The sequence below is a fragment of the Mycolicibacter sinensis genome (assembly GCF_001673565.1).
In the GTDB taxonomy this organism is placed as follows: Bacteria; Actinomycetota; Actinomycetes; order Mycobacteriales; family Mycobacteriaceae; genus Mycobacterium; species Mycobacterium sinense_C.
Genome location: NZ_LZMF01000037.1, coordinates 1 through 112,137, shown reverse-complemented (window position 1 = coordinate 112,137; position 112,137 = coordinate 1). Strand labels below are relative to the sequence as shown.

The following is a 112,137-nucleotide window of genomic DNA, read 5'->3' as shown; positions in this document are numbered from 1 at the left end:
ATCGGTGATTTCGACACCAGCCGCTGTGGCGACCATCTCATCGGCGGTCAGCGGTGGCCGGCGCGGCGGTGCCTCGAAACTAGCCCCATTCTTTTCGAGCCACTCGCGCGCCCCAGCATCGACACCCATTTTGGTGAACATCTGCTGGGTTGCATCAATTATCGCATTGTTGGCAGCCATCCCGGCGGCGGCCGCCTCGTCGTTAGCGTTGTTGATCGCGTTGATTACCTCGGTGAGCTTCGCGGCTTCGGGCTCGTTTTTCTTAAGGATGTCTCTGATCGCTTGGTTGCCCTGCGAGGCGGTGCCGGTTAGCCGGCTGCGAAGTTCGGTCACCGCGTCGGCCACAGCGCGACTGGCGCTACTCTTAGCGCGACAGTGGTCTTGGGCGTCGAGCAAACGCTCCTTTCCGACCCGGAAGCGCTCCAGCATGTCTTCGGCGGTGCGGCCGCGGTTTCGAGATCCGAATTGTGTGCGTTGGCTTTGCACGTGCTCGGCCTCACGCCCCTTGACGTCAGCTTGGTCAGACCAGTACGTCTTGCCCGCAGTCGGTTCGCTAGGTGGCGCGGGCCACCATGCCCCCACCAACAGCAGAGACCACTCGCCGGGCGGTAGATCAGTCACCGCACAGTTCTTTCATCACGCGATCCTTCTCGTTCACCGCGTCCATCGCGGCCTGGAACTGCGCTTCTCCGGCCACGCCATTGGTGCCCATGACCGTCAGATCCTGGTATGCGAGGGCTAAAGCACGTGCATCAGTGCGAGCGGCCGTATCGAGCGCAGGATCCATGGCCGCAGTTTCAAGCATGACGGCTCCGTTGGTGAGAGAAATCCGCGCTAGTGCGGTATTGTCCGGAGTTTTAGTTTCGATCTGCACACTTCGTGCAGCAAGTTTGTATCTGTCACACATGGTTGTTTTTGCGGCGGCTTTTTGCGTCGCTGTGTATGTGGGGTCAGGCGTAGAGTTTGTCAGGGCCAAAACGGCGGCGGTTAAAGCAGCAGCCGATAGCAACGTAGTTAGCGCCATGAGCGCAAACACCAAACGACGACGCGGCTGAACTGGGGGCGGTGCTGGCCAGGGCGGTGGTGTCATGGTCACCTTGCGGATGGTAGACCCGAACACCGCTTCTTTGCTTACATCGCCGTCTCCGCTGCCCGCTACCGGCGACTTGCACGTCGCCCAAGTGGGCGGCGAGTGGCAAGTCTGAGTTAGGGCGCAGCACGACTTGAAGGGAACCGTATCCGCGTAAGCCGCGCCAACTCATTAGATCTGGATTGCTGGTAGGAGAAACGGCGGTTACCTTTGCGGAGTGCCGGAGGTGTTCGGTGCTTTGCCGATGCGGCGCGGGAGCGCGAAGCGGAGCTGGTCCAGCGACTGGCAGCAACGGCGGCGGCTGATCGAGAGTTCGACGCGGTGTTGCTGGGTGCCGTGCAGAACAACCGCTACTCGCGCCAGCGCATGTCGTTGCCCACCTCGGTCGGCGGTGCTTTCCAGATGCCCGCGGGCACGCCGCGGGTGGTTTCGGGCCGCTGACATGACCACGAGTCGGTACCGGCGCTCTGCAGCGATCACCACGGCGTTTGTCGCGGTTGCCGGCGTGATCTTGGGCATGGCCTGGGTGGTGCGACACCACCGCGCGTCACCCGCCGCTAGCGCCGACGACTGCGCTGTGGTGGCGCAATTGGCCCAGCTTTGGCGGGCGGATTCGGAAAGCTCCATGGATGCGCTAGCCCGAGGCGACAACAACCCATCCGCCAAAGCCGATGGCACCGTCGCACTCAACGAAAAGGCGCGCGCCGCAGCGCAGTCGGTTTCCGATCCAGCGGTTAGAGACGACTTGAGCAGCTGGGCAGACGGCTTTGGCCTGCTGGCCCAGATCATCCGCGGCGACGCGCAACAGTCCGTGCCCGAAGCTCCGTCCAGGGAATCCGAACGCATTCATCGAGCCGGTGATCTGATCTATCTGACCGCGGACAAACTTCGAGCAGCCTGCCCCAACGCCTTTCCGGCCCGACGCTGACCCATACCGCGCCAACGGCTTCAGATTCTTCACTGCAGACGATGAGGGGTTGCTCGCGGATCGCGACCCAGAGGGCGCGGCGCAGCCTGTCTGATTGTGCTCGCCGGGTGTGGGTCGGCCCAGTGAACAACACGATCGCAGAAGGCCGCCACAGCAGCCGGGGTGGTCCGCGCGGTGTGTTATCGCACGCAGATCTTCCAGCCGTCAGCGCGCTCCAATCGGAGTGTGGGAGCAAGATTTCCCAGAGCCTCGTTGTGCGAGTCGAGTGTCACTGTGGCAACGTCACCGTCGATATCCACCGCGCGCACCGTGGCACGGGTCAGCCCGTTGTCGGTGCGGGTCTTCTTCAACAGGTCCATCACCGGACCGTCAGTGAATTGGTCACGCATCACCGGGCACATCTGCTCTTTGTAGGAGTCCCAATTCTGCGTGTTGTAGGCGTCCTGGAACGCCTGCACGGTCTGGCGGATCTGCTCTTCATCAGAGGGGGGAGGAGGCGGTTCAGGAGGCGGCGGGGCGGCCGCGACCGGCGTCGGGGACGAGGAGTGCTCGGCAACAGGAGTCCCCGCGGTTAGCGACGAGCTGCAGGACACGACCAGCACGCTGGTGACCAGCAGCCAACTGATAGCCGCATACCAGCGCATGGTCATCATGAGTGGACCTCCTGGTGGTGATAGCAGTTCATGCTAAGACCGGCTGGGTCTATTGGCGGGGCACCCGGTCGCCGGTGGCGTTGACCAGGGCGGCTACGTCGTTGCCGCCGCGCGGAAGGCACTGCCGGATGTCGATGAGTACATTGCCCCGCACGTTGATGCCGTGCTGGCAGACCGCGGTGCCGTCGCGCAGCCTGGCTGCCGACGTAACGGTGCCGGCGAACACCTCCGACGGGCCGAACTCCCACGCCTGCGGGCCGGTGCCGGCGACGGCGACCGTGATCGACTGGCCGGCACAGCTCTGCCATTGGCGCTGCTGGCGTTGTAGCGATTGCACCGCGGCCATGTGCGTCGGGTAGGACACGACGGCCTGGACCACGCCCTCGTCGGTGGCTCTGCGGTTCATCGCGCGAAGGACCTGCACGGCAACGCCGGTCTGTCCGCGACCGCCGTCGGCACGTTCCTGAGCGGGAGCCCAGGTGCCGACGCAGTCCGGCGGAGTGACGGCGGCGGTGTCGTCGAGCAAGGTGGTGAAGTCCTCTTCAAGAACTAGCTCGTGGGCGGTGCTGTTGCTTCGGAGTTGGTCTGCGGGCAACAGGATCTCTCGCAGCGCCGCCGGTTGTACATCGTCGGACGCGGGCCCCAGCGGGGAATGTGGTTCGGGTCCGGCTAGGGGAATCGTGGAGGGAGCTGGTGCCTCGGATGCGACCGCGGCGGCCGGCTCAGGGGGATGCTCGCGGCCCGCCATCGTGACGGCGGCTACCGAACCGGACACCAGCAGGACCGCCGCGGCGCCGCCGGCCAGCGTCCAGGCGCGCCGCCGCGGGCGGAGGCGCCTGTCCTGCAGGCGTTCCGGCGCGGACCGCAATGGGGCCTGCGGGGTGGCGTAGTGCAAACCGGCGGGCAACTGGTTGGCCAGCGCCGCCTGCGCCGCCTGGGCCAGGGCACTCGCCGAGGGGAAACGGGCGGCCGGATCCTTGGCCATGGCCGTGGCGATGACGACGTCGAGTGCCGCTGGCAGGTGGGACAGGAAATCGCTGACCCGCGGCGGCGGCTGATGCAGGTGGGCCATCATCACCGCGGCCATCCCGTTGGCCGACGAGAACGGTGTGCGGCCGGTCAGTAGGGAGAACAGAGTGCAGCCCAGCGAGTAGATATCGGCGCGACCGTCGAGGTGAGCGCCGGACAGAGCTTCCGGTGCCGCGTAGGCGATGGTCGCCAGTACCGATCCGGTCGCGGTCAGCCCGACGTCGTCGAGGGCTCGGGCGATGCCGAAATCACCCAGCAGGGCTCGCTCGTCTGCCTCGGGCGTGCCCGACAGCAAGAAGTTGGCGGGCTTGACGTCGCGATGGATGACGCCGCGTGCGTGGGCGTAGTCGAGGGCTTGGGCGACATCGGTGACGATGTGCACGGCGCGCTGCGCGGTCATGGTTCCGCTTCGTTGCGCCGCGTCGGCGTCGGTGCCGTCGACGAACTGCATGGCGATCCACAACTGGCCGTCCGCGGTCTGCCCGCGGTTGTAGACCGAGACGATGTGGGGGTGGTCCAGGCGCGCGGCGACTTCGGCTTCACGAATGAAACGTGCGCGGAAGTCAGGGTTGCGCGACAGCTCCGCGGAAAGAACCTTCAGTGCCTCGCGGCGGGGGAGTGTCGGATTGGCCGCGAGGTAGACCGTTCCCATGCCGCCGGTGCCGAGAACCCGCTGGATGCGGTAGCCGGCGACTATCTGACCGGCGGTGAACACCGACACCTCCGTTGGCCATGGGAGTCGCCTGTATGCCGCCGCATAGCGGAAGAGGCTACCGAGTCGGTGACGTCGGCAAGGGGAGATCCCCACGGAGCCGGACCGGCCGGTGCGCCGGGCTGTGCTGAACCCCTACCGCCCCAGCGGCTTGTAGAACACCAGCCCATTGCCCTTGTTGTCGTACACCACGGCCCGACGCTCGTGCGCATCGTCGTAGGGGCCCTTGACGATCCCGCCGCCGCTGGCTTCGATGGCCTTCGCGGCGCCGTCGACGTCGTCGGTCTTGATGCCGACCACGACCTGGCCGTGGATGGGGTGATCGACAGCGGTCGCCAGCGCCAACGTCACCGATCCGCCGTCGAGGGCGGCAAAGTGGGCACCGTCGCGAAACTTCAACGGCATGCCCAGGGTCTCGCTGTAGAACTTGATCGATTCGTCCAGGTCGTCGGTGGACAAGACGATCATCCGAATGTCGTGGTCGCTCACGGGGGCCTCCTGCGGGTTTGCTCTCGATCCAGGCTAAGCCCGGGATACCGTCTGCGGATGGGTAAACGCCTTGCCGCTGGGATCATCACGGTCGTCCTTGTCGCTTTGCTGGTCAACGCGGTGGTCACCGATCGCATCTCGCGGGCGGCCGAAGCGTTCGCCGGTGGGCGGGTGCTCGAGTTGCCCGGGCCGGACTTGAACATCCGCGAGTACGGCACGGGTGGTGAACGCGCCATTGTTCTGCTGCACGGGTATACGGCGTCCATCCAGTGGTGGGAGGCGGTGGCGCCGGCGCTGGCGCAGGGCAACCGGGTGATCGCGGTCGATCTGGTGGGCCACGGCGGCTCCGAAGCCCCGCGCGATCCGGCGGCCTACAGCGCCGAAGCGCAGGCGACTGCGGTACGTCAGGCGCTCGACGCTCTCGGCGTGCGGCACGCGGTCGTGATCGGACATTCGATGGGCGGGTGGGTAGCCACCGCGCTGGCCGAAAGCGCACCGGGACTGGTGGAGCGGGTGATGGTCTCGGATACCCCTGCGGCGCTGGGGATGAGCGCGCTGCCGGCGCTGGGCAACGCGGTGTGCTGGCCGGTGCTCGGTGCCGCGCTGGACCGGTTCCGAAGTGTCGACGCCATAGACAAGTCTTCGCTGCAAACCGGGTTCGCCGCGGACTTCCCGGTTCCCGAGCTGGCCTACCGGTCGCTGAAACGCATGACCCACAACGCGTTGTGTGATGCCAAGACCGCCGGCCGGATCAACGAGCAGCGGGCCGTGGCCGACCGGTTGGCCGGGCTGGGCAAGCCGGTGCTGGTGGTGTGGGGGGACCGTGATGTGCTCACCCCGACCGAGGCCAACGCGGACCGCTACCGCGCGGCGGGTCTGGACCCGGTCGTCATCGCCGGATCAGGGCACAGCCCGATGGTGGAGAAGCCCGCGGAATTCCTGGATGTGGCCAGGGATTTCGACAAAGTGCATTAAGCGCCCCAGGTCTGCCGGGCCACCCGGTGGAAGTTGCCGCCGAGCACCGCGCTGATGTCGGCGTCGGCCCAGCCGCGCGCCGACAGGTGCTCGCGCAACTGCAGCCAGGTCTCCGGCGGCATCCACTGGATGGGTCCCCAGCGGGTGTAGCTGGCGTCGAACAACTGCGGGTTGGCGGCCATCTCCTCGGTGAGCTCGGTGTGATCGAACGAGTAATCGGTGCTGACCCCGACGTGCTCGACGCCCACCAGCTCGACCGCGTACTCCAGGTGACGTGTCATCGCCTCAAGGGTTGGAGTATTGGGGCCCAGGAAGATTCCGACTCCGGTGATACCGACGACACCGCCGGTGGCCGCGGATGCCCGGGCCTGATCGTCGGTGATGTTGCGCGGGTGATCCCAGATGGCCCGCATGCAGGAGTGGCTGTAGACCACCGGGCCGGTCGAGACGTCGCACAGGTCCAGGCCGGTCCGGACGCTGCAGTGCGAGCCGTCGGGAACCATGCCGACGCGGTTCATCTCGGCGACGATCGCGCGGCCCCACCCGGTGAGCCCGCCGTCGTTGGCGTCCAGGCAGCCATGCCCGGCCCGGTTGGCGTGATTGTAGGTGGGCAGCAAGGTGCGTACTCCGTGCTCGACCAGCACGGCCAGATGGTCCAGATCGTCATCGAGGGGGTTGGAGTCCTCAAGGTCGAACACCACCGCGATGCCGCCGGCACCGGTGATCGCATCGACATCAGCCAGGCCGGCGGCCACCGTCAGGCCCGGGCGGGCCGCGATTGCGCGGTGAAAATGCCGCAGCAGCGCCATGGTGTCGGCGAACCGCTGCGGTGAATAGCCCGCGTTCACCGACAGCACCGCGCCGCCGCCTCGCTGGTAGCGGGTCAGCGACGCCACGTCGGTGCCCTCGCGCAACGGCAGGCAGGTGTGCTGGTCCCACAGCAGGGTGCTCATAGGGCCCGATCTTGCTCTGTAGGACGCGCGGATGCGACGCATTAATCTGGCCGAATGGCTATTGAGGTGCGGCCCGCGCACAAACCCGATATCTCACCGCTCGCCGCGACGTTGGGGCGCGCGTTCTACGACGATCCGGTGTCGGTGTGGATGCTGCCCGACGACGACCGCCGCACCGCACAGCTGTCGAAGTTCTTCGCCACGTCCACCCGGTACCACCACCTGGGCGGCGGCGGGGTGGAGGTGGCGTGTGACGGCACGACCGTCGGGGCGGCGGCGCTGTGGGACCCGCCGGGCCAGTGGAAGCAGTCGAAGGCGTCGCAGCTGCGGATGGTGCCGGCGCTGATCTGGTCGTTCGGTCGGCATCTCGCCCGCGGGCGGGCGATCTCGGATCTGTTGGAGGCCAACCATCCTGAGGAGCCGCACTGGTATCTGGCGGTGATCGGCAGCGACCCCTTGGTGCGCGGTCGCGGGTTCGGCCAGGCCGTGATGCGATCCCGGCTGGATCGCTGCGATGCCGAGTACGCCCCGGCGTATCTGGAGTCCAGCAAGCTCGAAAACGTGCCGTACTACGAGCGTTTCGGCTTCCAGGTGACCGGGGAGATCACCTTGCCCGGTGGCGGGCCGACGCTGTGGAAGATGTGGCGCGCGCCCCAGAGGCCGTAGTGGTTAGTCGCGAACGGAGTCGCCGAGCCGTTCGGCGGCTGTGAGGTAATCCTCCACGAACTCGAACACGACGTCGCGTGCGGGCTTCACCTTGTTCATCAGCCCGACGCCTTGGCCGACGAAGTACGTGGCCAGCGCTTGTGCCCCGGGGTGCCCGGTGGCGGCGAGCTTGTCGACGCGGCGAAGTACCGGTTCGGCCAGCATGGACTGCAGCGGCAGCGGCAACGTGGCGTGCCCTTTCTCGTTGGGGCGCCACGCATCCGTCCAATCCGAGACCAGCTGGCGAGCCGGTTTTCCGGTGCGGCCGGTGGAGCGGATGGTGTCGCGCGAGGTGGCCGCAAGCATCTTCTGCACGGTGTGCGGGGCGGTTTCGGCTTCCTCGGTGGTGAGCCACACCGAACCGGTCCATGCTCCGGCGGCACCCAGGGCTACGCAGGCTGCCATCTGCCGACCGGTCACGATCCCGCCGGCAGCCAGTACAGGGACTGCGTCGTCGATGGCCTCGATGACTTCGGGAACCAGTACCAGCGTGGAGACTTCGCCGCAGTGGCCACCGGCCTCGGTGCCCTGGGCGACGATGAGGTCGACGCCTTGGGCGACCTGTTTGAGGGCGTGTTCCTTGGCGCCGACCAGGGCCGCGACCGGAATGTCGTGGGCTTTTCCGGACTGGATCATGTAGTCCGGTGGCACGCCGAGCGCATTGGCCATCAGACGAATGGGATGGGCGACGGCAACCTCGAGCAGCTGTTCTCCGGAGCTACCGGTCAGCATGGCCGATCCCAGCCGGGGAGCGTCGTCTGGCTCAATATCGTGCTGCGCCAACAGGTCTGCGATAAATCCCTGATAGTCGGCGGGGATCCGGTCGGAGAGTTGGCGCCCCGACAGATTCTCGCCCTTGCCCTCGAATTTGGCCGGCACGATGATGTCGATGCCGTACGGCTTTCCCTTCACCTGCTCGTCGATCCAGCTCAGTTCCTGATCCAGCTGCTCCGGGGTGTAGGCGGCACCGCCGAGCACGCCGAAGCCGCCCGCATTCGTCACCGCGGCCACCACATCGCGGCAATGGCTGAAGGCGAACAGCGGGAAGTCGATGCCGTATTGCTCGCAGATGGGGGTCTTCACGTCGCCGCTCCTTCTCCTGGACTCTGGTCCTGCGGAGAAGTATCAGCCCAGCAGTGCGTCGACGTCGAGTAGGGCCAGGCCGGCCTCTGCCAGACCGGAGTCTCCCAGGTCGGGGGCGGCGAAGGTGTGGCCGGCCAACAAGGCCTCCAGCGAGTCGGTGAACTCGGCACTTCCCGGCGGGGGCAGCGGGGCGTCGTTCGGCGGGATGACCCCGGCCCCGGTCAGGTAGGCGACCGCTCTGCCCAATTGCGTTGCCACGTCGGCCACCATCCCGCCGACGGTATTGAGCATCCACTGGGCGCCTTGGGCCAGTCCGCTGATCAGGAAGATGTCCTGGTCGATGATCGTCTGCAGGTAGTTGCTGATCGGCGGCAGGAGATAGCTTTCGATGAAGAAGCCGGCGCCGCCGGCCAGCGCACGCAAGCTCAGCATTATGTCGGTGCCGATATTGGGGTAGCCGAAGCTATTGATCGCATCGGTGAGGGCCTGCTTGAGATCGACCGGCATGACGAAGCTGTCCAGAATCTCAGGGTCGCTTTGCATCGGAGCACCGTCGAAGTCCGCTCGCATCGGGATGCCGAAGGCCTGCAGGATCGTGGGCGTGATGTCGACGGTCTGGTAACTCAGGTTCTGGCCGCCGGCCTGCGCCTCGTTGCCGGCCAGCGAGAACATCACGAAACTCGACGTCTCGTTGGGCGACTGGAAGCCGTGGCCGAGGCTGAAACCGGGCAGCGTCACGGTCTGTTGATGGCCGTGGTCGGTGACGGCGATGATCGTCCAGCGGTCGCCGGTGGTCGCCTCGGCCTGGGCGACCGCCTCCAGGATCTGTTTGAAGTTGGCCCCGACATTGATGACGGCTTGGGCGTACTCTTCCGACCCGCCACTGAACGAGTGTCCGGCGTGGTCGACCTGCGACTGGTAGGCGAATATGAAGGTCGAAAGGTCCGGGTTGTTCGTGGTGCTCAGGATCTTGGCGACGGTTGCTTCGGTGGCCAGCGCATCCATCTCCGCCGATGTCGAGCCACCGGAGATGGCGATGATGTTGTCAGCGGGATAGCCACCGGTGGAGGCCATCTCGGTGAACAGGCCCCGGCCGGAGATGACGGTGGTGTCGATCTCCGGTTTGTTGTACTCGATCAGGTTGAACACCGACGGCCAGGTGGTGTACGGCTCGGGGCGGTAGATGTTGCTGACCACGCCGTGCTTGTCGTCCCACACCCCGGTCAGGATCGTCGACCACGACGGAGTGGACATCGTCTGGTGGCCGATGATGCTGGTGGCGGCGGTGACGCCGCGGTCCATCAGCATCTTGAAGCCGCTGTCGTCGTTGTAGGCGTACTCCAGGATCTTGTCCAGGTTGGTGCCGTCGGTGCCGAGCAGCAGCACGTGTTCGGCGGCAAGCATCCACTCGGCGCTCAGCGTGGACAGTCCCGTCTGTGTCCCGACTGCTGCCCCCGTTCCGGCGACTAGGCCGGCAACGGTTGCGCCACAGAGAAACTGCCTGATTGTCGTCATGGCGTGTCAGCCCAGCAGTGCATCGACGTCGAGCAGCAGGGGCAGATCGGTGTCGTGGAAGTCGGGGAGGCTGAAGTCGGCGCTTCCCGGCAGCGGCAGCGGCGCGTCGGTCGGCTCGATGACGCCGGCCCCGAGCAGCTGCGAGATCGCCACGGCCATGGCGTTGGTGGAGTCCACCACCAGTCCGCCGGCGAATTGGACGACCTGCTGGGTGATTTCGGCCAGCCCGCTGAGCAGGAAGATGTCCTGGTCGATGATGGTCTGCAAGAATTTGGTGATCTCGGTGAGGCCAAGGTTGATCCCGTAGGGGATGCTGGCGATCGCTGTGCGGATAGCCAGTTCGATCTCGTTGCCGATGTTGGGATAGCCGAACATCGCGATCGCGTCGGTCAGTGCCTGCTTGAGATCCACCGGCGTGACGATGCTGTTCAGTGCGGTCGGGTCGGTCATCGAGACACCATCGAAGTCCGACCGCATCGGGATTCCGAACAGCGCCAGAATTGTCGGCGTGATGTCGGCGACGGAGTAGTTCAGGTTCTGGCTGCCGTCGGTGGCGTCGTGACCGGCTTGATCGAAGATGACGAACTGCGTCGTCTCATTGGGCGACTGGAAGCCGTGACCGAAGCCCAGCGACTGGGTGTGGCCGTGGTCGGTGGTGAGGATGATCGACCAGTCGTCCCCGGTGATCGCCTTGACCTCTTGGATCGCGGCCAGAATCTGTTGGATGTTGGCGCCGAGATTGATGACGGCCTGCATGTATTCGTCCGACCCGCCGCCGAACGAGTGTCCGGCGGTGTCGGCCTGCGACTGGTAGGAGAACAAGAAGCTCGAGATGTCGTCCTCGTTGTTCTGGGTCGCCATGATCTGGGCGATGGTGAGCGCGGTGACCAGCGCGTCGGAGTCGGCCGGGCTGTCGTCCGCCGGGACGAAAACGTTGTTGTCGGCCGAATACCCGCCCGCCGCTGCCAATTCGTTGAGGTACTGCCAGTTGCTGATGATCGTGGTGTCGATCTCCGGCTTGTGGTACTCGAGCATGTTGAACACCGTGGGCCATTTGTCGTACGGCTCGGGCCGGAACAGGTTGTTGATCACCCCGTGTTTGTCGTCCCACACTCCGGTGAGGATCGTCGACCACGACGGTCCGGAGATCGTGGTGTGGTTGACCTCGGTGGCGGCCCCGGTGATGCCCTGGTCCATCGCCGTCTTGAAGCCGCTGGCGTCGTTGTAGGCGTATTCCAGGATCTTGGAGAGGTTGACGCCGTCGACGCCGATCAGCAGCACGTGCTCGGCAGCAAGCATCCATTCGGCGGTGCGGGTGGGCAGGCCCGCCTGCGTTCCGACCGCCGCCCCCGTCCCGGCAACCAGGCCTGCGACGGCCGCGCCACACAGGACCTGCTTGAGTGTTGTCACGAGCGATTTCCCGTCGCCGAAGTTGTGCGGACTTGGCGGCGACAGTAGCAGGCACCCAGGAAAAACTCAGCTTTCTCTCGCATTCCGAGCATTTTGGCTGGATGTTACTGAGGGTTCCGTCAGCGACTGCGGTCGAGGGCAGCCCATTCGGTACTCACGTCAGGTTGCGGAGGCGCTCCAACGCACGGGCGTCGGTCAGTTCCGCCCGGTGCTCGGGGCGCGCCCAGTAGAACGGCTCAAGGCTTGCTGCGCCAGCCGCCGGCAGCCAGAGCGATCATCCGAAGTTGCTTGACGGCAACGTGTTTGATCTCGGCGAGGGTCTCCTCATCCGGGGCCTCCTCGATGGCCTCGGCGGTGACGGTCATCGCGTTGACGAACAGGCCCGCCAGGATGTTCAGGTCTTCGGTGCTCCACCCGCTCAACGCCGGGAAGCGGGCCAGGTCGGTGGCCAGCTCAGAGGTGATCAACTTGATCTCGGTGCGAATCGCATAGCGCAGCACCGTCATCCCGCTGAAGCGTTCGCGGTTGATGAACCGCCAATATTCGTGGCGGGAGGCGACGCTGTCGATCAGGACTTCGACCGAGGACTCGATGATCCGGCTGGGGTCGACCCCGCCGCCGCGGGCGTCGCGCAGCGTCTCGCGCAGCGCCCGAAACGACTCGTCGATGAGCACCAGGCCCAGCGCGTCCATCGACTCGAAGTGCCGGTAGAAGGCGGCCGGGACGATGCTGGCCGCACGCGTCACCTCGCGCAGGCTCAGAGCGCTGAAGCTGCGTTCGTCGAGCAGGGTCAGCGCCGCGCTGATGATGGCGCGACGGGTGGCTTCCTTGCGTTCCTCGCGCGAGGGCCGCTCCGGCCGTTCGGGCCGGGGCGGGCGCTCGGCACGGGGTGGGCGCGGCGGCCTCGTTCGCCCGGACCGTGAATTCGGCGTACGACTGTTCACTGAGTGTGAAGCGTAACACAACTGGCCGAAATCCCTTGACGAACCGTGAACGGTTGTTCACTGTGTACATATGTTCACTCAAACGTTGACACGGCGGGTACTGGGCTCCAGCCTGGTCGACCTGCTCACCGGCCCCCATGGGGTCGACCGCTACACCGAACTGGTGTCGCCGACCTGGACCTGCAACGATGCCCGCGCCCGGGTGGTCGCCGTCCGGCGCGCCACCCCGCGCAGCGTGACCCTGCTGCTGGAACCCAACGACGCGTTCGGTGGCTTTCAAGCCGGCCAACACATCAACCTGTCCGTCGACATCGACGGACGCCGGCGCACCCGCTGCTACTCGCCGGCCAGCGCCGAGGGGCAGCGGCTCATCGAACTGACCATCGGCCGCCACGCGTCCGGCCTGGTCTCCGAGCACCTGTACCGCAACGCCCGGCCCGGCATGGTCGTCGGCCTGGACTCCGTCGGCGGCGACTTCGTGCTGCCGGCGATCCGGCCCCGGCGCATCCTGCTGATCTCCGGCGGCAGCGGAATCACCCCGGTGATGTCGATGCTGCGCACGCTGATCGCCGAACGCTATGCCGGCCGGGTGACCTTCATCCACTACGCCCGCACCCCCGAGGAGGCGTGCTATCGCCAGGAACTGGCCGAGATGCCGCGGGTGACGGTGCTGCACGGCTACACCCGGGCACCCGAAGCCGGCGATCTGCACGGGCATTTCGACGCCGAGCACCTGGCGGCGGCCACCCCGGAACCGGACGCGGTGTTCGTGTGCGGTCCGCCGGCGCTGGTGGCGGCCGTGCGCGAACAGCGGCCCGACGCCATCTCGGAAAGCTTCGTGCCACCGGAACTTTCGGCGGACCCTTCCGGCGGGCGCGTGACATTCCTCGGCAGCACCATCTCGGTGGCCGACGACGGGCGGCCACTGCTGGAACAGGCCGAATCAGCCGGGCTGCAACCGGCCAGCGGATGCCGAATGGGCATCTGCCACAGCTGCACCTGCCGCAAAACCGGTGGCACGGTGCGAAACCTGATCACCGGGGCGCTCTCCACCGCCGAGAGCGAAGACATCCAGATCTGCGTGTCGGTGCCCGTCGGCGACGTCGACATCGACCTGTAAAACCAAAGGAGCCAACCATGACACAGTCAGTCCTCGAGCGCTCGCAGACCGAGCAGCCGCAGGTGCTCACCCGCTCAGACCTCCCGCCCAACCTCGACGCCTTCGGCGCCGAACTCGACGCCATCCGCCAGGGTGTGCTCGACGACCTCGGCGAACGCGACGCCGACTACATCCACCAGATCATCAAGGCCCAGCGCACGCTGGAGGTCGGCGGGCGCGCGTGTCTGTTCTTCAGCATCATCCCGCCGGCCTGGCTGGCCGGCACCGTCATGCTGGGACTGTCGAAGATCCTCGACAACATGGAGATCGGCCACAACGTCATGCACGGCCAGTACGACTGGATGGGCGAACCGGCGTTGTACGGCAAGCACTTCGAGTGGGACACCGCCTGCCCGGCCGATCAGTGGCGGCACTCGCACAACTACATGCACCACACTTACACCAACATCGTCGGGATGGACCGCGACGTCGGCTACGGCATCCTGCGGATGAGCGACAAGCAGCCCTGGGAGCCCTACTTCCTGGGCAACCCGCTGTATGCCTTCCTGCTGATGGTGCTGTTCCAGTACGGGGTGGCGGTGCACGAGATGGAGACCGAACGCATCCGCGCCGGAGAGATCGGGTTCGCCGACAAACGCGAGATGCTGCGGGAGACGTGGCAGAAGGTCCGGCGTCAGACCCTCAAGGACTACGTGGCCTTCCCGCTGCTGGCCGGCCCGTTCGCGCCGCTGGTGTTCGCCGGCAACCTGACCGCCAATCTGATGCGCAACGTGTGGGCCTACACCATCATCTTCTGCGGGCACTTCCCCGACGGCACCCAGGAATTCACCGTCGAAGAGGCCGAGAACGAGTCACGCGGCATGTGGTACTACCGCCAGATCCTCGGGTCGGCGAACCTGACCGGCGGCAAGTGGTTCCACATCCTGACCGGCAACCTGTCCTTCCAGGTCGAGCACCACCTGTTCCCGGACCTGCCGGCGCACCGCTACGCCGAGATCGCCCCGCGGGTGCGCGAGATCTGCGAGCGCTACGGCGTCCCGTACAACAGCGGCCCGCTGCTCAAGCAGTTCGGCAGCGTGGTGCGCAAGATCTGCAAGCTGGCGCTGCCCTGGAACTGAGGGGGGCTACTCGACGCCGACGGTGACCTCGGTCGATTTGATGAACACCGTCGCCGGCTGACCGACCTTGAGGTCGAGGTCCAGGGCGGCGTCGCGGGTGACCGACGAGGTGATCACCTGGTCGCCGCCGTCGAGCCGGATCTTGACCACGGCCATCACCGAACCGACGTCCAAATCGGCGATGGTTCCGGTGAGTTGGTTGCGTGTTGAGAGTTGCATGGCGGTCCTCCGGATTCTCCGATACGCCTGACGGCTCAACGGTAGATCAGCACCGGGGCCCAAGCAGGGCAATCGACGCATCGACGGCGGGGTCGACGATGGCACCGATGTCGGTGCCGTCCTCGACGGCCAGCGCGGTCAGCTCGCGCAGCCCACCCAGCAGGATCACCGCCAGCGCCGGGCTCAGTCGCGGCAGCTCGGCGCGGCGAAAACCCGGACTGCCGCTGAGCTCGACGAGCAGGTTCGTCATCAGCTCCAGGCCGCGCCGCTGGGCCGGTCGGGCCACCTCGCCCAGCGACGGCAACTCCCGGATCCAGCTCAGCGTGATGGCCGGCCGGGCCCGGATCTGAGCGACGTAGGCCTGCACCGCCTGGCGGATCTGGTCTTGCCAATCGGCATCCGGATCGACCGCGGCGCGAATCCGCTGGGCCAGCGCCTCGTTGTCGGCGCGCAACAGCTCCAGGAAGCACTCCTCCTTGCTGGCGAAGCGGTCGTAGAAGGTGCGCTTGGAGGTGCGCGCGGCACGCACGATGTCGGCGACGGTGCTGGCCCGGTAACCGCGTTCGGCGATCGCCTCGGCCAGCCCGTCGAGCAGCCGGCGCCGGAACAGGTCGGCGGTGCCGGCCGCCTCGCCGTTGGCCACCAGTGTCGTCATCGCCGTGCCTCCCTGCCGCGCCCGCGAACCCTTGCCAGCCGCTGGTACGTAAGGGTACCGTGTCCGGCAAGCGTTTGGTACGCCTCGGTACCACCTGTCGCCCCAGGAGGCAGCCCATGACCCAGACCATCGCCGGCAACAGCACGCACACCACCCCGGCGGTCAACCTGCCGCCGGGGCCGCGGCTGCCCAAGTGGCTCTCGATGTTGCTGTTCACCGCGGACCGGCGCCGGCTGGTGAATCACCTGACCCGGCGCTACGGCGCGTCCTTCACCGTCAACAGCCCGATCTTCGGGCCGACCGTCTTCGTCACCGAACCGGACCTGGCCCGGCAGGTGTTCCTCGCCAACCCCGAGGACCTCGGCAACATCCAGCCGAACCTGTCGCGGATCCTGGGATCGGGCTCGGTCTTCGCGCTCGACGGCGCCGAGCACCGGCGCCGCCGCAACCTGCTGAGCCCGCCGTTCCACGGCAAGAGCGTCCGCGCCTACGAGCAGATCATCGTCGAGGAGACCCTGCGCGAGATCGCGGACTGGCCCACCGGCACACCCTTCGAGACGCTGCTGCCGATGAACCGGATCACCCTCAACGTCATCCTGCGCGCGATCTTCGGGGCCGAAGGCGCCGAACTGGATCAGCTGCGGGTCGACCTGCCCAAGTGGGTGACGCTGGGTTCGCGGCTGGTGACCTTGCCGATGCCGGCCCGCACCTTCGGGCGATACACGCCGTGGGGGAAGTTGGCCGCCTGGCGCGCCCAGTACGAGACGATCCTGGACAAGCTGATCGACGACGTGCGCGCGGACCCGAACTTCGAGAACCGCACCGACGTGCTCACCCTGCTGCTGAGCAGCACCTACGACGACGGTACGGCGATGACCCGCAAAGAGATCGGCGACGAGTTGCTGACTCTGCTGGCGGCCGGCCATGAGACCACGGCCTCGACCATGGCCTGGGTCTTCGAACGGCTGAGCCGCTACCCGAACCTGCTCAACGAGCTCACCGCCGAAGCCGACGGGGACGCCAACACGTTGCGGCGCGCCAGTATTCGGGAAGTGCAACGCGTGCGCACCGTGATCGACTTCGCCGGCCGGCACGTCTACGCGTCCAGCATCCAGATCGGCGAATGGGTGATTCCGCGCGGCTACGGCGTCATCGTCGGGATCAACCAGATCCACCAGAACCCGCAAGCGTTCCCCGATCCGGAGCGCTTCGACCCGCATCGCTACCTCGACGGCAGCCCGTCGGCGTTCGAGTGGCTGCCCTACGGTGGCGGCAGTCGACGCTGCCCGGGGTCGACGTTCGCCAACCTGGAGATGGACCTCGTGCTGCGAACGGTATTGCGGCACTTCACCATCGAGCCCACCACCGAGCCGGGGGAGAAGTATCACGGCCGCGGCGTGGCCTTCACTCCGAAGAACGGCGGGCGGATCACCGTGCGGCGGCGAGACTAGGGCCGCCCCCTCGCCGAGAAGACGTGAAAGCCCCTAAAACGGGCGCCAAATGGGGGCTTTCACGTCTGCTCGCCGGCTATGTCTGGCGCTGCAGCTGCCAGTCCGGCCGGATGTAGTGGCAGGTGTAGCCGTTCGGGTACCGCTCCAAATAATCCTGGTGCTCGGGCTCGGCCTCCCAGAAGTCACCGGCCGGGCTGACCTCGGTCACCACCTTGCCCGGCCAGCGCCCGGAGGCCTCCACGTCGGCGATGGTGTCCAGCGCGATCTGGCGCTGCTCGTCGTCGAGGTAGAAGATCGCCGACCGGTAGCTGGGCCCGATGTCATTGCCCTGCCGGTTGCGGGTGGTCGGGTCGTGGATGGCGAAGAAGAACTCCAGCAGACTGCGGTAGTCGGTGGCGGCCGGGTCGTAGCTGATCTCGATGGCCTCGGCGTGGTTGCCGTGGTTGCGGTAGGTGGCGTTGGGTACCTCGCCGCCGGTGTAGCCGACTCGGGTGGACACCACGCCGGGTTGCTTGCGGATCAGATCCTGCATGCCCCAGAAGCAGCCGCCGGCCAGGATCGCTCTCGGGTAATCGGTCATGCCCCTGATTATCCCGGCTCAGCCGGCGCTCGCCAGTGGATAGGAGCGATAGCTGGTCAGCACCGCGCTCGGTTCGCGCCGCGGCGCCGCGAGCGCGGTCAACTCCGGGAAGCGGTCGAATAGGGCGAGCAGGCCCGACCGGATCTGCATGCGGGCCAGCGGGGCGCCCAGGCAGACATGCGGGCCGAACCCGAAGCCCAGGTGGCCGGTCTGCGGCCGGGCCAGATCGAGCCGGTCGGGATCGGCGAACACCGCCGGGTCCCGGTTGGCGGCCGCCAAGCCGAGCAGGATCGGGGCACCGGGGTCGATCACGGCGTCACCCACGTCGATCGGAGCTTCGGCCACCCGGGAGATCATCTGGGCCGGGCTGATCAGCCGGACCAGCTCATCGACGGCGTGCGGGGCGGCCAGCAGCTGCCGTTGCCCGGGGTTGTCGATCAGCAGCGCCACCGCCCCGGTGAGCACGGCGGTGGTGGTGTCGTGCCCGGCCGAGAGCAGGAAGATGGCGTTGTGCAGCAGTTCGTCATCCGAGAGCGGCAGGCCGCTGGTGGCCACCACCGACAGCAGGTCATGGCCGGGGTCGGTGCGGCGCAGCTCCAGTAGGTCGGCGAGCAGGGCCTTCATCCCGGCGGCGGCGTCGTCGGCGGCGGTGAACACCGAGCGGGGTGCGGCCGGTTCCAGGGCGCCGATGAGTGCCATCGACCAGGCCGCCATATTGTCCAGTTCGCTGTCGGGAACCCCCAGCAGGGTGGCGATCATCCCCAGCGGCAACGGTTTGGCGAACTCGGCCACCAGGTCGAACCCTCCCGCGTCCAGCCCGGCCGCCAATTGCCTTGCCCGGGCGGCGACTTGCGGTTCGAAGGAGGCCAGCGCCCGCGGGGTGAACGCCCGCGACAGCGGGGCCCGCAGCCGGCGGTGATCGTCGCCGGAGCGGTAGAACAGGTTGTGCTCCACATGGGTCAGATACGGCCGAGAAGGATCGAGTTTGCCGCGGTACAGGTTTCGCCGGTCGGTGCCGGCCCGTTCGTCGCGCAGCATCGCCAGCACGTCGGCGTAGCGGGTGAGCACCCACAGTCCCTGACGGTTGTGGTGCACCGGGTCGGCGTTGGCGAACCGGCGCTGGTACGCCAGCGGATCGGCATGCAGCTCCGGATCGCGGAAGTCGAAGTCGAGCATGCCCGTCAGGTGCGTTCCGCGATCCAGGACGCCACCAGGTCCGCGCAGACGCCGCGGCTGTCCGCCGGCTGCTGCAGGTAGTGGTCGCCGGCGATGAAATGCAGTTGTTTGTCGGTGCTGGCCAGCGAGTCGTGGATGTGGTGGGCGTCGCTGGGGAACACGCCGGTGTCAGAGGTGCCCTGAATAACCAAGGACGGCAACGTGATCCGGCCCAGGTGCGGGGCGCCCTGGCAGAACGAGGTCTGCAGGCTCCACATCGACAACCAGGTCCGCAGCGTGCAGTGCGCGGCGATGTTGTACGGCGCGCGGTTGGCCCGCCGCGGATCCCCCAGGTAGCACTGGTTCAGCGGGCGGTCCGAGGGGTCGAGCGCGGGGTCCAGGTAGCGCAGGTCGGCCCAGACCCGATGCACCGAGAAGGACCGGTCGTAGGTCCCGGCCGCCTTCAGCCGGGTCAACTCGGCCTGCGCCCAGGCGGTGATCCGGTCGTTGCGGTCCCGCTGGGCCTGGCGGTAGCGGGCGACGAATTCCGGGGTGTAGGGCGGCGGGTTCTGCTCGGCGTACATGTCCAGGGCCGGATCGCAGGACAGCGGATCGGATTCGTCGGTCACCGACGGGTCGATCCACGCCGTCAGCACCTCCGGGCGCCCGGCGTGCGCCTGGGTGGACACATACAGGTCGCCGGGCGGCAGCGCGTTGACCGCATCGGGCACCGGCCCGCCGCCGACTGCGGTGATGTGCGGGTCGACGGCCTGCGACTGGTAGGCCGCCATCAGCGATCCGCCGCCGGAGTTGCCCAGCAGCACCACCACCTCGACACCGGCCTGCTCGCGCAGCCAGGCCACCCCGGCGGCGATGTCCAGCAGGGCGTGTTCGAGCAGGAACAGCGACTCGCCACTGCGATACCGGGTGTTCCAGCCGAGAAACCCGTAACCGCGTTCGGCCAGCAGCGGCGCCAGGTAATGCTCGGCGAAGTCGACGTTGTAGTGGCTGGCGATGACCGCCACCTTCGGCGTGACGCCGGCCGGGGTCCAGTACAGGCCCTGCGCCGGGTGATAGCCGGCCGGGTTCACCGCTCCCGATGCCGAAGTGAGCGAAACGAATTCACGCGTTACCGCCACTGCACTACTCCTTTGGTCAGGGTCCGTCACCGCGCCAGCTCACCGAGCGGTACCAGGTGTCGGTGAGCGTCTTGATCGCCGCCTCGTCGTCGAGTTCGCGGCCGGCCACGTCGCCGCCGGCCACCAGCCAGATGTAGGTGAAGTGGTTGAGCATGGCGACGATGGCCGACCCGACCAGCTCCGGGTCCGCATCGGGCGCATAGCCTTTGCGCTGGGCCATCCGCACCGTCTGCGCCACCCAGTCGATCGCGTCGGCGCACATCTCTCGCCAGCGCCGGGCGAACTCGTCGTTGATCATCGCCAGCTGGAAGACCCCGACCATGACCCCGCGGTGTTCGCGGTAGGTCTCCCAGTGCGCCCGCACCGATTCCTCGATGATCTGCCGCAGATCCTGGCCCGGGTGCAACGCCTGCACCGCACGGCTTTTGGCCAAGGCCCGGAAGTCCTCGGCCAGCGAGGCCAACAGGTCTTCTTTGGACTCGAAGTAGTGGTAGAACGACGCCGGCGAGCGCCGTGCCGTCGAGGTGATGTCGGTGATCGTCGTCTTGAAGAAACCCTTGGCCGCGATCACCTCGCGTGCCGCCTGCTCCAGACGGGCCTGGGTGTCGCGGCCCCGGACGGTGGGACGGTTGACCGCCGACGTCCCGGGCCTCATGCCGGTTCCGTTGCATGCAGGTCGGCCACCAACTCGGCCAGCCGGCGTTCGCCATCCGGGGTCTGACCTCCGGCGTCGAGGAAGCGTTGCATCGTCGCCGATGCCGCACCGCGGCCGAGCACCCGGGCGAATTCAAAGCGCTCCACCGCCAGGCCCGCGGCGACATCCGGGGCGGCCAGGGTGGCCTTGACTGCGGCGATGTCCGCCAACGGTACCGACGCGACGCGCGCCACCAACCGGTCCAGGAACGGCGCGAGGTCGGCTGCGTCCAGGGCCCGGTTGACCAGCCCGTAGCGTTCGGCCAGCTCGGCGTCCAGATCGTCGTGGCCGAGGATGACCTCCAGTGCCCGGCCCCGCCCCAGCAGCCGATGCAGGTGTTGTGGACCTGAACCGGCCGGAATGACCCCAATCCCGGTCTCGACCTGGTTGAACACCGCCCGGCCGGTGACCGCGAACCGCACATCGAGGTTGACCAGCAGCTCCATCCCGCCGCCGGCCACCCGCCCGGCGACCACTCCGATGGTGACCTGGTCGAGCGCCCGGAACGCGCCGACCAGGTCCTGGAACGAGCCGACCGCGGCTTCGGGGTCCGTCGCCGACGCCTGCAACAGCGCCAGGTCGACGTGGGCGATGAAGAAGTCCGGGTTGGCGCTTTCCAGCACTACTACCCGGACGTGATCGCCCGCGGCCCGCAGCCATTTCACCAGCCGCCACAGGTCGCCCATCATTGCGGCGTCCATCAGGTTGATCTCGCCGTGGTCGATGAGTACCCGGGCCACCGGCCCGTCCTGGGTGACGGTGAGTGTCGTCAGCGAATCGAGGCCCATGGGTGGCCTGCTCAGCCGAGCTGGGTGGTGGTCGAGCTTGATGTGACCACCTTGGGGTCGGCCGCCCGCTCGGTGCTGGTCAACAGCGCCAACGCCTGCTTGCGGTCGGGCTCGAAACCGGGTGTGTCCCGGCACAATTCGACCATGATGCCGTTGGGGTCCAGGTAGTACAGCGAGTGGCACCAGCCGTGGTCGACGTCCATCAACGCCTTGACCCCGGCCGCGTCCATCCGGGCCCGGACTTCGTTCTGCTTCTCCTCGGTGGCTCGGAAGGCCACGTGGTTCACCCACACCGGCAGGCCGTTCGGGCGGGACAACGAGCTCGACCAGTCGGGTTTCTCCCCGACGCCGTGCAGGTCGAAGAACGCGATGCACGAGCCGTCGCCGAGGTCGTAGAACACGTGCCGGAAGTAGCCGTCCTGCAGGCGTTCAACCTCGGTGTGCACCAGCGGGAACCCCAACAGGTCCTCGTAGAAATGATGAGTCGCTTCCAGGTCGGCGCAGGCGTAGGCCGCGTGGTGCAGGCCGACGGCCGGTTTGCTGGGCGTCACGGGGGATCTCCTCCTGGCCGGGTCGGGGCGACGGCGTCACCGTAACACCGATCCGAATATAAACCCAGATTCGAATGTGGGCCCTCTCGACAACATCGCTAGAACGTGTTCTAGTTCTTGGCATGTCGAACCCGCAGTTCAGCCGCGCGGAGCTCGCGGCAGCATTCGAGATCTTCGAGCAGACCGTCGCCCGGGCCGCCGAGACCAAGGACTGGGACGCTTGGGTGAGCCACTACACCCCCGACGTCACCTACGTCGAGCACGCCATGGGCACCATGCACGGCCGCGATGAGGTGCGGCCCTGGATTCGCCAGACCATGTCGACGTTCCCGGGCAGCTACATGACCGAGTTCCCGGCGCTGTGGTCGGTGATCGACGAGGACAGCGGACGCATCATCTGCGAACTGGACAATCCGATGCGCGATCCCGGCGACGGCACCGTCATCAGCGCCACCAACATCTCGATCATCACCTACGCCGGCGACGGGCTGTGGAGCCGTCAAGAGGACATCTACAACCCGCTGCGCTTCGTCGCCGCGACGATGAAGTGGTGTCGCAAGGCCCAAGAGCTGGGCACCCTCGATGACGAGGCCGCGGCCTGGATGAAGCAGTTCGGAGGTAATGCGTGAACGCCCATCCCAAGCTCGTCATCGGCGCCAACGGCTTCCTCGGCTCGCACGTCACCCGCCAGCTCGTCGACGCCGGAGAGGACGTGCGGGTGATGGTGCGTCCGACCGCCAACACCATCGGCATCGACGATCTCGACGTCACCCGGTTCCACGGCGACGTCTTCGACTCCGCCACCCTGCGTGAAGCGATGACCGGCTGTGACGACATCTACTACTGCGTCGTCGACACCCGGGCCTGGCTGCGTGACCCGGCCCCGCTGTTCCGCACCAACGTCGAAGGCCTGCGCAACGTGCTCGATGTGGCGATCGAAGAGCCGATCGCGGCCGGCCTGCGCCGATTCGTATTCACCAGCAGCTATGTCACCGTCGGCCGTCGGCACGGGCACGTCGCCACCGAGGCCGACCAGATCGACCGCCGCCGCCTCACCCCCTACGTGCAGTCCCGGGTGCAGGCCGAAGACCTGGTGCTGCGCTATGCGGCCGACGCCGGCCTGCCGGCGGTGGCGATGTGCGTATCGAGCACCTACGGCGACGGCGACTGGGGCCGCACCCCGCACGGCGCGTTCATCGCCGGCGCCGTCTACGGCCGACTGCCGTTCGTGATGGACGGCATCCGGCTGGAGGCCGTCGGAGTCGACGACGCGGCGCAGGCGCTGATCCTGGCCGCCGCGCACGGCCGTAACGGGGAGCGGTATCTGATCTCCGAGCGCATGATCACCAACGCCGAGATCATCGCGATCGCGGCCGACGAGGCCGGGGTGCCGCCGCCGGCGCGGTCGATCTCGGTGCCGATGCTCTATGCCCTGGGCGCGCTGGGCGCGCTGAAGGCCCGGCTCGGCGGCAAGGACGCCGAGCTGTCGCTGAAATCCGTCCGGATGATGCGCGCGGAGTTCGACGTCGACAACGCCAAGGCGGTGCGCGAGCTCGGCTGGAAGCCCCGGCCGGTCGAGGAATCGATCCGGGAGGCGGCGCGTTTCTGGATGAAACTGCGCGCCGCCCGGAAGCGAGGAACCGCCGCATGACCGAACGACCCGTTCACACCCCGACCGCCGAATACCCGATCACCGTGGCCCCGACCGGCCGGCACGTCACCGTGCGCATCGGCGGCGAAGTCATCGCCGACACCGACGCCGCGCTGACCCTGCAGGAATCGACGCACCCTGCGGTGCACTACATCCCGATCGCCGACGTCAGAAGCGATCTGCTGACCCGCACCGAGACCACCAGTTACTGCCCGTTCAAGGGCGATGCCACCTATTACAGCGTGACCACCGCGACCGGACAGACCGTTGCCGATGCGATCTGGACCTATGAGCAGCCGTTCGAGGCGGTCGCCGCGATCGCCGGGCACGTCGCCTTCTACCCGGACAAGGCTGACATCAGCGTCGACGGAACTTAGATTCCCAGCACCTCGGCCGCAAAGCGCGTCTCGGTGTACTCGCGCACCGACACGATCCGGCCGTCGTGGGTGTCGACGATGAACACCAGCGGGCTGTCGTAGTGGCCCCCGTCGGCGGTGACGCAGTCACCCTGCGCTTCGATCACCACGGTCTCGTCCTCGTTGATGCACCGGAGCAGATCCAGGGTGACCTGCAGCCCGCGGCGGCGCTGCTCCACCTCCTGGCGCAAGGTGGCCTTGTCGACCGCCTGGCGGGTCAGGATGCTCCAGTAGGTGAAGTCGTCGCTGACCAGACTGAAGGTCTCGTCCAAGTCGTCGTCGTCGCCACAGATGCCCTGCAGGAACATCCATGCCAATTCCGCTTGCGGATCGTCGAACGGGGTGGCCACTCCCTCATGGTGGCGCGGCGACGCGAACCGGTCAACGTGCAAACGGCGTCCCTATGATGACGTCATCAACAGTTCGCTTCGCCGTACCGTCACCTTCTCCGGGCCGGCCAGCCCAGCACTGACCCTGTCCCCGCTGCGCCGCGGCCCCGGCGATCCCTGCCTGCAGATCGTCGACGGCGCTATCTGGCGGACCAGCCTGATGCCCAGCGGTCCGGTGACCGCGCGGATCACCCGGGCGGCGCCCGGCGCGGTGGACTGCCAGGCGTGGGGCGCCGGCGCCGCGGAGTTCCTCGACGGCTCCCCGGGGTTGTTGGGCGCCGACGACGACACGTCGGGCTTCGCACCGACCGAGCCGACGGTGGCCGCCGCGCACCGGCGCCTGCCGCACCTGCGGCTGGGCCGCACCCAGCGGGTGCTCGAAGCGCTCATCCCGGCCGTCCTGGAACAGCGGGTGCCGGGCACCGATGCGTTCCGGGCCTGGCGGGTGCTGGTCACCGAGTTCGGCGCACCGGCGCCCGGTCCCGCGCCGGTGCGGATGCGGGTGCCGCCGCCGGCCGAGGTGTGGCGGGCCATCCCGTCGTGGAAGTTCCACCGCGCCAACGTCGACGGCGGCCGGGCCCGCACCGTCGTGCGCTGCGCGCAGCGGGCGGCGTCGCTGGAGCGGCTGGTGGACCGGCCGGCAGCCGACGCCCGGGCGGCGCTGATGTCGCTGCCCGGCGTCGGCGTGTGGACTGCGGCCGAGACGGCGCAGCGTGCCTTCGGCGACGCCGACGCGCTGTCGGTCGGCGACTACCACGTCGCGAAGATGATCGGCTGGACGCTGCTCGGCCATCCGATCGACGACGACGCCATGATCGACCTGCTGGAGCCGATGCGCCCGCACCGGCACCGGGTGGTGCGGTTGCTGATCGAGAGCGGGCTGGCCGTCGAACCGCGGCGCGGACCGCGGCTGCCGGTGCAGCGGATCAGCTCGCTGTGAACGGCTGCTTCGGGGTTGCGGTGCTCGCGGCGGCGAACCGGCCCGAGTCGAGGGCCTCGAGCAACTGGCCGGATATCCACTCGATTGCGGCACTGTCGCGCGGCAGCAGCGCCTGTTCGTAACCGACCAGCAGGTACATCGCCCAGCTGGCGAACAGGTGCGCCGGACGCGTCTCGTGCAGGACTTGCAGCGCCGACTCGTACATGATGTCGAAGCGTTGCCGGTCCACCTCGGCCTGCACCGCCTGCACCGCCGGGTCCGCCGAGCTCCAGGCCCGGATCGCGGCCTCCGCGCCGTGCGGCAGTGCCAGGGCGATCTGGATCAGATTGACGATGCGTTCGCGCGGGTCGGGGAGGGCCCGCACGAACTCGACATGCGCGACGGTGCGGGCCTCCAGCCAGTGCTGAATCAGGTCGCGGGTGTAGACCGGCCAACTGGTGAAATAGTGGTAGAACGAGCCCGTCGTCACCCCGAGCCGGTTGCACACCTCGGCCAGCTTCAGGCCGCCGTAGCCCATTTCGGACAGCACATCGAGACCTGTCTCGAAATATGCCTGTCGGGAAAGGACCGCGCCCATAAGTAAACTTTAGTTCGCTAGCGCCTGTGGCGGTACTCATCGCCGGATACAGAAGTTAATGATCGTAATGCAGAATTTACCGACGAGTAACGGGTGCGGTGTCAGAATCTCTCCATGCAGGAAGCCGCGTTTCACCGGCTCGGACGCCCTCGCGGCGCCCGGTCGAATGTGACCCGTGAGCGCATCGTCATCGCCGCCAGCGGCGTCTTCGGGGAGTTCGGTTACCACGCGACGACGTTCCAGGCCGTCGCGGCTCGCGCGCACCTGACCCGGCCGGCGATCAATCACTACTTCGCGAGCAAGCAGCTGCTCTACCAGGCGGTACTGACCCGCAACGAATCGATTCTCGAGCACGCGGTCGGGCTCGCGCGCACCGAAACCGGTCTGATCGCGCGGCTGGCATCGGTGATCTACGCATTCGCCCAACTCGGCGAAGAGGACCGCACGGCCGCGTCATTCGCCGTCACCGCGGTGCTGGACGCGCAGCGTGACCCGGAACTGCGGCTGTTGGTCGGTGATTTGCAGAGCCCCACCCGCGAATTCCTCACCGAGTCGCTCACCGAGGCCATCGCCAGCGGAGAACTCGTCACCGCTGCGACGGTCGCCGACCTGACCGAGACGCTGCTGGCCGTGCTGTGGGGGATCGGGTTCTACATCGCCGCACTCGGCGACCACGACGAGTCGGCCGCGGTCATCGCCTGTATGCAAGCCCTGCTGGGCAATCGGCTCTGGCAGCTTCACCTGCCCGGCGCGCCGGCCCCCGCCGGAAGCGGTGAATAGCTCACCTAACTTTTTCGGTAGCATGGCTTGCGACAACGCCGCCGAACAAGCGAGGTAACCGGATGAGTTCACTGCGTACCCATGACGACACCTGGGACATCGCCACCAGCGTCGGCTCGACGGCGGTGATGGTGGCGGCTGCCCGCGCGGTCGAGAGTGACAGCGCCGATGCGCTGATCGCCGATCCCTACGCCAAACTTCTGGTCGCCAATGCCGGCACCGGCGTGTGGGAAACCCTGCTCAACGAGGCGCTGATCGACAAGCTGGAGTCCGTCGACCCCGAGATCGCCGCGGTGTATCACCACATGCGCAACTACCAGGCGGTCCGCACGCACTTCTTCGACGCCTACTTCGCCGAGGCGGTCGACGCCGGTATCCGCCAAGTGGTGATCCTGGCCTCCGGACTGGACTCGCGGGCCTACCGGCTGGACTGGCCGGCCGGCACCACGGTCTATGAGATCGACCAGCCGAAAGTCCTGGCCTACAAGGAGGCGACACTGGCGGCCCACGACGTGACGCCGGCTGCGCAGCGCCACGCGGTGGCTATCGACCTGCGGCAGGACTGGCCGGCCGCGTTGACCGCCGCCGGCTTCGACCCGGCGGCCCCGACGGCGTGGCTGGCCGAGGGGCTGCTGATGTATCTGCCGGCCGACGGCCAAGACCGGCTCTTCGACCAGATCACCGCGCTCAGCGCCCCCAGCAGCCGGATCGCGGCGGAGACCGCGGCCAACCACGCCGACGAGCGGCGTCAGGAGATGTCGGAGCGGTTCAAGAAGGTCGCCGAGCAGATCGGCCTGGACCAGACCGTGGACGTGCAGGATCTGATCTACCACGACGAGGACCGCGCGGCGGTGTCCGAATGGCTCAACGAGCACGGTTGGCGCGCCACCGCACAACACTCCACCGCGGAGATGCGCCGCCTGGGTCGCTGGGTGGACGTGCCAATGGGCGACGACAGCGATGCGTTCGCGGAGTTCGTCACCGCGGTGCGCAGCTGATCGCAGGACAGGACCGGCCATTCAGCGGTAGGAATGGGGTCATGACCACCATCGCTACCGGCGTCGCGGACACCGTCACCAAGCTCCGCGAAACGTTCGCCACCGGGCGGACCCGCGACATCGACTGGCGGCGCACCCAATTGCGCCGCCTGGAGCAGTTGATGACCGAGAACGAGGAGCGGATCGCCGACGCCCTGGCGACCGACCTCGACCGCAAACCGTTCGAGGCCTGGCTGGCCGACAGCGCCGGCACCGCCGCCGAGGCCCGTTATGCGGCCAAACACGTCAAGAAGTGGACGCGCCGCCGCCACCGCCTGCTCGAACTGGCCCAGCTGCCGGGCCGCGGCTGGGTCGAGTACGAGCCGTACGGCACGGTGCTGATCATCGGCGCCTGGAACTTCCCGTTCTACCTGACGTTGGGGCCCCTGGTGGGTGCTCTCGCCGCGGGAAACACCGTGGTGCTCAAGCCATCCGAGATCGCACCGGCCTCCTCGCGGCTGATGGCCGAGCTGGTGCCGCGCTACCTGGACACCGACGCGATCGCGGTGGTGGAGGGCGACGGAGCGGTGAGCCAGGAGCTGATCGCCCAGGGCTTCGACCGGGTGATGTTCACCGGTGGGACCGAGATCGGTCGCAAGATCATGGCCGGGGCGGCCGAACACCTGACGCCGGTCACTCTCGAACTGGGTGGCAAGAGTCCGTGCATCGTGGCCGCCGACGCCGACATCGACGTCGCGGCCAAGCGGATCGCCTGGACCAAGCTGCTGAACTCGGGCCAGACCTGCGTGGCCCCCGACTACGTGCTGGCCGACGCCTCGATCCGCGACGACCTCGTCGCCAAGATCGGCGAGGCCATCACCGGCTTCCGGGCGCAAGAACCGCACGGCATGAAGATCGTCAACGAGCGGCAATTCAGCCGTCTCACAAGCTATTTGACGGCAACTAAGGGAGCGGTGGCGCTCGGCGGTGGCACGGATGCCGCAACACTGCGGATCGAGCCGACCGTGATCGTCGACCCCGACCCGGCCGAGGAGTTGATGACCAACGAGATCTTCGGCCCCATCCTGCCGGTGATCACCGTCGCCTCCATCGAGGACGCCATCGCGTTCGTCAACGCCCGGCCCAAGCCGCTGGCGGCCTACCTGTTCACCAAGACCCGGGCGGTCCGGGAGAAGGTGATCAACCGGGTGCCCTCGGGCGGGATGCTGGTCAACCACCTGGTGTTCCAGGTGTCCACCGCCAAGCTGCCGTTCGGCGGGGTCGGGCCCTCCGGGATGGGGGCCTACCACGGCCGGTGGGGCTTCGAGGAGTTCAGCCACCGCAAGACGGTGCTGACCAAGCCGACCCGACCCGATGTCAGCGCGATGATCTACCCGCCGTATACAGAGAAGGCCTGGAAATTGGCGCGAAGGCTTTTCTAGGGCTGTTTTATCGTGGCGATCGAATCGAGGAAGGAAACTCATGCCCGGAGTGCAGGATCGTGTTGTCGTCGTCACCGGAGCCGGTGGAGGCTTGGGCCGTGAATACGCCCTGACCCTGGCCCGCGAGGGAGCCAGCGTGGTGGTCAACGATCTCGGCGGTGCCCGCGACGGCACCGGCGCCGGGCACAACATGGCCGACCAGGTGGTCACCGAGATCAAGGAGGCCGGCGGGCGGGCCGTCGCCAACTACGACAGCGTCGCCGACGCCGACGGTGCGGCCAACATCATCAAGACCGCGATCGACGAGTTCGGCAAGGTCGATGGGGTGGTCAGCAATGCCGGCATCCTGCGCGACGGCACCTTCCACAAGATGACCTTCGACAACTGGAACGCCGTGCTGCAGGTGCACCTCTACGGCGGGTACAACGTGGTGCGGGCCGCCTGGCCGCACTTCCGCGAGCAGAGCTTCGGCCGGGTCGTGGTCGCCACCTCCACCAGCGGACTGTTCGGCAACTTCGGGCAGGCCAACTACGGGGCCGCCAAGCTCGGCCTGGTCGGCATGATCAACACGCTGGCCATCGAGGGCGCCAAGTACAACATCAAGGCCAACGCGATCGCCCCGATCGCCGCGACCCGGATGACCGAGGACATCCTGCCGCCGGAGGTGCTCGAGAAGCTCAAGCCCGAGTACGTCGCACCGGTGGTCGCCTACCTGTGCACCGAGGAGGTCCCCGAGACCGGTTCGGTGTTCATCGCCGGCGGCGGCAAGGTGCAGCGCGCGGCGCTGTTCGAGAACGCCGGCGCCAACTTCGACACCCCGCCCTCGGTTGATGACGTCGCGGCGCAGTGGTCGACGATCGCCGACCTGTCGGAGGCCAAGTCGGCCAGCTTCTCGCTGCAGTAGGCGAGCTAGCCGGAGAAGCCGAGACCGGCGAACGCGGCGTTGATCTCCGAGATCGTGTTCGTGATGAGCTGGAGCTCGAAACCTGCCGCCAGCGTGTAGATCGCGGTGTTGGCCGCGAACGGCAGACCGAAAGCATCGAGCAGATCACCGTTTTGCAGGTTGGCGGTGAGCAGGCTCAGGTCGTAGGACGGCACGCTGGTGAGCAGGGCGTTGACGATGTCCGAGGTCCCCGACAGCGCGCCGTTGATCGCCGAGGTCGCGCTGGTGAACGCGTCGATGATGTCGGACAACGACGGCAGGGTCGTCGCCGCGGTGTTGGTGACGACGTCCGAGACCGCGGGGGAGAACGCCGCCATCAGCGACGCCGGATCGGCCAGGTCGGCCTGGAACGCCGTCCAGCCCTGCTCAACCCGGTCGACGAGATCGTTGAACACCGTCGTCGGGTCGACGTCGGGGAACAGCCCGAACGGGGTGGCCACGTTGGCCGGTGCGGTCGAGTAGCCGAAGTCGCCGTCGCCGTAGCCGAGGTTGATCAGGTACGTCAGGGCCGGACCCAGCAGGTCCTGCAGCGGTTTCGGCAGCAGCGCCACCAGTGGTGCGGTCTGGTCGATCATGTAGTAGTCGGTGAGGCTGCCCGGCGTGCCGAGCGACGCCGAGCCCGGCAGCAGGTGCGCGTCGGCGATCTGTTCGGCGGTGGGGCCGCTGCCGTCCACGCCCCCGTTCAGGTACGTGCCGTGCAGCGTCCGGATGCCCAGGAAGGCGTTCAGATCGGCCAGGAAGTTCAGCGGGTAACGCGGAAAATCGGCGAAGCCGTCGTACTCCATCGAGTAGATCGTGGTCTGGAAGGCATCCGACGGGGTCACGCTGTCGAAGCTGAAGCCCAGGCTCGGCAGGTTGAGCGGCAGATCGTGGATCTGCCCCGACGTCGTCTCGAAGCCGCTGAAGCGCTCCAAGATGCCGCCGTTGGGTGCGCTCGGGTCGCCGATCAGCAGGAATTGCACGGGCGAGCTGCCGAGGCCTTCGCCCTGGAGCTTCTCCATCTCCAGGCTGGCGATGGTCGCGCTCTGCGAGTACCCGAACACGGTGGTGGTGGCTCCGGCCGCATTGTTGGCCTTGATCCAGTCGTCCAGAATCGTCAGGCCCTGGCCCACCGAGGTGGTCTGCGAGGGAAAGCCGCTGGCATCGTTGGGGTAGTTGAAGCGCAAAACGTTGATGCCGTCGAGCGGGTAGAGCCCCTCCGGCGTGAAGACGCCGTTCGCGAGCACCCCGGGGTAGGTGGTGCCGGGATAAATGGGATGCAGCGGATTGTCGATGTAGAGCCCGTTCGCCGCATCCACATAGCCGGCTCCGGGGATGGGTACGCCGCTGCCGCCGATCACCAGCCCGATCGAGGGGACGGGGGGATCGCCGGCGGTGAGCCGCACGGCCCGCGACTGCACGTCGGGGGGTGCTATCGGACTGACCACGACGATGCCGGCGCCGATCAGGGCGCAGCCGATCATCTGATAGGGGCGGTGTGCAAGTTTCATGAGAAACCCCCTAGATAAACCTAGGTACCGACGTTAACTTTCCGGCTAGCCGGTGGCAAGGGGGAATTTCGGCGCCATTCCTAGCCGAGCAGCGCGGCGCGCAGACCCTCCCGCTCGGCATCGGTAACCCCGCAGGCATGCAGGAAGCCCTCCAGCGAGCCGAAGTTCTGCTCGATCGAGCGGTGCGCGGCGTCGAGATAGTCGGCGCGTACGCCGAGCACCTCGTCGGAGAGCCGGGCCTCGGTGAAGGTCAGTACCTCCGGGGTGATCTCGTCTTCCGCCCGCTGCCGGATCATGTCCATGATCCGGTCCCGCAGGATCGGTACCGCGGTGTTGCTGCGCAGGTAGTCGGCCACCACCGCGTCCCGGGCCACCCCGGCGGCCTGCAGCACCACCGCGACGACGAACCCGGTGCGGTCCTTGCCGGCGAAGCAGTGCGCCAGCACCGGCCGGCCCGCGGCCAGCAGCGACACCACCCGCTGCACCGCCCGGCGGGATCCGCCGAGGGTGGGGAAACGCTGGTACTCCTCGAGCATGTAGCGGGCGGCGACGTCGGCGGCCGAGTCCGCGTCGGGCTTCTCGGCCATCATCTTGCGGAAGGCGTCCTCGTGCGGCGACGAGCTGTCCGGCGACTGATCGCCGGCCAGGTCGGGGAAGGGCAGCAGGTGGATATCGACCCCGTCGGGCACCAGGCCCGGTCCGCGACGCGTCACCTCCCGCGGGGACCGCAGGTCGGCGACATCGCAGACCCCGATCCGCAGCAGCTGTTCGCGGCCGCGATCGTCGAGGCGACTCAGCTCGCTGGACCGAAACAGCCGGCCCGGGCGCAGCGCGCCGGTGGTCTGGGAAACATCGCGAAAATTCCACGCCCCGGGCAGTTCCGGCTGGGAGGTCACGTGGCCACGATAAGACACGGCGTAGATGGCCTCGTCGGGAGACGCAAATGGCCCCCGATCCGGGACGGATCGGGGGCCGGTGCGCGCGCTCGTGGGATCAGATCGGCGGGTAGTTCGCCGGCGGGTAACCACCGCCCCCGTCGACACCGCGCAAACCCCAGGTCAGATACTTGAAAAAGAACTCGGCTTCGTCGGTAATCTCGTAATCCGGATTCGGATCGTAACCGTAACCAGGACCCATGTCATCAACCCCTCAGCTTGGATTGCACCCAGTTTAGTCGGCTCGTCAACGGTCCGACACCGGACTGCATAGAATCCTTCCAACCAGTTGATTGAGACCGGATGACTCCGGCGGCCGAATAGCGAGTGCGCATGCCAAACGACAAGGGCGGGTCGGGGAACTCCGCCCAGGGGCCCTCCCGGCGCGAGGAATTGCTCGCGGTCGCCACCAAGCTATTCGCCGCCCGCGGATACCACGGCACCCGGATGGACGACGTCGCCGACGTGGTCGGCCTCAACAAGGCGACCGTCTATCACTACTACGCGAGCAAGTCGCTGATCCTCTACGACATCTATCAGCAGGCCGCCGAACGCACGCTGGCCGCCGTCCACGACGACCCGACCTGGACCGCGCGCGAAGCGCTGTACCAGTACACGGTGCGCCTGCTCGACCAGATCGCCGTCAACCCCGAGGGCGCGGCGGTCTACTTCCAGGAGCAGCCCTACATCACCGAGTGGTTCACCGACGAACAGGTCGCCGAGGTCCGGGAGAAGGAGGCGCAGGTCTACGAGCACGTGCACGGCCTGATCGACCGGGGTATCGCCAGCGGCGAGTTCTATCAGTGCGATTCGCATGTGCTGGCGCTCGGCTACATCGGGATGACGCTGGGGGCCTACCGCTGGTTGCGGCCCAGCGGCCGGCGCAGCGCCAAGGAGATCGCCGCGGAGTTCAGTACGGCGCTGCTGCGCGGGCTGATCCGCGACGAGGCGATCCGCGTCGAATCGCCGCTCGGTAACGGTGAGCCGGGGATCTCTAAGCAGCCCGCGCTTTGAGGTGCCCGTCCAGGAACTCGATCTGGTCGGCGACCACCCGCTCGAAGGCGTCGCCGACGTAGATGTCGAAGTGCCCCTCGGGGTACCGCTTGATCGTTCCGCGCGGAGCCTTGGCCGCGTAGCGCAGGGTGGGGCCCGCCGGGGCGACCGAGTCGGTGTCGCAGACGCAGAACAGGATCGGGCAGGCCACCTTGGCCGCCATGCGGCCGGGGCGGTAGGTGAGGATCTTCATTCCCAAGCGCGCGGCGACCTCGTTGCGCACCGGCTGCCCCTCCGGCATCAGCTTCAGGTAGCCCGGGTAGGCGTCCGGCGTGGTCATCAGCGCGACCTCCCCGGGGCGTCCGGCGGTGGCCACCATCACCGGCGGGTTGCCGAGCCGGGCCGCGGCCAGGTCTCGCATCGCCAGCACAGAGACCCGAGCGGTGGTCAACGGCGGAATGGTGCGCGCCGAGGCGATCCCGTCGGTGAACGGGCACTGCGCCACCACCGCCGCCACCCGTAGTCGTGCCGCGGTGGCGATGACGTGCCCGCCGCTGAACGAGGTGCCCCACAAGCCGATTCGAGCCGGGTCCACACCGGCCAGGGTGCGTGCGAAGTCGACCGCTGCGGCCCAGTCGGCCAACTGCATGCCCACGTCGAGCAGTTGGCGTGGCGCGCCGCCGCTGTCACCGAAGTTGCGGTAGTCGAAGACCAGGCAGGCGTAGCCGGCCGCGGCGAACCGCTCGGCGTAGGCGTCCAGGCGCATGGTGCGTACCGCACCCAGTCCGTGCGCCATGACCAGCAGTGGCGCCCCCTGAGGGCTCGCGGCGTCCTCGGGCCGGTACAGCCAGGCGCTGACGGGCTCTTTGCCGGATCGGAAGGAGACGTCTTCGCGGGTAGCCATAGGGAGAAAGGTAGCGCGGATGTGGTACACCGGGGCGGTGACAGCGCGTCTGCTGCAGAGCCTGGCCGAGGTGGTCGGCTCCGGCTATGTCACCGACGATCCCGACGTGCTGGCCGGGCGCAGCGTCGACTACACCGGCCGCTACCGGGGCCGGGCTACTGCGCTGGTGCGGCCGGGATCGCCAGACGAGGTCGCCGCGGTGCTGCGGGTCTGCCGGGACGCCGGCGCCTACGTGACCGTCCAGGGCGGGCGCACCTCGCTGGTGGCCGGCACCGTTCCGGAACACGATGACGTGCTGGTGTCCACCGAGCGGCTGAACACCGTCGGTGACATCGACGCGACAGAGCGCCGGGTGCGGGTGGGCTCCGGTGTCACGCTGGCGGCGGTGCAGCATGCGGCAGCGACAGCCGGCCTGCTGTTCGGTGTCGACCTGACCGCCCGCGACACCGCCACCGTCGGCGGGATGGCCTCGACCAACGCCGGCGGGCTCTACACGGTGCACTACGGCAACATGGCCGAGCAGGTCCTCGGCGTCGAGGTGGCGCTGCCGGACGGCTCGCTGCTGCGCCGGCACAGCGCGGTACGCGCCGACAACACCGGCTACAACCTGCCGGCGCTGTTCGTCGGCGCCGAAGGCACCCTGGGTGTCATCACCGGCCTGGACCTGCGGCTGCGGCCGGCACCGGCGCACCGGGTCACCGCGGTCTGCGGCTTCGCCGGCCTCGACGCCCTGGTGGAGGCCGCTCGCCTCTTCCGCGATCTGGACGGGATCGCGACGCTGGAGCTGATCGACGCCCGCGTGGCCGCGCTCACCGGGGAGCGGCTCGGCGTCGGCGCGCCGGTGGGCGGCGACTGGCTGCTGCTGGTGGAGCTGGCCGGTGACACCGACCAGACCGATCGCCTCTTCGGGCTGCTGCAGCAGGTGTCCTGCACCGGCGAGCCGGCGGTCGGCGTCGACACCGCCACCCGGCAGCGGCTCTGGCGGCTCCGCGAGGCGGTGGCCGACGTGCTGGGGGCCTTCGGCCCACCGCTGAAATTCGACGTCTCACTGCCGCTGGCCGCCGTCGCCGGATTCGCCGCAGCGGCGAGCACCGTGGTGGGCAAGCACGCACCCGAGGCGCTGCCGGTGCTGTTCGGCCATATCGGCGAGGGCAACCTGCACCTGAACGTGCTGCGCTGCTCGGCCGCGGCCGAACCCGGGCTGTATGCGGCGATGATGGAGCTCATCGCCGAGTGCGGCGGCAACGTCAGTTCCGAACACGGGGTGGGCAGCCGCAAGCGGGCCTACCTGTCGATGTCGCGCGGGCCGGCCGATATCGCCGCGATGCGCACGCTCAAGGCAGCGTTCGACCCGACCGGCTACCTCAACGCCGCGGTGCTCTTCGGCTAGCTAGCGGTGCTTGATGCCCACCGCCTGGCGCAGCTGGGCGAGGAACTGATCGGAGTCGTCACTGCGAATGATGTAGTGCGAGATGGCAATCCGGATGGCCGCCGCCGCCTTCACCGCGGCATCCGGACCGGACAGCATCCGCTGCAGCCCCTCGCGCATCGGGACGATGATCCGGGAGAAGTCGCCGAGCACATGCTTGGGTTCGATGTCGATCATCCGCACGCCGGTGGAGGAGTGTTGGTAGTCGACGATGAAACGCAGTGCGGCATCGAGTTTTTCGGTGCCCTTGAGGCCCTCGGTGGCCTTGCTCAGGCCGCTGTCGAAGATGTGTCGCTCGTAGCGGGAGAACGCCGAGACCAGTTCCTCTTTCGACGGGAACCACCGGTACAGGGTGGGGCGTGACACCCCGGCTTGGGCGGCCACCTCGGACAGGCTGAGCTTGGTCATCCCGTTGCGGCCGAGGACTTCGGCGGTGGCCGCAAGGATCCGCTGCCGGGTCGAACTGTCGGGGCCGTCCACCGTGCTGCGGGTCATAGGGAGACTTTACAAAAAATAGTGACAGTGTCAGCCGGTTCACCGGCTGATCAGCGCCGGCGCACCAGCACCGACTGCTGAATACCCGCCACGGCGCCCTGCTCGTCGAACAGGGTGCCGATGGTCGTGCCGATGCCGTCCGGCCCGTAGCTGGTCTCGGCGCGGATCCCGATCCACTCGCCGTCGGGGATCCGGTGCACGTGCACCACCAGGTCGGTGTTGAGGAACGTCCACTTCCTGATGTCGAGTTTGGTTCCGACGCCGTTGGCGTCGTCGGCCACCGCGAACAGCCGCTGCAGCGGGGTCATCGCCTCGCCGGCCACCAGGTCGACGATCGGTGAGATCCAGGCCTCGCCGGCGCCGGGCGCCAGCGGCGTGGTCAGCCACCGCCAGTCCAGGCTGTGCACGTAATTGCGATCCCAGTTCGCCTGCATGTTGTTGCTGCCGGCCTCGCTGACCGGACGCAGCGGGGCGGCCGCGGCGTGCGCGACGTCACCGGTGTCCACGGTCTGTAGCCGCCATCCGGTCGCGCGGGCAACCGGGCGGGGACGCTGGTCGGGACCGGGCGCCAGCATCTCGGCGCTGACCAGTTCGATCTGCTTGCCGGCCCGGTCGACCCGCGCGCGGACCCACAGTGCACCCTCGGCGGGCACCGGACCCAGCAGATCGACAGTGACGCGGCTCAGCCGGGTGTCGTCGCGGGCCGCCTGGCGCTCCAGAGCGCGCACCAGCAGCGCCGAAACCGGTGCGGCGTGCTGGATCTGGGCCGACCAGGTGCCGCGCACCAGGTCGGTGGCGCCGAACTTCTCCCCCCGCGGGTCGGCGGCGTCGAGCAGTTCGTAGTAGGACTCGCTCATGGGTTCGCCTTTCAGGGCAGCCCGGCGCCGGGGATCTCCACGGTCACCATGTCCAAGCGGGATTCGCGGGTCCCGATCAGCCGCTTGGGGTAGGCGTCGGTGCTGGACAGCAGAAACAGGGTGCGGCGCTGCGGCCCGCCCAGGGTGCAGGCGATCGCGGCCCGGTCGCCGACGTCGATGCGGTGGGTGACGGTGCCGCCCTGCATGATCCGCTCGAATTGGTGGGCCAGCGTCATTGACGTCCAGACCCCGCCGGCCGCGTCGAGGGCGATGCCGTCGGGCGGCCCGTCGAGCGTGTCGGCGAAGATCCGGCGGTCATGCAAGCCACCGTCGGCGCCGATTGTGAATGCGGTGAGCCGGCGGCCCATCGATTCGGCGACGATCAGCGTGCCACCGTCGGCGGTGATCACCATCCCGTTGGGAAAGTCGAGGTCTCCTGCGACGGTGTGCACACGTGCGTCCGGATCGACCCGCACGATGACGCCACCGGTGTAGGCCTGCGAACCGATGTAACTGCACCCGTTCGCATCGATCACCATGTCGCCGAGGTTGGCCGGCACCAGGTCGCTGAGGTCGGCCAGGGTGGTCACCGTGTCGCCGTCGTAGTGCAGCACCTGGCGGTCCTCGGCGGACGCGATGAGCAACGAGCCGTCCGGGCGGAACCCCAGCCCGGTCGGGGTGTGCCCGGGCAGCGGCACCGTGGTCATCGAGCCCTGCAGATCAACGGTGTGGATCGCTTCGCCAAGCATGTCGGAGAACCACAACAGGCCCTCGAACCAGCGCGGGCCCTCACCGAAGCAGAAGCCGCCGGCCAGCGGGGCCGCCGACAGCGGCGAGCTTGTCTCGGCAAGGTTCACCAGGGTTGCCCTCCGGTCCTGCGGTTGTGGACGCGACCAGGACCACTTTACAAAACGCACCCCAAATGTCACGCTCGCGGAATGGTAGAGGCCACCGACAACATCGAGAAGTCCCCCACCGCGCACTGGTCGGTCAGCGGCCTGCTGGACCTGTTCGAGGTGACGACGGACGGCCCGGACCGGTTCACCGGTGCCACCGGCCTCGCCGGCGACGACGAACGGCAGGTGGTGGAGGGCACCCAGTTGCTGGCGCAGGCCATCGTCGGGGCGGCGAAACGCTTCGGCGACAAGTCGATCCGATCCGTGCATGCGGTGTTCGCCCGGGCCGTGCTGGTGGGTGCGCCGGCGGAGTACACCATCGACGTGGTCAACGAGGGCCGCTCGACGGCCACCGCCGTCATCTCGGTGCTGCAGAACGGCAAGCGCTGCGCGACGATGACGGTGCTCGCCGACGTCCCGTCGGCCGACGTCATCACCCACCACCTGCCCCGCCCGGACGTCGCCTCACCCGCGCAGGCCAACCCCTGCGCGATGCCGATGGAGGGCCGCCAGGTGCGCCTGGTCGACGTCGTCGACGTCAACAGTCCCGACGAGGTGGGACCGCCGGAGCTCTACGCCTGGCTGCACTACGACCCCATTCCCGCTCGCGACGACCTCGCCAAGGCGCTGATCGCTTATTTCACCGGCCATTTGGGCATCTCGACCACGATGCGCGCACACGCCGGCATCGGCACCAGCCAGTCGCATCTGACCGTGTCCACCGCGCCGATGACCGTCACGGTGAGTTTCCACGAACCGGTGCGCTGGGACGGCTGGATCCTCTACGCGCACGAGAGCACCCAGGTGGGCGCGGGCATGTCGTACGTCCGCGGCACCGTGCACACCGAGGAGGGCGACCTCATCGCCTCCTTCGCCCAGGACGGCCTGATCCGCCCGCTGCGCACCAGCGACAACAAGATCGCCGAGCAAGCGCGGCTATAGCCCACCCGGGGGAAGTTGCGCGTATCCGTCGACCCGGGGCAGGTCGAAGCTGAAAAACCCTGCGATCGGCAGGCTTTCGGGCAGCGGCTCGGGGTAACACCAGGCCACGTCCTGCACGACGGTGTCGCCGACGACCGCAGACCAGTATTTCGTGTAGCCCTTGTAGTTGCAGTAGGTCGAAGTCGGCGACGGCTGCAGCAGATCGGTGCGGACGAGATCGGGGGCGACGTAGAGCCGTGGCGCCAAGGCGGTCTCGAACACGATCACGGTGCGGTCGGTGTCCACCAGGGGCACGCCCGCGACGTGCACCCGCAATGCGCGCCGGGTGGGCCGGCAGTCGACCCGGTGATAGGGATTGGGCGGGTAGTGCACCAGCTCGCGGCCCTCCTCGAACCAGGTGTCCACGGCATCCCACGGGACGTGGACGAACCCCGGCGCCTCCGGCACGGCTTGGTGTGGCAGATCGCCGACGGTCTCAGCGGCAAAGGCGTAGGACAGTGGGTGGCCTCGGCGGTGCACCAGCAGGACGCGTTCGGTGTCCAGCACGATGCGGTCAGCGCGGACCGCCTGCACCCGGCGGGGGTGCGGTTCGACGTACACCAGATCTCCGGCGATCTCGGGGGAGAACCAGCCGGCGCGCTCGGTGGTGAGCGGGCCGCGCCCGGCAACCAGACTCATTTCGCCGCACCCCCTTGTTCAGATTGTGACTTTACAAAGTAGGCCTCAACTGTAATATCTCCCAAGAGTTGCGTCACGCGGCTGGGCGGTACCCGCCGGGCCCGGTGATGCCCACCGGATTCTCATGACAAGCTGGGATGATGCGATGACGAGCACCGCTGCGGCGCTGGACCCGCCGGCCGAGGATCCGCATCTGCGCTATCGCCTCGATGTCATCGCGCTCGATGTCACCGCCCTGGTGCAGGCGGCCGGAGGGTGGCTGTATCACCGGGTGGCGACCGGGTGGGACGTCAACGTCCTGCTGCCCCCGCATCAGGACCTCCGGCCGCTGCAGATCCTCGGCGTGCAGACCGCGGACCTGGAGACTGAGCTGGCCGCAGCCACCGGCGACGCGGCCGGACACGGCTTGGCGGTTCTCACCGACGCCTTCGCCGAAGATCCCCGGATCTGCCGGCGGGTGCAGTCGGCGCTGCGGCGCAGTGTGACCGAGGTCGTGCTGTGGGGCGAAGGCTGGCCGATGGCGGTGAATCAGCGACTCAGCGCGGTGCGCCACGTGCTGACCGTGGCGGGCCGGGCCTTCAAGCGCCAAGCCCTGATGGCCGCCGACGCCCGGACCGACGGCCGGATCGACGCTCCGGAGCTGTTCCGCAGCGACCAGAAGCGTTGCCTGCCGGTCAGTTCCGATCTGATGCCGGTCGATTGATGCGCAAGCACTACGACCACACCCTGCTGTATCTGCACGAGACGATCGATCTCGGCCGCGGCCTGACCGCCGACTTCACCGGTGCGTTCACCGAGATCTACCAGCCGATGATGAGCGAGCTGGGCGCGCGACTGTTCGCGGTGTGGGAGACCACCCGCTACAACGGCCACTGGCCGCAGGCCACGGTCCTCTGGGAGATCGACGCCTTCGCCGACTACGCCCGCATCGGTCGGGCGCAGGGCCGCGGCGGTAGCCACGAACGCTCCGCCGCCGAGTGGTCGGCCTACCTCGCCGGCATCGGCGCCTCCGGCGAGGGCCGCATCATGTATCCCGGTCCGCACAACAAGACCCTCTCGCAACTCTGCGACATCGACTTCGATGCCACCCTGGTGATTCAGGAGATCATGCAGACCAAGCCCGGTCGCCAGGATGACTACATCCGGGAACTGGAGCGACTGTACGTCCCGTGGTCCGAACGCACCGGCAAACGCTGGCTCGGTTCGTTCACCACCACGTTCCGCTTCAACGAGGTGATCCATTACTGGGCGCTCGACGGCGACTGGGACTGTTTCGCGCAGCACTACCCGTCCTGGAAGGACCAGCCGCCGGCTGAGATCGTGACCTGGATGAGCGTGGCCCCGGCACTGCGGGACGGCTGGGAGGACTCCATCCTGCAGGCGCTGCCGCCCTCCCCGCTCCAGGGAGGCGCCGCGTGAAAACAGTTGTGGACGAGGACTTCTCGTATGACCCGTTCGATCCGGCGGTGATGGCCGACCCGCTGCCGTATTACCGCGTGCTGCGTGATCACCATCCGGTGTACTACGTGCCGAAATGGGATCTGTTTGCGCTATCCCGGTTCGACGACATCTGGGAGGTGCTCGCGGTCAGTGACGGCACGTTCGTCGCCTCCGAGGGCACCCTGCCCGCGGCCAACGTACTGGCGCAACACAACACCGGACCGGTGCCGGATCCGCCGCTGACACCGCTGCCGTTTCACGCCGTCTTCGACAAACCGATCTACGACGACATCCGCCGGCTGCAGTCACCGGCGTTTCGGCCCCGGTCGGTGACCGACTGGGCGGAACGGATCCGCACGCTGGCCAACCAGCGCCTCGATGAGCTACTGCCGCAGGGCCGCTTCGACTTCACCGGTGACTACGGCGGAATCGTGGTGGCCCAAGTGGTCTGCGAGCTGCTCGGCATCCCGCTCGAGCTGGCCGCCGACGTGCTGGCCGCCGTGAACGCCGGCAGCCTGGCGCAGGCCGGCAGCGGCGTCGACACTGCCGCGGCGCGGCCCAACTACCTGCAGTACCTCATCCCGGCCGTACAGGCCCGGCGCGCCGACAATGCGCGCGACGACCTTTCGATCGTCGACGGCGTGCTGCGCTACCGGCTGCCCGACGGCCGTGCTCTCGACGACGTCGAAGCCGCCACCCAGCTGCTGTGCATCTTCATCGGCGGCACCGAGACGGTGCCCAAGATCGTCGCGCATGGGCTGTGGGAGCTGGCGCGCCGTCCCGACCAACTCGCCGAGGTACGAGCCGACCTGAGCAGCGTGGAACTGGCCCGCGAGGAGATGATCCGCTTCTGCGCCCCGGCACAATGGTTCGCCCGCACCGCTCGCAAACCCTTCACGCTGCACGACACCACCATCGCGCCGGGACAGCGCATCATCACGCTGCTGGCCTCGGCCAGCCGCGACGAGCGCCAATACCCCGAGCCCGACGAATTCCGATGGAACCGCCCGATCACCCGGTCGCTGGCCTTCGGCCGCGGACAGCACTTCTGCATCGGCTACCACCTGGCGCGTCTGGAAGTCACTGTGCTGGTGACCGAATGGCTGCGCCGGGTCGGCGACTACCGCATCGTCGACGACGACGCGACCAGGCTGCCGTCGAGTTTCCAGTGGGGCTGGAACTCCATCCCGGTGGAGGTCTGAAACATGTGGGCCCACCGGCTGATCGCGCCCTATGCATTCGAGCGGATCGACGTGCCCGACCTCACCGAGCATCAGCTCGACGAGGGCCAGGTGCTGCTGGCCTTCGTCGCCGCCGGCGTGTGCGGCAGCGACCTGCCCGCCTTCCGCGGCGCGCAGGGCAGACTGCCCGGGGACAGCGGTGCCCGCGCGGCGGAGAAGAACGGCTTCCCGATCCACGAGATCGTCGGAGACGTGATCGCCAGCCGGCACCCGCGCCACCGCCCCGGCGACCGTGTCGTCGGCTGGGCATCGGGCTTCGACGGTTTGATGCAGCGGGTGATCGCCGACGGCGACGGGCTCGCCGGCCACGACCCGACGCTGGCGCCCGAGCACGCGGTGGGTCTGCAACCGCTGGCCTGTGTGCTCTACGCCGTCGAACAACTTCCCGACCTGGCCGGCCGCCATGTGGCGGTGCTCGGGCAGGGCTCGATCGGTCTGCTGTTCAGTGCGGTCGCCAAAGCCGCCGGCGCGCGGCGCGTCACCGGCGTCGACCCGGTCGACCGGCGCGCTGTCGCCGCCGCATTCGGCGTCGACACCGTGGTGCGGTCCACCAGCGACCGCTGGGTGCATCACCTCGACGCCGGCGACCGGCCGGAGATCGTGATCGAGGCGGTCGGCCATCAGGTCGCCACCCTGAGCCACGCCATCGACGCCGTCGCGCCCGGCGGCACCGTCTTCTACTTCGGTGTCCCCGACGACGACAGCTACCCGATCAGCATGCGCACCATGCTGCGCAACAATCTGACGTTGATCTCCGGCGTGACCCGGGACCGCGCGCGGATGCTGGACGCCGCAAGCAAATTCGCCGCCGAGCACCCCGACCTGCTGGGCAACTACGTCACCCATGTCTTCGGTGTCGACGACGCGCAGGCCGCCTTCGAATTGGCGTCCCGTCCGGTGCCGGATCGCATCAAGATCGCGATCGTCGGATGATGTCGGCGTTGCGTACCGCGCTGACCGAGCAGACACCGCTGTGGGGCGGCTGGATCACCGGCCCGACCGTGCTCGGGCCGGAGGAATTCGCCCGGGCGGGCTATGACTACGTGGGCTTCGACGCCCAGCACAGCTACCTCGACGACGCCGCGATCGCACAAATGCTGCGCTATGTCGAACACCTGCCGATCGCCACGGCGGTGCGGCTGCCGAATGCCGATCCCGCGCCGATCGGCCGGGTGCTCGACGCCGGGGCCGACGCGGTCATCATCGCGATGATCGAAACCGCCGAGCAGGCGGCGGCCGCGGTCTCCGCCGCGCGCTACCCACCGGCCGGAGTCCGCAGCTTCGGTCCGCTGCGGCCCGCGCTGGGCCGTGACCTGACCGCCTTGGAGTCGCGGGCGGACGTGTTCGCCATGATCGAAACCGCCGGCGCACTGGACGAGGTGAAGCAGATCTGCGCGGTACCCGGACTGGCCGGGGTCTACGTCGGGCCCGCCGATCTGGCGGTCTCGATGGGCGTCGACGTCGCCCAGGCCACCACCCACCCCGACCTGCGGGAGGCGATGACCCGGATCCAGCGCGCGGCCTCGGAGTCCGGGGTGATCGCCGCAGCACACGGCGGGTCCGGTGCGGCGGGACGCACTGTGGCCGGGCTGGGCTACCAGATGATCACGCTGGCAGCCGAATCCCAGGCGCTACGCTGCGGGGCGCTCGAGCATCTCAACGAGGCCAGAGGCAGCCACTGATGGGGCAACCGCGAGTGGCTTTGGTTACCGGCGCCGCCCGCGGCCAGGGGTGGGCGATCGTGGAACGGCTGCGCGCCGACGGGTTCGCGGTCGCCGCCTGCGACATCAACGAAGCGGAGCTGGCTGCTGCCGTCTCGGCCCGGGCCGACGACGCGGTGCTCGGGGTCGCGCTCGACGTGACCTCCCCGGCGCAATGGGACGCCGCGGTGGCAGCGACCGTGCAACGCTTCGGGGCGCTGACCGCGCTGATCAACAACGCCGGCACTCTGCACCGGGCGGCGATCGCCGACGAAACCCCGGAGGCTTTCGAAAACGCGTGGCGGGTCAACTGTCTCGGCCCCTTCCTAGGCACCCAGGCGGCGCTACCGCAACTTCGCACCGCCGAGGGCGCCGCCATCGTGAACACCTGCAGCACCGGAGCGATCCGGCCCTTTCCCCAGCACAGCGCCTACGGATCGTCGAAGTGGGCGTTGCGCGGCCTGACCCAGACCGTCGCCGCCGAACTGGCAACGGCCGGGATCCGGGTCAACGCGGTCTTTCCCGGGCCGATCGCCACCCCGATGCTCGACGCGGGCACCCAGCAGCGACTTGCCGCGGTGGCCGCGACCGGACGGCTAGGCCGGCCGGGCGAGGTGGCCGACGCGGTCGCCTTCCTGGTGTCTGACGCGGCGTCATTCATCACCGGCGCCGAACTGATCGTGGATGGCGGCCAATGCCTGCAGATCCGCTGAGCGTCGGCATCATCGGTGCCGGCCCGGGCGGCCTGGCGCTGGGAGTCCTGTTGCGACGCGCGGGCTTCACCGATTTCACCATCTTCGACCGGGAGGACGGCGTCGGCGGCACCTGGCGGATCAACACCTATCCGGGGCTGGCGTGCGACGTCAAATCGCATCTGTACTCCTACTCCTTCGATCTGAACCCGCACTGGTCGCGGCAGTGGTCGAAGCAACCCGAGATCCTGGCGTACTTCGAACGCTGCGCCACCGATCACGGTCTGCAGCCGCACCTGATGCTGCGCACCGAGATCCGCTCCGCGGTGTGGGAACACGACCGGCGCCAATGGTGTCTGACCACCACCGACGGCAATGAGCACCGGTACGACGTCGTGGTCTCGGCGGTCGGCCTGTTCACCCAGCCGGTGCTGCCCGACCTGGCCGAGGAGCAGCCGTTCACCGGCACCGTCATGCACTCGGCGCGCTGGGATCACTCGGTGCGGCTCGACGGCGCCAGAATCGCCGTGCTCGGAACGGGTTCCACCGCGGCGCAACTGGTGCCGGAGTTGGCCCGGGTCGCCGAGAAGGTTTATTCGGTGCAGCGGTCGCCGACCTGGATCCTGCCCAAACCGGATCGCCGCTACAGCTCGCGGGAGCACCGGGTGTTCACCCGCGTCCCGCTGGCCAAGCGGCTGTACCGGATGCGGCTGTGGCTGCGCAGCGAGGCGAACATCTCGGTGATCGAGAACGGCAGCGACAAAACGGCCGAGTTCACCGCCACCGCACGAAAGCTGTTGGACCACGCCGTCACCGACCAACGGCTCCGCGCCGCGCTGACCCCCGACCACCCGCTGGGCTGCAAACGGCTGGTCTTCTCCTCGGACTACCTGCCCGCGCTGGACCGCCCCAACGTCGAGGTGGTGACCAGCCCGGCCAAGGCCCTGCGCTCGCGATCGCTGGTCACCGAGGACGGCACCGAGTGCGACGTTGACGTGGTGGTCTGCGCCACCGGGTACGCCGCTACGGACTACCTCGGCCAGATCGAGGTGGTCGGCGAGGGCGCTAGTCTGCGGCAGGCGTGGCGCGACGGGCCGCGGGCCTACCTGGGCATGGCGATGCCCGGGTTCCCCAACTTCTTCATGCTCTACGGACCCAACACCAACGTCGGCTCCAACAGCGTCATCTTCGTGCTGGAAGCCCAAGCGCGCTACATCGTCCGGGTGCTCAAACATTTGCGGCGCCGGCGCAAAACCTATGTCGCGGTGCGGCCCGCCGCGCTGGCCGCGTTCGTCGCCAAGATCGACCGCTGGATGCAGGGCACGGTGTGGACCACGCGTTGCAGCAGTTATTTCCGGGCGGCCAACGGCCGGGTGGTCACCCAGTGGCCGCGCAGCGCCGGCGCCTTCTGGGCGATGACCCGCCGCTTCCGGGCCGCCGACTTCGTCTTCGAACCCGACCCGGTCAGAACGTGATGACCTGGCGCACCGCGGTGCCGTCGGCCAACCGGTCCATCGCCTCGTTGATGTCATCAAGGGTGATGGTCGCCGACACCAACTGTTGCACCGGCAGTTGGCCGGCGCGCCACAGCGCGACGAACTTCGGGATGTCCCGGGCGGGCACCGACGAGCCGAGATAGCTGCCGATCAGCGAGCGGCCTTCGGCCACGAAGCCCAGCGGGGACAGGCTGATCCGGGCATCGGGTGCCGGCAGGCCGACGGTGATGGTGCGGCCCCCGGGCGCGGTCAGATCGATCGCGGTCTGCAGCGCGGCCGGATGACCGACCGCCTCGATCACCATCGGTACGCGCACGCCGGCGTCGACGGCCTGCTGCGGCGTGTAGGTGCGTTGCACGCCCAGACCGCTGGCCGCCGCGAGCTTCTCGGGTAGCTGGTCGATCGCGATCACCTCGACCCCGTCGTGCGCCAGCACCGTCAGCACCGCCGCCATCCCGACCCCGCCGAGCCCGACCACCGCCACCGTCTGCCCAGCCACCGGGCGAGCCACGTTGAGCACCGCGCCGCCGCCGGTCAGCACCGCGCATCCGAGCAACGCCGCCACCGACGGCGGCACATCCTCGGGTACCGGCACGGCGCTGGTCGCGCTGACCACCGCATGGGTGGCGAAACCGGAGACACCGAGATGGTGGAAGACCGGCTGCCCGGCCCGGCGCAGCCGGATCCCGCCGTCGAGCAGGGTGCCCGCGCCGTTGGCCGCGCTGCCCGGCTCGCAGGGGGTCAGGCCCTCCGTGGCGCACGCCGGGCAATGCCCGCACCGGGGCAGGAAGGTCAGCACCACCCGCTGCCCGGGCGCGATGTGGACACCGTCACCGATCGCCTCGACGATGCCGGCCGCTTCATGGCCGAGCAGCATCGGCACCGGCCGCACCCGGTTGCCGTCCACCACCGACAGATCGGAATGGCAGACCCCGGCGGCTTCCACTCGGACCAGCAGTTCCCCCGGTCCCGGCGGCGCCAGCTCCAGCTCGGTCACCGTGATCGGCCGAGACCGGGCATACGGTCGTGGCGCCCCGATCCGCTCCAGCACCGCGCCGCGGATGGCAACCATGCTGGAATACAACCATGAATGCCGCGGTCCCGCCTGCCCCGGAAGGGTTGACCAGCCAGGACTTTCCGGTGCACTGGCCGGTGCTGACCCGCTGGGCCGACAACGACATGTTCGGCCATCTCAACAACGCGGTGTACTACCAGCTGTTCGACACCGCGATCAACGGGTGGATCGCCGCCAACGCCCCCGACGTCGATCCGGTCGGCATGCCGGAGCTGGGGGTGGTGGCCGAGTCGGGCTGCCGTTTCCTGGGCGAACTGGCCTTCCCGGACCGGCTGGCGGTCGGGCTGGCGGTCACCCGGCTGGGGCGCAGCAGCGTCACCTACCGCCTGGCGGTGTTCCGGGCCCCCGATGAAGAGGCAGACCCGGCCCCGCTGGCCGCGCTCGGGCACTGGGTGCACGTCTACGTCGACCGCAGCACCCGGCGACCGGTGCCGATCCCCGACGGCATCCGGGCACTGCTGGCCACCGCCCAGGTCTAGCGTCGCGCGGTTCGCCGATGGATATGCTCGCCCAATGCCGCTCGTGAGCAAGACCGTCGAAGTCGCCGCCGACGCCGCCACCGTCATGGGGATCGTCGCCGACTTCGAGGCGTACCCCCAGTGGAACGACGAGGTCAAAGGACTGTGGGTGCTGGCCCGCTACGACGACGGCCGGCCCAGCCAGCTGCGCCTGGACGCCTCGTACTCGGGTTTCGACGGCACCTTCATCCAGGCGGTGTACTACCCCAGCGCCACCCAGATCCAGACCGTGCTGCAGCAGGGCGACCTGTTCAGCAAGCAGGAGCAGCTGTTCTCGGTGGTCGAGATCGGGGCCACGTCGCTGCTCACCGTCGACATGGACGTCGAGACCGAGATGGCGATGCCCAAGCCGATGGTCAAGAAGGCCTTTAGCAACGTCCTGGACTACCTGGCCGACAATCTCAAACGGCGCGCCGAGGAACTGGCGGCGGGAGGGTCCAATTGACCCACCCGGCAACCGATCCCGCTGAGCAGCCGTATCGAGCCCGACGCCAGAACTGGGTCAACCAACTGGACCGGCACGCGCTGATGCAGCCCGACGTCCCGGCGCTGCGGTTCCTGGGCCGGACCACGACGTGGGCGCAGCTGCGGAAAAGGGTCGGCGCGCTGGCCGACGCCCTGAGCCGCCGCGGTGTCGGCGCCGGCGACCGGGTGATGATCCTGATGCTCAATCGCACCGAATTCGTCGAGACGGTGCTGGCCGCGAACATGCTGGGCGCGATCGCCGTCCCGGTGAACTTCCGGCTCACCCCGTCCGAGCTCGCCTATCTGGTCACCGACTGCGAGGCGCGGGTGCTGGTCACCGAGACGGCGCTGCTGCCGGTGGCCCTCGGCGTGCGCGAGCTGACCGACACGCTGGAAACGGTGGTCGTGGCCGGCGAGGCCGGCGAAGGGCTGATCGCCTATGAGGACCTGATCACCGAGACCGGGCAACCGCACTCGCCGGTGGACATTCCCGACGATTCGCCGGCCCTGATCATGTACACCTCGGGCACCACCGGCCGGCCCAAGGGCGCGGTGCTCACCCATACCAACCTCACCGGCCAGGCCATGACCGCCCTCTACACCGCCGGGACCGGTCAAGGCGACGTCGCTTTCATCGGGGTGCCGTTCTTCCACATCGCCGGCGTCGGCAACCTGCTGCCCGGCATGTGGCTGGGTATTCCGACGGTGATCAATGCGCTCGGTGCGTTCAACGCCGGCCAACTGCTCGACGTGCTGTCCGCCGAGAACGTCACCGGCATCTTCCTGGTGCCGGCCCAGTGGCAGGCGGTCTGCGCCGAGCAGCAGGCCAATCCGCGCGACATCCGGTTACGGACCATGTCCTGGGGTGCCGCCCCGGCGTCGGACACCCTGCTGCGCCAGATGGCCGAGACCTTCCCGGACACCAAGATCCTGGCGGCATTCGGGCAGACCGAGATGTCGCCGGTCACCTGCATGCTGCTGGGCGAGGACGCCATCCGGAAGCTGGGCTCGGTCGGCACCGTCATCCCGACCGTCGCCGCGCGTGTGGTCGACGAGGACATGAACGACGTCGCCGTCGGTGAGGTCGGGGAGATCGTCTACCGGGCCCCCACCCTGATGAGCGGCTACTGGAACAACCCGGAAGCCACCGCCGAGGCGTTCGCCGGCGGCTGGTTCCACTCCGGGGATCTGGTCCGGATGGACGCCGAAGGCTATGTCTGGGTGGTCGACCGCAAGAAAGACATGATCATCTCCGGCGGCGAGAACGTGTACTGTGCCGAGGTGGAGAACGTGCTGGCCGGTCACCCCGACATCGCCGAGGTCGCCGTGATCGGCCGCCCGCACGAGCAATGGGGCGAGGTCCCGATCGCGATCGCCGCGGTCACCCGGCCCGGTCTGGCCTTGGCCGACCTCCAGGACTATCTGACCGAGCGACTGGCGCGTTATAAGCACCCGAAGGCGCTCGAGATCGTCGACGCCCTGCCGCGCAACCCGGCAGGGAAGGTGCTCAAAACCGAACTGCGCATTAACTACCGAACGGCCCCCGGAGCCGAGTCGGTCACCGCCACAACCGATACCGGCTAGCGCCCTACCGTTGAGGTGGCGGCACGTTACTGTCCGGTAGCGAACCTGTGTAGGTTGCGCCGAATCGATGCCATCCTCACGCAGTCATCAGGTATGGTCCGATGGTCGCCAACGGCACCTTGGGCCGCTATGGTGACGCGGGTCTCGTAGGAACATGGACGGACGGAGAAGCCACTGTGCGACGCGATCCCTTGCTGCGTCGTGACGCGGGGTCTCCGGTGAGGGGGTTGTTGTGACGGCTCCTGCGCGTCCCCGCCTGGCTGATTTCGCCCGTGATCGGCTGCTGCCGCCGCTGGTGATGGTCGGCGGGTTCTTCCGGATGTGCGCGCTGACCGCGCGTGCGCTGTTCGTACCGCCGTTCCAATGGCGCGAGACGCTGCAGCAGGGCTGGTTCATCACCAGTGTCGCCATCATCCCGACCATCGCGGTCGCCATCCCGCTGACCGTGCTGCTGGTCTTCACCCTGAACATTCTGTTGGCGCAGTTCGGTGCTGCCGACGTCTCCGGCGCCGGTGCGGGCATCGCGGCCGTCACCCAGCTCGGGCCGTTGGTCACCGTGCTGGTGGTCGCCGGCGCCGGCTCCACCGCGATCTGCGCGGACCTGGGCGCCCGCACCATCCGCGAGGAGATCGACGCGATGGAGGTGCTCGGCATCGACCCGATCCACCGGCTGGTGGTGCCCCGGGTGATCGCCGCGACCGTGGTCGCGTTGTTGCTCAACGCTCTGGTGATCGTGATCGGCCTCGCCGGCGGCTTCCTGTTCGGTGTCTACCTGCAGAACGTGTCCGGCGGCGCCTATCTGTCGACGCTGACCTTGCTGACCGGGTTGCCCGAGGTGGTCATCTCAACGGTTAAGGCCAGTGTCTTCGGGCTTATCGCAGGCTTGGTCGGTTGTTATCGGGGTCTTACCGTTCGGGGCGGGTCCAAGGGGCTCGGGACCGCCGTCAACGAGACGGTGGTGCTCTGCGTTCTTGCGCTGTTCGCCGTGAACGTGGTGCTGACCACCATCGGCGTGAAGTTCGGAACGGGGACCTGACATGTCGACATCGGCAGTGCTGCGGGGCCGGTTTCCCGGCCTGATCGCGAACTATCACCGTTACGTCGGGGCGGCCGGCCGCTCCCTGGAGAAGAGCGGCCAGCTCGGCTGGTTCTCGGCGACCGCCGTGCGTCAGATCCCCTGGGCGCTGCGGCGGTACCGCACCGAGACGCTGCGCCTGATCGCCGAGCTGGGCATGGGCACCGGCGCGATGGCCGTGATCGGCGGCACCGTGGCCATCATGGGGTTCGTGATGCTGGCCGGCGGCTCGCTGATCGCCATCCAGGGCTTCACCTCGCTCGGCAACATCGGGGTGGAGACCTACACCGGTTTCGCCGCGGCGCTGGTCAACGTCCGTGTCGTCGGGCCGGTCAACGCCGGCATCGCCCTGGCCGCCACCGTCGGAGCGGGAGCGACCGCCGAACTCGGGGCGATGCGGATCAGTGAGGAGATCGACGCACTCGAGGTGATGGGGATCAACTCGATCTCCTACCTGGTGTCGACCCGGGTGGTGGCCGGCTTCACCGTGATCATCCCGCTGTACGCGCTCGCGCTGATCATGGCGTTCGCCTCACCGCAGATCGTCACCACGCTGTTCTTCGGGCAGTCGTCGGGAACCTATGAGCATTACTTCCGGACCTTCCTACGCCCCGACGACGTGTTCTGGTCGTTCCTGGAAACCATCCTGATCGCCGTGGTGGTCATGATCACGCACTGTTACTACGGGTTCAACGCCAGCGGCGGCCCGGTCGGCGTCGGCGCCGCCGTGGGCCAGTCGATGCGCCTGTCCCTGGTCACGGTGCCCACTGTCGTGCTGCTCGCAGCGTTGGCGCTCTACGGCGTCGACCCCAACTTCAACCTGACGATGTGACGGCCATGGCAACCGGGAAGCAGAACAAAATCCAGAGCCCGCCCTACAAAGTGGCGGGGGTGGTGACCTTCGCCGTCCTGGCGCTGATCGTGGGGCTGGTGTACGGCCAGTTCCGCGGGTCCTTCACCAAGACGACGTCGTTGACCATGGTGGCGCCGCGTGCCGGTCTGGTGATGGACCCGGGCGGGCCGGTGACCTACAACGGCGTCCAGATCGGGCGCGTGGCCAGCATCGCGCCGACGGAGCGCGACGACAAGCCGGCGGCGAAGTTCACGCTCGACGTCGACCCGCAGTACATCAAGCTGATTCCGTCGAACGTAAAGGCCGACATTCTGGCGACCACGCTGTTCGGCAACAAGTATGTGTCGCTGACCGCGCCGGAGCACCCCACGCCTGAGCGCATCAGCACCAAGCACATCATCGCGACCTCGGTGACGACCGAGCTCAACACGCTGTTCGAGACGATCAACAACCTCTCGGACCACATCGACCCGATCAAACTGAATCTGACCCTGCATGCGGCCGCCGAGTCGTTGACCGGGTTGGGCGACAAGCTCGGCGAGTCGCTGGTCAACGGCAACAAGATTCTCGACGACGCCAACGCCTACATGCCGTCATTGCGCCGCGACCTCAAGGGCTTCGCGAACCTGGGCGAGATCTACGCCGATGGAGCACCGGATCTGGTCGGGTTCATGGAGAACTCGATCCCTGCGGTCAAGACCATCACCGCTCAGCAGAAGGAACTGGACGCCGCGTTGCTGGGCGCCGCCGGCGTCGGCAACCTCGGGGCGGACGTCACCAACCGGTTCGGGCCGTACTTCCGCCGGCAGTTCTCCGACCTGGTGCCGGTCTCGGCCCTGCTCGACGAGTACAGCCCGGAGCTGTTCTGCGCCATCCGCAACCTTGCCCAGGGCGCCCCGAAGGTCTACGAATTCCTCGGCGGCGGTGACGGTTACGCCCTCGACACGGTCAGCGAGCTGGTCAGCCCGGCCAACCCCTACATCTACCCCGATAACCTGCCGCGTTACAACGCTCGCGGCGGCCCCGGCGGTGCCCCTGGCTGCTGGCAGGAGATCACCCGCGACTTCTGGCCGGCGCCTTACCTGGTGGCCGACACGGGAGTCAGTCAAGCGCCCTACAACCACTTTGAATCCGGATCGCCCTTCGCCGTTGATTACGTCTGGGGCCGTCAAGTCGGGGAAAACACGATCAACCCATGAACATCACCAGAACCGCACTCAAACTCGGCGCCGTCGGCTCGGTGCTGCTGCTCTTCACGGTCGGCTTGGTCGTGGTGTTCGGCCAGGTCAGGTTCGACAGGACGGCCGGCTACTCCGCCGAATTCACCAATGCCAGCGGCCTGCGGGAGGGACAGTTCGTCCGCGCCTCCGGCGTGGAGATCGGCAAGGTCAAGAAGGTGCGCCTGGTCGACGGCGGTCGCCGGGTGGTGGTGGACTTCAACGTCGACCGGTCACTGCCGCTGTACCAGTCCACCACCGCGCAGATCCGCTACTCCGACCTCATCGGCAACCGCTACCTGGAGCTCAAGCGGGGCGAGGGCGAGGGTGCCGACCAGCGGTTGCCGGTGAACGGGTTCATCCCGTCCGCCCGGACCGAACCGGCACTGGACCTGGACGCGCTGATCGGCGGTTTCAAGCCGGTGTTCCGGGCGCTGGACCCCGACAAGATCAACACCATCGCGTCGACCATCGTCACGGTCTTCCAGGGCCAGGGCGGCACCATCAACGACATCCTGGAGCAGACCGCACAGCTGACCTCGCACATCGCCGAGCGGGATGCGGCGATCGGCGAGGTGGTCAAGAACCTGAACGTGGTGCTGGACACCGCGGTTCGGCACCGCCAGACCTTCGACGAGACCGTCGACAACTTCGACAAACTCGTCAAGGGTCTCAACGCCAACAACACCACCCTGGCCAACGGCACCGCCGAATTCGGTAACGCCGCCGGCAATCTGGCCGACCTGCTGGCCGACAACAGGAAGCAGTTGCACAGCTTGTTCCCGGAGGCGGGCCCGGAGCCGCCCGACCGGATGGCTGACGTCGAGGCGCTGTTGGAGAAGATTCCGCGGGCGCTGAAGCTGATTGGACGCACCGGTGTCTACGGTGACTTCTTCAACTTCTACATCTGTGACGCCACCATCAAGCTGCCCGGTCTGCAGCCCGGCGGGCCGGTGCGCAACGTCCGGTTGTGGCAGCAACCGACCGGGAGGTGCACGCCGCAGTGAGGACCCTGGAACCGCCCAACCGGGCACGGATCGGAGTCATCGGCGTCGTCACGTTGGCGCTGGTGACGCTGGTGGGGCAGAGCTTCACCACGGCGCCGATGCTGTTCGCCGAGCCGAGCTACTACGGTCAGCTCTCCGACACCGGCGGGCTGACCGCCGGTGACAAGGTGCGCATCTCGGGCGTGGACGTCGGCAAGGTCCAGGACCTGTCGATCGAGAACGACCATGTGCTGGTGAAGTTCTCCGTCGGCGCGCACCCGATCGGCAGCGACAGCCGGATCGGGGTCCAGACCGACACCATCCTGGGCCGCAAGGTCCTGGCGATCGAGCCTAAGGGTGAGCGCCGGATCGCGCCGCAGGGCGTGCTGCCACTGGGGCAGAGCACCACGCCCTATCAGCTCTACGATGCGGTCTTCGACGTCACCAAGGCCGCCTCCGGCTGGGACATCGACACCGTCAAGAAGTCGCTGAAGGTGCTGTCGGAAACCGTCGAAGAGACCTCGCCGGACCTGAGCGCCGCGCTCGACGGTGTCGCGAAGTTCTCCGACACCATCGGCAAGCGCGACGAGGAGATCACCCACCTGCTCGCGCAGACCAACGAGATCGCCACCGTACTGGGCAACCGCAGCGGCCAGATCGACGCCGTGTTGCGCAACACCCAGACTCTGCTGGCCGCGTTCAACCAGCGCAGCCAGGCGATCTCGGCATTGCTGGGCAACATCGCCTACTTCGGCGAGCAGGTTCAGGGCCTGGTCCGGGACAACCCGAATCTGGATCTGAGCCACGTGTTCAATGAGGCCGCCAACATCACCGACATGCTGGTGCGGCGCAAGGGCGAACTGATGGAGATCTTCACCATCTTGGGCAGGTACCTGACCATCGTCAACGACGCGGTCGCTTCGGGGCCCTACTTCAAGGTCTCCACCTTGAACCTGATCCCGTTCTGGATTCTGCAGCCGTGGGTCGACGCCGCGTTCAAGAAGCGGGGTATCTCGCCGGAGGAATTCTGGCGCAATGCCGGCCTGCCGGAGTTCCGCTACCCCGATCCCAACGGGACCAGGTTCGCCAACGGTGCGCCGCCGCCTGCTCCGCAGGTGCTCGAGGGCACCCCCGAGCACCCGGGGCCGGCGGTCGCACCCGGCTCGCCGTGCTCCTACGCGCCGGCGGCCGGAATGTTCCCGACCCCGGGCAACCCGCTGCCGTGCGCGAACCTGGACCCGAACGCCGGGCCGTTCGGCCCGAGTGGTCCCTACCCGGGTCCGGTGGATGTGCTGACCTCGCCGCCGAACCCCGACGGCATCGGCTCGACACCCGGCATCTCGATCGCCGGCCGGCCGGGCGAGACACCGCCGCTGGTGCCCGGTACTCCGGTCCCCATGCCCGACGCCAACCCCGGGGCACGCTCCGAACCGCTGGGCCCGATGCCCGGACCGGCTCCGGCCAACCCGGGCGCGGCACCGCCGCCTCCGGCGATGGCACCCGGCCCGCCCGCTCCGCCCGGACCGGGCAACCAGTTGCCGGCACCGTTCATCACGCCCGGCGAAGGCGGAAACAGCCAGCCCGGTGGTGGCGGCGGCGCAAGAGGGAGTGAGCGGCCGTGAGTACCGTCTTTGATGTTCGCAACCTGCGACTGCCGGAGCGGTCCCGGACGACGGTGATCGTCGGATCACTGCTGTTGGTGCTGGCGCTGCTGGTCGGCTTCGGCGGCGTGCAGCTGTTCCGCAAGCTCAACAGCACCACCGTGGTGGCCTACTTCCCGCAGACCGACGCGCTCTACCCCGGCGACGCGGTGCAGATCATGGGTGTCCGGGTGGGCGCGATCGACAAGATCGAGCCGGCCGGCGACAAGATGAAGGTCACGCTGCACTTCAACAACAAGTACAAGGTGCCCGCGGACGCCAAGGCGATCATCTTGAACCCGACTCTGGTGGCGTCGCGGACCGTCCAGCTGGAGCCGCCGTACCGGGGCGGGCCGGCGCTGGCCGACAAGGCCGTCATCCCGGAGGAACGCACCGAGGTCCCGGTGGAGTGGGACACGCTGCGCAACGACGTCACCAACATCATCAACAAGCTGGGCCCGACACCCCAACAGCCGAAGGGGCCGATCGGCGAGGCCATCGAGTCGTTCGCCGACAGCTTGAGCGGCAAAGGCAATCAGATCAACAACGCGTTCGACAGTCTCTCGGACGCGCTGACCGCGCTGAACAAGGGCCGCGGCGACTTCTTCGCGGTGGTGCGCAGCCTGTCGCTGTTCGTCAAGGCGCTCGACCACAACGACCAGCAGTTCGTGGCGCTCAATCGCGACCTGGCCACCTTCACCAACAACCTGACCGGCACCGACCAGGACCTGGCTAAGGCCGCCGACCAGTTCTACGCGACGATGACGATCATCAAGGCGTTCCTCAACCAGAACGCCGACCCGCTGGTCAGAACGATCAACAACGCGGAGCAGGTGACGACCGCCATCACCCAGCCGGACGCGCTGGACGGTTTCGAGACCTCGCTGCACGTGCTGCCCAACGTGCTGGCCGCCGTGGGCGAGATCTACCACCCGGCGCAGGGCGCGGTCACCGGTTTTCCGGTGCTGATCAACTTCGCCAACCCGATGGAGTTCATCTGCAGCGCGATCCAGGCCGGTAGCCGGCTGGGCTACCAGGACTCCGCGGAACTGTGTGCGGAGTACCTGGCGCCGATCGCCGATGCGATCAAGTTCAACTATCTGCCGTTCGGTATCAACATCTGGACCAACGCCTATACGACGCCGAAGCAGATCGCCTACTCCGAGCCGCGGCTGCAGCCGCCACCCGGGTACAAAGACACCACCGTCCCGGGTATCTGGGTGCCCGACACCCCGTTGTCGCACAAGAACTCCCAGCCCGGCTGGATCACCGCACCCGGCATGCAGGGTGTGCAACCCGGTCACGACACCGAGCGGCTGTTGACGCCGGAGTCGCTGGCTCAGTTGATGGGCGGCCCGGACCCGGCGCCGGTCCAGTCGCAGTACCAGACGCCGCCCGGCCCGCCGAACTCCTACGACACCGAGCCCGGCCCGCTGCCCTACGTCGGTCTGCCTCCCGGCCAGGCGCCGATCCCGCCGCCCCCGCCGGGACCCAACGTGATCCCCGGCCCGGTCGCACCGCTGCCCCCGCGAGGTGAAGGCTGATGAGACGCAGTATCGCGATGAAGACGGTCAGCCGGCGCGGCTGGCAGGCCCTGGTGCTGCTGATGGCCACCCTGACGCTGACCTCGTGCGGCAGCTGGCGCGGTATCGCCAACGTGTCGTTGCCGGGCGGTCCGGGCAGCGGCCCCGGTGCCTACACGGTCTACGTCCAGGTGCCGGACACCTTGGCGCTCAACGGCAACAGCCGGGTCCTGGTCGCCGACGTCTTCGTCGGCGCGGTCGAGCACATCGAGCTGAAGAACTGGGTCGCGACGCTCAAGCTGAAGCTGAACAAGGACGTCCACCTGCCGCGCAACGCCACGGCGAAGATCGGCCAGACCAGCTTGCTGGGTTCGCAGCACATCGAGTTGAAGTCGCCGGAGAACCCGGAGGGCGAACTGCGCAACGGCGACACCATCGCACTGAACAATTCGTCGTCGTACCCCACCATCGAGCGAACGCTCGCCGGTCTGGCCCTGCTGCTGCAGCGCGGCGGATTGTCGGACCTGGACACCATCACCACCGAGTTCGCCGCGCTGTCCAACGGGCGGGCCGACCAGATCCGGGCGTTCCTGACCAAGCTCGACACCTTCGTCGCCAACCTCAACGACCAGCGCGAGGACATCACCCGGGCGATCGACTCGTCCAACCGGTTGCTGAGCTACTTCGGTGCCCACAACGACACCATCGACAAGGTCCTGACCGACTTCCCGCCGCTGTTCCAGTACTTCAACTCCCAGCAGCAGATCTTCATCGATGCGATCGGAGCGCTGGGTGCGATGGGCGCCTCGGTCAACCAGCAGATCGCACCCGCGCGGGGTGATCTGAACAAGGTGCTGACGAATTTCCAGTGCCCGGGACGCGAGCTGCGCAAGGCGTCGCCGTACATCCCCGACCTGCTGCAGGTGATGATCACCGCGCCATATCACGTCGACGGTGCCTTCAAGGCCGTCCGCGGTGACTTCATCAACACCTCGCTGGTGGTCGACCTCACCTATGCGTCCATCGACAACGCGATCCTGACCGGAACCGGCTTCTCCGGGATGCTGCGGGCACTGGAGCAGTCGTTCGGCCACGACCCGGAGAAGATGATCCCGGACATCCGGTACACGCCGAACCCCGCTACCGCCCCCGGTGGCCCGTATGTGGAAAGGGCTGACCGGAATTGCTGAAACCACAGATTAAGCGTCAACTGGTCATCTTCACCGTCCTGACCGCGGTGGCGTTGCTGGTGTTGGGTGTCTACTACCTGCGGTTGCCGACCCTGGCGGGCCTCGGCCAGTACACGCTGAAGGCGAATCTGCCGGAGGCCGGCGGTTTGTACAAGACCGCGAACGTCACCTACCGCGGCACCATCATCGGCAGGGTCACCGCCGTCGAGCCCACCGAGACGGGTGCGCAGGCGACGATGCAGATCTCCAGCAAGTACAAGATCCCCGCCGATGCCAGCGCCAACGTGCATTCGGTGTCGGCGATCGGTGAGCAGTACCTGGATCTGGTGTCGACCGACAACCCGGGGCAGTACCTGAAGCAAGGCCAGACGATCACCAAGGGCACGGTGCCCTCGGCGATCGGGCCGGCGCTGGACACCGCCAATCGTGGTCTGGCCGCGTTGCCGGCCGGCAAGATCTCGGCGCTGCTCGACGAGACGGCGACGGCCGTCGGCGGGTTAGGCCCGTCCCTGCAGCGGCTCGTCGATTCGACGCAGTTGATCGTCAGTGACTTCAAGGCCAATCTCGACGACGTCAACGACATCGTGAACAAGTCGGCACCGATCATCGAAAGCCAGGTCGATTCCGGCGACGCCATCCATCAGTGGGCGCGCAACCTCAACGTCCTGGCCGGCCAGGCGGCCAGCCGCGATGAGACGGTGAAGCACATCATCCATGAGCTGCCGCCGCTGATCGATCAGGTGCACACGCTGTTCAGCGAGACCAAGGACTCCCTGCCGCAGCTGATGGCGAACGCGTCGATCCTGACCGAGATGGGCAGACGCTACAACCGCAACACCGAGCAGGCGCTGGTGTTCCTGCCCCAGGCCGGCTCGATCATCCAGACCGTCAGCTCGGTCTTCCCCGGCCGGGCGTTGCTCGACGTGGCCCTCGGCGCGTTCCCCGGTCCGGTCTTCCCGATTCCCGTTCCGGGCCTGAGCTTGAACTACCCGCCGCCGTGTCTGACCGGTTATCTGCCGGCTTCGGAGTGGCGGGCGTTCGCCGACACCAGCCCCGCCGAGCTCCCGGACGTCTCCTGCCGTATTCCGCAGGACACCCCGGCCAACAACGTGCGCGGTGTGCGCAACATCCCGTGTGTGGACGTGCCCGGCAAGCGGGCGCCGACTCCCAAGGAGTGCCGCAGCGACAAGCCGTACGTCCCGATGGGCACCAACCCCTGGTACGGCGACCCGAACCAGATCCGGAACTGCCCGGCGCTGGGGGCGCGCTGCGACCAGCCGGTCGAGCCGGGTCACGTGATCCCGGCGCCGTCGGTCAACACCGGCCTCAACCCGCTGCCGGCGGATATGGTGCCACCGACACCGCCGCCTGCGAACGACCCGTTGACCCGGCCGGGCACCGGTAGCGTGCAGTGCAACGGGCAACAACCGAACCCCTGCATCTACACTCCGGGCGGGCCGCCGACGGCGATCTACAATCCGCAGAGTGGCCAGGCGGTGGGGCCAGACGGCGTCGAATACTCCGTCGAGAACTCGATGAACATAGGAGACGACGCATGGAAGGGGATGCTGGCGCCGTTCCAGTGACCACGGACGGGGAACAGCAGACCGCAGACACCGCTGATAACGCCGATCTCCAGGATGGCCCGGAGGCAGCGGACGAGGACACCACAGCCGACGTCACGTCGGCCGAGCCGGTCCAGGCCGACCCGGAGGAGACGGAACCGACGCCATCCCGCCTCGGCCGACGCCAGCTACTGGGGATCTGTGCGTTGCTGGTGCTGTTGGCGGCCGGTCTGACGGCTCTCGGATACCTGAGCATGCGTGATCACGCGGCGAGTCAGGTGATGGCACGGGACAACGCCGAAGCCATCGAGGCGGCGAAATCGTGCGTGCTGGCGACCCAGGCCCCGGACCCGGGTGATGTGTCGCTGTCCCAGGAGAAGATCTTCAACTGTTCGGCTGGGGAGTTCCGCACTCAGGCCGCGCTGTACGCCCAGATCCTTCCGCCTGCGTACCAGGCGGCGAAGGTCCAGGTCGAGCTCACCGAGATGGGCGCCGCGGTGGAGCGCAACAACCCGGACGGCTCGGTCGACATCCTGGTGGCATTCCGGATCAAAGTCGACAATGTCGAGGCCAAGGGCCGCGAGGCCGGCTACCGGTTGCGTGCCCAGATGGTCCGCGAGGACGGCCAGTACCGGATCGCCAAGCTCGACCAGGTGGCCCGGTGACCGAAGCCGTTCTCGACGCGCCGGCCGGCCCGCCGGCGCGGTGGCGTAGCCGCGTCATCGCCTACGCGGTCGACCTGCTGCCCGGGGTGATCGTGGTGACGGCGATGGCCCTGGCGGCACTGAGCTTCTCGAGCGGCGGGCCATGGTGGTGGGTCGCCATGACACTCCTCGGGGTGGTGATCCTGGCGACCGCGATCAACCGGGTGCTGCTGCCGGCCATCACCGGGTGGAGCCTGGGCCGCGCGTTCGCCGGACTCGAGGTGGTGCGCGGCGGCGGAACCACCGAAGCCGTCGGCGCCGGACGGTTGCTGGTGCGCGAAGTGGCGCATCTGCTGGACGCCGTGTTCCTCGGCTGGCTTTGGCCGTTGCGCGACCGGCGCGGGCGTACCTTCGCCGACCTGGTGGCGCGCACCGAAGTGCGACCGGCGAAGCTGCGAGTGCCGCCGGCGAACAACCGGCTGCGGGCGATGGCGGCCTTCGTGGCCGCAGCCGTTCTGAGCCTTGCCGGTGCCACCGCTGTCTACGCGGTGGTCTACCGGACAGAACACAACGCGGATCAGGCCCGCATCGAGATCGCCCGCCAGGGCCCGAAGATCGTGGCGGACATGTTGTCCTACGATCCCGAGACCCTGCAGGATGACTTCGACCGCGCGCAGGCGCTGGCCACCGACAAGTACCGCGAGCAGCTGGTGCCCCAGTTGGACGCCATCCGCAGCGCCAAGCCGGTGCCGAACTTCTACCGGGTCACCGACGCGGCGGTGCTCGACGCCGCCAAGCGCCGCGCGACCATGCTGCTGTTCCTGCAAGGCCAGCGCGGCACCGCCGGAAAGGAGCGGTTGATCAGCGCCACCGTGCGGGTGGTGTTCGCCAAGGTGCAGGACAGCTGGCGGGTGGACGATCTGTCCGTCGTCAGCAAGCCGCTGCCCGCCGAGGGGGACAAATGAGTCCGCGTCGTCGGGTCCAGGCCGAGGACCAGCCGCTGTTCGTGGAGCGCACGGTGCCCGATCGGCGGCTGAGGACGGTGATCGCAGGTTCGCTACTGATCGGCGTCGCCGCGATCGCGATCTGCGCCGCGACGCTGTTCAGCCATGAGCAACACCGCAGGTCGGCGCTGCGCGACGTCGACGCGCTGGCCGCGGTCCAGTCGTTCATGACGATGTTCACGTCGCCGGATCCGTTTAACGCGAACGATTATCTGGCAAACGTCCTCGACCACGCGACCGGGGACTTCGCTCAGCAATACCAGGACAAGGCCAACCAGATCCTGGTTGCCGTGGCGCGCAGTGAGCCGACCACCGGAACGGTGATCGCGGCCGGTGTCGAGCGGTGGAACGACGATGGCAGCGTCAGCATGTTGGTGGCCGTCGAGAACAGCGGCAAGTCGCCGGACGGTAAACATGAGGTCAAGGCCGCAACTCGCTGGCTGGCGACGGCGCAGCAGGAAGGGGACCAGTGGAAGATCAGCAATCTGAACCAAGTGCTGTGACCGAGACCGGCCCCGAGGCGTCGGACGAGCTGGAGCTCGATCCCGCCGCCGAACCGGCCGGCGAGAAGTCGGCCGACGCTACCGAAGCCGAGCCGGACGGCGAAGCCGAGGCCGAGTCTGAGCCCGAGACCGCGGTGGACGCCCGCCGCGGGCGCCGCAAGCTCGGCCTGCGGATCGCGGTCGCGGCGTCGGCGGCGCTTTTCGTCGGGTCTGCGGCGTTCGCGGCGGCCGCCGCACAGCCGTATCTCCTCGACCGGGCCGAGGTGGCCACCAAAATCGACGTCGCCCGCACGGCAGCCCGAGCGATCCACACGCTGTGGAACTACACGCCGGAGAACCTGGACACCCTCCCGGACCGGGCGGCGGTCTACCTCAGCGGCGATCTGGAAGCCCAGTACCGCAAGTTCATCGCTGCGATCGCCGACAGCAACAAACAGGCCAAGGTCACCGACAGCACCGAGATCGTCGGCGCCGCAGTCGAATCGCTGAACGGCCCCGAGGCCACCGTGCTGATCTACACCAATACCTCGGCCACCAGCGAACTGTCCAAGACCATCCCGCAGATCAAGTACCTGACCTACCGGCTGTACATGAAACGCGATCAGAATCGCTGGGTGGTCACCAGGATGCCGACGATCACCTCGCTGGATCTCACCCCGCGGTTCCAGAGCTGACTCATGCCGGTCACCTCGCCGCTGTCGCAACGGCGCACGGTGACGGCATTACTGCTGCTGACCTTCGCCACCGGCCTGGTCGACGCGGTCAGCGTGCTGGTACTCGGCCGGGTGTTCGTCGCGAACATGACCGGCAACGCGATCTTTCTGGGCTTCCTATTCGTCGCCCACGCCGGCATCGATCTGACCGCGGCGGCCGTGGCGGTCGGCGGGTTCCTGCTCGGAGCGATCGCCGGCGGCCGCTTGGTGCGGGCACTGGGACAGCGACCCCGGACCTGGGTCACCACCGCCTTAGGCATCGAGGTGGCGCTGCTCCTGGCGCTGGCCGCACTGGCCGGGTTCGGGGTGCTGCGCTACCACGACGCCAGCAAGCTGGTTTTGATCGTCGGCCTCGCGGTGGCATTCGGCATGCAGAACTCGACGGCGCGCCAGTTCGGCATCCAGGAGCTCTACACCACGGTGCTCACCTCCACGATCGTCGGAATCGGGTTGGACAGCAGGCTGGCCGGCGGGACCGGCCACCGCGAAAAGCTGCGCTACGGCGTGGTATTGACGATGATCGGCGGCGCCACTGTCGGCGCGACGCTGTCCCATGTGGCGGTGGCGCCGGTGATCGCGCTGACCGCGGGCGTGGTCATGGTGAGCCTGCTGCTGTTCCGCTACGGCTAGCCCCTCTTCGCACGAGATTGCGACCATGCAGGGAAATCGACGAATTCGCCTGCGCCAGTGCAATCTCGAGCCGGAAGCGCTGCTCAGACCCCGCCGTATTCCGGGCGCAGAATCGAACTGAGCGCCGCTAGCGGGATGTGCGCCTGGACGTTGCCGCCGTCCATGTACCACTGCATCTGGTTGTACTGGATCGGCGAATCGTGACTGACCGGATAGTCGGGCATGTACAGGATCAACTCGTCGGGGGTCAACGCCCACGACCGGTAGCCGCCGGAGAACACCTTGTCCGGGGTGAACCGCTCCGGGACGAACGGGTAATCCCCGGGCCGGTGCTCCCAGAACGCCCGGTCGAGTGCCTCGACGATGTAAGGCTCGCCGAGTTGCGGGATCGTCGCGAGTGGGTCCACCCCGGGCTTGGTGATGTCGGCCAACTGCAGCCGGCGGCCGCCGGCCCCCATGTCGAAGGTGAACGTGCGGTAGGCGTTGTTGATGTAGGGGCCGTCGGAGTGATAGTCCTCGTGGAAGACCACCGTCAGCGCGTTGCCGTGCTGAAAGATCTCGAAGTTCTCGTTGCCCCAGCTGTCGACGACCATCGAGGCGCCCTTGGCACGCCAGTTGGTGAACAACTTCGACAGGTAGTCGCGAATCGGCGGGCCCGCCACCGGGTGGTCGACCAGCTCCGGCGGCACCGCCATCCGGATATAGCGGGTGGCCAGCCGCTCGGAGCGCACGTCGGTGCTGCAGAAGTGCCCGTCCCAGTCGCCGCCCAGCCCGCTGCAGAAAGACGGGGCCGAGGCGCCGGCCTCGGGTGCGGCGCACACCATCAGCGCCGCCGCCGTCATCCCCGTCAGTAGCCGGGTCGCCCACATAGCTTGCCTCCTAGGGCAATTCGACTTTGCTCGCCAACCATCGACCGTCGACCTTCTGCATCGTCATCTTCATCCGGCTGCGGTCCACCCGCGGGTCCGGGCGGGTGGTGTTGCTAACCGTCTGATTGACCATCAACAGCACCACGACGGTGTCAGTGGACTCGGACTGGACGGCCGAATCCACTACGACGCCTTGGGCCGACGCCTTGTTGTCGATCAGCAGCTGGCGCAGCTCCACACTGGCCTTGGTGTAGGTGTCCTTGAAATCCCCGGTCGCGCCGTTGAGCACCGCGGCGAAATCGTCGTCTACCCTGTCGGAGTCGATGCTGGTCAACACTTGGGCGTAGTCCACTGCGGCGCGTTGCCCGGCCGCGGCGGCGGCGGCGACCCGATGCTGCTGCCACAGCTGGCAGCCCAACCCGGCGACCAGACCGAAGATCACCAGGTAGGCGACTGCGACTCCCGCCATCGCCGGCGTGCGGCGCCGGGAGCGCACCGGTCGAGCCGGCTCCGGCACTTCTTCGGGCAGGTCTTCGGCGGTATCCGGTTCGTCAGCGGTGCTCACCGCGGCGTCTCCTTTGAAACATCAGCGTGGTGGATCGATCAACAGCGGCGGCCCGCCGTACTCGAGAGGAATCGTGTAGCGGCCCTTGGGGGTTGGATCGGTGGTCGCGGCCAGGTCCGCTCCGGGCGGCGGGCCCGCGGTGTCGTCGCCCGGTGGGCGTGGCGCATTGTGAGCGCCGCGCACCAGCACCGACTGGTCGGTGTCGCGGCAGTAGCCGTACAGGAACGGTTCGGGAAAGTCCGCTGCCGACGGGTTGCGCCGCGGCGTCCCGTAGTCGCAGGTGTAGCGCGGGTAGATGTCGACGGTCGCCCACATCCCGTCCTCGTGGATGGCCGAGCTGAGCGCCTCCACCGTCGAACCCCGGTAGTTGGGGAACAGCGCGTTGAGTGCCGGTGTCCGCACATAGAGCAGCTGCGCCGTGGTGACCAGGTTGCCCAGCAGCCCAACCATGGTGTCGGAGTTGTCGTCGAAGAGGCCGTCGACCGACGACAGCATCGCCGGTGACTGATCGACCAGTTGCCGGTAGCCGCCGATCATCGGGTTGACGCCTTTGAGCACCTTGTCGAGATTGTCCGACGTCGCGGCCAGACCGTTGTTGACGTCGCTGAGCATGGTCAGCACTACCCGGCTGGTCTTCAACAGGCTCACCGTCTGCGGCAGAACCGAATCCAGGGTCGACAGCAGGAAGGTACCGCCGTCGACGATGTCGGTGAGCTTGCGCGGGCCGTCCTCGGAGAGGCTGAGTTCGGACTTGATCAGATCGAGCTTGCGCGGGTCGGTCTGGGCCAGCATGCCGTCGGCGTCGGCGAGCAGCTGCGAGATCGGGATCGGCGTGGTCGCCTGATCGCGGGCGACCACGCTGCCGCCGGACAGGAACGGGCCGGTGTTCGATGGCGGCTCGAAGTCGATGTACTGCTCGCCGGCGGCTGACAGACCGGAGACCCGCACCGTGCTGGCCGCCGGGATCTTGATCGTCGAGGCGATGTTGGCGACCGCGTCGACCCCGTTCGGTGTGACCCGTAACGACTCGATCCGGCCCACCGGTACCCCGCGCACCGACACGTCCTGGTTGGCCAGCAACCCGCCGGAATCCGGCAGCGCGATCGTGATCTGGTAGGTCGAGCGCGCCGGATTCACCTGCAGTGCCCCGACGAGCAGGTAGGTGGTCGCCACTACCAGTGTCATCGCCAATGCGAGCCCGGACAGCAGGTTCTTGCGCCGGTAGCCGGCGCGGACCAGGGCCACCAGATGCCGGCTGAGTGCCTCGATCATGGTTTCGGCCCCGGTGTCGGCGGGCCGGGCTCGGCAGCGGCCAACTCTGCTTCCGCCGGGGTCGGGGGTATCGGCGGACCGACCGCCGTCCACGGCTCCTGCCCCATGTCGGAGTCCGGCCCGCGCCCCACCACGCGTTCTTGGAGCCGCCACAGCGCGTACTTGATCGAGCCGGCCATCTTGGCCCAGTCGTAGCGCTTCGGGCCGTGAAACGCCGGGTCGCCCTTGAACCCGGCATCGGGCATCGAACCCCACACCAGGCGGTCGATGCTGGCGTGCACCGAAACGCCAGAGCCGACAGTCATTTTGACGATCGGTGCGACCAGCCGGTTCAGCGCGTACAGGCTGGTGTTGGGATCGGTGGCCACATCGTTCCACGCGCCGGCGACCGTGTTGGCGTCCTTGATGAAACTGTGCCCGGAATCGTCGGTCCCGGCGATCGAGGGGAACCGGGCCAGCTGCCGGCTGGTCGCGCCGAGTTGCTCGACCAGGTCGGCGAGCTGGCTGGTGTTGTCCACCAGCGTGTCGGTCGCCGGAACCGCTGCGTTGAGGACGTCGGTGAGCGCGGCGCTGCGCGCATCGAGTTGGTCGGCGAGTCGGCTGGTCTCGCGCAGTGCCGTCTCGATCTCGCCGGAACGGGCGTTGAGTTTCGTCAGCAGTTCGTTGGACTGGTTGATCAGCTTGCCGAAGGCCTTGCCCTGGTCGCCGGTCGCCTTTCCGGCTCCGTTGACGATATTGGTGAAGTTCTGCACCGCCCCGCCGTTCACCAGCAGCGCCGCCGAGCTCAGCACCGACTCCACGGTGGCCGCCGACGCGGTGGACTCCAGCCCGATGGTGTCGCCGTTTTTCAGCAGCGGCGCCGACGGGTCGAGGGGCACCGGCGGCTTGATCGCCACGAACACATCACCCAGCGGTGTCGCCGAACGCAATTCCGCGGTGCTGCCCACCGGAATCCGGGCACCGTCCATGATGCGCAGCGTGGTGACCGCGGTGTAGTTGCGGGCCGCCATCGACTCCATCTGGCCGATGTCGGCACCGGCGAGCTTGACCTTGGCGTGCCCGGGCAGGTTCAGTGCGTTGGCGAACACCGCGGTGATCAGATAGCCCCCGCTGCCGATGCCCGGCGCCGGCAGCGGCAGGCTGTTCAGACCACTGGTGCCGCAACCCGCCGCCGACGAGGTGATGACCGCACTGCACAGCAATGCCATGGCCGTCCTCGGTGCCCGTTTGCGTCGTAGTCTCACGTCTACTGTCCCATCATCGAAAGGCCGTCGAGGACGTAGGTGAGGCCGAAGTCCGGCCCGTAGTCAGCCAAAGTCCCCGTTCCGCAACCCAATTGCCGAAGGTGCATCATGTTGCACAGCTCCTTGGTGCTTTGGCTGTCGACGAGAATCTTGTCGGCCAGGGCGTGCAGGCGGACCGCTCCGTTGTTGGTGTCGACGGTGTTGTAGATGTTCTCCAGGGTCAGCGGCAGCAGGTTGATGAGCTCGGCCAGGTCGCGCTGCTTCTCCACCAGGGTGGTCACCGCGGTGTCGCCGTTGAGGACGGCCTGCTTGAGGTGGTCGCGATTGGCCTGCAGCAGCGTCGTCGCCTGGGTGACGATCTCGTTGAACTTGCGGCCGGTACGCCCGGTCCCGAAATCCTCGTTGGCCAGCATCTGACTCAACTGGCGTGTGGTGGAACCGAATTGGCGCAACTTCGCGTCATTGCGGGCCGCCGCGTCCATCAGCGAGCTGAGATTGGTGATGATCGTGGTCAACTGATCACCGGTCGTCTCGCCGCGGTCGGCGCTCAGTTGCAGGGCGCGCGACAACTCGCTCAGCGCGGATTTGATCTTCTCGCCGTTGCCGTCGGCGATATCGGCGCCGGCGTTGATCACGTCGGCCACCGGGCCATTGCCCTTGCCGTCGCCGCCGAGTGATCTGGAGACTTTGTCGAGCATGTCCAGCACGCGATCGAAGGCCACCGGTGTCCGGGTGCGGTTCAGCCCGATGGTGGTGCGGTCGGCCAACACCGGGCCGCCCGCATACGCCGGGGTCAGCTCGATCTGCCGCGCGGTGAGGATCGAGGTGTTGATGGTCACGGCGTGCACGTCGGCCGGGATCTTCACATCGCGGTCGACGGTGAACTCGGCCTCGACGTATCCCCCCTTCGGGGTGACCTTCTTGACCTTGCCGACCGGCATCCCGAGCACCGCGACCACGTTGCCCTCGTATAGCCCTGCGGCGCTGTCGAATTGGGCCGTGACGGTGATGTGTCCGCCGAACGGGCTCATGTAGTAGGCCGCGGCGGCGACGACGGCCAGCGCCCCGGCGATCAGGGTGGCAAGCATCGCCCGGACGCGGCGCCGGCTGGTGACGGCGTTGCCGTTACCGGTGCCCGGTTCTTCTATCGGCTCGTCGGCGAGGACGGCCGGTGCCGCGCTCATTTGCAGTCCTTGAAGTACTCGATCATGCCGAACTGCTTGGCGCGGCCGCTGATCGCGCACATCCACGAGTCGATCGCGATGCCGTTGCCGGCGAAGAACTCGATACCGGGGCCGTAGCCGGTGGCGTTGGTCAGGCCCCGCAAGGGCGGCGGCGCGGACTGGATCAGGCTGCGCAGCAGATCGTCATGCTGGCCGAGCATGTCCGACAGCGCACGCAGGTTGACCAGCATGTCGTCGAGCATCACCCGGTCGTTGACCACGACGTTGTTCAGGTTGCCGGTCAGATTGGTCAGCGCAGCCAGCATGGCGTGGAAGGTGTTCTGCCGCGCCACCAGCTCTCCGATGAAGTCCTGGCCCTGATCGACCAGGTTTCCCAGGCTGGTCTGCTGGTTGCGCAGTGTGGTGGCCACCCGCTGGGTGCTGGCGAGCAGGGTGCCGAGCTGATCGCGCCGGTCGGCGGTGATCTTGGACAGCGAGTGCAGATTGGCCATCGCTTGCGGAATCACCGGCGGGAGCCCGCTCAATTGTTGGCCGAGCACGGCCAGGGACTGTCCGAACTGGTCGGAGTCGACCTGGTCGAACGTCGTGGTGGCGTCCTCCAGCAGCGACTCCAGGGAGTAGGGCACCTCGGTGTGGGCGAGGGTGATGCGTTTGCCGGGCAGTGAGCCTGGGCCGTCGGGCTCCAACCGCAGGTAGCGCGAGCCCAGAATGGTCATCACCTGGATCGTCGCCCGGGTGTCCTTGCCCAGCGGGATGTCATTGCGCACCGTCAGGCCGGCTTCGACGTGGTCACCGGCCAGGCGCATGCTCGATACCCGGCCCACCTCGATGCCCGCGACCACGATCGGGTTGCCGGGGGCCAATGCGGCGGCCTGGGCGAACTCCGCGGTGTAGCGGGTGTAGCCGAAGCCGAGCACCTTGACCAACAGTGCCGCGGCCACGACGACGGCCACCACGGCCAGTGCCCCGAACCCCAGCCAGGTGGTGTTGTAGGACTCCAGCGGTCGCGCGCGCCACTGACGGACGAACTTCATGGCGCTACCCATCGGCGGTGTTCCTGCATCTCGGCGTGTGCCACGCCAGGTTCTCCCCGGTTATCGGGCGGGCATTGCCCGGGGTGGCCGCGTTGACGATGATCGTGGTGATGTCGTTGAAGCCGGGGAAGAAGCCGGTCGCATTCAGGTCGCACAGGTAGGCGTTGCCGTAGGCGCCGTCTCCGAACGCTCGGCCCAGGCCCTTGAGCACCAGGGGCAGGTTGGCGCCGGTGAACGCCAGTTGCGGTTCGATTCCGGCCATGTGCTTGGTGAAACCGGGTTCCCGGTTGATCATCTCCTCGAAGGACGGGAAGACCTCGTCGGCGATCCGCGACAGCTGCCGCGTCACCTGGGCCAGCGAGCCGACCGAGGACTGCAGGGCCGGGCGACGCGCATCGAGGTCGGCGACCGCGGTCCGCGCCTGGGTCAGCGCATGGTCGAGCTGATCGTTCTGCCCGGCGATGGTGCCGGTCAGCCTGTTCAGGCTGGTGATGAGGTCACCGAGCACCTCGTCGCGCCCGGCCAGTGTCGCGGTCAGCGTCGACGACTGATCCACCAGTGCGGTGATCGAGGCCTGGTCGCCCTGCAGCGACTGCAGCACGCCCTTGGTCAGATCGTCGGCCTGTTTGGGATTCAGCAGCGACATCAACGGTTTGAACCCGTTGAGCAGGGCGCCGACGTCGAAGGACGGTTCCGTGCGCTCGACCCCGATCACGCTGCCGCGCGGCAGGATTCGTTCTTGGCCGGGGGCGCCCTCGCTGGCACCGAGCGACAATCCGAGGTAGCGCTGGCCGATGATGTTCTGATACGTCACCGACGCGACGGTGTTGCTGTAGAGCTTCTGGTCGCTTTGGACGATGAACGAGACGCTCGCGAGTTTCCCGTCCAGTTCCACCTTTTCGACCCGGCCCACCCGAACCCCGGCCATCCGGACGTCGTCGCCTTCGCGCAGCCCGTAGACGTCGGTGAACACCGCCGCGTAGGGCGTCGTCGCGCCGGCCACGTCACGGCGCAGCGTGGCATAGACGAGCCAGGTCAACACCATCGAGATGACCATGAACACAGACAGCCCGACCAAGGGGCCCCGGAATCTCATTTGTGGCCACCGCCTTTCGCCGGCGCCGGGACGAACGAGACCGCCGAGCCCCGCGCGACCGGACCCAGCAGCAGCTGGGTGGCCACCGAGGCCGGCTCGCTCTGACCGGTGACGAGCCCGGCGATCAGACCGAGCTGATTGCGTTCGGCCTGACTGCCGACCGGCCCGACATTGCCGCCGAACGACGCCGGCGCCGCCGGCTGCCACTCCGGGGCGTGCGGCTGGGCCGGGATGATCGGGCTCGGCGGGGGCGGGGGAGCAGGGTCGAGCGGGTCGGCGGTGCTGGGCACCCGCGGGAAGGGCCCGGTCCACCACGGCAGCGGAGGATTGGTGTCCTCGAGGCCGCGGTTGGGGTCGACCAACGGCGGCCCGACAGCGCGCAGCTTCCCGTCGGGGCCGATCTCGGTGCCCGCCGGCGGCTCCAGGCCGGCGGGGAAGTTGTAGTTCTGCGGCAGCATGTTCTCGGGCAGCTCGGGACGCACCGAGATCATCGGCGCGGTGAAGCAGCTCGGGCCCTTCACGTCGCCGTACTGCGGGCAGTCCGCCCGGGTGTAGGTGTGCATCGGGGTGAAGGACAGGTTGGCGCGCATGTTCCTGGTGACCAACTTGGGGTCGTAGAGCTGGTCGAAGAACTTGTCGGAGAGCCGGTTGACCCGGGTGAAGATCGGAACGAACTTGTCGGCGTTGTTGGCCAGCACGCCGATGACGGGCGTGAGGTCATGGGTGATCTGGATCAGCTGATCGGTGTGGTTGTCGAGGGCTTCGCGGGTGACACCGACGGTGTGCTGGCTGCCGGCGACCAACGAGGCCAGCTCGGCGCGCTTTTCGGCGAACGCCCGCATCGGCTCGACGGCCTGGTGCAGGGCGTCGACCAGGTCGGGGGCGCTTGCTTGCAGGCCGTGGGTGGCATCGAGTAGCGCCGAGACCGTCGACGGCCCGGGGTCGGTGGCGACGATGCCGTTGAGCTGATCGAGCAGCCGGGACATGTTCGCGCCGGCGGCCAGCAGCTTGACGCGCCGATTATCGGTGGCCGCGCCGACGGCGGCCAGAATGCCCAGGCTGTGGTCTTCGCGGCTGCGGCCGGTGGCGGCCAGGATGTCGCGCAGCTTGGAGACGGTGGTCTGGAAGATCACCGTCGACAATTCACCGTTCTCGGCGATGTGCGTGCCGTCCCGGATGGTGGGCCCGCCCGTACCGGAGTCGACCAGCTGAATGGACGACACCGCGAAGACGTTCGAGGGCACCACCCGGGCGGTCACCGACGTCGGGATGTCCTTGGCGTAGTCGGGTTTGAGGTTGATGTGCACGTAGTTGGGTTTGCCGTAGGCCGCCGGGACCACGTCGGTGACGTTGCCGACCAGCAGGCCGTGGTACTTGACGTCGGACTGGGCGGGCAGGCCGTCGCCGACGTTCATCAGGTCGGCCACCACCCGCACGTAGCTGTTGAGCATGCCGGTGGACTTGGCCAGCAGGCCCGCGGTGACCAACGCGATCACCGCGAGAACCGCGACCCCGGCGCCCAGCAGTTGGCGTTCGGAGGGGCCGCGCCCGTCGAGGTCGAGTGAGTTGCCCATCAGCCACCGAACCTGGCGCCGGCGTCGATGCTCCACAACGCCATCGTCAGCAGCATGTTGACCATGATCACGATCGTGATGGAAGCCCGCATGGCGCGGCCGGCGGCTACGCCGACGCCTTCGGGGCCGCCGGAGGCGTAGAAGCCGTAGTAACACTGCACGGTGGAAGCCAGCCAGACGAACACCACGCACTTGATCACCGAGTAGACGATGTCCTTGCCGCTCAGCATCATCGTGAAGTAGTGCAGGTACGGCCCGATCGAGCCGCCGCTGATGACGCCGGTGACCACCTGACAGGTCAGGTAGGTGATCGCCAGGCAGGCCACGTACAGCGGGATCACCGCGATGGTCGCGGCCAGCAGCCGGGTGGTGACCAGGTAGGGGATGGGTTTGATCGCGATCGACTCGAGGGCGTCGATCTCCTCGGCGATCCGCATCGCGCCCAGTTGTGCGGTGAAGCGGCAGCCGGCCTGCATGGCGAACGCCAGCGACGCCATGATCGGCGCGAGCTCGCGGGTGTTGACCAGCGAGGAGATGATGCCGGTCGCCGGACCCAGACCGAGCAGGTTCAAGAAGTTATAGCCCTCGATCGCCACCAGGGCGCCGGCGGTGAATCCGAGCACCACGGCCACCCCGGCGGTGCCGCCGCCGACCACGATGGAGCCGTTGCCCCAGGCGATGTCGGAGAGCAGCCGCAAGAACTCCTTGCGGTAGTGCCGCAGAACGGTCGGGACACCGGCCGCGGCCCGGCCGAAGAAGACCAGCATGTGCCCCAGCCGGACGGTCGGGGCGGATGCCGTCCGGTAGGCGCGCAGCAGTGGGCGCGCGATCGCCGGGACGTACGGGGAGACCGCCATCTCTACAGACCCGTCCGGGGATACAGCACGTTGTAGAGCTCGCTGATGCCGACGTTGACGATCATCAGCACCAGGATCGACTCGACCACCGACGCGTTCACCGAGTTGGCGACGCCGGCCGGCCCGCCCCGGGTGGACAGCCCCTTTTGGCAGGACACCACCGCGACGATCGCGCCGTAGACCACCGCCTTGATCAGCGCGACGATCATGTCGCCGGTCGTGGCGAACGAGGAGAACGTCGCCACGAAGCTGCCGGGCGCGCCCTTCTGGAAGTAGACGTTGAACAGATAGCTGGCCAGGAATCCGACGAAGCAGGTGATCCCGGTCAAGGCGACGCCGATCATGATGGCTGCGGCGAAGCGCGGCACGACCAGGCGGCGGATCACCGAGACGCCCATCACCTCCATGGCGTCGGTCTCCTCGCGCATGGTGCGCGAGCCCAGGTCGGCGGTGATCGCCGAGCCGACCGCGGCGGCCATCAACATCGCCGCCACCAGGGACGCGGCTTGGCGGATAACGGCCAGCCCGGCAGCCGCGCCGGCCAGTGACGTCGCCCCCACCTGGTTGGCCAGCAGGGCGAACTGGATGGACAGGGTCACCCCGATGGGCAGCGCCACCAGCACCGTCGGCAGCACCGCGGTGTTGGCCATGAACGCGCTCTGCCGGACGAACTCGCCCCACTGGAACCGGCCGCTGAACAGATCGGTGAAGAAGTACTGCACGGTGCGCACGGCCAGCACGCACTGCTCCCCGACGGTGGTCAGTGATGCCAGCGGGTGGCGGTTGACGTAGCCGACGGTCCAGTCCTCAATGGCGGCCACCCCGTCGAGGGGCGCCGTATCGCCGGATTCACGTTGACCTTGGGTGGTCATCGGTCGCCGACCGTGCACTTGCGACCACCGACGGTCGGCGATTCCGCGCTGGGCCGATGATCCATGGCGGACATGGTAGCCACCGTTCTTACTCCAAGGTAGGGTTCGGCGATTCCGGCACCGACGGGTGAAGGAACCGGTGGGATGTGCGGCGCGGCGGTCCGCACAGAACTCATCGGACGTCGGTGCGGCGTTTCATCCGGCCATGATGTCGGAGACCGTGCCCCGGCAGCAGCGCTTCGAGCAACATGACTCGGCTTATGGCCGGGTTACTCACCGGTAGCACCGATTTCGCGGATTCAGTGTCCTGTGGGCGGCCGCGGTGGCAATACTCGACGCGGACGAAACCGAGCGCGGGGAGACTGCCGATGCGGAGATGGTGGGCGCGGGCCGCCGCCGGTGCGGTTGCCTGCGCGGCGGCGACCGGGGTTCTGCCGGTGCCGCGCCCCGCCGTCGCTGATCCCAACCAGCCGCCGGCCCTCCCGGTGTTCGTGCCGACGCCCACCGACTGGTCACCGCATATGGACTTCTGGCCGTACAACACGTTCACCTATCAGGTCACGCCGGAGATGATCAGCGGCATGTCGGACTCCTGCCAGTGGTTCACCGCGCAGTTCGACCCGCTGATGGGCCAGATCAACGACTTCAACCGCATCCTGGCCGAGCGCCACGACGTCTACCCCGGCGTGCAGTCGCAGGCCGATGCGGTGCTGGCCAACATCGACCGGTCGACGGGTTTTCTGGGGCCGCGGCTGCAGCCGCTGACGATCCGCAACACCCCCGACAACTACGGGCCCTATTCGCCGATCTACGGCGGCGAGCAGCTGACCGGGGTGCTGTTCCAGTTGTCCCGCATCGCCGACAGCATGCGCAAGAAGCAACCGGCGGGCTTCGCCCGTCCCCATATCGATTCCGCCGCCGGGTGGGGCAGTGCGTTGCGGAATTCCGGGGCCTGCACCTGAGCTCCCGCCGCTGCGGGTAGGTTCGGTCACGTGTCGGAGGAGACGGATTCGGCCGACGATCACGTCGAAGTCGAAGTCGAGGCCGAAGACGAGGCTGTCATCGAAACGGCAACCGACGAAACGGCAACCGACGAAACGGCAACCGGTGAAACGGCACCCGTCGACGCCGATGCCGGCCCGAGCAGCACGAGGCGGCGATGGATCGCCGTGGCGCTGTTGGCGCTGGGCGTGGTCGGCGCGGCCTACGAAGGCTGGGTGTTGTTCGCCCACCACGAGCGCGAGGTGGCCGCCGCGCAGGCGCTCGACGCCGCCCAGAAGTACACCACCGTGTTGACCGGGGTGGACCCGGCGGCGATCGACAAGAACTTCGCCGAGGTGCTCGACGGGGCCACCGGCGAGTTCAAGGACATGTACGCCGCGTCCAGCGAGCAGCTGCGCCAACTGCTGATCGACAACAAGGCCGCCGCGCACGGCACCGTCATCGAGGCGGCGGTCAAGTCCGCGGCCAAGAACCAGGTCGAGGTGCTGCTGTTCGTCGATCAGTCGGTGAGCAACAAGGCTTCTCCGCAGGCGCGGATCGACCGCAGCCGCATCGTGATGACCATGGAGAAGGTGAACGGCCGCTGGCTGGCCGCCAAGGTCGACATGCCCTGAGCAGCCCGCTTTAGTTGAACGCCAACCAGCTGGGCAGCGCGCGTTCATGGGCGTCGCACAGCACCTGGGCGGTGTCGCACGACCCGCGCGGTACACCGGCGCCGGTCCACATGCCGCCGGCGTCGCGGCGCAGCACGACCGCCGACGACGAACCGCCGTCGAGCAGGACAGCGTGATCGCTGCCCAGGCCGCGGAACAGGTCCTGCATGTTGTCCGGGGTGTAGTGGCCGCCCTGGAAGATGTACATCTCGTCCTTGGCGCGCGAATAGCCCAGCGCGGTGCGTGCCGCGCTGGGCCCGCCGTCGTTGAGTTGCCCGGTGACGCCGGGCGCCAGCAGCCCCAGCCCGCTTACCGCGACGAACCGGTCCCCGCGTTCCACCAGGGCGGTGATGGTCGGCCCGGCCGCGTCATAGTCCCCGCCGTCGCGGCCGCCGCGCGGCCACAACACATACGGCGCACCGCGGGTCGGCAGGATCATCGTGGTCAGCGTCGACCAGTGCTCGTTGCCGCCGGACAGTCCCTGCTTGCCGGCATAAGGAATGGTGCCGGTGACGGCGACGTTGGCCCGGCCCTTGCCGCGGGTGTTGTCCACGTAGGCGCCCAGCGGGGAACTGCACTTGGTGGTCCGCCAGGATCCGCCGCGCTGGCCGCGGATGTCGAAGAAGTTGGCGTTGATCGCCACCATCGGCCGGCCCAGCGCCTGCCAGGCCTGCAGCGGGGTGTACAGCTCGGAGGCCTGCAGCAGCCCCTCGCTGGTGCGGGCCCGCGGATCGCGTTCGCAGCGGCTCTGGACACCGCTGTGACTGTCGACCAGCAGGTGCGGCTCGATGCGCTGCGAGGCCGCCTTGAGCACGACCAGGTGCCCGCCGCCGGACATCTCATACCAGTCGCCGGCGGCGTTGAGCATCGGTGCGGGATGCCCGCCGCCGAAGTTGTAGACCACGTAGGAGCCCGGCGTGCGGGCGATCGCGGCGGCCAACTGGTCTTGGGCGGCGGCGCGCGCGGTCGGCAGGCCCGGGCCGAACGCCAGGGTGGCGAACAGCAGCACCGCGCTGCAGCCGGCCGCCAGGCGGCGCGCGAAAGCCATTGGAGTCGACACGTTTTGCCCCTTCGGCTCCGGACCGGCAGACACCAATTTCCCAGGTTAGCCACAGAAACCGCCGGAGCAGCGTCCCGTGATCGGACTGTGCTCCGTCGGTGCCGGATCGGTTATCGGCGTGATCAGCCGCCGAGACGGCCGCGCATCGCCCAGATCAGGATCTCCGCCGGCGCTTCGGCGCGCACCCGTGGGCCGCCGCCGCCGGTGAAGCGGACCGCGTCACCGGTGTGCAGGGCGCCGGTGCCCTCCAGCTCGACCCGGCCGCGGGCAACGAACAGGTGCGCGTAGGGGGCGTCGGGCAGTTCAACGCTGGCACCGGGTTGCAGCCGGGCGGCGTACAGCGTGGCGCCGGCGTTGCCGATGGTGATCGCGGCGTGCGGGTCGCTGCCGGAGGCGACGGTGACCAGCCCACCTCCGGTCAGCGCGTCGCCGATCTCCTGCTGTTGATAACCCGGGGTGCGGCCGGGCGTGTCGGGCATGACCCACATCTGGACGAAATGCACCGGCTCACTGGCCGACTCGTTGCGTTCGGAATGCGCGATGCCGGTGCCGGCCGACATCCGCTGGGCCAGGCCGGGGCGGATCACCCCGGAGTTGCCGATCGAATCGCGGTGGGTCAACTCACCGGACAGCACCCAGGTGACGATCTCGGCGTCGCGATGCGGGTGCGTGTCAAAGCCGGACGCCGGCGCCACCACGTCTTCGTTGTTGACCAGCAGCAGTCCGTGGTGGGTGTTGTCCGGGTCGTAGTAGTCGTTGAACGAGAACGAATGCCGCGACGTCAGCCACGGTGCGCGGGTGACCGCCCGGTCGGCGGCCCGACGGACGTCGCGCAAGCCGGTCATGACCGCCAGGCTAGCGCGGCGAGATGATTACCTGCCCGGCTCTTCGGGTACGCGCTGCAGGCGGCATTCCGTTCGACAAGCAGGTAGGTGATCCGCGATGGAACGTGCAAGCGCAAAACACAGCCCTCGAGAAGACGACCAGCTCAAGGCCGAGCTGCGTGGCACCTTGCAGGGCAACCGATCCAGCCGGGTCGAGGAGTGGCGTGATCCGGAGCCCCCGGCCGATGACGATCCGGACATCCCGCTGGCCGGCCCGCCGCCGGGATCCTGAGCAGAACGGGCCGCCGATGGGTTTTCCCGAACAGCAGCAGTCCCCGCCCGGGGTTCAGAGCCAGATGCAGCCGGTGCCCGACTGCGGTGAAACCAGCTATCAGGGCGCGGGCAGGCTGGCCGGTAAACGTGCGGTCGTCACCGGCGGTGACAGCGGTATCGGCCGCGCCGTGGCGATCGCGTTCGCGCGCGAGGGCGCCGACGTGCTCATCGCTTACCTCGACGAGGACGAAGACGCCCGCGACACCGCCCGCTACGTCGAGGAGGCCGGCCGGAAGTGCGTGCTGGTCCGCGGCGACCTGTCCGACCCGAAACACTGCCGAGAGGTCATCGACCGCGCCGTCGGAGAGTTCGGCGGAATCGACGTGCTGGTCAACAACGCTGCCTACCAGATGAGTCATCCCAGCCTCGACGAGATCAGCGACGAAGAATGGGACTACACCTTCAAGCTCAACATCGGCGCGTACTTCTATCTGGTCAAGGCCGCACTGCCGCACATGGGCCCCGGCGCGTCGATCATCGGCAGTTCCTCGGTCAACTCCGACGCCCCCAATCCCACCCTGGCGCCGTATGCGGCGACCAAAGCGGCGATCGCGAACTTCTCGGCAAGCCTTGCGCAGCTGCTCGGAGATAAGGGAATCCGGGTGAACAGCGTGGCGCCGGGCCCGATCTGGACGCCGCTGATTCCCTCGACGCTGCCGCCGGATGCGGTCGCGTCGTTCGGTGACAACGTGCCGTTGGGCCGCGCCGGCCAACCGGCCGAACTCGCGTCCAGCTATGTGCTGCTCGCTTCCGACGATGCCAGCTACATCTCCGGGGCGCGGCTGGCCGTCACCGGAGGACGGCCGATCCTCTAGATTTACCAGTCGGATTCGTCGAAGGTGATGACGCCGCGGATGTTCTTGCCGTCGACCATGTCGGCGTAGCCGTCGTTGATGTTCTCGAGCTTGTAGGTCGTGGTGATCATCTCGTCGACCTTGAGCAGCCCGGACTTGTACAGGCCCACCAGCCGCGGCGTCTCGATGTGTGAGCTGCCGCCGCCGAAGATGTTGCCCTTCAACGTCTTCTGCAGCATGGTGAACAGGAACAGATTCAGCTTGACGTCGGCATCGACCATCGAGCCCATACCGGTGACCACGCAGGTGCCGGTCTTGGCGGTCAGGGTCAGCGCCTCTTCGATGTACTCGCCCTTCATGTCGCCGACGGCGATGATCACCTTGTCGGCCATCAGGCCCCAGGTCTCCTCCATGACCGGCATGATCGCCTCGGCCATCGACGGGTAGACGTGGGTGGCCCCGAACTTGACGGCCGCGTCGCGCTTGAACGCCACCGGGTCGATCGCGATGACGCGCCGTGCCCCGGACAGCACCGCGCCCTGCAGGGCGCTCATGCCGATCCCGCCGACACCGATGATGATCACGGTCTCGCCGGGCTTGACCTCGGCGACGTTGGTGGCCGAGCCGAACCCGGTCGGCACCGCGCAACCCATGATCGCCGCGGTCTCGAACGGCACGTCTTTGTCGATTTTGACGACCGAGTCCTGGTGCACGGTCACATATGGCGAGAAGGTGCCGAGCAGGTTCATCGCCGAGACCTCGTGCGAACCGGCGTGGATCCGGTTGGTGCCGTCGGCGATGGCCTTGCCGCCCAGCAGCACCGCCCCGCGGTCACACAGCGAACGGAAGCCCTTCATGCACGGCGGGCAGGAGCCGCAGGCCGGGATGAAGGCCATCACCACGTGGTCGCCTTCTTCCAGGCCGGTCACGCCCTTGCCGACCTTGGTGATGACCCCGGCGCCCTCGTGGCCGCCGAGGGCCGGCAGCGCCATCGGGGTGGCGCCGGTGGTCAGGTGGTAATCGGAGTGGCACATGCCCGCGGCGTGCATCCGGACCTGGACCTCGCCGTCGACCGGGTCGCCCAGCTCGATCTCGTCGACCCGCCACGGCGAGTTCAGCTCCCACAACAATGCGCCCTTGGTCTTCATGCGGGCGATCTTAGCCACTTGGCCGGAACGTGTTACAACTCCGGTGCCCAGCACCCCGGGTGAGCTGCTAAAACAGCTCTTATCACCCCTTGTGTGGGATGCCCACCGACAGCCCGCCGTCGATGACCAGGTCCGCCCCCGTCATGTAGGAGGACTCGTCGGAGGCCAAGAAGACCACCGCGGTCGACACCTCGGCGGACTTGGCACCGCGGCCCAGCGGGATCTGCAGGGAGTCGTCGGGGATGGCGATCGTCATCCGGGTGCGGATCAGGCCGGGCAAAACGCTATTGATCCGGATGTTGTGCGGAGCCAGCTCTACGGCGGCGGCCTTGGCCAGGCCGCGCACCGCCCATTTCGAGGCGACGTAGCCGTGCAGGCCGGCGGTGCCCCGGATGCCCTCCACCGAGGAGATGTTGATGATGGAGCCGCCGCCGGCCGACTTCATCGGTGCGACGGCGGCGTGCATGCCCAGCATGGTGCCGGTCAGGTTCACGTCGAGCACCTGCTGCCAGGCGGCGACGTCGAAGTTCTCCAGGGTGTTGTATTTGGCGATCCCGGCGTTGTTCACCACCACGTTGAGGCTGCCGAACTCCTCGACGGCGCACTGCACCGCGGTCTGCCAATCCTGGCTCTGGGTGACGTCGAGGCGGACGAACCGGGCGGTGTCGGACCCCAGCTCGTCGGCGAGCTTGGCGCCGTCGGCGTCGAGGATGTCGCCGATCACGACCTTCGCGCCCTCGGCGGCCAATGCGCGTGCATGCGCGGCACCCATGCCCCGCGCGCCGCCGCTGATCAGCGCAACCTTGCCCTCGACTCTGCCCACTGGGTTCCTCCGCCGGGTACTCCGATCGAACACGTCTATTCGCGCGCAAGCGTGGCATAGCCGTCCCGGCAGTGCACACTCGGCAGTCATGGCGGTCAATCGGCAGGGCGACGCGACGCGGGCGCGGTTGGTGAGAGCGGCGGAGAAGCTGTTCGCCGCGCACGGTGTCGAGGCGGTGTCGGTCCGGGCGGTCAACGCGGCCGCCGGGCTCGGCGCGGCCTCGGTGCACTACCACTTCGGCTCCAAGGACGAGCTGCTGGCCGCGGTGCTGGTCGACCTGGGCGGCGCGGTGCGCGACCAGATCCAGGCAGGCGTCGACGCGCTGGCCGCCGCGCCCGAGCCGCCGAATGCGGAGTCGCTGGTGCGCGCCGTCACCGATCCGTACCTGCAGTTGCTGACCCGGCACCGGACCCGCGGCATGCGTTGGGTCAAGATCATCGCGCAGATCTCCCAGCAGGGGCATCCGGCGATGCGGGCGGTGGATCAGCACGTCAGCGATGCGGTGATGGTCCAGGTCCGGCGAGCCTTTCCGGATGCGGATCCCGCCCGGATCGAACTGCGGTGGGCGATCTCGATCATGGGCTTCCTGCAGGCGCTCAGCCGTGCCGATGAGTGGAGCCGCAACGGCCCCCGGCTGTCGCCGCCGGAGCTGGCCGCCTTCTACGACGACCTGGTCGGTTATGTCAGCGGCGGGGTGGCCAACCTGCTGGGACGCTGAGTCCCGCGCGGCATATTTCTGGATCACTTGATCCAATCACCTGATCCACCTATGCTCCGGTGCAGTGCCGCGCGACCGAAGGAGACGACGCTGATGTGGACCCCGGAATCCCTGAAGTTCGGTGCCTTCCTCGCGCCCTATCACCCGCTGAACGCCGATCCGGCGCTGCAGCTGCGCCGCGACATCGATCTCATGGAGCACCTCGACCATCTCGGCTTCGACGAGGCCTGGATGGGCGAGCACCACTCCACCGGCGCCGAGATCGTGCCCGCCCCGGATCAGTTCATCGCCGCCGCGGCCGAACGCACCAGCCGCATCCGATTCGGCACCGGCGTGGTCTCGCTGCCCTATCACCACCCGCTGATCACCGCCGACCGGATCACCCAGCTCGATCTGCTCACCCGCGGCCGGCTCATCTTCGGCACCGGACCGGGCAAGATCCCGCTGGACGCGCTGATGATGGGCATCGACCCGGCCGATCAGCGCCGCCGCCAGGGTGAGGCGCTGGAGGCGATCCTGCCGTTGCTGCGCGGCGAAGTCGTCAACATGACCACCGACTGGTTCACCCTGCGCGACGCCCGGGCGCAGCTGCCCACCTATGACCCGGCCGGCATCGAGGTGGTGGCCGCGTCGACGATCTCGCCCAACGGTTCGGTGCTGGCCGGCAGCCACGGCCTGTCGCTGATGTCGCTGGCCGCCAGCTCACCGGCCGGGTTCGACACCCTGGACCGCAACTGGGGCGTTTACGAGAAGGTCGCCGCCGAACACGGCCACATCGCCGACCGGTCCCGCTGGCGGCTGGTCAACCCGATCTTCCTCGCCGAAACCCGCGCCGACGCCGAACGGGCGGTCAGCCGCCGGATCGATGCGATCGCCGCCTATGTCAACCGGCAGATCGGGGCGAACCCGGACTGGGCGCAGACCCCGCACGGCATCGTCGAGCAATGGCGCACCGACACCATCGGCGAGTTCGGCCAGGCCGTCATCGGTACCCCGGAGGACGCGATCGCCCAGATCGAGCGGTTGATCGACAAGACCGGCGGATTCGGCACGCTGCTGATCCTGCACGTGGACATGGCCAACTGGGAGGACACCAAACGCAGCTACGAGCTGTTCGCCTCCGAGGTGGTCCCGCACTTCAAGAACCGCAACCGCGGCCGCGAGGCCAGCCTGCAGTACGCCTCCGACCACCGCGAACAGCTGGTCGGGGCGCTGGTCGGGGCGCTCACCAAGGCCACCAGCGAGTATTACGGCGAACCCGCCGCCGCACCGGGGCGCTGAGCAAACTAGCGGCCGGCGGCCGGCCCCAGGCCGAAGTCGCTACGCTGCTCGGATGGCATCTCCTCGCTCTGTCACCCACACCGAGCGAACCTTCGACGGCGTGCGCGGGGTGCGAATCGTCTACGACACCTGGACGCCGGAAACGGCCCCCCGTGCCGTGGTGGTGCTCTCGCACGGCTTCGGTGAGCATGCCCGTCGCTACGACCACGTCGCGGCGCGGTTCGGCGAAGCGGGACTGGTGACCTACGCGCTGGATCATCGCGGGCACGGCCGATCCGGGGGCAAGCGGGTGCTGTGCCGGGACATCTCGGAATACACCGGCGACTTCCACACGCTGGCGGGCATCGCCGCCCGGGAGCACCCCGGGGCACCGCGCGTCGTGCTCGGGCATTCCATGGGCGGGGCGATCGTGTTCAGCTACGGCGTCGACCGCCCCGACGACTACCAGTTGATGGTGTTGTCCGGGCCTGCGGTGGACATGGCCGGCACGGTCTCGCCGTTGCTGGCGTTCGTCGCCAAAGCGCTCGGTGTGCTCGCTCCCGGCCTGCCGGTCGAGAAGCTCGACAGCAGCCTGGTCTCCCGCGATCCGGCGGTGGTGGCGGCGTATAACGAGGATCCTCTGGTGCACCACGGTCGGGTACCGGCCGGTGTGGCGCGGGCGCTGATCAAGGTCGGCGAGACCATGCCGTCCCGGGCGGCGGCACTCACGGCGCCGCTGCTGGTGGTGCACGGCGAGCAGGACGGTCTGGTGCCCGCCGAGGGCAGCGGGCGGCTGGCGGAGAGTGTCGGGTCCGCTGATGTGCGGCGGACGGTGTACCCGGTCCTGTACCACGAGGTGTTCAACGAGCCCGAGCGCGCGCAGGTACTCGACGACGTGGTGGGCTGGATCGACGCGCACCTGTGAATCGCCGTCGGCGCGGTGTCGCCGGCGTCGGTTAGCGTTGCCGACCATGAGCACCGACGACAAGATGTTGGCGCGCATCGCCGCACTGCTGCGCCAGGCCGAAGGCACCGACAACGCGCATGAAGCCGACGCGTTCATGGCGGCGGCGCAGCGGCTGGCCACCGCGACCTCCATCGACCTGGCGGTGGCCCGCGCGCACTCGGCCACCCGGACCGCGGCGACGGCCCCGGTGCAGCGCACCATCACCATCGGGTCGCCGGGCGCCAAGGGCTTGCGCACCTACGTGCACTTGTTCGTCGGCATCGCCGCGGCCAACGACGTGCGCTGCGACGTGGCGTCGAACTCCACGTTCGTCTACGCCTACGGCTTCGCCGAGGACATCGACGCCACGCATGCGCTCTATGCCAGCCTGGTCGTACAGATGGTGCGGGCCTCCGACGTCTACATCGCCAGCGGCGCACACCGGCCCACCCCGACCATCACCGCCCGGCTGAACTTCCACCTCGCGTTCGGCGCCCGGGTCGGCCAGCGGCTGGCCGAGGCCCGCGACGAGACCCGCAAGGAGGCCGAGGAGGACCATCGCCGTCCGACCGGCACCGCGATCGCGTTGCGCAACAAGGAGATCGAGCTGCACGACTATTACCGCAGCGCCTCGCAGGCACGCGGCACCTGGCGGGCGACCCGGGCCTCGGCGGGCTATTCCTCGGCAGCACGACGGGCCGGGGATCGGGCCGGCCGGCGAGCACGGCTGGGCGATGACACCGAGCTGTCGGTGGCGCGCTCCGCGCTGGAGCGGTGAGCGAGCGTTCCGAGCGCGACACCCAGCGCGCCAAGGTCTACGCCGCCGAGGTCTTCGTGCGAACTCTGTTCGATCGCGCCGCCGAGCGCGGCTCGGGCGACATCGATTTCTTCGGCACCCGGTTGACGCTTCCGCCGGAGGCCCGCTTCGGCTCGGTGGCGGCGGTGCAGCGCTACGTCGATGACGTCCTGGCGTTGCCGTCGGTGCGCGGCAGCTGGCCGGAGGCCGCGGCGTTGCGGGTGCGCGCCCGCCGCGGCGCCACGGCGGCGCACTACGAAAGGCTAGGGCAGGCAGGCGTTATCGCGGTGCCGGACCAACGCGGTGCCCAGTGGGCGCTGCGGGAACTGGTGGTGCTCCACGAGATCGCCCATCATCTGTGCGACATCCGGCCGTCGCACGGCCCGGATTTCGTTGCGACGTTGTGCGAGCTGGCCGAGATGGTGATGGGTCCCGAACTGGGCCATGTGCTGCGGGTGGTGTTCGCCAAAGAAGGCGTCCGGTGACGCACGGCCTCCAGGTGCGTCACCGGATCGCGCGTTCTCAACTGCTGACGGGGACCAGTTCGTCACCGCAGGTGCAGCGGTAGGCCGCGCCGGCGCCCTCGCAGTGGCATGCGGATTCGATCCGGACCCGGCAGCCGCAGCCCTCGTGACCACAGGTCAGCACGGTTCCTGCTTCGTAGTTCGCCATGTGTCTCTCCTTCGGTGATGCGAGCCGGCGAGGTGCCGGCCCGTCCGACTATATACCCCATAGGGGTATGGGGTAAAGGCCCGCGGGCGGGAATCATGATTGCGGTCTAGCCTCGGTGGACGTGACTGAAACCCCCACGCCCCGCGACGTCGACACCCTGCTGGACCGCATCTTCTCCGGCGAGGACCCGGAGTTGCAGGCCGCGCTGGCCGCCAGTGATGCGGCCGGACTCCCGCCGATCGCGGTCTCGGCGCAACAAGGCAAGTTCTTGAATCTGCTGGCCGCGGCAACGCGCGCCACCCGCATCCTGGAGATCGGGACGCTGGGCGGCTACAGCACGATCTGGTTGGCACGGGCCGCCGGTCCCGGGGGTGCCGTGGTGACGCTGGAGTACGAGCCCAAGCACGCCGAGGTGGCCCGGGCCAACCTGGACCGCGCCGGTGTCGGTGACCGGGTGGAGGTCCTGGTCGGCCCTGCGCTGGAGACCCTGCCGACCCTGACCGGCGAGCCGTTCGACCTGGTGTTCATCGACGCCGACAAGGAGAACAACGTCGGCTACCTGAACTGGGCGGTGCAGCTCAGCCATCCCGGCTCGGTCATTGTGGTGGACAACGTGATTCGCGAAGGTGCGATTCTGAACCCGGATGCGGATCCGACCGCGCGGGGCAGCCGGAACGTGCTGGAGTTGATGGGCGAACACCCGGGTCTGCAGGCCGCGGCGATTCAGACGGTCGGCGCCAAAAGCTGGGACGGCTTCGCCATCGCGGTGGTGCAGTAGCCGAGGTATTCGCTGTTCGACCAGGCGATTCGGCGTTGCTGGCGGGTCGCCGGCGAGCGTAACCTTTCATCAGGTGGATGGGTGCAGTCGGCACCAAAATGCCTGCTGCGTAAGAGAAAGGTCGCGAAATGAGTACAGTCCATTCATCAATCGAGCACCACCCGGATCTGTTAGCTCTTCGGGCGACGTATGACCGAGCGGCCGAGTCGATGGCGGCGCAATTCACCTTCGGGATGACGCTGTTGACGGCGGTCTATGCGGCCCTGTCACCGTGGATCGTCGGGTTCGATGGCACGTCCCGGCTGACGTTCAACAACTTCGTCGTCGGGGCGGTGGTGGCGTTCCTGGCGTTCGGCCTGGCCTCGGCGCTGGACCGTACGCACGGGATGGCGTGGACCCTGCCGGTGTTCGGCGTGTGGTTCATCATCTCCCCGTGGGTCCTGCGGGACATGTCACCGACGCCCGGCATGATCTGGTCGAACGTGGTCGCCGGCGCGGTGTTGACCGCCCTGGGTCTGACCGCCGCCTACTTCGGTAGGCGCGCCCGGCACGACGTGACCACGCACGCTGCGTGACCTCGGCAGGCGGCTGACCGGCCGGACCGTCGGCCGGTCAGCTAGTGCGGCGCTGCGCCGGCGACGGGTTAGCCGCAGACCGCGCCGATGGCCGCCGAACCCACCAGCTTGCGGTACTTGGCCAGTACGCCGGTGGTGTAGCGCGGCGGGGGAGCGGTGAAACCCTCGGCGCGGGCGGCGAATTCGGCCGGGTCGGCCACCACGTCCAACGTCGCGTTGGCCACGTCGAGGCGGATCGTGTCGCCGTCCCGCAGGAATGCCACCGGCCCGCCGTCGACCGCCTCCGGCGCGATGTGGCCGACGCACAGCCCGGTGGTCCCGCCGGAGAACCGGCCGTCGGTCAGCAGCAGCACGTCTTTGCCGAGGCCGGCACCCTTGATCGCGCCGGTGATGGCCAGCATCTCGCGCATCCCGGGACCGCCCTTGGGGCCTTCGTAGCGGATCACCACCGCGTCTCCGGCGCTGATCGTGCCGTCTTCGAGCGCATCCAGTGCGGCCCGCTCGCCATCGAAAACCCGTGCGGTGCCCTCGAACACGTCGGTGTCGAAGCCGGCCGACTTGACCACGGCCCCCTCCGGGGCCAGCGAGCCGCGCAAGATGGTGATGCCCCCGGTCGGGTGGATGGGGTTGGTCAGCGCGTGCAGCACCTTGCCGTCGACGACCGGGGGGTTGAGCTCGGCGATGTTCTCCGCCATCGTCTTTCCGGTGACGGTCAGGCAGTCGCCGTGCAGCAGGCCGGCCTCCAGCAGGGTCTTCAACATGACCGGCACCCCGCCGATCTTGTCGATGTCGAACATCACGTGCTGCCCGAACGGTTTCACGTCGGCCAGATGCGGCACCTTGGCGCCGACCCGGGAGAAGTCGGCCAGGGTCAGCTCGACCTCGGCCTCGTGCGCGATCGCCAGCAGGTGCAGCACCGCGTTGGTGGACCCGCCGAACGCCATCACCACCGCGATCGCGTTCTCGAACGCCTCCTTGGTCAGGATGTCGCGGGCGGTGATACCGCGGCGCAGCAACTCCACCACGGCCGCCCCGCTGCGCCGGGCGTAGCCGTCGCGGCGGCGATCGGCCGAGGGCGGCGAGGCGCTGCCCGGCAGCGACATACCGAGCGCCTCGGCCGCGCTGGCCATGGTGTTGGCGGTGTACATGCCACCGCAGGCGCCCTCGCCGGGACAGATGGACCGCTCGATGATGTCGACGTCCTCGCGCGACATCAGCCCCCGCGAACAGGCCCCGACCGCCTCGAAGGCGTCGATGATCGTCACCTCGCGCTCGGTGCCGTCGGAGAGCTGGGCGTAGCCGGGCATGGTCGAGCCCGCATACAGGAACACCGCGGCCAGGTCGAGGCGCGCCGCGGCCATCAGCATCCCGGGCAGCGATTTGTCGCAGCCGGCCAGCAACACCGAGCCGTCGAGCCGTTCGGCGCACATCACCGTCTCGACGCTGTCGGCGATCACCTCGCGCGACACCAGCGAGAAGTGCATGCCCTCGTGTCCCATCGAGATGCCGTCGGACACCGAGATGGTGCCGAACTCCAGGGGGTAGCCGCCGGCTTCGAAAACGCCCTCCTTGGCGGCCTTGGCCAACCGGTCCAGCGACAGGTTGCAGGGGGTGATCTCGTTCCACGACGACGCCACGCCGATCTGAGACTTGGCGAAGTCGTCGTCGCCCATGCCCACCGCGCGCAGCATCCCGCGGGCGGCGGTCCGCTCAAGGCCGTCGGTGACGTCGCGACTGCGGGGTTTGATGTCGACGGACGAGGTGTCGGTGCTCCCAGAATTCACCCGCTAAGTATGCCGGTAGGGGGTGGGCGGACCAAACGAATAAAATACCCCGCGGGGGTATGCGCTAAAGTGTGCGCATGAGATCCACCGTCACCGTCGTCGTCGCGCTTGCCGTCAGCATCGCGGCCGGCGCCTGTCACCGCCCGCCGCAAACCCCGCCGGAGGCCGCTGTCTCGAGCAGTTCGGCGGCGGCCAACACCGGCAGCCCTGTCGATATCGCTTTCCTGGAGGACGTGGTCGTGCATCACCAGCAGGCCCTGGAGCTCACGGCGCTAGTCGGCGGGCGCAGCACCGATCCGGCGCTGTGGGCGCTTGCCAACCAGATCACCGCGCAGCAGCAAACCGAACTGCAGGGCTGTCAGGCGCAACTGCTGCAGTGGGAGGCGCCGTCTGGCGGGGACCACGCGGCCGCGGACATCCCTGGAATGGTGGATCAGGCCACTCTGGACAGGCTGCGGAGCCTGCGCGGCCCTGCTTTCGAAAAGCTCTGGCTGCAATCGATGATCGAGCACCATCGTGGCGCGATCACCATGGCGCACAACGAGATCCGAGACGGTCAGAGCCCGGAGGCGATCAGCATCGCGCAGTCGCTGGCGGCGCGGCAGCAGATCGAGATAGACCAGATGAACCAACAGTTGGGGGCGCTATGACCACCGATGCACCCGGGTACTCCCCGCAGAAGGACAACTACGCCAAGCGGATGCGCCGCATCGAGGGCCAGGTGCGTGGCATCGCCAAGATGATCGACGAGGACAAGTACTGCATCGACGTCCTGACCCAGATCAGCGCGGTCAACAGCGCGCTGCGCTCGGTGGCGCTGAACCTGCTCGACGAGCATCTGGCGCACTGTGTTCGTGGTGCCGTCGCGTCCGGCGGCGAGGAGGCCGACGCGAAACTCACCGAGGCCACCGCCGCTATTGCGCGGTTGGTTCGTTCCTGACCCCCGCGCCGTTACCATGTGACCCAGCAGTTACCGGGAGCGCCATGCGCCAACACCACTCGACGCTGCCCCCACAACATGACTGTCGATACCGCAAAAGCCCGCACCGGGCCGTGGACGCCCCGGACCACGGCCCAGTTGGCCATCTTGGCCGCGGCTGCCTTCATCTACGCCACCGCTGAGATCCTGCCGGTCGGGGCGCTGCCCGCGATCTCGGAGGGCCTGGGCGTCAGCGAAGCGCTGGTCGGCACCCTGCTGGCCTGGTATGCGGTGGTGGCAGCGGCGACGACGATTCCCCTGGTGCGCTGGACCGCGCACTGGCCGCGCCGCCGGGTGCTGCTGCTTACGCTGTTCTGTCTGACCGCCTCGCAGGTGATCTCGGCGATGGCGCCGAACTTCACCGTGCTGGCCGGCGGGCGGGCGCTGTGCGCCGTCACCCACGGCCTGATGTGGTCGGTGCTGGCGCCGATCGCCACCCGGTTGGTGCCGCCCAGTCACTCCGGCCGGGCGACCACGGCGATCTACGTGGGCACCAGCTTGGCACTGGTGGTCGGTATCCCGCTGACCTCGGCCATGAGCCTGCTGTGGGGCTGGCGGCTGGCGGTGGTGGTGATCACCGCGGCCGCGGCGGCCATCACCGTGGCGGCGCGGTTCGCGCTGCCCGCGCTGGTGCTCAGCACCGACCAGCTGGCACTGGTCGGCCACCACCACTACCGCAATCGCCGGTTGTTGGGCGTGAGCGCGGTGATGCTGATCGCGGTCATGGGCCACTTCATCTCCTACACCTTCATCGCGGTGATCATCGGCGACGTGGTCGGCGTCCCGGGGGCCCGGCTGGCCTGGCTGTTGGCGGCGTTCGGGGCGGCCGGCCTGGTCGCGATGCCGATGTTGGCCCGCCCACTGGATCACCGGCCCAAGGCGATCACCGGGGGCTGCATGGCTGCGATGTCGGCGGCTTTCGTCGTCTTGGCGACCCTGTCGATCGGCGGGCACCACACGACCGGCACGACACTTGCGGGAGCGGCGGCGATCGTGCTCTGGGGTGCGATGGCGATGGCGGTGTCGCCGATGTTGCAGTCCGCGGCGATGCGCACCGCACCCGACGATCCCGATGGTGCGTCGGGTCTGTACGTGACGGCGTTTCAGGTCGGCATCACCGGGGGATCGCTGGCGGGCGGCCTGCTGTTCGAGCGGGCCGGAATGTCGGCGATGCTCAGCGCATCGGCACTGCTGGTGGGCCTCGCGGCGGTGGGGATCGCGGTCAGCAAGCGGCTGTTCGTCGTTCCCTGACGTGCCGGGGGCGGTTACCTTCGCCACTGTGCCGCCGGTACAAACCACAGGTCAGTGGGGTGCCCAACCGGGTTTCGGGACGTTTTCGGCTCGCTGTACGAGTTAGCTGGCGGTCGCCTTGTGCCACACTTGAAGCCAAGATTGTCCACGGAGGTAGACGCATGTCGGGATGGAAGCTCGCGGGCATCGGCGCCTGGCTGTCCACCGCGGGAATGGCCGCGGTGCTCACGCTGGGTTGCGGAGTGGCGCTGGCCGACCCGCCGCCGCAGCCGGGGGAGCCCGCGCCGGTGAACGCCGGCCCGGTCGACCCGTTCGCGCCGCCGCCGGCGGAGTTGCCGCCGCCGCCGGACCCCTTCGCGCCGCCTCCGCCGCCTGCGGACCCGTTCGCGCCGCCTCCGCCGCCTGCGGACCCGATGGCGTTCCCGCCGCCGGGGGAGCCCGCTCCCGCTGCCGCGGGCGAGCCGGTGCCGGGCGAGCCGGTGCCGGGCCAACCGGTGCCGGGCGAGCCGGGCGCGGCACAGCCGGGTGCGGTACCGGTCGCTGCCGGGCCGGTGGCGGGGCAGAACCCGGAGCCGTTCACCGGCACCCCGCCGTTCCTGCCGCCGTCGTTCAACCCGCTGGACGGCTCGCTGGTGGGAGTGGCCAAGCCGATCATCATCAACTTCCAGCGGCCGATCGCCGACAAGGCCATGGCCGAGCAGGCGATCCACATCTCCTCGAACCCGCCGGTGCCCGGCAAGTTTTACTGGATGACTCCCAGCCAAGTGCGGTGGCGCCCGTTCAACTTCTGGCCCGCCCACACCACCGTCACCGTCGACGCGGCCGGCACCAAGTCGAGCTTCCGCACCGGCGACTCGCTGGTGGCCACCGCCGACGACAAGACCCACCAGATGACGATCACCCGGAACGGCAAGCTGGAGAAGACTTTCCCGATGTCGATGGGTATGTCGACCGGCGGGCACGAGACCCCCAACGGCACCTACTACGTGCTGGAGAAATTCCCCACGGTGGTGATGGACTCCTCCACCTACGGGGTCCCGATCAACTCCACCTACGGCTACAAGGTGACCGTGCAGGACGCGGTCCGCATCGACAACAGCGGCGGCTTCGTACACAGCGCCCCGTGGTCGGTCAACGACCAGGGCAAGCGCAACGTCAGCCACGGTTGCATCAACCTGAGCCCGGCCAACGCCAAGTGGTTCTACGACAACTTCGGCAGCGGCGACCCGGTCGTGGTGAAAAACTCCGTCGGCACCTACACCAAGAACGACGGCGCCCAAGACTGGCAGATGTAGGGCCGCCCTCCCTCAGCAGCGAACAGACGTGAAAGCCCCCATTTCAGGTCCGAAATGGGGGCTTTCACGTCTGCTCGCGCAATAAAACGCAGCCGCGCTCAGTTCCAGATGCGCACCCGCTGCGCCGGCTCCAGGTACAGCGCATCATCTTCCGCGACGCCGAAGGCGTCATAGAACGCGTCGATGTTGCGGATCACCCCGTTGCAGCGGAACTCCGGCGGTGAATGCGGATCGGTCGCCAGTCGCCGGATCGCCTCGGCGTCACGGGATTTGGTGCGCCACACCTGCGCCCAGCCGTAGAAGACGCGCTGCACCCCGGTCAGGCCGTCGATCACCGGGGCCTCGGCGCCGCCCAGCGACAGCTGGTAGGCCAGCAGGGCGATCGAGAGCCCGCCGAGGTCACCGATGTTCTCCCCGACGGTGAACGCCCCGTTCACGTGCCGCCCGTCGCCCAGCGCCCGCGGCACGTAAGTCTCGTATTGAGCGATCAAAGCGTCTGTGCGCACGCCGAATTCGCTGCGGTCGGCATCGGTCCACCAGTCGATCAGGTTGCCGTCGCCGTCGTACTTGGCGCCCTGGTCGTCGAAACCGTGGCCGATCTCGTGGCCGATCACCGCACCGATCCCGCCGTAGTTGGCCGCGTCGTCGGCCTCGGGGTCGAAGAACGGCGGTTGCAGGATCGCGGCGGGGAAGACGATCTCGTTCATGCCCGGGTTGTAGTAGGCGTTGACCGTCTGCGGTGTCATGAACCATTCGTCGCGGTCCACCGGCGAGCCCAGCTTCGCCAGTTCGCGGTCGTAGTTGACCGCGTAGGCCCGCAGGAAGTTGCCGTACAGGTCAGCGGGATCGGTGACCACGGCCGAATAATCCCGCCAGCGCGCCGGGTAGCCGACCTTGGCGGTGAACTTGTCCAGCTTGGCCAGGGCCCGCTCCCGGGTCTCCGGGGTCATCCAGTCCAGGCCGGTGATGCTGACCCGGTAGGCCTCCCGCAGGTTCGCCACCAGCGCATCGATGCGTGCCTTGGCGTCGGGCGGGAAATGCTTTGCGACGTAAAGCTTTCCGACGGCGTCGCCCATCATCGACTCCACCAGGGAGACGCCGCGCTTCCACCGGTCCCGGATCTGCTCGGTGCCCGACAGTCGGCGCCCGTAGAACTCGAAGTCCTCGGCGACCAGGGCATCGGTCAAGATGCCGGCCCGGCCGTGAATGAGCCGCCACCGCGCCCAGTCTCGCCAATCGGCCAGCTCGCCGGAGTGCCACAGCGCGGCGAACGCGATCAGGTAGTCGGGCTGGCGCACCACGAGCTCGCCCGTGACCTCGCCCGAAACCCCGAGGGCGCCGACCCAGCCCGCCCAGTCGAAACCGGGTGCCTCCTGCGGCAGCCCGGCGAAGGTGCGCAGGTTGTAGCTCAGCTCGGCGTCGCGGCGTTTCACCACGTCCCAGTGCGCGCCGGCCAGCTGGGTTTCCAGCGCCACGATGCGGGCCGCGACTGCGGCGTGCTCAGCGGCATCCCCGCCATAGACCAGCGCGAACATCGCCGCGATGTGGTCGGGGTAGGCGGCCAGGATCTCGGCGTGCTGCTCGTCGCGGTAGTACGACTCGTCCGGCAGCCCGAGACCGGACTGGGTCAGGTGCAGCAGGTAGCGGGTGGAGTCCTTCGAATCGGTGTCCACGTACAGCCCCACGCCGCCGCCGACCCCGGTGCGCTGGCATGCGCCCAGCACCCGAGCCAGGGCGTCGCGGTCACCGGCGTGCTCGATGGCAGCCAGCTCCGCCAGCAGCGGCTGCACGCCGCGGGCCTGCACGGTGTGCTCGTCGAGGAAGCTGGCGTACAGGTCGCCGATGCGGCGTTCATCGGTCCCGGCCGGCGCGCCCGATTCGGCGGCTTCGGTGAGCAGTTCGCGGACCTGGATCTCGGCCCGGTCGAACAGGGCCCGGAACGCTCCGTCGGTGGCCCGGTCCGGCGGCATCTGGTAGCCGTCGAGCCAGCGTCCGTTGACATGACCGAACAGGTCGTCCTGCGGGCGGACGGCACTGTCGAGATGGCTGAGATCGAGGCCGGAACGCGTCGCTGGTGAGGTCATCGTTGCCCATCCTTTCACGGCGAACCGTACAGCCGTCCTGTAGCGTCACCGCCATGCCTGACGAGGAGCATCCCGACATCTCCACTGAAGCGGACGACGGCGTCGTCGATCCCGGTGAGGCCACCGTCGACGTGCACCAGAACGACGAGGCCGAGCAGCCCGAGAAGCCCATCGCCAAGAAGAGCGCTCATGCCCACCAGGCTCCGGCAGCCAAGACGTCTAAGGCGTCCAAGGGCGCCGTGTTCTCCAGCTACGGCCTGGTTTCGGCGTTCCTCGGCCTGGTCGCGGTGGCCGCGTTGGTGTTCGGTCTGATCACCTGGGATATGCACCGCGGCGACGTCGACGAGCGCTCCTACCGCAGCCGCGTCCTGCAGACCGCGGCCAGCTGGACCAGCGTGCTGATCAACCTGAACGCCGAGAACGTCGAGAAGGGCATGGCGCGACTGCGCGACAAGACCGTCGGCGAACTCAACAGCGAGTTCGACGCCGCGTTGGCGCCCTACCGCGACGTGGTGCAAAAGATCCAGTCCCGCAGCAGCGGTCGGATCGAGGCGGTCGCCATCGAGACGGAACGGCACAACCTGGACGATCCGGCCGCCACCACCGAGCAGGCGTCGACTCCCGGTCGCACCGACCCGGTGATGGTGATCGCCACGTCGATCGCCGAGAACGTCGGCGGTCGGCCGCAGACCGTGCACTGGGCGCTGCACCTCGACGTCAGCGACGTCGATGGGCACCTGATGATTTCTCGATTGAGGTCGATCCGATGAGCAAGCTGGGGAACCTGAAATCGCGGTCGCTGTGGCGCGTCCTGGCTTTCGACATCGCCGCCCCGCTGGCCGCGATCGGCGGTCTGCTTTTTTTCGGGCTGGTCAAAGATTGGCCGCTGTGGTGGGTGTCGGTCTGCTCGGTGCTGGTGCTGCTCATCGTCGAGGGCATGGTGGTGAACTTCCTGCTGCTGCGGCGTGACGGGGTCACGGTCGGCACCGACGACGACCGGCCCGGTCTTCGTCTCGGGGTGGCCGTACTGGCCGCCACGGCGCTGGTCGTCGCAGCGGTATTCGGATATCTGGACTGGACAGTGCCCGATCAGGAACTCGAGGCCGACTCCGGTGAGGTGGTCAAGACCGCCGTCGCGATGGCAGAGGCCGCGGCGACCGTCTCGCCGGCCAACCCGGACGCGTCGATCGAGAAGGCAGCGACCTTCATGGTCCCCGACCGGGTCAACGCTTTCCGGGAGAGCATCGGCCGCACCGCCACCGAGATGGCCAACCGCAACATCGCCGTGGACGCGCAGGCGCTCAGCGCGGGCGTCGAGGCGCTCGGGCCTTCGGCAGCGCGGGTCGCGGTGGTGCTGCGCAGCGTGCAGTCGGTGGCGAACCAGCAGGTGAAGCAGGCGGTGGTGCCGGTGCGGGTGACGCTGACCAAGCGCGGCGACCAGTGGAGGGTGCTGGAGATGTCCCCGATCCACGCGCGCTGACGCGCGGCGTCAGATGGCTCAGTGGGGTTTGGGGGCGCCGCGGGTGTGCAGCTTGACGAACCGGTCCGACAGTCGGCGCATCCGGATCATCAGCGAGGCCGGCGGACTGACCGTGCCGTCCAGGTATTCGCTCAGCGTGTCGGCGGGCACCCCGACCCGCGAGCAGAACTCCTGACGGCTCAGGCCCGACCGCTCGATCAACACCCGCACGTGGCGGGCGACCTCGGCGCGTTCGTTGGCCTCCAGGTGGTCGCGGGCACGGGCCAGTACCTCCGAGAGCGCCTTGGAGATGCCGTAGGGTTCGGTGCCCTCCAGCACCTCTTCGACCTGGCGGGCGGTGCGCCCGTACGGGTCACGCTTGAGGGCCACCACGATCAGCTGCCAGGTGGCGATATCGCCGGTCTGTAGCGCCGAGCGGATGGCGGAGGTCGGCCAGAACTCCACCGGCCGGTCGGTGTTGCCGGGCCGGGAATCGGGCCGGGAATGTCCCCGGAGTGGCAGCGATCCGCTGCGTCGGTCCGCGGCCAACGTCACCTCGCCTCCTCCAGCATCGCCACCGCAACCGCCAGGCAGCGTCCCCGGACGTGTTCCCAGTCCGTGCCCGCTCGGGGCGCACCGTCGCCGGAGTCGTCCTCCACGCGTTCGGCGGGTTCCGGGTCGGCGAGCCGACAGACCAGCTGCGTGGCCATCCATTGTCGTTCGGCTGGTTGCCCAGAGTAATACTTGTCGATCCCCTTGAGTGCCTCAGCAACGGTTTTCGGGTCCAGTACGTCGGCGAGCTCGGCGAGCTCGGCGTAATCCCGGCGGCTGTTACGTGACATCAGCAGGTAGCCCTTGAGCCGCAGTGTCTCGGCGCCGGTGGGAATCTGCAGCCGGTCGCCGGTGGGCAGTTGCACGGCCGCGGTCTCCATCGGGCGGCGACGCGTCAACGTCGGGCCCTCGAGCCCGATCTCGTTTGCTACCCACGCCTCGGTCTCCAGCGCGTCGAGCGCGACCGCGAGCCGGCGCCGCCACACCGTCACCGGGTGCACCGGCCGCACCGCCTTCGGCATCGCCCGGCCGGTGCCGGTCCGGGACTGCCAGCCGCCGGCCAGCCTGGCCAGCGCGTGGGCCCTCGTCTTGCCGCCGGCGGGCACCGCCGCCGCACCGACCGGTAGCACTTCGATCTTGCTGGTTGCTATCTCGGCAAGGCCGCAGCCGCGCAGTGCCAGCGGGTCGCCGACGCAGACGGCGTCGGGAACCAGTTCTTTGAGCTTCGCCGCCGACTTGACCACCACCCGAAGGTCGGCGCTGGGCGTGATCAGCGCGGAGATGTCATCGGGGATCACCACGACGTCGCCCAGATCGACTGTGGGCAGCGGTTTCTCGAAGTCCACCGAGGGCAGGATCCGGGCCAGCCAGCGCGGCAGCCACCAGTTCCACTCGTCGAACATCTTCATCAGCGCCGGCACCAGCACCAACCGCACCACCGTGGCGTCCACCGCGATCGCCACCGCGCAGGCCACCCCGAGTTCGGCGACCAAGGGCATGCCGGCGAACGCGAAGCCGATGAACACCGCGATCATGATCAAAGCGGCGCTGGTGATGGTGCGCGCACTGGTGCTCACCCCGTGGGCGACGGCGTCGTGGGTGTTGCCGGACTGCAGAAAACGCTCCCGGATCCGGGTCAGCAGGAAGATCTCGTAGTCCATCGACAGGCCGAACGTCATCGCCAGCACGATCGGCGGGATGAAGCTGTCGATCGAGCCGGTGGGCGCGAACCCGAGTCGCTCCAGCCACCCCCACTGGAACACCGCGACCAGGCTTCCGTAGGCGGCCGCCACCGACAGCACGGTCATCACGACGCCCTTGAACGCCAGGAACACCGACTGGATCGAGATCAACAGCATCAGGAACGCGATCACGGCCACGAAGACCAGCACCAGCGGTTCGGCCGCCGCGACCCGGTCGTCGAAGTCCTTGATCAACGCGGTGGGCCCACCGACGTCGACTCGCACCGACGGCGATCCGGCCGCTTCGGGCAGGTGTTCGCGCATCCAGTCGATGGTCTCGCGTGCGGCCATGTCCTCGGGATCGACCGACAGCACCGCAGACAGCAGCCCGCTGCTGTCGTCGTCGCCGAAGACCGGCGGGGACACCGAGGCGATGTTGGGGGCCTGCGTCATCGCCTGGCGGACCGCCAGGAATGTCTGGGCGTGCTCGGGCGCCGATGCGTGCGCGTCGGGGATGGTGACCAGCACCCGGATCGGCCCCAACGCGCCGGGACCGAGGGCCTGCGCCGCCGCGGCCACTCCGCCCCGGATCTCGTGGGAGGAGTCGAACTGGTGCAGCATGCTATTGCCCTGCTCCAGCGACAGCGCCGGCGCCGCGATCGTCAGCAGGAACCCGGCGGCCAGCAGCGCCGACACCCAGGGGCGGCGCATCACCCACGCCGTCCAGCGGGTCCAGAACCGGGACTGGGCGGCCTGCGGGGTGCGCGCCCAGTGCAGCAGCGCCGAGCGTTTGGCGACCGGGCGGCCGAACACCGCCAACACCACAGGGGTGAGGGTGACCGCGGCCAGTACCGCAACCGAGACAGCCAGGATCGCCCCGGTGGCCATCGACACCAGCACCGGGGTGTTGATCAGGTAGATGCCGGTCAGGGAGGCCACCACGGTCAGGCCGGACAGCACCACGGCCAGCCCGGATGTCGCCATGGCCGCGTCGGCGGCCTCCTGCGGCTGCCGGCCGGCCCGCAGTTCTTCGCGGTAGCGCATCAGGATGAACAGCGAGTAGTCGATCGCCAGCGCGATCCCGAACATCGACACCGTCGAGGTGACGAACACCGACATCGCGGTGAACATCGACAGCAGATAGACCAGCCCCATGGTGACGATGACGGTGCCGATCCCGAGCGCCAGCGGGATGGCTGCGGCGGCCAGCGAACCGAACACTGCCAGCAACACGATCAGCACGATCGGCATGTTCCATTGTTCGGCGTCCGCGATGTCCTGCTTGGTCTTCGCCGACGCCGCCGCCCCCAGCGCGCCCTGGCCGATCACATACAGATTCACCGAGCCGTTCTCGATCCGGCCGGGCTGGTCGCCTTCCACCCCCAGCTTGGCCCGCAGCTTCTTGGCGACGTCGACCGCGCCGGTGTTGTTGAAGTCCACCCGCAGCGACACGACGTAGGGCCGGTCGGGGCGCGGCGGCGGCTGGGTCCGATCGGGCAGCACCGTGACGCTGGACGCCTCCCCGGCGACGCGCTGAAGCAGTGCGACGGCGTTCTTCATGTCCTGGTAGGTGGCATCGGCGCGGGGCGCGGCCACCAGAGCGAGCGGCGAGGCGCCCTGGTCGGGGAAGTGTTCCTCGAGCTGATACTGCACGTTCAGCGACTGGGACCCCGCCACCTCGAAGCCCCCGCCGGTGAGGTGGCCGGATTGGGTTCCGGCCAGGTAGAGGGAGGGGATCACAGCCAGAAGCCAACCTGTGAAGACCACCCAGCGGAATCTGCGCAGGTTGCTGCTGAAGCGCATCATGAACTGCTGGATCTCGGCTCTCCCCGCTCTCGCCCGCACCGGTGCGTCGCGTGCTGCGAGCCTACCGCAGCCGACCGTTGCGCCGGGGGTTTCTCGTCGCCTCTGAGCTGGTCTGATGCCGTCCGGGAACCGCACTGTGACCAGGCCGACGTGCGCTCGGGTGGCGACGCTCGATCAAGGCTGACAGGATGGCGCACGGACCCCCGGATCGTGCCGTTGCTGCCGGGAGACGTCCCACCGATACCGAACACCCCGAGTGTTGTCCGCAACGTGGCGGACCCGAGGCGCAAATCCCCGGCCCTGAGGAGAATTCGTGAAGACCACCCGTGCCCTGTCCGGCCTCGGTGTCATTGCCGCCTGTGTGGGAGGCGGCGTCACTGCCGCGGTGCTGGCCGGCCCGTCCACGCCGTCGGCGACCGCGTCCAAGGATCCCTGCGTGGCCAGCGAGGTGGCCCGGACGGTGGGCAAAGCCGTCACCTCGGCCGGTGACTACCTCGACTCGCACCCCGATACCAACCAGGTGCTGACCGGGGCGCTGCAGCAGCAACCCGGCCCGCAGACCCTGGCGAACCTCAAGGGCTACTTCGACGCCAATCCGAAGGTCGGCGACGACCTGGCCAAGATCACCGCGCCGGTGCAAGAGATGAGTGACCGGTGCAAGCTGGCCGTCAGCCTGCCGCAGGTGCTCGGGCTGTTGCAGGCCGCCCAGGCCCAGGGTGGCCTGCCGGGCGGTCTGCCCGGCGGCGGCCTGCCGGTGAGTGGCCCGCCGGCCGGGGGCGTAACCCAGCCGGTGGCGGTTCGGTAGCGCCGTCCTCGGCCGCGTCGTCGGTGCGGAAGACGAAGAAGAACACCACCCAGCCGATGGCGCCGACCAGCAGCCAGCTGATCATCCGGTAGATCAGCACCGCGGAGATCGCTTCCGGCAAGGTCAGCCCGCTGGACACCAGGCCGGGTACCAACACGGCCTCGACGACCAGCAGTCCGCCCGGCATGAGGGGAATCGTTCCCGCGGCGCGGGCGGCGGCATAGGCCACCGTCAAACCGGCCACCGACGCCCGTCCCCCGGCGGCGTAGGCCGCGCAGGCCAGGCAGGCGACGTCGGCGACCCAGTTGAACAACGACCAGCCGAATGCCGTCGACGCCGCGCGGCGGCCCAGGCTGACCGACTCCAGTTGCCCCAGCAGCCGGCGCCAGGTCGCCAGGCCGGTGTCGGCGGGCTTGTCGCGCACCGAGTTGACCCAGCACAGCACCCGCACACCGATACCGTCGATCAACTCCGGCCGGGCCGCGACCGCCTGGGCCAGCAACAGCAGCGCGACGAAGCCGCCGAGGGTGAACAGCAGCGAGAACGGGTTGCTGCGCGCACCGAGCAGGAAAGCGCCACCGAGCCCCAATAGCGCCAGCCCGAGCGCCTGCAGCACTCCCGACATCACCAGCTGCCACGACGCCACCACCGGCGAGGCACCCCAGCGCCGCTGCTGGCGGTACAGGAACGTTGTCGACAGCACCGGACCGCCCGGCAGCGTGGTGGACAGCGAGTTGGCGGCGTAGAAGGCGGCCTCGGATCGCCACTGGGTGACGCGCACCCCTGCCGAGCGCAGCAGGGTGCGCTGGATCTGGGCGAAGCTGTGCATGGACGCCGCTGCTGCCAGGATCGCGCCGAACAGCCAGCGCCGGTCGGCGCTGCACAGGCTGCGCCACGCCGCGGCGAGCTGATCCCACACCAGCACCACCTCGACGGTCAGCACCACCGCGACCAGACCGAGGACCACCGGACGCGCCCAGGTGCGGACGCCGGTGAGACGTTGCGGGACCCGGGTCGGGACACCGATTACGTCGTGGGACACGAAACTAGAGGTTAGCCGGGCACCACCGAGATTCTCACTAGTCGATGTGCTCCTGCTGCGGCATCGTTACGCTACCGGGATGTCAGCCAGCACAGACGAATCCGTACATCCGACGGTGCGCAAAGCGGCGGCGTGGGCCTGGCGCCTGCTGGTGTTGTTCGCCGCGGCGCTGCTGGTGCTGCTGATCGCCCGGCGGCTGGAAGTGATCGTCGTCCCGGTGGCGCTGGCGATGATGATGTCGGCGTTGTTGCTGCCCGGCGTGGATTGGCTCGACCGGCGCGGCCTGCCCCGCGGCCTGGCGGTGTTTCTGTTGCTGCTCGGCGGGGTGGCGGTGCTCGCCGGATTGCTGAGCTTCGTGGTCGACCAGTTCATCGACGGGGTGCCCGGGCTGGTCGAACAGGTCACCCAGGTGGTCAACTCGACCCAGCGGTGGCTGACCGAGGGCCCCCTGCATCTGAGCAGCGAGCAGATCGACAGCGCCGGCGAAACCGTGATCAACGGCTTGCGCAACAATCAGGCCAAACTGACCAGCGGGGCGCTGTCGACGGCCGAGACCATCACCAAGATCTTCACCGGCGCCTTCGTCGTGCTGTTCACCCTGATCTTCTTCCTCTACGGCGGCCGCAACATCTGGCAGTTCGTCGTCAAGTTCTTCCCGAGCGAGGTGCGCGACCGCGTGCATGCGGCCGGGGTCGCGGGTTTCGAGTCGCTGATCGGTTACATCCGGGCCACCTTCCTGGTGGCGCTGGTCGACGCCGTCGGCATCGGCGTCGGGCTGGCGATCATGGCGGTGCCGTTGGCCTTGCCGCTGGCCTCGCTGGTTTTCCTGGGAGCTTTCGTCCCGCTGGTAGGTGCGGTACTCACCGGACTGCTGGCGGTGCTCGTCGCCCTGATAGCCAAGGGCTGGGTCTATGCGCTGATCACTCTGGGCGTGATCATCGCGGTCAACCAGCTGGAAGCCCACGTGCTGCAGCCGTTGGTGATGGGCCGCGCGGTGTCGATCCACCCGCTGGCGGTGGTGCTGGGCATCTCCACCGGCGGGATCCTGGCGGGCATCGTCGGCGCGCTGCTGGCGGTCCCGACGATCGCCTTCATCGACCGGGCGGTGCGGGTACTGGTCGGTTCGTCAGACGACGACGCGTCCGAGGGCGGCTTGCTCGAAGCCGAACCCGACGAGGTCAGTACCGGCCCTCCCGACGCAGCAGCTCCGCCGCACTGAGACCACCGGCGGCACCGCGGCGCTGCGGGTTGTCCCCGCCCTTGTCGCCCTTGTCGGTCTTGTCGGCCTTGTCGGCCTTGTCGCCCGGAGCGGTGAGCTTCTCGGTCGGCGGGTTGTCCGGATCGGAAGGGGCGCCTTGGGACCCCGGAACCGGGATGGCGGTGGTCGGGGCGTTCTCGTCGTCGCCGGCGTCCTGCGGCGGCACCGGCAGCGAGCGCGTCCGCTCGTCGCCACGCCCGCCCCGCAGTTCGCCGAGCCATGACTCGATCTCGCGCTCCGGAACGTCGCCCGGTGATTCCACCCGCTCGGTCACCGCATCGGTGGCGGAGAGCCGGGTGGTCGGCGCATCAGGCGAACCGGTGTTGATCCGGCTGGTCCGGGCGCCCGACGGGTTGCCGGTCACCGGCCGGGTCGGCAACTGCTCACTGGCCCGTGAGCGAGCTTGGGTCGACCCGCTCGGGGCGGGGTGAGTCGGATCGTGCGCGGGGCGCGGGGCGCCGGCGCCTACCGCTGCCGGCGCGGGCGTCGCAGCCGGGAAGCGGCGGGTCACCTTGCGCCGCTCGTCGGGCAGCCGGATCTCGCCCAGCCCAATCCGGTTCTGAAGGCGCTTCATCCAGCGTGGAGCCCACCAGCAGTCGTCGCCGAGCAGTTTCATCACCGACGGCACCAGGAACATCCGGACCACGGTGGCATCCAGCAACAGCGCCGCCATCAGGCCGAACGCCAGATACTTCATCATCACCAGATCGGAGAACACGAACGACGCCGCGACCACCGCCAGGATCAGCGCGGCCGCGGTGATAAGACGACCGGTGGTTGCCGTGCCGATCCGGATCGCCTCGGCGGTGGACATCCCGGATTCTCGGGCCTCCACCATCCGAGAGACCAGGAAGACCTCGTAGTCGGTGGCCAGACCCCAGCCGACCGCGACCACCAGCGCGATCACCACCACCATCAGCGGCGTGGGGGTGAAGTTCAGCAGCCCGGCGCCGTGCCCGTCGACGAATATCCACGTCAGGATGCCCATCGTCGACCCCAGGGTGAGCGCGCTCATCACCGCCGCCTTCAATGGCAGCACCAACGACCCGAACGCCAGGAACATCAACAACGTGGTGGTGGTCAGCAGAATGAACAGCATCAGCGGCCCTTGGCTGACCAACGCGTGGATGCTGTCCTGCTCGAGGGCGGGGGTGCCCCCGACCAACACATCGAGGCCCTTGGGGGTGCTGATATGGCGCAGCGCCTTGATCTTCTGCGCGGCGTCGTCGCGGTCGATCAAGCCGTTCTCGATCACCCGGGTTGAGGTTTCCTTCGAAGCCCCGGGCAGATAAGGCCGTTCCTTCCACATCTCGTCGGGGTCGTCCTCGGGGACGACGAACCCGCTGATCGACATCGCCCGACTGCGCACCTCGGCGACCTGCTGGTCGGTAACCGGTTTGTCGTTGTCGCTCTTGATCACCAGCGTCAGCTTCTCGGTGCGGAAGCCGGGAAAAATCTCGTCGAATTGCTCCTGGGCCATCCGGGCGGTGTTGTCCGGCGGGAGATACTTCTCGCTCATCCCGCCGAACGTCAGCTTGCCCAGCGGGATGATCAGCAGGATCATCGCGACCACGATGGGGATCGCGAAGACCAGCGGTCGTTGCATCACGAAGTTGACCAGCTTGCCCCAGAACCCGGCCTCGACCTCTTCGCGGGTCTTGGTCTTCTGAGTCTTCTCGGCGAACCAGCCGATGATGCGGTTGGAGAACTCCCAATCCCGCAGGAACGGAATGCGGTAGAGGGTGCGCACCCCCAGCGCGTCCACGTTGGTGCCCAGCACGCCGAGAATGGCCGGCAGCAGGGTGATCGACAGCAGGGCCGCCAGCCCCACCGAGGCGAAGATCGCGTACGTGATCGCCTTGACGAAGCCCTGCGGCAGCACGAGCAGGCTGGCTCCCGACACGATGATCAGCACCGCCGAGAACACCACGGTGCGTCCGGCCGTCATCACCGAGCGGCGGACCGCCGCCTCAGTGTCGTAGCCCTCGGCGATCTCCTCACGAAATCGGCTCACCACGAACAGGCCGTAGTCGATCGCGATACCGAGGCCGATCAGCGACACCACCGGTTGGGCGAAGAAGTTGATCGGCCCGAACATGGCGGCGAACCGCAGGATGCCGGTTGCACCGGCAATGCTCAAACCGCCCACGATGACCGGCAGGCTGGCGGCGATCACCCCGCCGAACACGAAGAACAGCACCACCGCCACCAACGGCAGCGCCAGCACCTCCATCCGCTTCTGGTCGCTGGCGATGGTGCCGGTCAATTCACTGGCGATCGGCTGCAGGCCGCCCAGTTCGACCTTGCCGCCGTCGAGTTTCTGCAGATCGGGCTCGACCGCCTGGTAGTTCTTCAAGATGGTGTCGTCGTCGTCACCCTTGAGTTGGATCGACGCGAACGCGTGCTTCTTGTCGGGGTCGGCCATGGTGGCCAGCGCTTCGGGGTTGGTGAAGTAGCCGACCCAGCTCATGATCTGGTCGGGGTGGTCGCTTTTGACCTGGTTCAGCCCATCTTTGACGCCGTCGAACCACCGCTTGTCATCGACGGTCTCGCCTTTCGGCGCGGTGAAGACCGCCACCACATGGCTGGTGCGGTCTCGGCCGTAGGCCTCGTCGCCGAGCACCGATGCCTTCACCGACTGGCTGCCGTCGTCGTAGAAACCGCTCTGGGTGACGTGGTTGCCCAGGCTCATCCCGTAGACCCCGCCGCCCAGACAGAGCGCCACCATCACGCCGATTACGATGAACCGGTAGCGGTATACAGTTCGACCCCACCAGGCGAACACCTATACGCTCCTCACTAAAGTCTGTTGAGAGATCTTTCGACCCGCGCGCCCCATTTCAGGCTCTCCAGTTGTCACTCGCGCGAGGCCAGCAGTGAGCTCAGCGGCCGGAACGGCTGCAGCCATGCCCCTTGCTCCGGCAGCGAATCCAAGCTGATCCGCGGCAGCCGCTCCCGGAACACACCAGGAATGTCTTCCAGGTCGACAAACTCCAAGGTATCCGAGGCTAGCGCCCAGCTGGCATGTTCGCGAAATCCGAGCACGCAGACCGCGATGCCCAGCCCGCACAGTTCTTCCAGTGGTTCCCGGAACGCTTGGCCATCGGCAGATGCCACCGCCACCGCGTCCAGCCCTTGCTCCTTGCGCAACGCAATGTGTTCCAGCATGTCGGAATCGACATCGCTGTCCTCGTCGATCTTCGGCTTGGCGAAGACCGCGAAACCCACGTTACGCAACGCCTCCACCCACGGCCGGACGACGTCGGCGCTGCCTGGGGCGATGTTGGTGAACACCGTGGCCTCGGGTTCGACCGGCCATTGCGGGTGGCTCGCAGAGATCTCGGCGGTGCGATTGAGCAGCCAGCGGCCCAGCGCGTCGAACCGGGGCCGCTCCACCCCGGTCGGACGCCGGCCCAGGATCGCACCCAGACCCATGTCCAGATTCGGGGCGTCCCAGACGAGCAGCACCCGACGGGCCGGTGGCCCCGGGGAGGCCGGTTCGTGCGGGATGTCCGTCGCTGGGCCCGGCACCTCCGCCACGGTGTCGCTCACAGCGGCTTCTCCCAGATCAGCTCGGTGATCGCGCTGCCCGCGTTGCGGCCCTTCGCTTCGTATTTGGTGGTGGGCCGGGCGACCGAGATGGGTAAGCCGGCACCTTTGGAAGGGTCTGTAACTCGGCGCAGGCCGGGCTCGCCGTCGCCGGACTCGGCGATCTGTTCGGCGTAGCCGGCATGGTCGGTCGCCGCGTGCAGGACCCCGCCCGGCCGCAGCCGATCGGCGATCAGAGCCATGGTGGACGGTTGCAGCAGCCGCCGCTTGTGGTGCCGCGCCTTGGGCCACGGGTCTGGAAAGAACACCCGCACCCCGATCAGCGAAGCCGGGGCGATCAGGTGTTCGAGCACGTCGAGGCCATCGCCACGCAGCAGCCGGATGTTGCCCACCTGTTCGCGCTCGATCGCGCAGAGCAACTGCGCCAGCCCGCGCTCGTAGACCTCGACGGCGATCACGTCGAGATCCGGTTCGGTGCGGGCCATCGCGACCGTGGAGCTACCGGCTCCACAGCCGATCTCGAGCACCACCGGGGCCTCACGGCCGAACCAGCGGTGCGGGTCCAGCGGCTCGGGACGGTCGGGCCCCTCCGGCGGCAGCACGTCGGCGCCCAACTGAGGCCAAAGCCGCTCCCAGGTTTGGCGCTGGCCGGCGGAGAGCGCGGAGTGGCGGTAGCGGACGCTGAAATTGCGGGCGCGTCGTGGAGCCGGCGCTTCGATACCGGCGGCGTCTGATGGCGTCTCGACGTCGCGCTGCGCATGCATGCAGTCCATGGTGGCCCATGGACTGTTGTGTACCCACGGCGCGGTGCACATTGATACCCAACAGTTAGCACCGTGGTGACTCGCTTCACACGGGCACAGCTGACAACATGGCCTCAGTGGGGCGGGCCGATGGGGCGATGTGGGAGGCATGGTCGTGACACAGGGGCACCAGCTCTTCGCTGCCGAGCTGACCCGGCTGGCCGGCGAGATCTGCGATCCGGGATTGTCGTCGATCGCCGCGGGCATCACCGCGCCGCTGACGATCGCGGTGTGCGGCCGGCGCGGGGTGGGTAGGCGCAGCGTCGCTGCGGCACTGGCCGCCGCCGGAGTGCGCGTCGCCGACCGGCCTGACGCGGAAGCAGACGCCGTGGTCTACGTGGTCGCCGAAGCGGTCAAGCCGGAGGACGCCGCGGCGGTGGTACGCGCGGCGCGGCGTGCGCCGCTGCTGGTGGTGCTCAACAAGGCGGACCTGGCCGGGCATTGCGGGGTCGCCGGCGTCGCAGCCGCCACCGGGGCGCGGGCCGAACCGCTCTCGGCGTTGTTCGCGCTCGCCGCGCTGGAAGAACGGCTGGACCCTGGGCTGTGGGCGGCGCTGCGCAGGCTCGCGGCGGAACCGGCCGACCTCAGCTGCGCCGAACACTTCGTCAGGTGCCGGCACGGCGTGCCGCGGCAGCTGCGCGAGCGGCTCTGCGCCACCCTCGACCTGTCCGGGATCGGGCGAGTCCTCGAGCTGGCCCGGCGCGGGGGCACGGTGGCCCAGGCCCGGACGGTGCTGCGTCGGCTCAGCGGCGTCGACGGCGTGCTGGCCCGGCTGGCCGCGCTGGGCGCCGGGGTGCAGCACCGGCGGATGTCGGAGGCGGTGGCCCGGCTGGAGGCGCTGGCGGTCGGCCGGGATTTCGCGGCACGCATCGATGAGTTCTTGACCCGCGACGCGACGGTGGCGGCCCGGATGGCCGCGGCGGTGGCCGTTCTTCCAGAGCACGCGGTGGCGGGTGGACCGCTGCTGCGGGCGCGCCGGTGGCAGGCCTACCGCAGCGCGCCGATGGGCATCACCCAGCGTGCCTGCGCCGGGGACATCACCCGCGGATCGTTGCGGGCCTGGGCGGCGACGCGGGGCCGCTCATGACCGCCCCTGAAGGCGCCGACGACCCGACCGCCACCGTGGACGCCCTGGTGGCCGAGATCGCCCCGGGGATTCGCCCGCCGGCGGTGCGGCGCTGCGACGCGATCATGGTTACCGGGCCCTGGCTGGCCGGGGTGAGCGCGGTGGCCTCCGCACTGGCCGACCGGCTGCCGGAGTGGCGCGTGCTGGAAGCCACCGACCTGATGCCGGGCGAGGTGCCCTCGGCGGTGGTGTTCGTGGTGTCGGCCGCAGCGGCACTGACCGGCTCGGACTGCGCGCTGCTCGACGCCGCCGCCGCCCACACCGACGTGGTGATCGGCGTGGTGTCCAAGATCGACGTGCACCGCCAGTGGCGGGAGATGCAGGACGCGGCTCGCGAGACCCTCGCCGATTACGCGCCCCGCTATCGCGACGTGCCGTGGGTGGGGGCGGCCGCGGCGCCCGAGCGGGGCGGCCCGCGGGTGGACGACCTGGTTGCCGAACTGGCCAAACAGCTCGGTGACAGCGACGTGCAGCGACGGAACCGGCTGCGGTCCTGGGAGTTCCAGCTGCGCACCGACGCCGACCGGATCGACCGCGACGCCCGCGCCGAGGGGCGGCGCGCGCGAGTGGCGTTGCTGCAGGAACAACGCGACGAGGTGGTGCGGCAGCGGCGGATGTCGAAATCCGAGCGGGTGATCGCGTTGCGCAGCCGCGTCGCCCAGGCCAAGGTGCAGCTGTCCTACTTCGCCCGCAAGCGTTGCGCCTCGGTGCGCGGCGAGCTCGCCGAGGACGCCGCGGGCATGACTCGGCGCCGGTTGCCCGAGTTCGAGACCTACCTGCGAAGCCGGCTGGAGCAGGTCGTGACCGAAGTCGACGAAGGGGTCGCCGAGCACCTGGCCGACGTCGCCCACGAGTTGGGCCTGTCCGGCGACGCCGCGGCGTCGACCTCGACCCCGCCGCAGTTCGAGACCGGTGCGCCGGCGTTGACGTCCCGGCGTCTGGAGACCCAGCTGATGACGCTGCTCGGCGTCGGCTTCGGTCTGGGGGTGGCATTGACGCTGAGTCGGCTGTTCGCGCACCTGGCCCCGGGGTGGACGGCGGCCGGTGCGGCGCTGTGCGTCGTGGTCGGGGTGGCGGTCACGGTGTGGGTGGTCCGCATCCGCGGGCTGCTGCGTGACCGGGCGGTGCTGGATCGCTGGGTGGGTGAGGCCACCGCCGCGCTGCGTTCGGCGCTGCAGGAGCTGGTGGCCCTTCGGGTGGTGGCCGCCGAGTCGGCTTTGAGCGCCGAACTGGCCGAGCGCAACGAAATCGAGGCGGCGCGGGCCGCGGATCGGATCGCCGGGCTGGACCGGGAACTGCGCGAGCACGCCGCGGCGACCGCCCGGGCCGCCGCGGTACGAGATCGGCACCTGCCGACGTTGCAGCGGGCGCTGGCCGCGGTGCGGTCCGAACTCGGCGGTTCAGCGAGTCTCGACGGAGGAGAGGCGACGCTGGGTTCGCCGCATGAGCCGAGCGGTTCAGCGAGTCTCGACGGAGGAGAGGCGACGCTGGGTTCGCCGCATGAGCCGAGCGGTTCAGCGGGTCTCGACGGAGGAGAGGCGACGCTGGGTTCGCCGCATGAGCCGAGCGGTTCAGCGGGTCTCGACGGAGGAGAGGCGACGCTGGGTTCGCCGCATGAGCCGAGCGGTTCAGCGGGTCTCGACGGAGGAGAGGCGACGCTGGGTTCGCCGCATGAGCCGAGCGGTTCAGCGGGTCTCGACGGAGGAGAGGCGACGCTGGGTTCGCCGCATGAGCCGAGCGGTTCAGCGGGTCTCGACGCAGGAGAGGCGACGCTGGGTTCGCCGCATGAGCCGAGCGGTTCAGCGAGTCTCGACGGAGGAGAGGCGACGCTGGGACCGGCGGATGAACTGGGTGAATCGGGTCCGTCAGAGACCGCCCGGAGGGTTGCCGACTAGGTGGGTGTATGCCCGCTTCGCCGCGCGCCGCTATCCACGGTAACCTCTTATCTAATGAAGCATTAAGAGGTGGACTGCGGCGCACCCAGCGGCAACGCCACGAAGTGACACAGGTTACAACAGGAGAGCTCATGACCTCAGCGACCATCCCCGGTCTGGACACCGCCCCGACGAAACACCGCGGGTTGCTGGCCTGGGTCCAGGAGGTCGCTGAGCTGACCCAGCCGGACCGGGTGGAGTGGTCCGACGGTTCCGAGGGCGAGTGGGACCGGCTGATGGCCCTGCTGGTGGAGGGCGGCACCGCGGTCAAGCTCGACGACGCGAAGAAGCCCAACTCCTACCTGGCGCTGTCCGACCCCGCCGACGTGGCTCGGGTCGAGTCCCGGACCTTCATCTGCACCCGCACCAAGGAGGGGGCCGGCCCCACCAACAACTGGATGGACCCCGACGAGATGCGGGCCACCATGACCGAGCTGTACCGGGGCTGCATGCGGGGCCGCACGATGTACGTGGTGCCGTTCTGCATGGGGCCGCTGGGTGCTGAGGACCCGAAGCTCGGCGTCGAGATCACCGACTCGGCCTACGTGGTGACGTCGATGAAGATCATGACCCGGATGGGCACCGCGGCGCTGGAGAAGATCGGTACCGACGGCGCCTTCGTCAAGGGCCTGCACTCGGTGGGTGCGCCGCTGGCCGAGGGGCAGCAGGACGTGCCCTGGCCCTGCAACGAAGAGAAGTACATCACCCACTTCCCGGAGACCCGGGAGATCTGGAGCTACGGCTCCGGCTACGGCGGCAACGCGCTGCTGGGCAAGAAGTGCTACGCGCTGCGGATCGCCTCGGCGATGGCCCACGACGAGGGCTGGCTGGCCGAGCACATGCTGATCCTCAAGCTGATCTCGCCGGAGAACAAGGCCTACTACATCGCCGCTGCCTTCCCGTCGGCCTGTGGCAAGACCAACCTGGCGATGATCCAGCCCACGATCCCGGGCTGGCGGGCCGAGACCCTCGGCGACGACATCGCCTGGATGCGCTTCGGCAAGGACGGCCGGCTGTATGCGGTGAACCCGGAGGCCGGCTTCTTCGGGGTGGCGCCGGGCACCTCCAACAGCTCCAACCCGAACGCGATGAAGACCATCGAGGCGGGCAACACCATCTACACCAATGTCGCCCACACCGACGACAACGACATCTGGTGGGAGGGCATCGACGGCGAGAAGCCTGCGCACCTCACCGACTGGAAGGGCAACGACTGGACGCCCGAGTCGGGAACCCCTGCCGCCCACCCGAACTCGCGCTACTGCACCCCGATGTCGCAGTGCCCGATCCTGGCGCCGGAGTGGGACGACCCGGCCGGTGTGCCGATCTCGGCCATCCTGTTCGGCGCCCGCCGCAAGACCACCGTCCCGCTGGTCAGCGAGGCCCGCGACTGGCAGCACGGGGTGTTCATCGGCGCCACCATGGGATCCGAGCAGACCGCCGCCGCCGAAGGCAAGGTGGGTGCGGTGCGCCGCGACCCGATGGCGATGCTGCCGTTCATCGGCTACAACGCCGGCCACTACATGCAGCACTGGATCGACATCGGCAAGAACTCCGATGAGTCCAAGCTGCCGAAGGTGTTCTTCGTCAACTGGTTCCGCCGCGGCGAGGACGGACGCTTCCTGTGGCCGGGCTTCGGCGAGAACAGCCGGGTGCTCAAGTGGATCATCGAGCGGGTCGAGGGCAAGGGCTCCGGAGAGTCCACCCCGATCGGCACCGTGCCGCACGCCTCCGATCTGGAACTCACCGGGCTGGACGTGGACCCCGCCGACGTGGAGCAGGCGCTGGCCGTCGACGCCGACGAGTGGCGCGCCGAGTTGCCGCTGATCGAGGAGTGGTTCGAGTTCATCGGCGACCAGCTGCCCACCGGCCTGCGCGACGAGTTCGACGCCCTCAAGCAGCGCCTGGGTTAATACCCGGCGAAGCAGACACATAAGCCCCCAAACGCCCGTCGTTTGGGGGCTTATGTGTCTGCTCGGCAACGTGCTTAGTCCGACTAGACTAAGTCCGGTAGGCTCGGGTCATGGCGACGGTCAACATTCACGAGGCAAAGACGCATCTGTCCAGCCTGCTCGCCCGCGTCGAAAACGGTGAGACGATCACGATTGCGCGCGCCGGCAGGCCGGTCGCCGATCTGACACCGCACTCGCGGATCGACATCGCTTTCGGAGCTCTATCCGGCCGGCTCCACTACGACGACGAACACTTCGACGACGTGGACGGCGCCCTCAACGCCCAGTTCGGGCTTGAATGACCGGCATCCTGCTCGATACCCACGTACTGCTCTGGTCGCTGGACGACAGTCCACGTTTGAGTCACCGGACGCGCGCCCGAATGACTTCTGCCCCGGCGGTATTCGTCTCTGCGGCCAGCATGTTGGAGATCTCCATCAAAGCGGCTACCGGCAAGCTCGCGATGCCCGCAGACTTTGAGGACGCCGTCTGGAAATCCGGCTTCCGCATTCTGCCGATCACCGGTCGTCACGCCATGGTGTGCAATATCGCTGCGCTGCCACACAAGGATCCGTTCGACGCGATGCTGGTGGCTCAGGCCGAGGTCGAGCGCCTCGATCTGCTGACGGCGGATGCGAAGCTGCTCAAGGCGCTGCCCGCCGCAGTGGATGCGCGGCTCTGATCACTGGAGCGAACTCGGCCCGAACCCGGCCACTTGACACCCGTCAAATTTGTCGGCGGTACAGTCTGCGCATGCAGATTCGGGAACACGTCGGCGCCGGCAAGCCGGCCATCATCTTGCACCCGTCGGGCATGTCATCATTGTTCTCCATGAGGACGCTACGGGCCCCTCGACGAGGCCGGCGCGGCGGAAGAAGTGCGCC

At 68.2% G+C, this 112,137-nt stretch carries 115 protein-coding genes and 1 pseudogene; 65 read left to right on the top strand and 51 right to left on the bottom strand.

What is annotated here, in order from left to right; genetic code table 11:
- Positions 1-613 precede the first annotated feature (613 nt).
- Positions 614-1,090 (bottom strand): hypothetical protein, encoded by a 477-nt coding sequence (locus A5648_RS22475; protein ID WP_234787330.1) that lies wholly within the window; start codon positions 1,088-1,090, stop codon positions 614-616.
- 210 nt (positions 1,091-1,300) lie between these two features.
- Between A5648_RS22475 and A5648_RS22470 the strand changes: the two genes are divergently transcribed.
- Both A5648_RS22470 and A5648_RS06585 read left to right on the top strand, forming a co-directional pair.
- A complete protein-coding gene (locus A5648_RS22470; protein WP_082966340.1) occupies positions 1,301-1,531 on the top strand; it encodes a DUF4226 domain-containing protein in 231 nt (76 codons plus the stop codon).
- 1 nt (position 1,532) lies between these two features.
- Positions 1,533-2,018, top strand: a complete 486-nt coding sequence (locus A5648_RS06585) for a hypothetical protein (protein ID WP_082966339.1) — start codon at positions 1,533-1,535, stop codon at positions 2,016-2,018.
- Positions 2,019-2,197: 179 nt separating this feature from the next.
- On the opposite strand, the gene A5648_RS23665 is transcribed toward A5648_RS06585, so the two are convergent.
- The 3 genes from A5648_RS23665 to A5648_RS06570 all read right to left on the bottom strand — a co-directional run bounded on the left by A5648_RS23665 (position 2,198) and on the right by A5648_RS06570 (position 4,880).
- Positions 2,198-2,671 (bottom strand): nuclear transport factor 2 family protein, encoded by a 474-nt coding sequence (locus tag A5648_RS23665; protein WP_131810530.1) that lies wholly within the window; start codon positions 2,669-2,671, stop codon positions 2,198-2,200.
- Between the two features lie 49 nt (positions 2,672-2,720).
- Positions 2,721-4,415, bottom strand: coding sequence for a serine/threonine-protein kinase PknH/PknJ (locus tag A5648_RS06575; protein ID WP_428844312.1), 1,695 nt, complete (start codon positions 4,413-4,415; stop codon positions 2,721-2,723).
- Positions 4,416-4,547: 132 nt separating this feature from the next.
- Complete coding sequence (locus A5648_RS06570) at positions 4,548-4,880, bottom strand: VOC family protein (protein WP_373693206.1); 333 nt, start codon at positions 4,878-4,880, stop codon at positions 4,548-4,550.
- Positions 4,881-4,958: 78 nt separating this feature from the next.
- On the opposite strand from A5648_RS06570, the gene A5648_RS06565 reads away from it, so the two are divergent.
- Positions 4,959-5,876: an alpha/beta fold hydrolase gene (locus A5648_RS06565; protein ID WP_065023759.1), complete on the top strand. Its 918-nt coding sequence runs from the start codon at positions 4,959-4,961 to the stop codon at positions 5,874-5,876.
- Here A5648_RS06565 and A5648_RS06560 read toward each other — a convergent pair.
- A complete protein-coding gene (locus A5648_RS06560) occupies positions 5,873-6,829 on the bottom strand; it encodes a dipeptidase (protein WP_065023758.1) in 957 nt (318 codons plus the stop codon). The genes A5648_RS06565 and A5648_RS06560 overlap by 4 nt on opposite strands.
- Positions 6,830-6,883: 54 nt before the next feature.
- Here A5648_RS06560 and A5648_RS06555 point away from each other — a divergent pair, with 54 nt between their 5' ends.
- Positions 6,884-7,495 (top strand): GNAT family N-acetyltransferase, encoded by a 612-nt coding sequence (locus A5648_RS06555; protein WP_065023757.1) that lies wholly within the window; start codon positions 6,884-6,886, stop codon positions 7,493-7,495.
- A 3-nt stretch (positions 7,496-7,498) separates the two neighbouring features.
- On the opposite strand, the gene A5648_RS06550 is transcribed toward A5648_RS06555, so the two are convergent.
- From A5648_RS06550 to A5648_RS06535, 4 genes are all read right to left on the bottom strand, one after another.
- On the bottom strand, positions 7,499-8,617 hold the full coding sequence (locus tag A5648_RS06550) for a nitronate monooxygenase (protein ID WP_065023756.1): 1,119 nt from the start codon (positions 8,615-8,617) through the stop codon (positions 7,499-7,501).
- Positions 8,618-8,659: 42 nt separating this feature from the next.
- The gene (locus tag A5648_RS06545; RefSeq protein ID WP_065023755.1) at positions 8,660-10,132 is read right to left on the bottom strand and encodes an alkaline phosphatase family protein; all 1,473 of its coding nucleotides are present in this window, start codon (positions 10,130-10,132) and stop codon (positions 8,660-8,662) included.
- A 6-nt stretch (positions 10,133-10,138) separates the two neighbouring features.
- Complete coding sequence (locus A5648_RS06540; protein ID WP_065023754.1) at positions 10,139-11,542, bottom strand: alkaline phosphatase family protein; 1,404 nt, start codon at positions 11,540-11,542, stop codon at positions 10,139-10,141.
- A 236-nt stretch (positions 11,543-11,778) separates the two neighbouring features.
- Positions 11,779-12,486, bottom strand: coding sequence for a TetR family transcriptional regulator (locus tag A5648_RS06535; RefSeq protein WP_065023753.1), 708 nt, complete (start codon positions 12,484-12,486; stop codon positions 11,779-11,781).
- A 70-nt stretch (positions 12,487-12,556) separates the two neighbouring features.
- Between A5648_RS06535 and A5648_RS06530 the strand changes: the two genes are divergently transcribed.
- Both A5648_RS06530 and A5648_RS06525 read left to right on the top strand, forming a co-directional pair.
- Positions 12,557-13,606 carry a ferredoxin reductase gene (locus A5648_RS06530; RefSeq protein ID WP_065023752.1) on the top strand — a complete coding sequence of 350 codons (1,050 nt, stop codon included), beginning with the start codon at positions 12,557-12,559 and terminating at the stop codon, positions 13,604-13,606.
- Positions 13,607-13,623: 17 nt separating this feature from the next.
- Positions 13,624-14,724 carry a fatty acid desaturase family protein gene (locus A5648_RS06525; protein WP_082966338.1) on the top strand — a complete coding sequence of 367 codons (1,101 nt, stop codon included), beginning with the start codon at positions 13,624-13,626 and terminating at the stop codon, positions 14,722-14,724.
- A 6-nt stretch (positions 14,725-14,730) separates the two neighbouring features.
- Here A5648_RS06525 and A5648_RS06520 read toward each other — a convergent pair whose 3' ends face one another.
- Together A5648_RS06520 and A5648_RS06515 are read right to left on the bottom strand one after the other, a co-directional pair.
- A complete protein-coding gene (locus A5648_RS06520) occupies positions 14,731-14,943 on the bottom strand; it encodes a TOBE domain-containing protein (protein ID WP_065023751.1) in 213 nt (70 codons plus the stop codon).
- A 46-nt stretch (positions 14,944-14,989) separates the two neighbouring features.
- Entirely contained in the window at positions 14,990-15,598 is a 609-nt protein-coding gene (locus A5648_RS06515) for a TetR/AcrR family transcriptional regulator (protein ID WP_065023750.1), read from the bottom strand.
- Positions 15,599-15,714: 116 nt separating this feature from the next.
- Between A5648_RS06515 and A5648_RS06510 the strand changes: the two genes are divergently transcribed.
- Entirely contained in the window at positions 15,715-17,049 is a 1,335-nt protein-coding gene (locus A5648_RS06510; RefSeq protein ID WP_065023749.1) for a cytochrome P450, read from the top strand.
- 76 nt (positions 17,050-17,125) lie between these two features.
- Here the strand turns inward: A5648_RS06510 and msrA are convergent, their stop codons facing one another.
- From msrA to A5648_RS06480, 6 genes are read right to left on the bottom strand one after another with little or no spacing between them, the layout of a single operon-like run.
- A complete protein-coding gene (gene msrA / locus A5648_RS06505; RefSeq protein ID WP_065023748.1) occupies positions 17,126-17,629 on the bottom strand; it encodes a peptide-methionine (S)-S-oxide reductase MsrA in 504 nt (167 codons plus the stop codon).
- Positions 17,630-17,647: 18 nt separating this feature from the next.
- Positions 17,648-18,805 carry a cytochrome P450 gene (locus tag A5648_RS06500; RefSeq protein ID WP_065023747.1) on the bottom strand — a complete coding sequence of 386 codons (1,158 nt, stop codon included), beginning with the start codon at positions 18,803-18,805 and terminating at the stop codon, positions 17,648-17,650.
- 5 nt (positions 18,806-18,810) lie between these two features.
- Positions 18,811-19,923 (bottom strand): alpha/beta fold hydrolase, encoded by a 1,113-nt coding sequence (locus A5648_RS06495; RefSeq protein ID WP_065023746.1) that lies wholly within the window; start codon positions 19,921-19,923, stop codon positions 18,811-18,813.
- 16 nt (positions 19,924-19,939) lie between these two features.
- Positions 19,940-20,578: a TetR/AcrR family transcriptional regulator gene (locus A5648_RS06490; protein WP_065023745.1), complete on the bottom strand. Its 639-nt coding sequence runs from the start codon at positions 20,576-20,578 to the stop codon at positions 19,940-19,942.
- On the bottom strand, positions 20,575-21,405 hold the full coding sequence (locus tag A5648_RS06485) for an enoyl-CoA hydratase/isomerase family protein (protein ID WP_065023744.1): 831 nt from the start codon (positions 21,403-21,405) through the stop codon (positions 20,575-20,577). The genes A5648_RS06490 and A5648_RS06485 overlap by 4 nt, the downstream gene beginning before the upstream one ends.
- An 11-nt stretch (positions 21,406-21,416) precedes the next feature.
- Complete coding sequence (locus A5648_RS06480) at positions 21,417-21,956, bottom strand: VOC family protein (protein ID WP_065023743.1); 540 nt, start codon at positions 21,954-21,956, stop codon at positions 21,417-21,419.
- Positions 21,957-22,078: 122 nt separating this feature from the next.
- On the opposite strand from A5648_RS06480, the gene A5648_RS06475 reads away from it, so the two are divergent.
- The 3 genes from A5648_RS06475 to A5648_RS06465 are packed head-to-tail and all read left to right on the top strand — an operon-like array spanning position 22,079 to position 23,984.
- The gene (locus tag A5648_RS06475) at positions 22,079-22,585 is read left to right on the top strand and encodes a nuclear transport factor 2 family protein (protein WP_065023742.1); all 507 of its coding nucleotides are present in this window, start codon (positions 22,079-22,081) and stop codon (positions 22,583-22,585) included.
- Positions 22,582-23,607 carry an NAD-dependent epimerase/dehydratase family protein gene (locus A5648_RS06470; protein ID WP_065023741.1) on the top strand — a complete coding sequence of 342 codons (1,026 nt, stop codon included), beginning with the start codon at positions 22,582-22,584 and terminating at the stop codon, positions 23,605-23,607. Before A5648_RS06475 ends, A5648_RS06470 begins: the two co-directional genes overlap by 4 nt.
- Positions 23,604-23,984 carry a DUF427 domain-containing protein gene (locus A5648_RS06465; RefSeq protein WP_065023740.1) on the top strand — a complete coding sequence of 127 codons (381 nt, stop codon included), beginning with the start codon at positions 23,604-23,606 and terminating at the stop codon, positions 23,982-23,984. Before A5648_RS06470 ends, A5648_RS06465 begins: the two co-directional genes overlap by 4 nt.
- Here the strand turns inward: A5648_RS06465 and A5648_RS06460 are convergent.
- The gene (locus tag A5648_RS06460; RefSeq protein ID WP_065023739.1) at positions 23,981-24,373 is read right to left on the bottom strand and encodes a nuclear transport factor 2 family protein; all 393 of its coding nucleotides are present in this window, start codon (positions 24,371-24,373) and stop codon (positions 23,981-23,983) included. The genes A5648_RS06465 and A5648_RS06460 overlap by 4 nt on opposite strands.
- Positions 24,374-24,437: 64 nt before the next feature.
- Here A5648_RS06460 and A5648_RS06455 point away from each other — a divergent pair, with 64 nt between their 5' ends.
- Complete coding sequence (locus A5648_RS06455) at positions 24,438-25,352, top strand: DNA-3-methyladenine glycosylase family protein (RefSeq protein ID WP_065023836.1); 915 nt, start codon at positions 24,438-24,440, stop codon at positions 25,350-25,352.
- On the opposite strand, the gene A5648_RS06450 is transcribed toward A5648_RS06455, so the two are convergent.
- On the bottom strand, positions 25,339-25,929 hold the full coding sequence (locus A5648_RS06450; RefSeq protein WP_065023738.1) for a TetR/AcrR family transcriptional regulator: 591 nt from the start codon (positions 25,927-25,929) through the stop codon (positions 25,339-25,341). The genes A5648_RS06455 and A5648_RS06450 overlap by 14 nt on opposite strands.
- Positions 25,930-26,043: 114 nt before the next feature.
- On the opposite strand from A5648_RS06450, the gene A5648_RS06445 reads away from it, so the two are divergent.
- The 4 genes from A5648_RS06445 (at position 26,044) to A5648_RS06430 (ending at position 30,032) form a co-directional block, all read left to right on the top strand.
- Positions 26,044-26,709 (top strand): TetR/AcrR family transcriptional regulator, encoded by a 666-nt coding sequence (locus A5648_RS06445; RefSeq protein WP_065023737.1) that lies wholly within the window; start codon positions 26,044-26,046, stop codon positions 26,707-26,709.
- Between the two features lie 62 nt (positions 26,710-26,771).
- Positions 26,772-27,707, top strand: a complete 936-nt coding sequence (locus tag A5648_RS06440) for a class I SAM-dependent methyltransferase (RefSeq protein ID WP_065023736.1) — start codon at positions 26,772-26,774, stop codon at positions 27,705-27,707.
- Between the two features lie 41 nt (positions 27,708-27,748).
- Positions 27,749-29,128 (top strand): aldehyde dehydrogenase family protein, encoded by a 1,380-nt coding sequence (locus A5648_RS06435; protein ID WP_065023735.1) that lies wholly within the window; start codon positions 27,749-27,751, stop codon positions 29,126-29,128.
- Between the two features lie 40 nt (positions 29,129-29,168).
- Positions 29,169-30,032, top strand: coding sequence for an SDR family oxidoreductase (locus A5648_RS06430; RefSeq protein WP_065023734.1), 864 nt, complete (start codon positions 29,169-29,171; stop codon positions 30,030-30,032).
- A 5-nt stretch (positions 30,033-30,037) separates the two neighbouring features.
- On the opposite strand, the gene A5648_RS06425 is transcribed toward A5648_RS06430, so the two are convergent.
- The 3 genes from A5648_RS06425 to A5648_RS23150 all read right to left on the bottom strand — a co-directional run bounded on the left by A5648_RS06425 (position 30,038) and on the right by A5648_RS23150 (position 32,698).
- Entirely contained in the window at positions 30,038-31,561 is a 1,524-nt protein-coding gene (locus tag A5648_RS06425; RefSeq protein WP_065023733.1) for a PE-PPE domain-containing protein, read from the bottom strand.
- An 80-nt stretch (positions 31,562-31,641) separates the two neighbouring features.
- On the bottom strand, positions 31,642-32,457 hold the full coding sequence (locus A5648_RS06420) for a tyrosine-protein phosphatase (RefSeq protein WP_065023732.1): 816 nt from the start codon (positions 32,455-32,457) through the stop codon (positions 31,642-31,644).
- 97 nt (positions 32,458-32,554) lie between these two features.
- Positions 32,555-32,698: a hypothetical protein gene (locus tag A5648_RS23150; RefSeq protein WP_109470697.1), complete on the bottom strand. Its 144-nt coding sequence runs from the start codon at positions 32,696-32,698 to the stop codon at positions 32,555-32,557.
- 131 nt (positions 32,699-32,829) lie between these two features.
- Between A5648_RS23150 and A5648_RS06415 the strand changes: the two genes are divergently transcribed.
- Positions 32,830-33,510, top strand: coding sequence for a TetR/AcrR family transcriptional regulator (locus A5648_RS06415; protein ID WP_065023835.1), 681 nt, complete (start codon positions 32,830-32,832; stop codon positions 33,508-33,510).
- Here A5648_RS06415 and A5648_RS06410 read toward each other — a convergent pair.
- Positions 33,491-34,393, bottom strand: a complete 903-nt coding sequence (locus A5648_RS06410; RefSeq protein ID WP_065023731.1) for an alpha/beta hydrolase — start codon at positions 34,391-34,393, stop codon at positions 33,491-33,493. The two genes, A5648_RS06415 and A5648_RS06410, sit on opposite strands and share 20 nt — an antisense overlap.
- 49 nt (positions 34,394-34,442) lie before the next feature.
- On the opposite strand from A5648_RS06410, the gene A5648_RS06405 reads away from it, so the two are divergent.
- A complete protein-coding gene (locus A5648_RS06405) occupies positions 34,443-35,783 on the top strand; it encodes an FAD-binding oxidoreductase (protein ID WP_065023834.1) in 1,341 nt (446 codons plus the stop codon).
- Here A5648_RS06405 and A5648_RS06400 read toward each other — a convergent pair whose 3' ends face one another.
- The 3 genes from A5648_RS06400 to A5648_RS06390 are packed head-to-tail and all read right to left on the bottom strand — an operon-like array spanning position 35,784 to position 38,004.
- Positions 35,784-36,317, bottom strand: a complete 534-nt coding sequence (locus A5648_RS06400; RefSeq protein WP_065023730.1) for a TetR/AcrR family transcriptional regulator — start codon at positions 36,315-36,317, stop codon at positions 35,784-35,786. It abuts the gene before it with no gap.
- 50 nt (positions 36,318-36,367) lie between these two features.
- Positions 36,368-37,174, bottom strand: a complete 807-nt coding sequence (locus tag A5648_RS06395) for a thioesterase family protein (protein ID WP_065023729.1) — start codon at positions 37,172-37,174, stop codon at positions 36,368-36,370.
- Between the two features lie 11 nt (positions 37,175-37,185).
- Complete coding sequence (locus A5648_RS06390; RefSeq protein WP_065023833.1) at positions 37,186-38,004, bottom strand: SMP-30/gluconolactonase/LRE family protein; 819 nt, start codon at positions 38,002-38,004, stop codon at positions 37,186-37,188.
- A 108-nt stretch (positions 38,005-38,112) separates the two neighbouring features.
- Between A5648_RS06390 and A5648_RS06385 the strand changes: the two genes are divergently transcribed.
- Positions 38,113-39,012 carry an acyl-CoA thioesterase gene (locus A5648_RS06385; protein ID WP_065023728.1) on the top strand — a complete coding sequence of 300 codons (900 nt, stop codon included), beginning with the start codon at positions 38,113-38,115 and terminating at the stop codon, positions 39,010-39,012.
- Here the strand turns inward: A5648_RS06385 and A5648_RS06380 are convergent.
- Complete coding sequence (locus A5648_RS06380; protein ID WP_065023727.1) at positions 39,007-39,690, bottom strand: DUF427 domain-containing protein; 684 nt, start codon at positions 39,688-39,690, stop codon at positions 39,007-39,009. The genes A5648_RS06385 and A5648_RS06380 overlap by 6 nt on opposite strands.
- A 145-nt stretch (positions 39,691-39,835) precedes the next feature.
- Between A5648_RS06380 and A5648_RS06375 the strand changes: the two genes are divergently transcribed.
- From A5648_RS06375 to A5648_RS06345, 7 genes are read left to right on the top strand one after another with little or no spacing between them, the layout of a single operon-like run.
- Positions 39,836-40,393, top strand: coding sequence for a hypothetical protein (locus A5648_RS06375; RefSeq protein WP_082966337.1), 558 nt, complete (start codon positions 39,836-39,838; stop codon positions 40,391-40,393).
- Positions 40,393-41,109: an NIPSNAP family protein gene (locus A5648_RS06370; RefSeq protein ID WP_065023726.1), complete on the top strand. Its 717-nt coding sequence runs from the start codon at positions 40,393-40,395 to the stop codon at positions 41,107-41,109. Before A5648_RS06375 ends, A5648_RS06370 begins: the two co-directional genes overlap by 1 nt.
- A 50-nt stretch (positions 41,110-41,159) precedes the next feature.
- Complete coding sequence (locus A5648_RS06365; RefSeq protein WP_065023831.1) at positions 41,160-42,332, top strand: cytochrome P450; 1,173 nt, start codon at positions 41,160-41,162, stop codon at positions 42,330-42,332.
- A 3-nt stretch (positions 42,333-42,335) separates the two neighbouring features.
- The gene (locus A5648_RS06360) at positions 42,336-43,304 is read left to right on the top strand and encodes a zinc-binding dehydrogenase (RefSeq protein WP_065023725.1); all 969 of its coding nucleotides are present in this window, start codon (positions 42,336-42,338) and stop codon (positions 43,302-43,304) included.
- Positions 43,301-44,053: an HpcH/HpaI aldolase family protein gene (locus A5648_RS06355; RefSeq protein ID WP_065023724.1), complete on the top strand. Its 753-nt coding sequence runs from the start codon at positions 43,301-43,303 to the stop codon at positions 44,051-44,053. Before A5648_RS06360 ends, A5648_RS06355 begins: the two co-directional genes overlap by 4 nt.
- Positions 44,053-44,784, top strand: a complete 732-nt coding sequence (locus A5648_RS06350; RefSeq protein WP_065023723.1) for an SDR family NAD(P)-dependent oxidoreductase — start codon at positions 44,053-44,055, stop codon at positions 44,782-44,784. The genes A5648_RS06355 and A5648_RS06350 overlap by 1 nt, the downstream gene beginning before the upstream one ends.
- Positions 44,766-46,238: a flavin-containing monooxygenase gene (locus A5648_RS06345; protein ID WP_065023722.1), complete on the top strand. Its 1,473-nt coding sequence runs from the start codon at positions 44,766-44,768 to the stop codon at positions 46,236-46,238. The genes A5648_RS06350 and A5648_RS06345 overlap by 19 nt, the downstream gene beginning before the upstream one ends.
- Here A5648_RS06345 and A5648_RS06340 read toward each other — a convergent pair.
- Entirely contained in the window at positions 46,228-47,331 is a 1,104-nt protein-coding gene (locus A5648_RS06340; RefSeq protein ID WP_065023830.1) for an alcohol dehydrogenase catalytic domain-containing protein, read from the bottom strand. The genes A5648_RS06345 and A5648_RS06340 overlap by 11 nt on opposite strands.
- A 14-nt stretch (positions 47,332-47,345) precedes the next feature.
- On the opposite strand from A5648_RS06340, the gene A5648_RS06335 reads away from it, so the two are divergent.
- The 16 genes from A5648_RS06335 (at position 47,346) to A5648_RS06260 (ending at position 63,444) form a co-directional block, all read left to right on the top strand.
- Positions 47,346-47,813 carry an acyl-CoA thioesterase gene (locus A5648_RS06335; protein ID WP_065023721.1) on the top strand — a complete coding sequence of 156 codons (468 nt, stop codon included), beginning with the start codon at positions 47,346-47,348 and terminating at the stop codon, positions 47,811-47,813.
- Between the two features lie 34 nt (positions 47,814-47,847).
- Positions 47,848-48,297, top strand: coding sequence for an SRPBCC family protein (locus tag A5648_RS06330; RefSeq protein WP_065023720.1), 450 nt, complete (start codon positions 47,848-47,850; stop codon positions 48,295-48,297).
- Positions 48,294-49,901 (top strand): fatty-acid--CoA ligase FadD5, encoded by a 1,608-nt coding sequence (gene fadD5, locus A5648_RS06325; RefSeq protein ID WP_065023719.1) that lies wholly within the window; start codon positions 48,294-48,296, stop codon positions 49,899-49,901. The genes A5648_RS06330 and fadD5 overlap by 4 nt, the downstream gene beginning before the upstream one ends.
- A gap of 298 nt (positions 49,902-50,199) precedes the next feature.
- Positions 50,200-50,937, top strand: a complete 738-nt coding sequence (locus tag A5648_RS06320; RefSeq protein WP_109401185.1) for an MlaE family ABC transporter permease — start codon at positions 50,200-50,202, stop codon at positions 50,935-50,937.
- Position 50,938: 1 nt separating this feature from the next.
- Positions 50,939-51,808, top strand: a complete 870-nt coding sequence (locus tag A5648_RS06315; RefSeq protein ID WP_064856337.1) for an ABC transporter permease — start codon at positions 50,939-50,941, stop codon at positions 51,806-51,808.
- 5 nt (positions 51,809-51,813) lie between these two features.
- Positions 51,814-53,028, top strand: a complete 1,215-nt coding sequence (locus A5648_RS06310) for an MCE family protein (protein ID WP_065023829.1) — start codon at positions 51,814-51,816, stop codon at positions 53,026-53,028.
- The gene (locus tag A5648_RS06305; protein ID WP_065023718.1) at positions 53,025-54,053 is read left to right on the top strand and encodes an MCE family protein; all 1,029 of its coding nucleotides are present in this window, start codon (positions 53,025-53,027) and stop codon (positions 54,051-54,053) included. Before A5648_RS06310 ends, A5648_RS06305 begins: the two co-directional genes overlap by 4 nt.
- Positions 54,050-55,654 (top strand): MCE family protein, encoded by a 1,605-nt coding sequence (locus A5648_RS06300; protein ID WP_065023828.1) that lies wholly within the window; start codon positions 54,050-54,052, stop codon positions 55,652-55,654. The genes A5648_RS06305 and A5648_RS06300 overlap by 4 nt, the downstream gene beginning before the upstream one ends.
- Positions 55,651-57,216, top strand: a complete 1,566-nt coding sequence (locus A5648_RS06295; protein WP_065023717.1) for an MCE family protein — start codon at positions 55,651-55,653, stop codon at positions 57,214-57,216. The genes A5648_RS06300 and A5648_RS06295 overlap by 4 nt, the downstream gene beginning before the upstream one ends.
- Entirely contained in the window at positions 57,216-58,385 is a 1,170-nt protein-coding gene (locus tag A5648_RS06290) for an MCE family protein (protein ID WP_234787307.1), read from the top strand. The genes A5648_RS06295 and A5648_RS06290 overlap by 1 nt, the downstream gene beginning before the upstream one ends.
- Complete coding sequence (locus tag A5648_RS06285; RefSeq protein WP_065023715.1) at positions 58,379-59,971, top strand: MCE family protein; 1,593 nt, start codon at positions 58,379-58,381, stop codon at positions 59,969-59,971. The genes A5648_RS06290 and A5648_RS06285 overlap by 7 nt, the downstream gene beginning before the upstream one ends.
- Positions 59,941-60,615: a hypothetical protein gene (locus A5648_RS06280; RefSeq protein WP_065023714.1), complete on the top strand. Its 675-nt coding sequence runs from the start codon at positions 59,941-59,943 to the stop codon at positions 60,613-60,615. The genes A5648_RS06285 and A5648_RS06280 overlap by 31 nt, the downstream gene beginning before the upstream one ends.
- The gene (locus A5648_RS06275) at positions 60,612-61,559 is read left to right on the top strand and encodes an RDD family protein (protein ID WP_065023713.1); all 948 of its coding nucleotides are present in this window, start codon (positions 60,612-60,614) and stop codon (positions 61,557-61,559) included. Before A5648_RS06280 ends, A5648_RS06275 begins: the two co-directional genes overlap by 4 nt.
- Positions 61,556-62,101, top strand: a complete 546-nt coding sequence (locus tag A5648_RS06270) for a mammalian cell entry protein (RefSeq protein ID WP_065023712.1) — start codon at positions 61,556-61,558, stop codon at positions 62,099-62,101. The genes A5648_RS06275 and A5648_RS06270 overlap by 4 nt, the downstream gene beginning before the upstream one ends.
- The gene (locus tag A5648_RS06265) at positions 62,068-62,775 is read left to right on the top strand and encodes a mammalian cell entry protein (protein WP_065023711.1); all 708 of its coding nucleotides are present in this window, start codon (positions 62,068-62,070) and stop codon (positions 62,773-62,775) included. The genes A5648_RS06270 and A5648_RS06265 overlap by 34 nt, the downstream gene beginning before the upstream one ends.
- A 3-nt stretch (positions 62,776-62,778) precedes the next feature.
- Entirely contained in the window at positions 62,779-63,444 is a 666-nt protein-coding gene (locus tag A5648_RS06260) for a YoaK family protein (RefSeq protein ID WP_065023710.1), read from the top strand.
- Between the two features lie 83 nt (positions 63,445-63,527).
- On the opposite strand, the gene A5648_RS06255 is transcribed toward A5648_RS06260, so the two are convergent.
- From A5648_RS06255 to A5648_RS06210, 10 genes are read right to left on the bottom strand one after another with little or no spacing between them, the layout of a single operon-like run.
- Entirely contained in the window at positions 63,528-64,313 is a 786-nt protein-coding gene (locus A5648_RS06255) for a mannan-binding family protein (protein WP_065023709.1), read from the bottom strand.
- Between the two features lie 10 nt (positions 64,314-64,323).
- Positions 64,324-64,878 (bottom strand): Mce protein, encoded by a 555-nt coding sequence (locus A5648_RS06250; protein ID WP_065023708.1) that lies wholly within the window; start codon positions 64,876-64,878, stop codon positions 64,324-64,326.
- A 21-nt stretch (positions 64,879-64,899) separates the two neighbouring features.
- Positions 64,900-66,150 carry an MlaD family protein gene (locus tag A5648_RS06245; protein ID WP_065023707.1) on the bottom strand — a complete coding sequence of 417 codons (1,251 nt, stop codon included), beginning with the start codon at positions 66,148-66,150 and terminating at the stop codon, positions 64,900-64,902.
- Positions 66,147-67,358, bottom strand: a complete 1,212-nt coding sequence (locus A5648_RS06240) for an MCE family protein (protein ID WP_065023706.1) — start codon at positions 67,356-67,358, stop codon at positions 66,147-66,149. The genes A5648_RS06245 and A5648_RS06240 overlap by 4 nt, the downstream gene beginning before the upstream one ends.
- A gap of 38 nt (positions 67,359-67,396) precedes the next feature.
- A complete protein-coding gene (locus tag A5648_RS06235; protein WP_428844313.1) occupies positions 67,397-68,542 on the bottom strand; it encodes an MCE family protein in 1,146 nt (381 codons plus the stop codon).
- 32 nt (positions 68,543-68,574) lie between these two features.
- Positions 68,575-69,612 carry an MCE family protein gene (locus A5648_RS06230; RefSeq protein WP_234787303.1) on the bottom strand — a complete coding sequence of 346 codons (1,038 nt, stop codon included), beginning with the start codon at positions 69,610-69,612 and terminating at the stop codon, positions 68,575-68,577.
- 4 nt (positions 69,613-69,616) lie between these two features.
- Positions 69,617-70,708, bottom strand: a complete 1,092-nt coding sequence (locus A5648_RS06225; RefSeq protein ID WP_065023704.1) for an MCE family protein — start codon at positions 70,706-70,708, stop codon at positions 69,617-69,619.
- The gene (locus tag A5648_RS06220; RefSeq protein WP_065023703.1) at positions 70,705-72,282 is read right to left on the bottom strand and encodes an MlaD family protein; all 1,578 of its coding nucleotides are present in this window, start codon (positions 72,280-72,282) and stop codon (positions 70,705-70,707) included. Before A5648_RS06220 ends, A5648_RS06225 begins: the two co-directional genes overlap by 4 nt.
- A complete protein-coding gene (locus A5648_RS06215) occupies positions 72,282-73,139 on the bottom strand; it encodes an ABC transporter permease (protein ID WP_065023702.1) in 858 nt (285 codons plus the stop codon). The genes A5648_RS06220 and A5648_RS06215 overlap by 1 nt, the downstream gene beginning before the upstream one ends.
- A 2-nt stretch (positions 73,140-73,141) precedes the next feature.
- Positions 73,142-74,011 carry an MlaE family ABC transporter permease gene (locus tag A5648_RS06210; RefSeq protein WP_065023701.1) on the bottom strand — a complete coding sequence of 290 codons (870 nt, stop codon included), beginning with the start codon at positions 74,009-74,011 and terminating at the stop codon, positions 73,142-73,144.
- Between the two features lie 368 nt (positions 74,012-74,379).
- Here A5648_RS06210 and A5648_RS06205 point away from each other — a divergent pair, with 368 nt between their 5' ends.
- Entirely contained in the window at positions 74,380-74,973 is a 594-nt protein-coding gene (locus tag A5648_RS06205; RefSeq protein WP_065023700.1) for a hypothetical protein, read from the top strand.
- Between the two features lie 30 nt (positions 74,974-75,003).
- The gene (locus A5648_RS06200; RefSeq protein ID WP_065023699.1) at positions 75,004-75,627 is read left to right on the top strand and encodes an Mce protein; all 624 of its coding nucleotides are present in this window, start codon (positions 75,004-75,006) and stop codon (positions 75,625-75,627) included.
- A gap of 10 nt (positions 75,628-75,637) precedes the next feature.
- Here A5648_RS06200 and A5648_RS06195 read toward each other — a convergent pair whose 3' ends face one another.
- Together A5648_RS06195 and A5648_RS06190 are read right to left on the bottom strand one after the other, a co-directional pair.
- Complete coding sequence (locus A5648_RS06195; protein ID WP_065023698.1) at positions 75,638-76,714, bottom strand: phosphodiester glycosidase family protein; 1,077 nt, start codon at positions 76,712-76,714, stop codon at positions 75,638-75,640.
- A gap of 134 nt (positions 76,715-76,848) precedes the next feature.
- A complete protein-coding gene (locus A5648_RS06190) occupies positions 76,849-77,571 on the bottom strand; it encodes a pirin family protein (RefSeq protein ID WP_065023697.1) in 723 nt (240 codons plus the stop codon).
- Between the two features lie 97 nt (positions 77,572-77,668).
- On the opposite strand from A5648_RS06190, the gene A5648_RS23940 reads away from it, so the two are divergent.
- Positions 77,669-77,842, top strand: coding sequence for a hypothetical protein (locus A5648_RS23940; protein WP_165607301.1), 174 nt, complete (start codon positions 77,669-77,671; stop codon positions 77,840-77,842).
- 16 nt (positions 77,843-77,858) lie between these two features.
- Positions 77,859-78,698, top strand: a complete 840-nt coding sequence (locus tag A5648_RS06185) for an SDR family oxidoreductase (protein WP_065023696.1) — start codon at positions 77,859-77,861, stop codon at positions 78,696-78,698.
- Positions 78,699-78,700: 2 nt separating this feature from the next.
- Here A5648_RS06185 and A5648_RS06180 read toward each other — a convergent pair whose 3' ends face one another.
- Together A5648_RS06180 and A5648_RS06175 are read right to left on the bottom strand one after the other, a co-directional pair.
- Positions 78,701-79,825, bottom strand: coding sequence for an NDMA-dependent alcohol dehydrogenase (locus tag A5648_RS06180; RefSeq protein ID WP_065023695.1), 1,125 nt, complete (start codon positions 79,823-79,825; stop codon positions 78,701-78,703).
- An 82-nt stretch (positions 79,826-79,907) separates the two neighbouring features.
- The gene (locus A5648_RS06175; protein WP_065023694.1) at positions 79,908-80,648 is read right to left on the bottom strand and encodes a glucose 1-dehydrogenase; all 741 of its coding nucleotides are present in this window, start codon (positions 80,646-80,648) and stop codon (positions 79,908-79,910) included.
- A gap of 88 nt (positions 80,649-80,736) precedes the next feature.
- Between A5648_RS06175 and A5648_RS06170 the strand changes: the two genes are divergently transcribed.
- The 5 genes from A5648_RS06170 to A5648_RS06150 all read left to right on the top strand — a co-directional run bounded on the left by A5648_RS06170 (position 80,737) and on the right by A5648_RS06150 (position 84,853).
- Positions 80,737-81,366: a TetR/AcrR family transcriptional regulator gene (locus A5648_RS06170; protein WP_065023693.1), complete on the top strand. Its 630-nt coding sequence runs from the start codon at positions 80,737-80,739 to the stop codon at positions 81,364-81,366.
- Between the two features lie 93 nt (positions 81,367-81,459).
- Entirely contained in the window at positions 81,460-82,647 is a 1,188-nt protein-coding gene (locus A5648_RS06165) for an LLM class flavin-dependent oxidoreductase (protein WP_065023692.1), read from the top strand.
- A gap of 52 nt (positions 82,648-82,699) precedes the next feature.
- Positions 82,700-83,551, top strand: coding sequence for an alpha/beta hydrolase (locus tag A5648_RS06160; protein WP_065023691.1), 852 nt, complete (start codon positions 82,700-82,702; stop codon positions 83,549-83,551).
- A gap of 46 nt (positions 83,552-83,597) precedes the next feature.
- Positions 83,598-84,350 carry a DUF2786 domain-containing protein gene (locus tag A5648_RS06155; RefSeq protein ID WP_065023690.1) on the top strand — a complete coding sequence of 251 codons (753 nt, stop codon included), beginning with the start codon at positions 83,598-83,600 and terminating at the stop codon, positions 84,348-84,350.
- Positions 84,347-84,853, top strand: coding sequence for a TIGR04338 family metallohydrolase (locus A5648_RS06150; protein WP_065023689.1), 507 nt, complete (start codon positions 84,347-84,349; stop codon positions 84,851-84,853). Before A5648_RS06155 ends, A5648_RS06150 begins: the two co-directional genes overlap by 4 nt.
- 37 nt (positions 84,854-84,890) lie before the next feature.
- Here the strand turns inward: A5648_RS06150 and mymT are convergent, their stop codons facing one another.
- A complete protein-coding gene (mymT, locus tag A5648_RS06145) occupies positions 84,891-85,040 on the bottom strand; it encodes a metallothionein MymT (protein ID WP_064856982.1) in 150 nt (49 codons plus the stop codon).
- A 121-nt stretch (positions 85,041-85,161) separates the two neighbouring features.
- Here mymT and A5648_RS06140 point away from each other — a divergent pair, with 121 nt between their 5' ends.
- On the top strand, positions 85,162-85,818 hold the full coding sequence (locus A5648_RS06140) for an O-methyltransferase (protein ID WP_065023826.1): 657 nt from the start codon (positions 85,162-85,164) through the stop codon (positions 85,816-85,818).
- Between the two features lie 128 nt (positions 85,819-85,946).
- Positions 85,947-86,393, top strand: a complete 447-nt coding sequence (locus tag A5648_RS06135) for an SPW repeat protein (RefSeq protein ID WP_065023688.1) — start codon at positions 85,947-85,949, stop codon at positions 86,391-86,393.
- A 68-nt stretch (positions 86,394-86,461) separates the two neighbouring features.
- On the opposite strand, the gene ilvD is transcribed toward A5648_RS06135, so the two are convergent.
- Entirely contained in the window at positions 86,462-88,177 is a 1,716-nt protein-coding gene (gene ilvD / locus A5648_RS06130) for a dihydroxy-acid dehydratase (RefSeq protein WP_065023687.1), read from the bottom strand.
- A 77-nt stretch (positions 88,178-88,254) separates the two neighbouring features.
- On the opposite strand from ilvD, the gene A5648_RS06125 reads away from it, so the two are divergent.
- The 4 genes from A5648_RS06125 (at position 88,255) to A5648_RS06110 (ending at position 91,702) form a co-directional block, all read left to right on the top strand.
- Positions 88,255-88,827, top strand: coding sequence for a DUF305 domain-containing protein (locus A5648_RS06125; protein ID WP_065023825.1), 573 nt, complete (start codon positions 88,255-88,257; stop codon positions 88,825-88,827).
- Positions 88,824-89,117 (top strand): metal-sensitive transcriptional regulator, encoded by a 294-nt coding sequence (locus A5648_RS06120; protein WP_065023686.1) that lies wholly within the window; start codon positions 88,824-88,826, stop codon positions 89,115-89,117. Before A5648_RS06125 ends, A5648_RS06120 begins: the two co-directional genes overlap by 4 nt.
- A gap of 78 nt (positions 89,118-89,195) precedes the next feature.
- Positions 89,196-90,407, top strand: coding sequence for an MFS transporter (locus A5648_RS06115; protein ID WP_065023685.1), 1,212 nt, complete (start codon positions 89,196-89,198; stop codon positions 90,405-90,407).
- Between the two features lie 161 nt (positions 90,408-90,568).
- Complete coding sequence (locus A5648_RS06110; protein WP_065023684.1) at positions 90,569-91,702, top strand: L,D-transpeptidase; 1,134 nt, start codon at positions 90,569-90,571, stop codon at positions 91,700-91,702.
- A gap of 98 nt (positions 91,703-91,800) precedes the next feature.
- Here the strand turns inward: A5648_RS06110 and A5648_RS06105 are convergent, their stop codons facing one another.
- On the bottom strand, positions 91,801-93,786 hold the full coding sequence (locus A5648_RS06105; protein WP_065023683.1) for a M13 family metallopeptidase: 1,986 nt from the start codon (positions 93,784-93,786) through the stop codon (positions 91,801-91,803).
- Positions 93,787-93,839: 53 nt separating this feature from the next.
- Between A5648_RS06105 and A5648_RS06100 the strand changes: the two genes are divergently transcribed.
- Complete coding sequence (locus tag A5648_RS06100) at positions 93,840-94,556, top strand: hypothetical protein (RefSeq protein WP_109470696.1); 717 nt, start codon at positions 93,840-93,842, stop codon at positions 94,554-94,556.
- Complete coding sequence (locus tag A5648_RS06095; protein ID WP_065023682.1) at positions 94,553-95,266, top strand: hypothetical protein; 714 nt, start codon at positions 94,553-94,555, stop codon at positions 95,264-95,266. Before A5648_RS06100 ends, A5648_RS06095 begins: the two co-directional genes overlap by 4 nt.
- Positions 95,267-95,284: 18 nt before the next feature.
- Here A5648_RS06095 and A5648_RS06090 read toward each other — a convergent pair whose 3' ends face one another.
- Positions 95,285-95,800, bottom strand: a complete 516-nt coding sequence (locus tag A5648_RS06090; RefSeq protein ID WP_065023681.1) for a helix-turn-helix domain-containing protein — start codon at positions 95,798-95,800, stop codon at positions 95,285-95,287.
- Complete coding sequence (locus tag A5648_RS06085; RefSeq protein ID WP_065023680.1) at positions 95,797-98,784, bottom strand: MMPL family transporter; 2,988 nt, start codon at positions 98,782-98,784, stop codon at positions 95,797-95,799. The genes A5648_RS06090 and A5648_RS06085 overlap by 4 nt, the downstream gene beginning before the upstream one ends.
- A gap of 313 nt (positions 98,785-99,097) precedes the next feature.
- On the opposite strand from A5648_RS06085, the pseudogene A5648_RS24390 reads away from it, so the two are divergent.
- Positions 99,098-99,433 (top strand): annotated as a pseudogene (locus A5648_RS24390) (hemophore); the annotation flags it as partial.
- Between the two features lie 19 nt (positions 99,434-99,452).
- Here A5648_RS24390 and A5648_RS06080 read toward each other — a convergent pair.
- Positions 99,453-100,616, bottom strand: coding sequence for a lysylphosphatidylglycerol synthase transmembrane domain-containing protein (locus tag A5648_RS06080; RefSeq protein ID WP_234787323.1), 1,164 nt, complete (start codon positions 100,614-100,616; stop codon positions 99,453-99,455).
- Between the two features lie 94 nt (positions 100,617-100,710).
- On the opposite strand from A5648_RS06080, the gene A5648_RS06075 reads away from it, so the two are divergent.
- A complete protein-coding gene (locus tag A5648_RS06075) occupies positions 100,711-101,850 on the top strand; it encodes an AI-2E family transporter (protein ID WP_065023678.1) in 1,140 nt (379 codons plus the stop codon).
- On the opposite strand, the gene A5648_RS06070 is transcribed toward A5648_RS06075, so the two are convergent.
- The 3 genes from A5648_RS06070 to trmB all read right to left on the bottom strand — a co-directional run bounded on the left by A5648_RS06070 (position 101,810) and on the right by trmB (position 106,202).
- Positions 101,810-104,674 carry an MMPL family transporter gene (locus A5648_RS06070; protein ID WP_065023677.1) on the bottom strand — a complete coding sequence of 955 codons (2,865 nt, stop codon included), beginning with the start codon at positions 104,672-104,674 and terminating at the stop codon, positions 101,810-101,812. The genes A5648_RS06075 and A5648_RS06070 overlap by 41 nt on opposite strands.
- 71 nt (positions 104,675-104,745) lie before the next feature.
- Entirely contained in the window at positions 104,746-105,420 is a 675-nt protein-coding gene (locus A5648_RS06065) for an NYN domain-containing protein (protein WP_065023823.1), read from the bottom strand.
- Positions 105,421-105,437: 17 nt separating this feature from the next.
- Positions 105,438-106,202, bottom strand: a complete 765-nt coding sequence (trmB, locus tag A5648_RS06060) for a tRNA (guanosine(46)-N7)-methyltransferase TrmB (RefSeq protein WP_065023822.1) — start codon at positions 106,200-106,202, stop codon at positions 105,438-105,440.
- Between the two features lie 148 nt (positions 106,203-106,350).
- Here trmB and A5648_RS06055 point away from each other — a divergent pair, with 148 nt between their 5' ends.
- The 5 genes from A5648_RS06055 to A5648_RS06035 all read left to right on the top strand — a co-directional run bounded on the left by A5648_RS06055 (position 106,351) and on the right by A5648_RS06035 (position 111,935).
- A complete protein-coding gene (locus tag A5648_RS06055; protein ID WP_065023676.1) occupies positions 106,351-107,328 on the top strand; it encodes a hypothetical protein in 978 nt (325 codons plus the stop codon).
- Positions 107,325-109,262, top strand: coding sequence for a hypothetical protein (locus A5648_RS06050; RefSeq protein ID WP_234787302.1), 1,938 nt, complete (start codon positions 107,325-107,327; stop codon positions 109,260-109,262). The genes A5648_RS06055 and A5648_RS06050 overlap by 4 nt, the downstream gene beginning before the upstream one ends.
- Before the next feature lie 131 nt (positions 109,263-109,393).
- The gene (locus tag A5648_RS06045; protein ID WP_065023675.1) at positions 109,394-111,214 is read left to right on the top strand and encodes a phosphoenolpyruvate carboxykinase (GTP); all 1,821 of its coding nucleotides are present in this window, start codon (positions 109,394-109,396) and stop codon (positions 111,212-111,214) included.
- 110 nt (positions 111,215-111,324) lie between these two features.
- Positions 111,325-111,555, top strand: coding sequence for a type II toxin-antitoxin system Phd/YefM family antitoxin (locus A5648_RS06040; RefSeq protein ID WP_065023674.1), 231 nt, complete (start codon positions 111,325-111,327; stop codon positions 111,553-111,555).
- Positions 111,552-111,935 (top strand): type II toxin-antitoxin system VapC family toxin, encoded by a 384-nt coding sequence (locus tag A5648_RS06035; RefSeq protein WP_065023673.1) that lies wholly within the window; start codon positions 111,552-111,554, stop codon positions 111,933-111,935. The genes A5648_RS06040 and A5648_RS06035 overlap by 4 nt, the downstream gene beginning before the upstream one ends.
- The last annotated feature ends 202 nt before the right edge of the window (positions 111,936-112,137 follow it).

Bases quoted from the DNA above. Each gene is read 5' to 3' on its own strand.
- A5648_RS06115 (WP_065023685.1), top strand. From the start codon at position 89,196: ATGACTGTCGATACCGCAAAAGCCCGCACCGGGCCGTGGACGCCCCGG.
- A5648_RS06100 (WP_109470696.1), top strand. From the start codon at position 93,840: ATGCCTGACGAGGAGCATCCCGACATCTCCACTGAAGCGGACGACGGC.
- A5648_RS06220 (WP_065023703.1), bottom strand. From the start codon at position 72,282: ATGGGCAACTCACTCGACCTCGACGGGCGCGGCCCCTCCGAACGCCAA.
- A5648_RS06045 (WP_065023675.1), top strand. From the start codon at position 109,394: ATGACCTCAGCGACCATCCCCGGTCTGGACACCGCCCCGACGAAACAC.
- A5648_RS06165 (WP_065023692.1), top strand. From the start codon at position 81,460: ATGTGGACCCCGGAATCCCTGAAGTTCGGTGCCTTCCTCGCGCCCTAT.
- A5648_RS06500 (WP_065023747.1), bottom strand. From the start codon at position 18,805: ATGCTCGACTTCGACTTCCGCGATCCGGAGCTGCATGCCGATCCGCTG.
- A5648_RS06255 (WP_065023709.1), bottom strand. From the start codon at position 64,313: ATGTGGGCGACCCGGCTACTGACGGGGATGACGGCGGCGGCGCTGATG.
- A5648_RS06425 (WP_065023733.1), bottom strand. From the start codon at position 31,561: ATGAAACTTGCACACCGCCCCTATCAGATGATCGGCTGCGCCCTGATC.
- A5648_RS06280 (WP_065023714.1), top strand. From the start codon at position 59,941: ATGGAAGGGGATGCTGGCGCCGTTCCAGTGACCACGGACGGGGAACAG.
- msrA (WP_065023748.1), bottom strand. From the start codon at position 17,629: ATGACCGATTACCCGAGAGCGATCCTGGCCGGCGGCTGCTTCTGGGGC.
- A5648_RS06095 (WP_065023682.1), top strand. From the start codon at position 94,553: ATGAGCAAGCTGGGGAACCTGAAATCGCGGTCGCTGTGGCGCGTCCTG.
- A5648_RS06430 (WP_065023734.1), top strand. From the start codon at position 29,169: ATGCCCGGAGTGCAGGATCGTGTTGTCGTCGTCACCGGAGCCGGTGGA.
- A5648_RS06340 (WP_065023830.1), bottom strand. From the start codon at position 47,331: ATGGTTGCCATCCGCGGCGCGGTGCTGGAGCGGATCGGGGCGCCACGA.
- A5648_RS06225 (WP_065023704.1), bottom strand. From the start codon at position 70,708: ATGAGATTCCGGGGCCCCTTGGTCGGGCTGTCTGTGTTCATGGTCATC.
- A5648_RS06450 (WP_065023738.1), bottom strand. From the start codon at position 25,929: ATGGGCGCGGTCCTTTCCCGACAGGCATATTTCGAGACAGGTCTCGAT.
- A5648_RS06485 (WP_065023744.1), bottom strand. From the start codon at position 21,405: ATGGGCCTCGATTCGCTGACGACACTCACCGTCACCCAGGACGGGCCG.
- A5648_RS06445 (WP_065023737.1), top strand. From the start codon at position 26,044: ATGCAGGAAGCCGCGTTTCACCGGCTCGGACGCCCTCGCGGCGCCCGG.
- A5648_RS06210 (WP_065023701.1), bottom strand. From the start codon at position 74,011: ATGACCACCCAAGGTCAACGTGAATCCGGCGATACGGCGCCCCTCGAC.
- A5648_RS06360 (WP_065023725.1), top strand. From the start codon at position 42,336: ATGTGGGCCCACCGGCTGATCGCGCCCTATGCATTCGAGCGGATCGAC.
- A5648_RS06335 (WP_065023721.1), top strand. From the start codon at position 47,346: ATGAATGCCGCGGTCCCGCCTGCCCCGGAAGGGTTGACCAGCCAGGAC.
- A5648_RS06270 (WP_065023712.1), top strand. From the start codon at position 61,556: ATGAGTCCGCGTCGTCGGGTCCAGGCCGAGGACCAGCCGCTGTTCGTG.
- A5648_RS06160 (WP_065023691.1), top strand. From the start codon at position 82,700: ATGGCATCTCCTCGCTCTGTCACCCACACCGAGCGAACCTTCGACGGC.
- A5648_RS06440 (WP_065023736.1), top strand. From the start codon at position 26,772: ATGAGTTCACTGCGTACCCATGACGACACCTGGGACATCGCCACCAGC.
- A5648_RS06310 (WP_065023829.1), top strand. From the start codon at position 51,814: ATGGCAACCGGGAAGCAGAACAAAATCCAGAGCCCGCCCTACAAAGTG.
- A5648_RS06565 (WP_065023759.1), top strand. From the start codon at position 4,959: ATGGGTAAACGCCTTGCCGCTGGGATCATCACGGTCGTCCTTGTCGCT.
- A5648_RS06355 (WP_065023724.1), top strand. From the start codon at position 43,301: ATGATGTCGGCGTTGCGTACCGCGCTGACCGAGCAGACACCGCTGTGG.
- A5648_RS23940 (WP_165607301.1), top strand. From the start codon at position 77,669: ATGGAACGTGCAAGCGCAAAACACAGCCCTCGAGAAGACGACCAGCTC.
- A5648_RS06040 (WP_065023674.1), top strand. From the start codon at position 111,325: ATGGCGACGGTCAACATTCACGAGGCAAAGACGCATCTGTCCAGCCTG.
- A5648_RS06315 (WP_064856337.1), top strand. From the start codon at position 50,939: ATGTCGACATCGGCAGTGCTGCGGGGCCGGTTTCCCGGCCTGATCGCG.
- A5648_RS06345 (WP_065023722.1), top strand. From the start codon at position 44,766: ATGCCTGCAGATCCGCTGAGCGTCGGCATCATCGGTGCCGGCCCGGGC.
- A5648_RS06375 (WP_082966337.1), top strand. From the start codon at position 39,836: ATGACGAGCACCGCTGCGGCGCTGGACCCGCCGGCCGAGGATCCGCAT.
- A5648_RS06515 (WP_065023750.1), bottom strand. From the start codon at position 15,598: ATGACGACACTGGTGGCCAACGGCGAGGCGGCCGGCACCGCCGACCTG.
- A5648_RS06350 (WP_065023723.1), top strand. From the start codon at position 44,053: ATGGGGCAACCGCGAGTGGCTTTGGTTACCGGCGCCGCCCGCGGCCAG.
- A5648_RS06585 (WP_082966339.1), top strand. From the start codon at position 1,533: ATGACCACGAGTCGGTACCGGCGCTCTGCAGCGATCACCACGGCGTTT.
- A5648_RS06205 (WP_065023700.1), top strand. From the start codon at position 74,380: ATGCGGAGATGGTGGGCGCGGGCCGCCGCCGGTGCGGTTGCCTGCGCG.
- A5648_RS06055 (WP_065023676.1), top strand. From the start codon at position 106,351: ATGGTCGTGACACAGGGGCACCAGCTCTTCGCTGCCGAGCTGACCCGG.
- A5648_RS06230 (WP_234787303.1), bottom strand. From the start codon at position 69,612: ATGAAGTTCGTCCGTCAGTGGCGCGCGCGACCGCTGGAGTCCTACAAC.
- A5648_RS06180 (WP_065023695.1), bottom strand. From the start codon at position 79,825: ATGAAGACCAAGGGCGCATTGTTGTGGGAGCTGAACTCGCCGTGGCGG.
- A5648_RS06545 (WP_065023755.1), bottom strand. From the start codon at position 10,132: ATGACGACAATCAGGCAGTTTCTCTGTGGCGCAACCGTTGCCGGCCTA.
- A5648_RS06365 (WP_065023831.1), top strand. From the start codon at position 41,160: ATGGCCGACCCGCTGCCGTATTACCGCGTGCTGCGTGATCACCATCCG.
- A5648_RS06215 (WP_065023702.1), bottom strand. From the start codon at position 73,139: ATGGCGGTCTCCCCGTACGTCCCGGCGATCGCGCGCCCACTGCTGCGC.
- A5648_RS06415 (WP_065023835.1), top strand. From the start codon at position 32,830: ATGCCAAACGACAAGGGCGGGTCGGGGAACTCCGCCCAGGGGCCCTCC.
- A5648_RS06110 (WP_065023684.1), top strand. From the start codon at position 90,569: ATGTCGGGATGGAAGCTCGCGGGCATCGGCGCCTGGCTGTCCACCGCG.
- mymT (WP_064856982.1), bottom strand. From the start codon at position 85,040: ATGGCGAACTACGAAGCAGGAACCGTGCTGACCTGTGGTCACGAGGGC.
- A5648_RS06120 (WP_065023686.1), top strand. From the start codon at position 88,824: ATGACCACCGATGCACCCGGGTACTCCCCGCAGAAGGACAACTACGCC.
- A5648_RS06510 (WP_065023749.1), top strand. From the start codon at position 15,715: ATGACCCAGACCATCGCCGGCAACAGCACGCACACCACCCCGGCGGTC.
- A5648_RS06570 (WP_373693206.1), bottom strand. From the start codon at position 4,880: ATGATCGTCTTGTCCACCGACGACCTGGACGAATCGATCAAGTTCTAC.
- A5648_RS06085 (WP_065023680.1), bottom strand. From the start codon at position 98,784: ATGATGCGCTTCAGCAGCAACCTGCGCAGATTCCGCTGGGTGGTCTTC.
- A5648_RS06525 (WP_082966338.1), top strand. From the start codon at position 13,624: ATGACACAGTCAGTCCTCGAGCGCTCGCAGACCGAGCAGCCGCAGGTG.
- A5648_RS06135 (WP_065023688.1), top strand. From the start codon at position 85,947: ATGAGTACAGTCCATTCATCAATCGAGCACCACCCGGATCTGTTAGCT.
- A5648_RS06555 (WP_065023757.1), top strand. From the start codon at position 6,884: ATGGCTATTGAGGTGCGGCCCGCGCACAAACCCGATATCTCACCGCTC.
- A5648_RS06490 (WP_065023745.1), bottom strand. From the start codon at position 20,578: ATGAGGCCCGGGACGTCGGCGGTCAACCGTCCCACCGTCCGGGGCCGC.
- A5648_RS06125 (WP_065023825.1), top strand. From the start codon at position 88,255: ATGAGATCCACCGTCACCGTCGTCGTCGCGCTTGCCGTCAGCATCGCG.
- A5648_RS06520 (WP_065023751.1), bottom strand. From the start codon at position 14,943: ATGCAACTCTCAACACGCAACCAACTCACCGGAACCATCGCCGATTTG.
- A5648_RS06475 (WP_065023742.1), top strand. From the start codon at position 22,079: ATGTCGAACCCGCAGTTCAGCCGCGCGGAGCTCGCGGCAGCATTCGAG.
- A5648_RS22475 (WP_234787330.1), bottom strand. From the start codon at position 1,090: ATGACACCACCGCCCTGGCCAGCACCGCCCCCAGTTCAGCCGCGTCGT.
- A5648_RS06320 (WP_109401185.1), top strand. From the start codon at position 50,200: ATGGTCGGCGGGTTCTTCCGGATGTGCGCGCTGACCGCGCGTGCGCTG.
- trmB (WP_065023822.1), bottom strand. From the start codon at position 106,202: ATGCATGCGCAGCGCGACGTCGAGACGCCATCAGACGCCGCCGGTATC.
- A5648_RS06050 (WP_234787302.1), top strand. From the start codon at position 107,325: ATGACCGCCCCTGAAGGCGCCGACGACCCGACCGCCACCGTGGACGCC.
- A5648_RS06185 (WP_065023696.1), top strand. From the start codon at position 77,859: ATGGGTTTTCCCGAACAGCAGCAGTCCCCGCCCGGGGTTCAGAGCCAG.
- A5648_RS06105 (WP_065023683.1), bottom strand. From the start codon at position 93,786: ATGACCTCACCAGCGACGCGTTCCGGCCTCGATCTCAGCCATCTCGAC.
- A5648_RS06530 (WP_065023752.1), top strand. From the start codon at position 12,557: ATGTTCACTCAAACGTTGACACGGCGGGTACTGGGCTCCAGCCTGGTC.
- A5648_RS06035 (WP_065023673.1), top strand. From the start codon at position 111,552: ATGACCGGCATCCTGCTCGATACCCACGTACTGCTCTGGTCGCTGGAC.
- A5648_RS06330 (WP_065023720.1), top strand. From the start codon at position 47,848: ATGCCGCTCGTGAGCAAGACCGTCGAAGTCGCCGCCGACGCCGCCACC.
- A5648_RS06245 (WP_065023707.1), bottom strand. From the start codon at position 66,150: ATGATCGAGGCACTCAGCCGGCATCTGGTGGCCCTGGTCCGCGCCGGC.
- A5648_RS06075 (WP_065023678.1), top strand. From the start codon at position 100,711: ATGTCAGCCAGCACAGACGAATCCGTACATCCGACGGTGCGCAAAGCG.
- A5648_RS06395 (WP_065023729.1), bottom strand. From the start codon at position 37,174: ATGAGCGAGTCCTACTACGAACTGCTCGACGCCGCCGACCCGCGGGGG.
- A5648_RS06195 (WP_065023698.1), bottom strand. From the start codon at position 76,714: ATGGCTTTCGCGCGCCGCCTGGCGGCCGGCTGCAGCGCGGTGCTGCTG.
- A5648_RS06290 (WP_234787307.1), top strand. From the start codon at position 57,216: ATGAGACGCAGTATCGCGATGAAGACGGTCAGCCGGCGCGGCTGGCAG.
- A5648_RS06190 (WP_065023697.1), bottom strand. From the start codon at position 77,571: ATGACCGGCTTGCGCGACGTCCGTCGGGCCGCCGACCGGGCGGTCACC.
- A5648_RS06380 (WP_065023727.1), bottom strand. From the start codon at position 39,690: ATGAGTCTGGTTGCCGGGCGCGGCCCGCTCACCACCGAGCGCGCCGGC.
- A5648_RS06370 (WP_065023726.1), top strand. From the start codon at position 40,393: ATGCGCAAGCACTACGACCACACCCTGCTGTATCTGCACGAGACGATC.
- A5648_RS06305 (WP_065023718.1), top strand. From the start codon at position 53,025: ATGAACATCACCAGAACCGCACTCAAACTCGGCGCCGTCGGCTCGGTG.
- A5648_RS06465 (WP_065023740.1), top strand. From the start codon at position 23,604: ATGACCGAACGACCCGTTCACACCCCGACCGCCGAATACCCGATCACC.
- A5648_RS23150 (WP_109470697.1), bottom strand. From the start codon at position 32,698: ATGGGTCCTGGTTACGGTTACGATCCGAATCCGGATTACGAGATTACC.
- A5648_RS06170 (WP_065023693.1), top strand. From the start codon at position 80,737: ATGGCGGTCAATCGGCAGGGCGACGCGACGCGGGCGCGGTTGGTGAGA.
- A5648_RS06435 (WP_065023735.1), top strand. From the start codon at position 27,749: ATGACCACCATCGCTACCGGCGTCGCGGACACCGTCACCAAGCTCCGC.
- A5648_RS06560 (WP_065023758.1), bottom strand. From the start codon at position 6,829: ATGAGCACCCTGCTGTGGGACCAGCACACCTGCCTGCCGTTGCGCGAG.
- A5648_RS06260 (WP_065023710.1), top strand. From the start codon at position 62,779: ATGCCGGTCACCTCGCCGCTGTCGCAACGGCGCACGGTGACGGCATTA.
- A5648_RS06385 (WP_065023728.1), top strand. From the start codon at position 38,113: ATGGTAGAGGCCACCGACAACATCGAGAAGTCCCCCACCGCGCACTGG.
- A5648_RS06155 (WP_065023690.1), top strand. From the start codon at position 83,598: ATGAGCACCGACGACAAGATGTTGGCGCGCATCGCCGCACTGCTGCGC.
- A5648_RS06410 (WP_065023731.1), bottom strand. From the start codon at position 34,393: ATGGCTACCCGCGAAGACGTCTCCTTCCGATCCGGCAAAGAGCCCGTC.
- A5648_RS06400 (WP_065023730.1), bottom strand. From the start codon at position 36,317: ATGACCCGCAGCACGGTGGACGGCCCCGACAGTTCGACCCGGCAGCGG.
- A5648_RS23665 (WP_131810530.1), bottom strand. From the start codon at position 2,671: ATGATGACCATGCGCTGGTATGCGGCTATCAGTTGGCTGCTGGTCACC.
- A5648_RS06240 (WP_065023706.1), bottom strand. From the start codon at position 67,358: ATGGCATTGCTGTGCAGTGCGGTCATCACCTCGTCGGCGGCGGGTTGC.